The organism is Spirosoma endbachense (genome assembly GCF_010233585.1).
Lineage (GTDB): Bacteria > Bacteroidota > Bacteroidia > Cytophagales > Spirosomataceae > Spirosoma > Spirosoma endbachense.
Genome location: NZ_CP045997.1, coordinates 7,839,011 through 7,942,152, shown reverse-complemented (window position 1 = coordinate 7,942,152; position 103,142 = coordinate 7,839,011). Strand labels below are relative to the sequence as shown.

Sequence of the window (103,142 nt, the reverse complement as noted above, 5' to 3'; positions counted from 1 at the left end):
TTGGTCAAGAAGTTGGAAAAATGTTGTAGGTTTAGCCAAGCAGGGAGCGACAGTCATGGTTTTGTAGTCTAGAGAACCACAAAGGTATGGCTAACTGCTCCTTGCCGTTTTTATAAGAAAGCCCTGCATAGTTCATTTAATACAACTGACTATCTTTTTATTGGACGATTTTAGATTGACCTTTTCTAAGCAGTTCTATACCAGCTCGTCGAATATGCAATAAGGATAATAAAACGCTGGTTATTTCAAGTGATATTCGGCTAATTTTGGTTTTCATCCTAGACTACCTTTTAATAATTTGATATGAAGTTAGACGAGTACATAGATAGCGTAAACAAGCGTTACCAGGCAGGAAATGCTACTGAACATACTTTTAGAGGTGATTTACAACAGCTTATTGAAACCTTAGTAACGAATGTTGAGGCTACGAATGAACCAAAAAGGCAAAAATTTGGTGCGCCTGACTACATCATCACAAAAAATGATATTCCGGTCGGCTACATAGAAGCAAAGGATATTGGCGACAGAGATTTAGAGGGTAACAAAGTAACTGGCAACAAAGAACAATTCGACCGTTACAAAGCTGCGCTCAATAACATAATCTTTACTGATTACCTAAACTTTTACCTGTATCGTGATGGTCAATTTGTAGTTAAAGTCATAATAGCAGATATTACCGGTAGTGGTATAAAAGCCCTGCCAGAAAACTTTGATAAGTTTTCTAACCTGATAAATGACTTCTGTGGATACGTCGGACAGACTATAAAGAGTTCAAAGAAGCTGGCGGAAATGATGGCAGGTAAAGCGAAACTTCTATCAGAGATAATAGAGAACTCAATCACTGGCGATGAAATCAATGAAGCAAATAGTACTTTGCAGCAACAGTTTGAGGGTTTGAAGGATGTATTAATCCACGACATAACTCCCAAAGGTTTTGCTGATGTATATGCTCAAACTATAGCTTACGGAATGCTGGCTGCACGTTTTCATGATGCAACATTACCCACTTTCAGCAGACAGGAAGCAGCCGAACTAATCCCAAAAAGTAATCCATTTTTACGTAAACTGTTTGGCTACATAGCTGGTCCAGAAATTGACGACCGTATAAAATGGATTGTAGATAGTTTGGCTGAAATATTTCTCGCCTGTAATGTCGTTGAAATATTTAAAAACTATGGGAAGTCTACAAAAATGGAAGACCCAATCATCCATTTTTATGAAACATTTCTAAGTGAGTATGACCCTAGTTTACGCAAGGAACGTGGAGTATGGTATACGCCTGCACCTGTGGTGAGCTTTATTGTGAGAGCGGTTGATGATGTTCTCAAGACAGAATTTGGGTTGCCATCTGGACTAGCTGATACAAGTAAAACGACTATAAAAGTTAAAACAGCAGTAAAGGCAACGGGAGATTTACGCTCTAAGCTTAAAGAAGTATATATAGATAGAGAAGTACACAAAGTACAAATTCTTGACCCCGCAACAGGTACAGGCACTTTTCTAGCAGAAGTAGTGAAACATATTTACAAAAAGTACAAAGGGCAAAAAGGTATTTGGAGTAGCTATGTAGAATCCCAATTATTACCTCGCTTAAATGGATTCGAGTTACTAATGGCTAGTTATGCAATGGCACACTTACAACTCGATTTGCTACTTGCTGAAACTGGATATAAACCAATTATATCACAAAGACTTAAAATATATCTTACCAATAGTTTAGAAGAAGATCACCCAGATACAGGAACACTTTTTGCTCATTGGCTTAGTACAGAAGCAAACGAGGCTAACCATATAAAAAGAGATACGCCTGTAATGTGCATCCTTGGCAATCCACCTTACAATGGAGAAAGTAAAAATAAAGGTGAATGGATAATGAAGCTAATGGAAGATTACAAAAAGGAACCAGGTGGAAGAGAGAAGCTAAAAGAACGAAATTCAAAATGGTTGAATGATGATTATGTAAAATTCATACGATATGGGCAGTATTATATTGAAAAAAATGGTAGCGGTGTTTTAGCTTTCATAAATCCACATGGATTTTTAGACAATTCGACTTTCAGAGGAATGCGTTGGAGCCTACTCAAAACGTATGATAAGATATATACTATAGATTTGCATGGAAACAGCAATAAAAAAGAAGTTTCTGAAGATGGGACTTTAGATATGAATCTTTTTAATATTCAGCAAGGAACGTCAATAAATATATTTATAAAAACAGGAAATAAAAAAGACAATGAGCTAGGTAAAGTATTTCATTGCGATTTGTATGGTAAGCGGGATTTCAAATTTGACTTCTTAGATAATAACTCATTAACAACAATCCCTTACAAAGAAATACCCACAAAAGCGCCTATGTACTATATGGTGCAGCGAGATACTGATGTTGAAAAAGAATATGAAAATGGTTTTAAAATCAACAATTTATTCAATTTTAATAAAGCGGGCATTGTAACTGCTAGGGACGAGTTTACTATTCAAATATCCAAAGAGGAAGTTGAAAAAGTAATAAAAAAATTCTTAGAGCTTGATGATGAACAGGCTCGAACCTATTTTAAATTAGGCAAAGATGTCGAGGATTGGAAAGTAAATCTTGCAAGAAAAGACTTGAAGGAGTCAGGGGTCGATTTCAACAATATAGTAAAAATAACTTATCGACCTTTTGAAGATAGATATACCTATTACACAGGGAAATCAAAAGGGTTTCATTGTAGACCTAGAGGAGAAGTAATGAGGCACATGTTTAAAAAGGATAATATTGCATTAATATGCCCTAAACAGTTATCCGATAATGAGAGCCCTGGTGCGTTCATAACAAGAAACATTGCAGGTCATAAAACGTATAGTGCTTATAACATTAATAATATTTTCCCCCTTTATCTATATCCTGAATCAAAAGATGAAATAAATTTCATTAAAGCTTCAAGTAGGATACTAAATTTAAATACTGATATTATTGCCAAGATAGCTAAAGATTTAAATCTATACTTCATAGAAGACGATAACCTAGCCGCTAATCTACCTCAAGGCTATCAAGATATTTTTTATCCTTTGGATATTTTAGATTATATATATGCAATTATGCATAGCTTTACATATACAGGAAAATATAAAGAGTTTTTACAAACGAGCTTTCCTATTATTCCGTATCCAAAAGATAGAAAAACTTTTAAAGATTTAGCTGGATTAGGAAGAACAATCAGACAGTTACACCTGCTTGAAAGTCCATTGGTGGAAGATTTAATTACTGAATATCCTGTTGATGGCAGTAATGTAATTGAAAATATAAAATATGAGGACGGAAACGTGTTTATTAATGAAACTCAATATTTTTCCCATATACCGCAAGTAGCTTGGGATTCTTATATTGGGGGTTATCAACCTGCTCAAAAATGGCTTAAAGATCGGAAAGACAGAAAGTTAGATTTTGATGATATTTTACACTACCAAAAGATCATCGTAGCTCTGACCGAAACAGATAGAATAATGACTGAGATTGATAAAATAGAAATTGAGTGAAGAACGCATTCTGATTATAAAGCGTATGGAGTCATACAGGCGCAGTACTCCATACGCATTTTTGAGGGAGTGCACTCTGAACTGTATCAGGGGAGTTTAGTCGAAGCGATGTAGTTTTATACGTTCGTCAAAGATGATGCTGAACTGGTTAATTAGCTCCTTCTAGTTGTAGGTAGTCTTTTCCACCGGATCTGTAGATTTTGAATCGTTAGGTAGGCCAATTTTTGCAAGCTACTGCTGATCTAAATACTCCTTTTGTTTTGGTCACTTTGCGCAACTGCTGATGATACCCTTCGACAGCATTCGTTATATACATTACCTTGCGAATGAGGGCAGAGTAATCGAAAAAGGGTGAAAGTAAATCTCAGGCCTTTGATGGCCACTTGTTTGAAGGCTTTGAAGTCGAAGTTGTCGGTCATGATTGTGAAATTAAGGATTTTTCATTTGCCTTCTATTCACCCTTAGGCTTGACACAGTTCAGCGAGCAGCCTCTTTTTATTGCCCCGTGCATTAGCTTGTAAAGAAAGCGACTTCCTTCTTTTGAAAGAATACTTGCACGGACGTCGGGTCTTTTTCCAACAAATTAACTTGCTCAAGGACCGCCACAGTTAAGTCATCCAATGAAAGAAATACTCGGTTTTTTAGCTGCTGCTTAATCTGATTCCAAACCAACTCCGTTGGGTTCAACTCCGGGCCACCGTGGCGCGGCTGTAGGCCGGTAAACACTCCAAATGAACACGTCCCGGACGTGCCTTCAGGAACGCTTTAACGGCTTCACTCCGATGAATAGAAGCTCCATCCCATATGATCAGCAAATCACGCTTGCGATAGCGACTGCAAAGCTTACCCAAAAACCATACTATATCCTCTCCCTTGAAGGACTGATCTTGGCCTGCCAAGTAAATACGGCCATTAGGCGCAATGGCTGCAATTAGGCTTAAGTGATCACGACCTGCTTGCTCGAGCAGCACAGGTGTTTGCCCTCGGGGTGCCCAAGTCAGCCCCAGCATGGGCAATAGATAACAAGCTGATTCATCCACATATAAAATGATCCGGCCTTCAGCCCTGGCTTTTTTTGAGTTCAGGTAAGCGTTCGTCTCGCCACTGTTGGACTCGTTGCGGATTCTGTTGCCGAGCTTTAGGCTGGGGCTTCTGACGGGTCCATTCCAGTTTCTTGAGCAAACGCCCAACCTGAGACACATCATAACTAACGCCGAATAGCTTTTTGATGAGCTCATTAACCCGAGGGCGTGTCCAGATATGACCCGGGAACCCATGCTGCTCAGCCCCTTTATTCAACTCCTCGATTAACTGAGTTAACTGCTGATCTGTCAAGCGGCAGGCGGGTCCACTTGGTTTACGCCAAGTTAAAGCGGCTTGGCCCTCTTGTCGATATTTTTTGAGGGTTCGGCTGACCCAGCCCTCCGTCAGTCCTAAAGCCTGAGCAATTTTAGTTTGCTTCCAGCCTTGCTCTTTTAGTTGAGCACATCGCCGACGCAGGAGTTCGTAGTCCGATGGTTTATAATTTGCCATTGGCCAGTAAAGAATGAATCTTTACAAGCCTACTCACTGGTCAATATTAGTGCCTATTATATTCGATTTGGCAAAGAGAGCTATGTTCAGGAAAAGCCAGGAACGTGTCAGAACACTGAACTACTTAACTAAACGGTTTTATTGAACGCTAAAAGGTCAGTTTTCAGCCACATCCCTCCTACTATGCCAGCGTTCAGATAAACGTCCGACTTCAGTTAGGACAAGACACTACTCAAGGGTTATGTTAGTTGCTAAAAGCTGCTATAAGCAAGCTAGTTTTCTGTCGCCAATTGGTATTCAAGGGGAAATATAGACAAGACACCAATTTGCTTAAACTAAACAGACGGGTAATTATGAAAACGAATAAAGCCTACCAGACGGTTAATGCGTGTCTTCATCAATTTGCAAACAACGGGTCAGGATTAGTAAGGACATACTGAATCCGATAAAAAGTAATCCCGACCATCGAATGGAGTTCTCGCCCAATGGCTGCTGCAAGACAATGAACGCTATTCCACCGCAGATCAATACGTTTATCAAATGAATTATCGTAATCGAAAAGTCGCTAACCTCGCTTGATGACTGCACGCCAATGAATACATACATGGTTTCAACGGCTTGCATTATAGCAACTACCAGCCCCCAGGCACCCAGAGTTAGCCCAATATTCATGGTCGGGTTATTGCGAGAAAGCAGTAAGAGTATGCCGATCAGATTATCCAGCAGGCCCGCAGCCAGATACCAGTTTGTATCGTTTATGTGAGCACGGTTGACCTGCCAAAATCGAATCGCTAAAAGACCTCCTATAATCATAATCGAGCTCAAAAAGATTATGATAAGGGATCCATAGCTAGGCTCCGCCCATACTAATACAACGCCAAAAAGAGCCCAGATGCCTGATCGCCAATAAAGTACTGACCAAGAGGTAGATGTTCGAAAAGCATTTTTCATAATTCGGGGAGTTAAAGAGGAACAGAAGCACCTGAAACGCTGGTCACGGCTTCAACGGGAGCGTTCTGAAATCGAGTGATTAGCCGAGAAGCCCGGCTGTAACTAAAATAATTGACTGCCCAATTCAGTACCGTCGACGCTTTGTTGCGAAACCCAACCAATAAAAGCAGGTGTACGCCCATCCAGAGTATCCAAGCCAAAAACCCCTGCGTGTGCCAGAAGGGTAGCTCAACGACGGCCCGATTGCGGCCAATAACAGCCATTACACCTTTATTTACGTAGCGAAATGGTTGAAGCGGTTCTTGCCGATTTATAGAAACTAAATTCTTCGCCAGCCATTGCCCTTGCTGGATGGCTGGGGGAGCCAATCCCGGAAGCCCCTGTGGATAATCCGGAAGCACTTGCAGAGCATTATCGCCAATAGCGAATACGTTCTCATAGCCCTCCACCTGATTAACCGCGTTGACCCTATACCGATTTCCTTTTCCAACGCTGGCGGGCGATAAGCCCGGAATGAGTACGCCTTCCACTCCGGCCGTCCAAAACAGGGTTTTGGCAGCATGCGTGTCTCCATTACTAAGCGTAACAACCCGGCCATCGTAGGATTGAACCATGACTTTTAAATGCACCGTTACGCCCATCCGGTTCAGAAACTGATGGGCCTTTCGGGAAGAGTCTTCTCCCATGCTTTTTAATAAGCGGTTGTTCCCCTCGATTAGGTGAATCTTCATGTGTTTAAGGGGCAGTTCAGGGTAGTCTTTGGCCAGTACAATGTCGCGTAGTTCGGCAATGGCACCGGCCAGTTCAACACCCGTTGGGCCTCCACCGGCAATGATGATGTTCATCTGTTCGAGTTGTTGCTGCTCATTGGTTAGTTCCAGCGCCCGTTCACTATTTTCAAGCAGTCGACTCCGTAAGGACAGGGCGTTTCTCACCGTCTTCATGGGCAGGGCATGGCGGGTCAGCTCGTCACTCCCGTAATAATTGGCTTGTGAGCCGCAGGCCAGCACCAGGTAATCGTAGTGCAGGGTACCAATGGAGGTGTCCAGTTTATGGTGCTGTGGATCGATCTGAAGAACCTCCGCCATTCGAAAATGGAAATGGGGTTGTCTGGTAAAGATTTCCCGAACGGGTTCGGCAATGGCGTCGGGTTCCAGGCCGGCCGTCGCCACCTGATAAAGTAGCGGCAAAAACGTGTGGTAGTTATTCCTGTCGAGCAATACCACCTCAAACGCTTTTCCTTTCAGGGATTTAGCCAGTTGTATACCACCAAACCCACTGCCCACAATGACTACGCGGGGTAAACCAGAATCGGGAATGTTAATCTCCATCAGTAGATTAGTTTATGCGTGAATTAAGTACCTGCCAGCGGCTAGGCCCGATTGTATACCTTAAGTATGGGTTCTCGTAAGGCACGGCCCGCGCCAAAAAGCACAAAGGCAATCGTGTCGGCCAGAGTTTGCGGATCGACCCAGGCCGTAAAGTCGGCATCCGGCATAGCCCGACGGTTTGCAGGGGTATCAATAACACTGGGGGCAATGACGGTAGAGACAATATCGTGCTCTTTACCCGACGCATTGATCAGGTCCGACAAGTCGAACAACAGTGATTTGGCTAACGTATACGCCACTGCTTGCCGACCGAATTGGGCATTTAACGGTTGTCTGGCACCAATGAGTACGAACCGTCCTCCGTTGGATCGGCTACTCATGTAGGTAAAAAGTGGCTGAATGACATGATAAGCCGTTTTGAAATTTACCGTCATCATGCTATCGATTAAGGCCCCATCCGTCTCCGTCAGTGAACCACCTGCATACCCACCCGCTAACAGAACCGCTGCGTCGATAGGACCGTGTTTGTGAATAACCCGTTGGATTAACTTTTGAACCTGGGCTTCATCAGCCAGGTCTGTTTCATAGGTAAACAGCAAGTCTGAAAAGCCATGAATAAGGTTTTGCGGATTGTCGCTATACTGGCGCGTAGCAATAACGAGATGCCCTTCGTTCAGCAGGGCTTGGGTGACCACGTGGCCTAAGCCACCAGAAGTACCAGTTATGAATAGGGTAGCCATAAGTACACAGATGCGTTCGTTGAGGAACTCTTTAGAAATGAAATACCAGCGTCAACCGCTTCCTGATCGGTTTTTGTGCCAGTATTATTTTTTGGCTACGAATTTTGTAAACAGGCCTTTTTAGGGGATTGAGGGCTATTTATACCTGAAGGAAAACGCTATACAGGAGCGCAAAAATCCAAACTAGTTAGACTTTTAATAGACTACTCCATTATTTCTGGGGTTTACTATAGCTCAAACGGAAGACTTAATAAGGGCGGTCAACAATAAGCGTTGCCCCATCAATGCCTTTTTCGATTCGCTTTTCGGTCGATGGCTACCGATCGAATTACAGCCAACTGGAGAACTCCAGTAAATCTGGATTTTTCTACAGTTAGTCTGTAGTTACCTTAAGATGAAGGGTAAATTTTACGCGAAGTCAGGAAGACCGGCAAATTAAATTTACCGTTTATAAACCCGTATTTCCTGCTACAGTGACTGGCCTTTGGGTTGTTTGCTTACAGGAAGCAACTAGCCCGAGATTATGTAGTTACCTTTACTTTCTGCTCTGATACGGGCGCAATTCTTGTCAGGCCACCACCAAGGCAGTTCGAATTCAACTCTTCTCGTATGTTCTCAGGCTATGCAGCAACACCTCACTCCTCCCCTTTCCTCTACCTCAGCCTGTCAAATTCTGATCGTTGAAGATGAATACATCATCGCCAATGATCTGGAGTTGATTCTGCACGTTGCCGGGTATCCTGTTCTGGGGGTAGCCGATTCTGTGGCCGAAGCCCTGACACTCATAGCGCAGCAAAGGCCCGATATGGTTTTGCTCGACATTTATCTGAAAGGGAAAGAAACCGGCATCGACTTGGCCAAACAGCTCGAAGACAAGGGTATTCCGTTTATCTATATCTCGGCTAATGACAACAAAAGTGTCCTGGAACAGGTAAAAGCTACGCAGCCCAGTGGCTACATTGTGAAGCCGTTTCGGGAAAAAGATATATTGACAACGCTGGAAATCAGCCGGTATCGTCACGCCCACAGCGTTGAAATGAGACTACGGGAGGAAAAAGCGTTGCAAATAGGCCTCACCGATGCTTTGTCAGCATCGGAAAGTTGGGAACATAAACTACTGAACGCGGCCAGATTACTGCAGCCTAATGTCCCATTCGACTTTCTGACGATTCAGTATCAGAAGAACGGTGTCAATCAGAGCTATAATTTCTATCAGGTCGGATTTGACGAATATAAAACCCTCACTCTGAACGATTTGCAACCGATGACGGGCTATGCCGCAGACCAACTGCTGGCGATGCAAAGCGGGATGCGCTTTCGGGAACCTGTCCGCTATAACGAAGAAGCCTTCGACGGTTTTTGTCAAGCCCACCGCTATGGGCAGGTGCTCGCCAAATCATTCCGGCTCCAGTCAGGGCTGGTCATGCCGTTGCGGATGAGCGGCAACAACTCGTTTGTAATTCTATTCCTGAGCCGAAAAGCTGATGTATATCGTGCGTCGCACCTGACACTACTGGAACGGTTAGAGCAGCCAATCGTTCTGATGCTGGAGCGTGTGCTGGCTTTTGAGGAGGTGGCCCGGCTTAGCGAACAGCTCCAGCGCGAAAAGAACTATCTTCAGGAGGAAGTTAAAACGTCGGCCAATTTTGAAGAAATCATTGGCCGTAGTCAGTCGTTACTACGGGTTTTTGAGCAGGTCAACCAGGTTGCTTATACCGATACAACAGTGTTGATCCTGGGCGAGAGCGGAACCGGCAAAGAGCTGATTGCCAGAGCTATCCATAACCTGTCGCCCCGAAAGAGCAAGATTCTGGTCAAGATAAACTGTGCCGCACTCCCCGCCACACTCATTGAATCGGAACTGTTTGGCCATGAGAAAGGGGCTTTCACGGGTGCTTTCGAGAAACGAATTGGCAAGTTTGAACTGGCCCAGGAGGGCACCATTTTCCTGGATGAGATTGGGGAGTTGCCCCTGGAGTTACAGGCCAAGCTTTTACGGGTTTTGCAGGAAAAGGAAATAGAACGAATCGGTGGCAAAACGCCAATCAAAACCGATGTGCGGATCATCGCCGCCACAAACCGCAATCTGGAAAAAGAAGTAGCCGAAGGGCGCTTCCGGATGGACCTTTACTTCCGACTCGCCACCTTCCCCATTACCTTACCCGCCTTGCGCGAACGAGCCGGGGATATTCCGTTACTGGCTAACTTCTTCGCCCGAAAATCAGCCCGAAAAATGGGAAAATCCTTTCGGGGGATCAATCCCCAAGTACTCGATGAACTGGTTAACTACCCCTGGCCGGGCAACATTCGGGAACTGGAGAACGTCATGGAGCAGGCCGTAATTCTTAACGATGGGCAGACACCCCTCGAATTGGGTCGGCCTTTGGTAAGTAATCTATTTCTATTCAGTAGACCTACCTTATCCCCGGAGAATGACAGTCGTGATTCCAGTCAATCGACCAATTCCCCGCCAAAAGACCTGAATGACATAAAACAGATTCAGCAGCAAACGGAACGCGACTATATTCTGGCGGTGCTTAAGCGCACCAATGGCCGCATCCGGGGCAGCAATGGGGCGGCTGAACTCCTCAACCTCAAACCAACAACGCTGGAGTACCGGATGGATAAACTGGGCATTCGCAAAACGCTTTCCGTTGATCCTAATCATTCTCAGACTGATCCCGACTGACGGATTCACCGTAAACTCTTATCATTTTTTATGGATTCATTCACCTCGTCCCCAGTAGATCATGCCATTGGCAACATCCACTTTGCTAAGCACGGGTTGAGCGTACTGACTTACCTGAGCGTGAACAATTGGCGCTAAACGGGCCTGTGTTAGCTTTCCGTAAAACCGTTGTCCATTAACGAAAAACGTAGGCGTTGTCATGACGCCAAGCTGCTGTCCTTCGCGTCGGTCGGCGTCAATTCGATGATACAGTTCTTCATCATCCAGATCGTTTAGAAACTGATGGTAGTGCAACCCGAGCGAAATGGCAAGCGTCGAAAGTGATGAGCGATTGATGGTGGGCTGGGTAAACAAGGCCTGATACATGAGCCAGAATTGCCCTTGCCGACGGGCGGCTTCAGCCGCTAAAGCTGCCATTTTCGAGGCTTCGCTTTGGTCGTTGGGGAAATGGCGATAGCTATACCGAACCCGACCATCGAACGCCTTTAATATCGACGCGAGTAAAGGCCGGCTCCGGCGGCACTGGGCACCGGTAAAGTCGCCAAACTCGGTCAGCTCGACCGTAGGTGTCGGCCCTCCCCTGTCAGCAAAGGAATTGGTTGTTATCGAATTCATAAACGGGAGCGAAGAGAAAGGGTGATCAAAAAAGAAGTTTCTGATAAGAAGTTTCATAGAGATTGCGGTTGGGTGAAATCCAGGACGATTCCTGCGTAAAGCATGTCAACTCCTGTGCCACGAAACCGCCATTGATGCTACGTGGCAGAAAATGGCCAACGCAAGGCCCAGCGCGCGATATACCTCATAAAAGCCTGACCTGTAGACGTAAATTAGTTAAGAGAAACTCCAAAAGAATAGACGCTTTTTCCCTACAACTCCATTTTTTTTAGAGTTCGCGACCTTGCGGAAACAGCTAAGCAGGTCTTTTCCGACCTGACTAAAGCCATCCCGATTCGGAGCCATTTTTGTAGAGTGGATAGCAAGCGTTTACAGCCGTCGGCGGTCGTGAGCAACTGCTCACACGCCAAATGCATTGAAGCCAATTGATCATGATAGCGTCAGTAACCTTTTTCCCGTTTAGTCAATCAGTCGTAAGGTCGATTGGCTCAGCACGATCACTCCTGTTTAGTTATGCATCTCCGTTTGTAAGGGCCAATATTTGCCTGTTTTTTGGTTTGCTTTGGGGTTCTCTACCCGCCCACGCACAAAACATAAGCCGGAAGATGGCGAATCAACTGCTGGTTCAGTTAACCCAAAGTAAGGCAGACACAGGCCGAATAAGAATCCTGTTCGAGCTGGGCAAGTATCAGCTTTTTAAACCGGGCAATGTGCCTGCAGATCTGGACAGCAGTCTGTCCTACCTCAACCGGGCCAGGCACCTAAGCGATTCATTGCACCAGTTGACGTGGCAGCATGAAATAGACGCGGTAAGAGTGGCTAATTATCTAGAGGCAGCCAACAGCCAGCAGGCGTATGCGCTGTTTGACCGGTTGATCGCTGACTGCCGACGAACGGGCGACCGGGCATCCGAAGCCAACGCCCGTTTTCGTCTGGGCTACTGTATTTCTTTCACGACGAAGAAGTTTCCCGAGATTTTTGACAATTATAACCGGGCCATTGCCATCTACCGGTCGCTCCATAACCAGAAACAGGAACTGCTGATCCTGCACGAAATCGCGGGTCTCCATACAAATCTGGGACAGTTGGATTTGGCTGAGCGGGAGTTCCAGACGATCCTGAAACGCTACAAAGCTATCGGTTATCCAAGACTTCATTACACCTACAATTGGTTATCGACCATTAACCGCCTAAAAGGTGATTTTAACAAGAGCCTTTTTTACTCGCTGCAATGCATTGATAGCATGAACCGGACGGGCGACACCATATCAGCAGCCAGTTTTTACGGCAATCTAGCCCAAATGTATTTTGAGTTGGGCAGGTATCGGCAGAGCAACGAATGGTACCGGAAAACACTGGCTAAATGGCGGCAGGAAGGGTTACCAAATTATGGGATGTACAATGCGGCCAACATAATTGTCCGGGATTTAATTAAACAGCAGAAGCCAGAGGAAGCGCTCAAACTGATCAACGAACTGGTCACTCAGATTCCAACGATAAATTTCATCCAGAAAGGGTCGGTAGCACAGAGTTTCGCCTACAGCTATGATGCGTTGAAGGATGATAAGTTAGCCGAAAAATACTACCTGGAGGCAATGCGGTGGTACATAGAGGCCAATCATGATTTTGAAATGTCGCGAAAGGCCCAGATGGAAGTTGGCCGGTTTTACCTAGAACGTAACCAGTTTAAAAGAGCCAATTTTTATGTAAGGCCTTTGCTAGTTGATTCGACAAAGAAAAATTCACTTTCCCTGCTCAAGGACATTCACTTTATACTGTTTAAAATCGACTCGGCAACCGGAGATTACAAATCGGCCATTTCTCATTTTCGACAGCATAAATCACTGAATGACTCCATCTTCAACGAAACGAAAAACAATCAATTCAATCAGTTGGAAGTTCAGTATGAGACGCAAAAGAACAAACAGAATATAGTACTCCTGAAGAAACAAAAAATAGTGCAGGATGGGGAGCTAAAGCAGGCCCGAATCGTTCGAAATGGTATTCTGGGCGGGTCAGCTCTCTTGCTTTGCCTACTGGCATTAAGTTATAATCGGTATCGGCTAAAACAACGCAGCAATCAGCTTCTGGAAATTAAACAGCGTGAGATAAATCGAAAAAATCACACATTGGAGACCCTGCTATCCGAACAGCAACAACTACTGACCGAGAAGGAATGGATGCTCAAAGAAATCCATCACCGGGTTAAGAATAATCTACAAATCATTACCAGTCTGCTCCATTCGCAGGGCGTTTTCCTTAAGGACGAAGCCGCACAGTCGGCCATACGGGAAAGTCAGAACCGGGTACATGCCATGGCCCTGATTCACCAGAAGTTGTACCAGTCGGATCGGCTGGCGGCTATTCCGATGGCTGGTTACGTGGCGGAGATCGTCGACTATCTGATAAAGTCCTTCGATCGGGAGGATACCATTCGCAAACGAATCAACGTAATACCCCTCGAACTGGACGTTACGCTGGCGGTCCCTCTTGGCTTAATTTTGAACGAAGCAGTGACCAACTCCCTCAAATACGCCTTTATGGGTGGCAATCGGGGGATCATCTGCGTTGAATTAACGGCGCAAGAAAATCACTACCTGCTGGTAATAAGTGACGATGGAACGGGCCTTCCGGCTGACTTTAACCCGCAGAAAAGCCGAACGCTGGGTATGAGTCTGATGCGTGGGTTAAGTAAGCAGATTGGGGGACGTCTGGAAATCCGTCAGAATGATGGTAAAGGAGTTGAAGTCCGGCTTGTGTTCTCGGAGGAAACCGTTTGTAGAGAGCAGGTAACAGCGCTCTAATCAGTAATTTATATTAATATCATTCTGGCAAATATGATTGACATTGCATAAGGAATACGTAAAAGACTATGCTGCATAGTCATTGATCATGAAGCGAGTCGCTACATACAATTACCGTCAACTATCAATGGGGTCACCTGAGGCTGTCTTGTCTGATGGGACTACGATTTCGCTTCTTTTCAGGCGTCTCCTACGGAACTACGTGTTGGCGGCTGGCCTGCTGTTGGCCAGTCTGTCGAGTCCGGGCCAGAACATTAATCGACAAATGGTGAATCAATACCTGAAGCAGTTGGCGGGTAGCCCAAACGACACCAACCGCATCAACGCCCTGATTGAGTTGGGAAAGTTTCATGTACTCAAGTACGGTGAAGTCAAACCGGATTTAGACAGCGCACAAGGGTTTCTGCATCAGGCAAAGGCATTAAGTACCAGACTCAATTTACCTGCCAAACGTCATGAGGCCGAGACGATGCTGGTGGTTGCCCACATGGAATTAAGGGATACAACGGTGGGCAAACTGCTTTTCAATGAACTTATCAACGACTGTATCCGAACAAATGACAAAAGTGGGCAGGCTGAAGCGCTGACCCGATTTGGTGCCTGTTCCGTATTTATTACCAAGAATTTCCCGGTTGTCGTGGCTTGCTACATGCAGGCGGCTTCTATTTATAGGGAACTAAAGAATTACGAGTCTGAAATTTATATCCTTCGTGAAATTGCCGCGTTTCATACCAATCAGGGAAAGCTGGATTTGGGCAATAATGAGTTTGTCAATGTGTTAAATCGGTACAAAGCTATTGGCTATCCCAAGCTCCATTATACCTACAGCTGGCTATCGTACATCAACCGATTAAAAGGTAATTATGGCAAAGCCCTGGGCTATTCGTTTCAGTGTCTGGAGAGCATGAACCGGACTCGGGACACCTTACTCGCAGCCACGTTTTATGGTGATGTGGCCCAGATCTACTGGGAGTTGGGAAAGCAGGAACAGGCCATTAGCTGGTACAAAAAAGCACTTCAGAAATGGCGGCAGGAAAAACAGGCCGACCTGCCCATGTATAATGTAGCCAGCATCATTGCCCGCGACATGACAGCCCACCATAAAGCGGTGGAAGCCATTAGCCTGCTGAAAAATTTAGTTGGGGAAATACCACCGATCAATAAAGTTCAAAAAGGGTGTATTGCGCAAAGTCTGGCCAACTGTTACCAATCCCTGCATCAGTCTGCACTTGCCGAGCGCTACTATCTGGAAGCCATTGACTGGTACGAAAAATCACATCAAAATACGGAGATGTCGCAAAAAGTTCAGGCAGAAGTCGGCCAGTTTTACCTGGAGCAGCAGGACATTAAAAAGGCGGGGCTCTTCCTGGAAAAAGCGCTGGCTTTTACTCCCCAGAAACACGCCTTGTCGACGGTGAAAGACATCCACTACATGCTCTTTAAAGTCGATTCAGCTCAGGGGAACTATCTGTCCGCCATTCAACATTTTCGACTTCATAAAGCGTTGAATGATTCGCTTTTCAGCGAAACCAAGGCAAAGCAGATTGCTCGGTTGGAAATACAATACGAGACGAAAGAAAATCAACAGAACATTAGCCTGCTCAAGAAACAGAGCCACTTGCAGGCCAGTGAATTAGACCAGGCCCGAACGATCAGAAATACGATCCTCATCTGTTCGATTCTGTTGCTTTGCTTGCTGGGGTTGAGTTATAACCGCTACCGGATCAAGCAGAAGAGCAACCAGCTCCTCGAAACGAAACAACACGAAATTAACCAGAAGAACCAGGCGCTGGAAACGCTCCTCGCCAGTCAGAAACAATTATTAACTGAGAAAGAGTGGATGCTGAAAGAGATTCATCATCGAGTGAAAAATAATCTTCAGATCATCACCAGCCTGCTCCATTCTCAGGGTGTGTATCTGACCGACCAGGCCGCTCAGTCGGCTATCCGGGAAAGCCAGAACCGGGTTCATGCGATGGCGCTGATTCATCAGAAGTTATATCAATCCGATCAGCTCACCGCTATTCCCATGGTAGGTTATGTGACGGAGATTGTCGATTACCTGATTCAATCGTTCGATCGGGAAGGTACCGTTCGTAAGCAGATTTCTCTGACTCCCGTTGATCTGGACGTGACGCTGGCTGTACCCCTCGGGTTAATTATCAACGAGGTGGTGACCAATTCGCTGAAACACGCCTTTCCATTCAATCAGACGGGCGTTATTAGCGTCGCCCTGAGAAAGTTGGATAGTCAAACGTACCAGCTTACAATTAACGATAATGGTATTGGGCTCCCCGCCGATATAAACCCAAACCGCAGCATGACGTTAGGCATGAGTCTCATTCGGGGGTTAAGTAAGCAATTGGGTGGTCGTTTGCAAATCGATCAGCGCGACGGTGTTCAGATAAGCCTGACGTTTACGGAAGAAAAAATAGTTAAAGAAATGGTCGGCAGCGATTAGCCGTTTCCGGGCATAGGTTTCTTTATAATCAATAATTCACCCTCAATCGTAGATTCGTTGATGATAACGAGGAAGCAGCTTCTTATTCTGAGTATCTGGTGCCTGCTTACGCAACCGGCCCAGGCTCAGTTGTCTGCTCCACAACTCGACAGTGTTCGCCATCAGCTAAACCGCAACCGGAGCGACACAACTCAGGTAAAACTGTTATTGGAATTAGGTAAGTACATGCTTGGTCTGCCCTCTCAGACCAAAGCGAATTTGGACAGTACCCTTTTGCTTTTTGAGCAGGCGTTAACCCTCAGCAATCGGCTTGGCGATCAGAAATGGAAAGAGGAAAGTCTATATCAGGTAGGTACCTACTACTTTCGACATAACAAGCTGGCGCAAGGAAGATCCTACTTCACCCAGGTGATCAAGGCCTATCAGCAAGCTGGTAATGTAGGTCAGGAAGGCAAGGCCTGGTTCAGACTGGGTGCTGATTTAGTAAAGATAGAAGAGAATTACACGGAAATTTTAACTGCTTATGCGCATGCACTAGCCCTGACGATTCAGGTCGGCGATCGGCAACAGGAAGTTATCATAAGGTCGGCCATAGGTGAGTTGCATAGTATACAGGGTAAGTTAAAGGAGTCCGAACAAGAGTATATGCGTACCTTGACGATCCAAAAAGCGATCGGCGACAAAAGCATTTACAAAACGTTCTTTGCGCTATCGAATATCGGTTTCTATCGGGGAGATTTAAAATTCGCGCTCTTTTACGCCCTGAAAATGGTCAGGAACTTGGAGGAAAATGGGAATAAGGGTAAGCTCGATGAAGCCTATTTCAGGTTGGGGAATGTTTATTTTGAATTAGGGCAAATTAATAAAAGCATCGACACGTATAAAAAGTCGCTGGCCATCAGCAGGCAAAAAGGCCAGGTGATTGTCGATGCAGGAATGGCTAAAAAGTTAGCTAGAGCTTTGCTCAAACAGGGGAAAGCAAAGGAAGCACTCCAATTTTTGACAGCTATTGACCAAAAAAACCTGCCACTTGTCATTGATGACAAAATGACAATGGCCGAAAGTTTTGGGGAGTGTTATGCCGCCCTCAAGCAATACAAACGGGCAGAAGCCTATTATTTAGAAAGCATTGAGTGGAGCAAAAAAACCGCGTCCTGGGTAGCCCAAGTTGCCAATATGGGCATTGGTCGATTTTATGTGGCAACGAAGCAGTTTACTAAAGCCAGTCCCTTTTTGCAGAAACTGCTGTCGGCCCCACAGGGTCAGGTACCCGCCAATATCCTCATGGAAGTGCATTTAATGACCTTCAAAGTAGATTCAGCGGCCGGTCGTTATGTTTCCGCTATTGCCCAGTACCAGCAGTACAAAGCATTGAATGACTCCATGTTTAACGCTGTTAAAAGCAGGCAGATTAACGAAATGGAGATTCAGTATGAAACCCAAAAAAAAGAACAGCAAATTCAGTTATTGACCGAAAAAGAACAGCGCCAGCAAAGCGAATTGAAGCGGGCACAAACAACCCGTTATGGCTTTATCGCTGGTGCTATTCTTTTAGTGAGTCTGCTCGGCGTTAGCTACAATCGGTTCCGGCTCAAACAACGTAGTAATCAACTCCTTGAGTCTCAAAAGCAGGAAATCAACCTGAAAAACGATTCTCTCCAGGAAGTACTCACCGAAAAGGATCACCTTTTGGCGGAGAAAGAGTGGATGTTAAAAGAGATCCACCACCGGGTTAAGAATAACCTCCAGATCATCAGTAGCTTGCTTCACTCTCAGGGCGTGTATCTGACCGACCATTCGGCCCAGTCGGCCATCCGGGAAAGCCAGAACCGGGTACACGCCATGGCCCTGATTCACCAGAAGTTGTACCAATCCGATCAACTCGCCAACGTTGAACTCTCAGAGTATATTGACGAAATTGTTGACTACCTGATCACAAGCTTTGACCGTCAGGATACTGTCCGAAAGCAGATTGAAGTAGCCCCCATTGGGTTAGACATAACGCTGGCCGTTCCGCTGGGTCTGATTATAAATGAAGCGGTCACCAACTCATTAAAACACGCTTTCCCTTCAGGACAGAACGGATTTATCGCCATTACGTTACTAAAACCTGATAGCAAAACATACAGGCTTACGATCAGGGATAATGGGATTGGCTTACCTGCCGATCTAAACCCGAACCGAAGTCGAACGCTGGGCATGAGCCTGATCCGGGGACTGAGTAAACAATTGAGGGGCACCCTCCAAATCGATCAAAACGACGGTGTTCAGATAAGCTTACTGTTTACAGCGGATAGGATTGACCGGGGACTGATTCATGCTGTATAATGAGTTACCCTGTTTTAACCCCTTTCTGGTAAACGTTAAAAGGGATACTGGCGGGTTTCGTGCGCGACACTGACCCACTGCACGGTAGTCATTTCTTCCAGCATGAAGTCTCCGCCAAAACGCCCCGTACCCGATGACTTTTCGCCACCAAAGGGTGAATGGACTTCGTCATTATCTGACTGGTCGTTGATGTGGATCATACCCGTTTCGACCCGCCGGGCCAGCTTCATACCCCGGTAAATGTCCCGCGTATGTACGGCACCGCTTAGGCCGTATTCTGTGGCATTCGCCAGTACAATGGCTTCTTCATCGGTTTTGAACGGCATGATACTTACCGCTGGGCCAAAGATTTCATCTTTAAAGATGGGCATATCGACCGTTACGTTCGACAGTACCGTAGGTTGTATGACATTGCCTGATGCCTGATTCCCGGTTTCAACGACAGCCCCCATTTTAACCGACTCGTCAATCATTCCCAGAATGCGCTTAACCGCTTTTCTGTCGATTACCGGCCCGATAACCGTTTGTTTGTCGGCCGGATCACCATAAGGTAATGTTCGGGCATGGGCTACAAACTTGTTCTTGAACTCTTCGTAGATCGACTCATGGACCAGAATTCGGTTCGTGGCCATGCACACCTGCCCCTGGTGCAGAAACTTCCCAAATATGGCACCCGCAACAGCCTGTTCAACGTCGGCATCGTTTAGCACAATGAACGCATTGTTACCGCCCAGTTCGAGTGCCGATTTTTTAACCGATTCGCCGGCAATTCGACCAATACCTTTCCCTACCGGCGTTGAGCCGGTAAACGAAACAAATTTAGACACCGGATGACCGGTGAAATAGTCGCCGATTACATTCGATTTCCCCACCACCACGTTGAAGACCCCGGTCGGGAACCCCGCTTCGTCGAACAGTTTGGCGATGATCGTTCCACCCGTCACCAACGACTCCACCGAAGGCTTAACGACCATCGTGTTACCAACCGCCAGCGCGGGTGCAATAGTACGCATGGAGAGGTATAACGGAAAATTCCAGGGGCTAATCAGGCTTACCACACCCCATGGCTTACAGTATACATACGATTCTTTTCCGTCAATGGTCGACGCCATTGTCCGGCCGTGCATCCGGGTGGGAAATGAGGCCGCTTCCACCAGAATGTCATGCGCCTGTTGTACTTCAATGATACCTTTGATATAGGTACTGCCTGCTTCTTTAGTCAGCCAGTCGATGAACTCATCCTGCCGTTCGGAAATGAGCCGGGCGGCATTTAGCAGCAAATCCCGGCGAAACAGGGGGTTACTGGATGCCCAGGCAGCCGACGCGTTTTTGGCTGCCTGAAAAGCGGTATCGACATCACTGATGGCGGCTGATGGCAACGAATGGATAACCTCCTCCGTAAATGGATTGAGGTTATCGATCGTCTCTTCAGCCCGGCCATCTGTCCACTGGCCGTTGATGAATTGTTTGTTTAACGCTGTATAGGACATCATGATTTTACTTGTTAAAGGCCTTTTACGAGTAGTCTGACTACCGAACTCATCGAACTACACCGTTGTACTTTCCAGCCAATTCAGGATATAGTCGGCATCTTCGCGCCAGGTTGGCTGGCCCAACACAAAGTGATTACGCCCCTCAAATTCCTTGTAATCGGTGATGGAGCGACTGTCTTTGTACTTCATATAATTGGTATGATTCAGTGATGCAGGAATAATGTGGTCGGTGCTACCCGAGGTGATCAATAACGGGGGGTGGTATTTGGCGAAATCAATATGAGCCGCTTCTGTCAGGCCATCCCTCGATACTTTCTTCGATTCCGGAACCACAAATCTGTCATAGGCTTCGCGCTGGGCCTCGTAGGGCATCCCGTTGGTAAAGATGTACTGCCAATCCTCGAACGACATCAAATAGCTTTCGTCCGAATCGGTAAACAAGCCCAGCGGGTGCCAGGTCGATTTGTAAAACGATAGCTCAAACGTTAAAAGCCCTTGTGGAGCAACGGGGTGAATGGCTACGCCAGCGGTTCCCAAATCCCGCTGTAGTAATAGCTGAACCATCAGGCCGCCTATCGAGTGACCAATGAGGATGGGCTTTTCGGTATAGCGATTGGCTATTTCGGCGTAATGATCGGTCAGCTGAGCCAGCCGGATGGAGGCAATATCCGGGTCGGGCTGACGGCTTCGGAGCTCGGCTGGCGAAGCATCCTTATAGGGCCAGGGCGGTGCACTGCAGGCATATCCTTTTGCGCAGAAGAACGAGATCCATTCGTCCCAACAGTTGTTGCCGACAAAGGCACCCGTAATAAAGAGAATCGGTCGTTTTTTGCTTGCGTCCATGTTTGTAGAAATGTATTTAGTGAATGATTTAATGATTGGCTAGTCTCTAACGCCATAGCATATACGTAATTCATTGAACTCAATTTTGACACCTAGTTGGCAATGTTCATCAGCACAGTGGTCACCTGATCGGGCATCGAGAGAAACGGACAGTGGCTACTGTTGAGCGTGTATGTTTTTTTGATACCGGCCGCTGCCACCATACGCTTTTGCAGCGGCAAGCCGACGGCATGATCCTGCGCTGTATGCACGTAATACTTATCTACTTTTCCAAAATTGGCAGCGGTCAGCGTAACGGGATTGGTAAAAGGAATAGCCGGTTCGGGCTGGTAATTGCCGACAACCAGTTTTTTCACCGCGTCCGATCCATCCTGAATAAAAATCGGGATTAAGCTTTCCGGCTTGATTCCCAGCGTCAGATTGTCGGCTGACGGAATCAGGGCAGGCCCAAGCAGTGACGTGCTGTCTGTCTGGGCCAACGCCAGCAGCGACTGTCCGCTGGCGGGAAAGAACGCACCAATATAGACCAGTTTATCAATCCGGGTCGGGATCTTCTCGGCCGTTGCGGTCACCACCACCCCGCCCATACTATGGCCCACTAAAATGACGTTCCCCTGTATACCGTTAATGGCGGAGATAACTTTATCCCGATAAACATCCATTGTTAAAGTAGCCGGGGGCGTTTTATCGGCACCATGACCGGGCAGTTCCACCACGACTACCTTCTGGCCTTTTTGTTCCAGTTGGCTCTTAACGTACTGCCAGGCATAGGGAGCCTGCCAGGCACCGTGTACGAGCACAAATGTGTGTGCCGGTGCCGGGTCATCATCATTAGTACAGGCGGTATGCGTAGCCAGCATGGCACAGGTCAGGAGGAGGGAGATAAGTAAGGTTTTCATACATCTTGTGTGTTTTTAAATGTTAAATCTTCTTGCCGCCCCCCACTCATATAAGGGATACGATAGAAATTGTATGACAGGGAGTGTTTTAGCATCGCTACCAACCCGATAGCTAAACTGTGGCCTGGTAGTCCGAAGTATTTTTAGCACAACATCCGCTACCGGCTCCGGCGAGGGGCCGTTCTTTATCGAATTCGAATAGACCGATAAAGCGTTTTCCCGGTCTTTCGTATAGGCGGGAATGGTTGGTTCAGCGTACGAAAACCCCTGTACCAGGTTGGTCTTGAAAAAAGCGGGCTCAACCACTGAGATACGAATATTGAACGGTTTCACCTCGAACCGCAACGACTTAAAAAAACCTTCCAGCGCATGTTTCGAGGCTACGTAAAAGCTTTGAAACGGAATCCCAACCAGTCCGGCCAGGGAGCCAATAGTGATAATCTGGCCACTTTTTTGGTCTCTCATTAACGGCAGGACGGCTTTTGTCATGTTGACCGTTCCCCAAAAGTTAATCTCAAACTGCTGGCGGGCTAATGTCGAGCTGGTTTCTTCGGCACTTCCATTCAGGTCATTTCCTGCGTTATTTATCAACACGTCGATCACCACCGTCCTGACCGATAAGGCAGCTATGCAGTTTTTTATCGACTCTTCGGATGTGATGTCCAGGGGCAACAGCTCAAAGGCAACCTTGTGTTGATGCTGCTCCGGAAAACGACTGGTACCAAACACGGCAAAGCCGTTTTTATGAAGTTTGTTGGCAATACTCAACCCAATACCTGAGGTTGCCCCGGTAATCAATACGGTTCGCATATCCCTAAAGAGTTTACTGTGAATTCGGACTTTTATACGTCGTCTGGCAACAGTTGACGGAGCGACAGTCAATGCACCTCAAACGCCCCCTGCCGCCCACCTACCGAAATAGGGTACGCGCGTGCCCGGTCCAGCAGCATTGGGTCGGCGATGTTGATCCCTTCGGGTACGTTGTTGGGGTTGAAAAACAGTGTTTTATCCTCCGCCACCGTGTTCGCGGCTACTTTAGTTATTGTCACCGTTCCGAGCAGAACACGCTTTCGGCTATCGGGCCAGGCAATGGAAGGGTCTTCGATCTTATCGCCTTTCTGGGCAATCTGGGCATACAGCTTAAACACGACTGGTTTCTTAGCCACCCGCTCCTTAATTTCTTCCTGTAAGTAATTGGGGCCTAAGGTGGCAACCTGCTGAGCCGTCAGGAACTGTTCACCAGCTTCGGGAATAATCTGATAACGAACAAATTGCGATTGGCCCGCCTGGTTCGTGAACTTAAAGGAATTGACCCCAAAATAGGCCAGCGTACCCCAGCTTGGCGTGAATGGCTTTTGCGTTGTCAAAAAAGTTTTCGCGACAGGATGCGTCGCCAGAAACTGGTTCAGTGGGGCCGGATTTCCTTCCCTATTGGCACCAATAGCTTCCAGCATGACTTTAAACTCGTCCGTTGTGGATACCGGGAAGCCGTTGAAACTATGGAAGATAATGTCGGTCGATTGATTCTCCGGCATCTGAAACTTGATCGCCATGCCCCGTGGGTGGGAAGCTCCTACCGTATCGGGGATATCGGGAATTCCCGTGAAGTTAGAGAATCGAACGAGAACCGGTAGTGTACCACTTTTTAAATGGGCTGCTTTTGTCAGCGTACGGGCTTCGAGTGCGGGTGTAAAACTACCTTCCAGAATGAAGCCCTTGGCATGCACGGCCCGCCCGCCATTTTTGCCAAAAGCCGTATGAAACATATCAACGACCTGAATGGGCGTGGCTTTTGTAGTGGATTTGATACCGGCATTTCCGTCCTGAGCATGAGCTGCGGGCAGTATGCTAGATACGAGCACAGTCATCAACAGAGCCCCATTGAACCGGCTGCTTTTAAGGCTATAGCTTGCGCCGGTTGAGTTGTTTGGTGAACACGAAAGAGGTTGCATATAATTGATTAGTTATGGTTCAAGCACCCTTTACCAAACCCTGTGCCGAAGGCCACGAAAAACTAACTTCAACCAATATCTCCCTTTTAAAGATTAATAACGGCCTTTTAAACCGGCAAACGAATGTAATGGCAAAAACAGGTCAGCTTGTTCAATCCAGTATATCTGGAGTAGTCAGACAAATCCGTAATGAAGTACGACGCATCTGGAGGAAGCTTGCAGACAGAAGCTGTTTTACGGAAACAACCCCTGCCGAAGTGCAGAGCCAAAGCATTGAATTTCTCCCCAAAAACACGAACTCAGCTCATTTGATATCGGGAAGTAGCCCAGGCTGAGCAATAGTCTGAGTTTCTGAAGAAAGCCAACGGATGACATAGTGTTTCAAGGGCGTGACTGAAACAGGTTCTGGCATGTGGCTTGTTATACGATGGGTGTCAGACGTTAAAACCAGACGAATATGGCCTATCGGAACAAAGTAATTCGAAATCCCAAAACAGGTCAGGTAATTACGTTTCTGCACACGGCTAAAGACACTGCGGGGCAATTCCTGGGTATGATCGCTACTTTTCAGCCGCAGCGTCAGCCCGAACTACGCTATTCTCTCCCTCACCAAACGCTGGATCTGGATGTATTATCGGGGGAGCTTACCGTTCTGATCAACGGCCAGTACAGGCAGCTGAAAGCGGGAGAGAAACTGTTTATTGAAGCTAATCGGCCACATGCACTGTGGAACCGATCCACTCAACCAACAACCATCAACTGCCGGGTACGCCCTGCCTTAAATACGGAGCACCTGCTGGAAACAATAGCCGCATTAGCAGGTGTCGAAACGATCAGCCGTCAGCCTATTCCCCGAATTCTCCAGACTGCCCTGACAGCGAATTGTTTTTCGAATGTCTTCAGACTAACCCGTTGGCCCTTTGTGTGCCAAAAGTTTATTTTCATACTCCTTTCTCCGGTGGCTTATCTGGCTGGCTTCAAACCTACCTATGAGAAATACATTGATTAGTCGGGCCCATACCTTCTGAATATAGCTGTTATGTTGACCGAAAACAGTTGCAGGCATCTTCCGGAATACTCCGAGCGATGCCTGCAACTGTTTTAAACATATTTAACCACGTAAGATAAATAAACATCATATTGCTACGCAGCCGCGACTCACGTAATTTACTCACGTTAAATTGGCGTCATACGGGTAGTTATACCAATCCGATTCCAGGCGTTTATACTAATGATTGCCATGATGAGTTGCGCCGTTAGTTGTTCACCAAAAAGAGCGATAGCCTGCTGATAGGTGTCGTCAGAAACCCGTTTTTCGCGGATCAGCGTCACTTCTTCGGTTAGCGCCAACAGCGCCCGTTCTTCATCCGAAAAGTAAGGGCTTTCTTCCCAGGCGTCCAGAGCGTAAATGCGCTTTTCTGCTTCGCCATGCGCCCTAGCGTCTTTGGTATGCGATTGAATGCAATATGCGCACCCATTCAGTTGAGATGCCCGAATTTTGAGCAGATCCAGTTGAGATACCGTTGGGCCGGAACCCGCAATGTGCGTATCTATGTCCGAAAGCATTTTATAGAAATCCGGGTCGATGTGGCCAATCTTTAGGCGTTTGTCCATTGTTTTTGCCAGTTAAAAAATTAGTTTCGTTTAAGAATCCGCCATTAATTGGCCTTTCATTAGCGGGTGACATGCCAGTAGTCGTTAGCGGCTGCAATAGTGGCAAACTCAGTTGCCACGGTTTGTCCAATCGCAATGAGCATCATGGCATCGTTGGCATAGACATCCCGCAGTTTTTCCCGAATCTGGGCATCTGGCTGAGTCGCTTTGATAATTAATCGGGCCATTTTGATAGCTAGTTGTCGACCTTCTTCTGGTGTAGCTGTTAAAAGGCTATTCGCAGGAATCAGCGTTATAGTTTCCATATATCTTTTACAGATAGTGATTAAGTTGATTAGTTTCAAAAGCTAAACAACGAGGTAGCGTTAAACTCACTTTGGTAATTTCTCTTGTTCGAAAGAGATGTGCCAAACCCTGTGCCGAAAGTGATGACTGTAAGAGTAACAGTTAAAATGCGTGAGAAAAGACTGTTAAGGCTCTTTTAGAGAAGACTGTTGGTTGCTTTCCTATTTTAGAAACGAGTTAGTGATCCAGTAATTCTGGATATTTAAAACCCATTTGGAGAAAATTCTGGGTACGTTGGAGCAGCGCAGTTAAACGACTCTTCTCCTATAGTTATAGGCTACTATGGGCAGGTTAAAGGGCATTAAGATTAAAATACGTATTCTGCGGGTCATAGTTGGCAGTTATTAAAACCACGGATCTAACTAGACGATTCTCTTCTTTTACTCAAAACCGTCAGGATAAATTGTCCTTATGTGACGCTTGTACAAATCCGTATTAATTTAATAGCGAAGTACATAGCGTCCCTGATTTCTGGTTAATGTCTTTGCGTCAATCGCCAAGTTAATAATTAGCTTTATGATGTAACTAACAGTGGTATATTTGTCTAGTTTTGTTCATTTATTATCGTTCATAAAAAGGGCAATGATCACAATTATTTGAACGTGTCGTTATTAGCTTTCAAAAACGTTCAGTTAAACGTCGGTTTATTTCTAGGACAAGACACGTCTAATCAAGCTTCAGGCAGCAGACTACTCGGGGGCGGTAAGCAAGAGCGCTTTTACGTCTGCCACCTGACCATTCGGAACCGATCCTGCCTGCAGCAGAATCCGGTGATTGCCCATAGGCAGTTTGAGCTTTCCTAACCTTAGCCAGGCCCAGCTCTTCTCGTACACTTCTTTACGTGGAATCCGGTCGGGGCTGGGATTTAGGGGCGGGTCGAAACTGGTTTGTATCGTTTGTTGCAGCGTCTGATTTCCGGCACTAAGGGTCAGTAGCGTGCCAAGAGCAGCATCCCGAGCGGTGTATTGCAGGCTCAACTCATAAACCCCCGGCCGCTCTACTGCCACATCCCACCAAACTGAATCGGCGGGTGACTGCCAGTTAATGAGCCAGTCATTGGCCCAGCCATTGCCCTGTTTATAGCGTACATTACCCGAAAAATGGGATTCCGGCGCCTGTAAAAGCACCCGTCGTGCCGCCACCGGCACCGGCCGGGAAGGGCTTATCGTTTGGGACACGTCCCGGAACCAGCGCTTGTAAGCCGCTTGCAGTGTTTGTACCTGCTGGGGCTGCCCAGGGGCCAGATCCGTCGACTGCGAAGGATCGCCAAGCATATCGTACAAGTGGACCTGCTCCTGTTGTTGTACCAACCGGTACTGAGCCGTGCGAACAGCCCCTGGCTCGGTAGCAAGGCCGCCCGCACTCATCCCGCCAACGTGCGTGAAGAGCATGCGATCGGGCAGCGTATCGGTCTGACCCAGCAACAGGCCCGCCAGGCTGCGGCCATCGATCGGGTTGGCGGCTATAAAGCGCAGCTCACACAAGTCGACCAGCGTCGGCAGTAGATCGATGTGGGCCGTGTTAGGTCGAATCCGGGTTTGGGGACGGATCTTTCCCGGCCACCGCACGAATAGCGGTACGCGTACGCCCCCTTCATCGACCGACCCTTTGATGCCCTTCATGTCGCCATTGAAGCGGTGACCGTTGGGACCATTGTCGGTCGCAAACACAACGATCGTGTTTTGGGCCAAACCCAACCGGTCCAGTCCTGCCAACAGCCGCTCCACGTTATCGTCTACGTTTTCAACCATGCCGTAGATACTGGCTTGCTCATCGTCGAGGCCTTTGGCCTTATACTTATCGAAATACCGGTCAGCCACCTGGTGGGGGCTGTGGGGGGCATTGAAGGGCACATAACAGAAAAAAGGCCGGTCTTTGTGCTTACTGATAAAGTTCAGCGCGGCCTCGGTCAGTACGTCGGTAATAAATCCTTTGGTGGCTACCATACGGTCGTTATGCTGCAAGTCGGTATCGAAGTAATTATTCCAGTGCCCCGCACAAAAGCCCAGAAACTCATCGAATCCCTGAGAGTTGGGATCTTCGGGTGCATGTTCACCATTGTGCCATTTGCCAAAACAGCCGGTGGCATAGCCGTTCTGGCGGAACACCTCACCCAGGGTTAGTTCCGCGCTACGCATGCGTTCCCAGCCCTGGGTGACCGAAACCGTACCCGTGCGGAGGTGGTAGCGGCCCGTGAGCAGGCTGGCGCGGGTGGGGGCACAAAGCGGGCTCACGAAAAAGCGCTCGAACTGGGCTCCGCTGCGGGCTAGCCGGTCGAGGTTGGGCGTTTCCACAAACCGATTGCCATGCAGGCTCAGGTCGCCCCAGCCCTGGTCGTCGGTCAGGATGAACAATACATTGGGTCTGACATCGGCTGCCGGCGAGCTGGTAACCAGCCCGCGGGCGATCCATGCGCTGATGACCAGCGCAGCCATACCTATCCAAAAAGGGTTTTTCATCGCTAAAAAGTAATAGTGGAGCCAAGCCGGTTCACGACGATTCGAAGGCCAGGGTTTGCCCGTTAATAAAAGAGACTAGGCTCTTTCCCTACTGGAAACTGTTCAGTAAAACGTCGGTAATTTTTCGGGCAATACTGTCTAAATGGGTTACTGGCGCATTTGTCCTTAGCCTGTTAACCAGGAACGACGTCGGCTATCTTGTCGTAAAATTCAATGATTGGCTGGGTAACATCAACGAACAAAGTATTTCCCTGGTATTTAATTCTTTTTAGCGCTACACTACCCTCCAATTAACGCCTAAATGCAAGCTAGAGAAACCACTGTTAATGAGGAAGTAAGTAGCCAGTACCGGAATTATGTCCTGGTGATGTTGACCCTGGTTTACGTCTTCAACTTTGTCGACCGGCAACTCCTGGTCATCCTCCAGGAGTCGATAAAGAACGAGTTACATCTATCCGATACCCAGCTTGGCATGCTCTCCGGCTTTACGTTTGCCTTATTTTACGTTACCCTGGGCATTCCCATTGCTCGTTTTGCCGACAAATCAAACCGGCGAAATATTGTGGCCGCTTCCCTGGGCATCTGGAGCTTAATGACCGCCAGTTCGGGTCTGGTGCGAAATTTCGGTCAACTGCTATTGGCCCGTATCGGCGTGGGAATTGGGGAAGCTGGAGGAAGCCCTCCGGCTCATGCCATGCTGTCGGATTACTTCCCGCCTGAAAAACGGGCTACTGCGCTTTCGATCTACTCGACAGGCATTTATTTCGGGATATTGGTGGGCTATTTAATGGGTGGTTATTTGAATCAACATCTTGGCTGGCGAACCGCATTTTTTGTGGTGGGTATACCGGGAGTTATTTTTTCGTTGCTGTTTTATGTATTGGTGAAAGAGCCTCGGCGCGGGGCGACCGATGTGAATACAACATTGGCAATCGAGTCGCCTTCATTGCGAGAGGTGTTAAAGCGATTGTATGCCACCAAATCCTTTGTTTATCTGGCGTTGGCTACCGGGCTACATGTCTTTTGCCTGTATGGAGTGAACAACTGGGCTCCTTCTTTTCTAGCCAGGCTTCATGGAATGAAAAATGCAGAAATAGGTGCTTTACTCGGTCCACTCTTCGGCATTGGCGGAGCAATTGGTTCGTATGCCGGTGGGTTATTAACCGATCATTTCGGAAAAATAGATCAGCGACAGTACTTGAGAATTCCAGCATACGCCATTATCATCTCTATTCCTTGTGCAACAGGTGCCCTTTTTCTACAGAATACGACCTTTGCGTTGGTCTGCCTGGGGTTAACGGCGGCTCTTCAAAGTCTTTATTTAGGTCCGTCGATTGCCGTTTCTCACAGCCTTGTGCCCTCATCGATGCGTTCGCTTACGTCCGCAATCCTATTTTTTGTACTTAATCTGGTTGGGTTGGGCTTTGGGCCCTTAACTGTCGGAATGGTCAGCGATTGGCTCGCTCCGTCTCTGGGTGTTGAGTCGCTTCGATGGGCCATGTCGATTGTAATTATGATCAGTTTTGGATCGACTACGCTTTTTTTGATTGCTGCCAGAAAGCTGACGGCTGATCTACAGTTGAGGAGTTGAACTGTCAAATCAATTTTGGTAAATTATTCCCCTGATTCAAACGCTTTTCGAAATTTCTTTAGTTGATATCTCCACCTGCCATGAACCGTTATCAAATCGCCCTATTAATTCTGATTTCGTGTACCCTTTCCGAAACGAATGCCCAATCAAAAGCAAAAATCCTAACAGAAGCAGCTCCTGAAGCCGCCGGGTTTTCCCCTGCCAGACTAGCCCGATTGGACGCAAACATGCAGGATTGGGTCCAACAGAAATGGGTTAATGGTACTGTGGTCCTGATAGCCCGTCATGGCAAAATTGTTTTTTACAAGGCGCGTGGATACAATGATCCAGATACGAAAGCTCCGCTGGACAAAACCGGCATTTTTCGGGTAGCCTCCCAAACAAAAGCGCTTACGACAGTGGCCGTCATGATGCTGTGGGAAGAAGGGAAATTTTCGCTGGATGATCCAGTTTCCAGATTCATTCCTACTTTTGCCAATCAAAACGTGCTGGCTACCTTCAACCTCAAAGACACCACCTACACCACCGTTCCGGCTAAACGAGCGGTCACCATTCGCGATTTGCTAACCCATACCTCGGGCTTGGGTTACCCAGGAATCGGTACTCCATCCGAAATGGCCATTTATGCGAAAAGCCATATGACAGGAGGGGTTGGCGTCGAGGTCAACGGGCAAACACTCGCCGAGGCCATGACTCGTTTGGGCAGTTTGCCGCTTTTTTTTCAACCCGGACAACAATGGAAGTATGGGTTAAATATGGACGTATTAGGGTATTTAATTGAGAAGTGGTCAGGCTTATCCCTTGAGGATTATTTCCGGAAACGGATATGTGAGCCCCTTGGGATGAAAGACACTTATTTTAACGTGCCACCCGAAAAGGCCCATCGACTGGTCAATTTTTTTCTGGGCGATTCTACCGGGCGAATACAAAAGCAGAACTCGGTTTTTGGTGGCGCACTCAAGATGAATTACCCACTCCAGAAACATGGGTATTTTTCAGGGGGTGGCGGTTTGTCAACTACCCTTTATGATTACGCTATTTTTCTACAGATGTTGTTAAATGGTGGGCAATACAATGGCGTGCGTCTGTTGGCTCGCAACACAGTGCGCCTAATGACGATGAATCAAATTGGCGACCTGAGTCCCAATGTAGGTGATCATGCCGCCGACAATAAATTCGGGTTTGGTTTTTTGGTTATTTCTGAAAATGGAAGCCGGTTTACGCCCAGTCAGGCGGGTACTTATTCCTGGGGTGGGGTGTTTTCCACCTCGTATTGGGTTGATCCTAAAGAGGATATGCTAGTATTGATTTACCGGCAAATGTGGGGGCCATACGTGGCTACTACAGATAAAGTCTTTAAGCCATTGGTCTATCAGGCGATTAACGATTGATAAATAAGTCGATTTGGCAGTCTTCAGATTGACTTGACAATCATTACTATTGATTTATTCTACTGATTTCTCTTTCCCACCCTGATACCGTTCAATTAAACGTCCGAATAATTTATGGACCCCGTTAGCGCTTTTCAACAACTGGTTACATCAATCTACGATTAAAGGTCTACTAAGTTCAGTAGCTTAAATACAAATTGACTAGTTTATTCTCGATCGAAGGTCTGTTCTGTCATTCGCAGGGCATCATCAAGATATTCATCACCCTCGTCCGAACTGTCATCTACAGATGGTTGAGCACCCTCTTCGGGTGGCTCGTTCGAAAAGCTAATGTGGTGATGCGTGCGACCGACTGTCGATATGGAAAAAGATAAGTTCATGGGAAGTCTGCGTTTTGCGTAATAAACAGTTATGAAATAATGTACCTCCATTTGTAGTTAGTCCGTCATGGGACCGACAAGCCTCTAGTTCAAGGAGGGGTACCATTCAAATTGAAAGCAGGAACAATCCCGATAGCAAAAGACGAGTTGGCCCACTCGCTCAAGCATTTCATCCAATTGCTGACGGAGCTTGCTGAGTTCATCAGCACAGTCAAAAAATATCACCTCATTGCTGGTAGGCTCTACCACATGAGCTATATAACACCCAGCTGACGACCGCTGTCGGGTGAGATTGGCATGCAGGCAGATTAAATACTCATAACCTTCTTCTTCCAGGATAAGGAAATATACGTCCTGGTATAGTGTTGGTTGAGACATGACTCCATTTGTTTAGACGTCTTTATTAATTTGATACCAACGTAGCGGCCTTTCTCAAAGCCACAGCCGACCAATAAGTCGAACTTGATTGACGATGTCGAGCATCGTCATGGGTTTGCTAAGAAAAGCATTCGCTCCCGCTCCATAGCATCGATCTCGATCAACCGATGCCGACGACGTTGACAGCACCACAATCGGTAGGGCTCGATGTTGATTAGCCTGTCGAATTTGCTTTATTAGCTCATGGCCTGACAGGATGGGCATATTCAAATCTGTAATCAGAAGCTCGGGCGACCTGTTGCAAGTACCAAGATAGGTCGAAGCTTCTTCACCACTGGCCATATAAAGTACTCTGACAGAGGGAAAGACGGCTTCAAAGGCCTGTTGAAGCAGGTAACGGTCATCTTCATCGTCGTCCACGACCAGGACAGTGGGCGTTGGTTGGTGAGTCATCTTCGAGAGTGCGGAGAGTCATAATGGGAAGCTTACAAACAGTCGCGTGTCCATCCAATACTATAGTTACCTCAAACAGTAAGTGTGATAAAGCTACCGTTTCGGTGTTAGTGTGTTCAGGTGATGACTCCGATCCTTCTGGTTAGCTTATTACTTTTCTTGACTTTTTCAGTACGGTAAATAGTGAATTACTGAAATAGTATGCCAAAAGCTGTGCCAGAATGGTCGGACCAGATGATATGCGCTTTAATCGGCTCTGATGCCACCTAAAGCCAATAAATAAGCCCAACGGGCGGCTAAACGAAATTGGATAACTCCAAAATTTGATAGAAATCTGTGGAGTTCCTACAAAATAGTCACAGCCGATCAATTCGTTTATAATGCCGGCCTAACTGACTTCAGACTCTTTCACCATTTTATCCAGCGAAAAGTTAAGCCTAAATCGAACTCCGTTATTCTGACTAATGTGAAGATCCCCGTCGATCTGATGACTCAGCCCATTAATCAGGCTCATACCCAGGCTCCGACTCTGACCAGGATCGAAGTCAGTGGGTAAGCCAATCCCGTTATCAACCATTAGCAACTGGTAGTGTTGTCCCGCCAGTTTCTTCAGTTCGATGCTAATGAGCCCTGGCCGGTTGTTGGGGAAGGCATACTTCAGGGAGTTGGTCACCACTTCGTTGAGGATTAAGCCAATTGGAACGGCCAGCGTCGCATCCAGCTCCAGGGGGGTGATGTCAATCTGCTTCTGCACCGTGTCCTGGCGGTCAAATGAGTCGATGAGGTAGTCCACAATTTCGGTCACGTAGTCGGCCATGGGAATCACCGAGAGTCGGTCAGACTGATAGAGTTTTTGATGAATCAGGGCCATGGACTGCACGCGGTTCTGGCTTTCGCGGATGGCTGAGAGGGCGGCCCTGTCTTCGAGGAAGATGGCCTGGGAATCGAGCAGGGAGGTGATAATCTGGAGATTATTCTTGACCCGGTGGTGGATCTCTCTGAGCATCCAATCTTTTTCTATCAATAATTCTTCTTTTTGGCTTAGCACTTGTTCCAGAGATTGATTTTTCTGATCAATTACCAGTTGTTTGGCCTCCAGAATTTGCGAGCTGCGTTGTTTTAAACGGTACTGATTAAATCCTAGCCCCAAGAGTAATACTAATAGAATGGCACTGGAAATACTAAAGTTACGAGTAAGTTGTGCCGTTCTTAACTCTGCCTCTTGTATCTTAGTTTGATGCTGAAGTTGAAGTATGTTGTTTTCTTTCTCTTCGGTTCTATACTGTAAATCTAATTCCTTTATTTGTTTGCTGGTAATTTGCCTGGTAAGTGAATCTTTAAAATCTCGATACAATCGATAATGACGAATGGCTGATGAATAGTCAGCCAGTGCAGAATCCAGCTTGAACCAATTTAGTTGATTGGCAGAAAAATAAGAAAGACTGGGTTTTTCAATTACTAAATAATTTGAGTCCAGTAGCAATAGTTGTTGAGCAAGCTTATATTGTTTAGTTACCAAATAAAAAGGAATAATAGCATCATAAATGTATCTCCAACTTATAGAGGATGAGTCTAAGCTTTCGGAAAGTTTTAAGAGTCGTGTACAATGTTGCCTGGCTTGAAGCACCTGATTTGTTTTAGTATACATTTGGAGGTAGCTAACCTCTATGAAGATTTTGCTTGAATTATCGACAGGAAGATTGGATTTTGATATTTTTTTAAGCAGCGTTATTCCTTGCCCATATTGACTTAATTGGTAGTAACTAGCTACTAAATTTAAGGATATTATCAGTTCTGATGATTTATCCTTATGTTTCTGGGCGATAAGAAGTGCTTTGTGAAAATATAATTTTGCCGTTTCAAATTGCCTGAGTGCATCATAAACCAATCCTACCCGATTATAATAGGTGCCTAGCAAACTACTGTCGTTGCATTCTCTGGCTGTTTTCAGGGCCAATAAACCATATTGTATAGCCTGTTGGTAGTGGCCGGTGCGCCCTGAAACGAGCCCAATAAGATCATATACCTGATCCAGACGCTTAAAGCCAATAGACTTGTAGAGCGTTAATGCACTTTTTAAATCCCGTAATGATTCCGTGTAATCATCTCTTATCTGATATAAATCGCCCCGATATCGAAGTGCTCCGGCCAGTTTCTGCTTATCACCAACTTGCTGAAGAAGTGGAATAATTTTTTTATAATGTTCAATTTTCTGGTTAAGATCTTCACCTTCAATCGTATAAGTAAAAGAAAGGGCGACGTAGGCATCTGCCCGGTCATCGGCTGAACCGTATCGGTTGCATAAGTCAACCGCGCGTAGAGCAAATCGACGACTTTGTGGAATGTTACCTTTTTGCCGGTACCCATTAGCTACGGTTATATAGCTTCTTGCCCACCCCCGCGCATATTTCAACGAACGGCTGAGTGCATATGCCTGACGGCTAAATCGTAAAGTGGAGTCCGGCTTGCCGGCATCACTATACTCTAAATCACTATAAAGTCTGCTTATTGATAAGAGGAGTTTAACCCGATTAGTGTCAGCCCGGCTAACCTTTAGCAGCTTTCGTAAGCTATCAATCTTTGGGGAAATTGACTGAGCGTACCCTTGGTAGGCCGATACAATTGTAATGGCCAGAATGAGTATTAGTTTCTTTGATTTCATGTCAATCCCACTTTGAATAATAAGTCAATTTCTGAACCATACCCGCGCGTAAAAGACACGTTCTCCACCCTTAGCAAAAATAGGCCCAAAGTGAGCGAATATCCTATAAATCAATAGGTTTTGTCTACTTCTGCACAGGGCACACTAGTTCCAGGTTGACAAACCGGGTATTTGGGGGATTGCCTGTATAAAGGTCAAAAAGTATATAAAATTAAAAGATGGGGTCGGTCATGTAGATTGATTCTACAGTCGTTGCTCCTCCAGATCCAATTGTTCTTCCCAGTAGCGAATAACCTCTTCATCATAATCCTTCAGGTGACGGAGCTGGGTTAGCTTCTGACGCTGTATCTGAAGTAAGTCCAGCCGTATCCGGTGAACTTCTGCCTTATCATGGACCTGGTTACTGGTATCGGTCTCTCCCGGATGAGTAGCCAGTTTAGTGGTACGCTCTACTTCCTGCTGGAGTTGAGAAACCAGGGCATTGCGTTGGATTTGAAGCGAATAAACATCGCTTAAGCGACCTAAAGCTGCCATGGCGAGATGCCGGTGTACAATAGCCCGTTGTTCGGGTTTGGGCCGCAGATGATCCGGATCTTTAATACCCAGCCAACGAATCACCAAGGGTAGCGTCAACCCCTGGCCCACAAGCGTAACCAGAATAACAATAAACGTTATGATCAACAGTAAATTCCGTTGCGGAAAAGGTTGCCCACTACGGCTAATCACCGGAATCGACAGGGCCGCAGCTAATGAAACGACGCCCCGCATGCCCGCATAACCCAGAACAAAAGGCCCGCGCCAGTATAACCGTTTATCCGCAACGGTGATGAATCGGCTGATGAAGTGCGTGAAGGGAGAAACTAGTAGCGTTACAACCAGCCGAATACCAATCACCACCAGACTAATCAATAGCCCGTAGCGAACGGCCTGGTATAAAGAATACTCATCCAGGGCTTTACTGATGAGGGGCAGTTGCAAACCAATCAGCAGGAAGACCGTCCCGTTTAAAACGAAACCGACTGTATTCCAGGTACTTCTGGCCTGTTGACGGTTGTGGGAAATAAAGACGCGATTGCTTTGATACGAAAGCCATAACGTACCGCTAACGACGGCGATCACCCCTGAGCCGTGAATGACTTCGGCCAGCACATACATCACATAAGGGGTTATCAGCGTCAGAACCGTATGGGTGCCGGGCGTTATCACCTGCCACTTATAGACCATATAAAAGCCCAGGGCTACCAGTAGTCCGGCTCCTATCCCCAATCCGGTAACGAAAAGAAAACTGGCCAGAGCTTCATACCAAATAAAGATACCCGACTGCACCGCGGCCAGCGCAAACTGAAAAACGATTAGACTACTGGCATCATTAATCAGGCTTTCGCCTTCCAGAATGGCGGTCAGCCGACGGGGTAGCGATAGGTTCCGCAGGATAGACGTAGCCGCTACCGCATCGGGTGGCGATACAATACCACCCAGTAAAAAGCCTAACGCGAGCGTGAAACCAGGAATCAGAGCCAGTGATGCATAGGCGACCCCGCTGGCAGTCAGAAAAACCAGACCGATTGCCAGAAAACCAATGATGCGTCGCCATCGCCAGAAATCTTTCCAGGACGTAAACCAGGCAGCTTCACAAAGTAGCGGAGGCAGAAAAATAGTAAAGATGAGCTCAGGATTAACCGTTCCATGAGGCAAACCCGGAATAAAACTAATAACCAGACCACCCAGAACGAGAAGAATTGGATATGCGATCCGAAGCCGTTGACTCAGCGTAATGAGTAAACAGACAACCAGCAGCAATCCAATACAGAGCGATAGCAGATAGAGCATGGGAAAGTAAAGTTACAATGGGTCAACGCCTGAGTTAGACGCAATGAATTCATTAAACCTAATGGATGCCGGAGAGCTGGGTTGTGTTTTTTCGAGTCTATTTCTAGTTGACGTATATCTATATACGTATACAGTAGATGGGTTTATAAGTTGCTATAATCCCGTCTAGAGGCTTAGACTAATTTATCGCCGTTTACCTTATTTCCACCCGGTCAATATCAATCGTCACCAGTATCGGCTCGGGTTTAAAACTACCCTCTTCGTTTCGGGAATAAATACGATGAGTAAACGGTATCTGCAAACCCTGAATCGTCGTAAAGTTTGACATATACCGGACTGCTGATGCACCCGCTAGTATATCAACTTCATAGTCGTGCCGTTTGAGTAGACCAGCCTGATTGAAGTAAAAAATCTGCGTAGCCGTGTGGGTAGCAATGGATGAAGGAAAAGTAACTTGTAACCGACGCCAGATTTCTCCATTCTCCGGCCAAGTTTCCAGTTCGACCAGTTTAAAGCCGGGCAAGGTGAAACTGAACGGCGAGGTCAGATAGGTCCAGATGGCATACCCATTAAAATAAATCAGCTGTAGTTTATTCCAGGGCGTTTCTAAATGGTAACCGGCAAATGATTCACGGGGATGAATCAGTTCGTCCAATACCTGTCCTTCCTGGGTTTCAATCGCCACCCGGTCGGGTTCAAATATGCTTTGCTGATCCGCCGATACAAACTGAAAGTTTCTAAATCGCTGCTGATGAAGTTCAATCTGGCTCGTTACCTCACTTAATACGCCTTCCTGGCCCTTAATGGTCCAGATTACGCCCCCTAGTTTGTAATGTGTCTCCAGAATTTTGACCTGGCTCCACCTTTCTTTACCTCCGTGGGCGGCAATCGCCAACTCAACTAATTCTTTGCCGTCTTTCATGATTTTAGTAGTTTATAGGTTACAATTGCCAAAATGGCTTACGTTGGCAATTGCAACCAAACACCCTCGGCCTATTTTACTAACTTAACTTACTCGTAATGAAGGTCATATAAATGAATTTAACTGAGCGATTCCGCTGCTTCCAGAATAAAATCAGCCACCTGCTGACCATGCGAAGCCAGGGAGGGATGGCCCGCAGCTCTGCGCCCAACGCGTTTTTGTGGTGCAAGGACGGAGCCGGGTATGTAGCCTTTGCGCCCTCAATTGCGATATAAGTGCAAGGCTATCAGTTGGCGATACCGAGCAGGATCGTGGTGAGTTCAGTCGGCATGGACAGAAACGGGCAATGGCTGCTGTTGAGGGAGTAGATGTTTTTGATGCCGGCCGCAGCGACCATCCGTTTTTGCAGATTCAGCCCTATGGCGTGATCCTGCACGGTATGAACGTAGTACTTGGCAACGGAACCGAAGTTGGCAGCCGTCACGATTACCGGACTGGCGAACGGAATGGCCGGCTCGGCCCGATAGTTGTCAGCCACCGATTTTTTAATGGCATCCGATCCGTCCTGGATAAAAATGTTTATCAGGCTTTCGGCCTTAACGCCCAGCAAAAGGTGATCGGCTGATGGAACAAGGCCAGCACCGAGTAACGATGTACTGTCGGTGGACGTTAGGTCCAGCAGCGATTGGCCGGTGGCGGGCAGAAATGCCCCGACATAGACGAGCCGCTCGATCCGGGTCGGAATCTTCTCCGCCGTGGCCGTGATCACCATCCCGCCCATACTGTGGCCCACCAGAATCACGTTGCCGGGCAGGGCCGCAATCGCAGCGACGACCTTGTCCCGATATACGTCAATGGACAGGGTGGCAGGCGGGGTGTTATCCGCTCCGTGGCCCGGCAACTCTACCACAACTACCTTGTTGCCTTTTTGCTCCAACTGCTCCTTAACCGCTTGCCAGACGTAGGGGGCTTGCCAGGCTCCATGAACCAGTACATAGGTTTTGGCGACAGTGGGCGTGGCCGCGTCATTGTCGGAACAGGCCGAGACACTGAGCAGGGCTATCGTTGCGAAAGCCAATGCGAAAAAAATTGGATTTTTCATAATCTACTGATTTAGTTTACAAGGTTGAAATGATTGATCTTCAAGCATACTATTTTATTATCTATCTGACGATCATCGATATACCTCCGTTTACGATCAATTCGGCACGACTACAAACGAGGAATCGTCGGACACGAGAGCCAGGGCAATTTTGGCAATTTCGTCGGGTCGGCCGACCTAACCGAGCGCGCTTTGGGCGATGATTACCTGGTGCATGTTGGTCAGTTGTTGTTATGAAATACCCAGTTCAATCGTAACCTGATACAGAAGCTCCCGGTGCCGACTCGTGATTATCACGGTGGCTCTCTGTGCCACAAATTCCGTGGCCGTATCAGACCAATGTCGCTGGTGTTGCTCGTGATGAGCACGATTTTATACTGAAGACGATTTATACCGTTGTGGGTTGTCGAACTGTTCTGCCCACTTTGCGTTTCGATAGCTACCCGATCCGGGTCAAATACACTTCGTTGATCGGCTGATACGAAAGTAAGGTTCCTGAATTCCTGATGATGAAGTTCGATCCGGCTTGTGACGTCGCTTAATATGTCTTCCTGTCCCTTAATGGCCCAGATTACTCCAGCTAACTTATAATGAGTCGTCAAGGTATAAACCTGATCCCATCGTTGTTGTCCCCCGTGGGCTGCGATACCCATGTCAACTAATTAGTTTCCGTCTTTCATGTGCTATGTGAATTTATGGGTCGGTTGCCACCACGTAGATCAAATTGTTAATGGCAACCGACCCTAACTTTTTGGTAGTTTACTTTTTACAAAGTACTCACATAAGCTAAAGCCGTTTTCTGGATTGATTCGGCGGCTTCCAAAATAAAGTCAGCTACCTGCTGGCCATGCGAAGCTAAAGAAGCATGACTCGAATTGAGCGTAATCGTTTTTTGAGTTTTCATTCGTTCAGCCATAAAGGCCTCCGTTTCAGGGGGTATCATCCGATCTTGTTCCGAAACCTGATACCAGCTTGGCTTAACTTTCCAGGCAGGTATTCCGGATACATCACCAAAACACCTGGCCGCCAGTGGCTTTTGGGATATACCCATAACCAGAGCTTCTTCATCGGGAACGTCCTGGCAAAAATTTTCATGATACTGATCAAAATCGATCCAGAAATAGCTTTGGGCATCAAGTTTGAGCGAAGCTGCGCCCGGAGGGGCTTCTCGTAATGAAAAAATACCACCGGCTGTTTCGCCCTCATCGGGTGCAAAAGCGGCTATGTAAACCAGCCCCACCACGTTGTCTTCGTTGCCCACATTGGTGATCACCATGCCGCCATACGAGTGGCCAACCAGAAGCGTCGGCCCTTCCAGCGAATCGACCAGGTTTTTTGTTCGTTCAATATCCTCGGGTAAGGAAGTGAGTGGATTCTGAACGGCTCGTACCGTATACCCTTTGGCATGCAGTACAGGAATAACGTGTTTCCAATGGGAGCCATCGCCCCACGCGCCATGTACCAAGACAATATTTAGCTCCTTTTTCATATCAAATTTATTGTTAGTCAATTAGTTACCTGGAATTTTTACTATACTGTAACCTGAGTTTTCAGCCATTCGGCCAGTTTATGTCAATACGAAACGGCCTGCTGCTCGTAAAAGGGATAATCCGTATAGCCATGTTCATCCCCACCATAGAAAGACTCCCGGTGGTATTCATTCAGGGGAAACCCATGCCGAAGGCGGTCAGGCAAATCGGGGTTTGAGATAAAGTATCGGCCAAAAGCGACCAGATCGGCATCGCCTTTTTCCAGTATATCTTCGGCACTTTGCCCATCAAAACCACCAGCCGCAATAATAAGCCCGGTAAACACCTTGCGGAGTTGTTCGGCCGCCACTGGTCCCTCTCCTTCTTTATCCAGATAACTGCCCTTGATACGAGGCTCAATCAGGTGCAGATAGGCCAGCCTGAATTCGTTTAGCTGCTGGGTGGCATACGTAAATAAGGCCGTTGGATTACTGTCGGACATGGAGCCGAATGTACCACTGGGACCCAGGCGGACGCCCACCCGGTCGCTCCCCCAGACCGAAACCAGTGCATGCACAATTTCCATTAAAAAGCGGCTGCGATTGGCAAAAGACCCTCCGTATTCATCGGTGCGCTGATTGGCACCATCCTGCAGGAACTGATCGACCAGATAGCCATTGGCCCCATGCAATTCAACTCCATCGAAGCCAGCCTCTTGGGCTAGTACGGCTGCCTTACGAAAATCGTCGACCAAAACACGGACTTCAGCCGTTTCCAGAGCCCGGTTCAGGGTTGCCGGTTCCCAGCCGGTTGGTGTACAGACCAGGTCGTCCGGGTGTTCGACGACCGATGGGCCGACGGGTAAACTGCCACCGGGAATCAGATCCACATGTGACTGGCGTCCGGCATGATATAGTTGCAAAAAGATGATCCCTCCTTTCGCATGAACCGCCTGGGTTATTCGCTTCCAGCCCACTGCCTGCGCGGTGGTATAGATTCCCGGCGCATTGGCATAGCCATTGCCGTTGGGCGATACAATGGTCGCTTCGGCAATCATAAATCCCCCGGCTGTAGTCCGTTGGGCGTAATAGGTCGCCATCAATTCGTTGGGAATATTATCCGTTACCGTACGCATTCGGGTTAAGCCCGGCATAACGACCCGGTGCGCTAGCGAGAACGGTCCGAGATGAATGGGCGCAAAAAGTTTTGATTGATTTTGACGTGGTTGCATGGCCATCTGGTTTGATGTTGTGTATTATAAAAAGTACGTCTCATAGCCTCCGTTCAGCCACCGGGAGGCAATAGCCAGGTAATCCGCCGAATTTTCCTCCCAGATATAATGCTGTCCATGCTCGATAATGGTCAAGTTGTTTTTAGGCAAACGGGCATAAAGGATATGGGCATTGTCGATGGGCGCGACGGGGTCCTGCGTGCCCCAAATGATCTGTATCGGCACCTCAATGCTGTCCAGTTGTTTATCTAACTCAGGCAGATCCGTGGCATACGCTCGCAACAGTTGAAACGCATCCGTTATCCGGTTTTCTCCCGCATAGGAGGCCAGGTAATCCGCCCGAATGTTGGTGGGAAGGGAATAGTTTTTTAGCTCGGATAACGAGGCATTAATCAGATCGGCCACGGCCAATTGCTTATACCCTGACAGATCCGGGGCGTCCAGAAGCTCTTTCAAAAAACCAGCCACCTGCAAGGGATAGACACAGGCCCCTCCGGAAATAATCAGACTGGTTATCTGTTGCGGAAAGTTTGCCGCTACAAATAAGGCAACCGGCGTACCAATATCGGGTCCGATGATATGGGGCAGTCGAAAGGCGAAATGATCAATGAGTTGGCTAACAAAGGCAGCCATCGTTTTCGGGCTGTATAAATCGGCCCGCCCCTCGGACTGGCCAAACCCCGGCAAGTCAATCGCCAGCAGGTTAAATTGCTCGGCTAATGCGTTCCACATGGGAGTGAAGGCAAATAGGCTTTCCGGCAAAGGACTCAGCAGAAGTACGTTTTGCGCATGGCCCGCCTGATGGCTGGCATACCGAATCTGTAAGCCGTCGATTTGATCAACTTGTGTGTTCATGAGATTTAACGAGCTAGTAGCATTTGGTCTCCGGCGTCGTGGGTGGCTCCCGTTCGGTCCGGAATCGATGAAGGAGAGAATACTGGGATAAGCAAGTGCCCACTCGGGAGACGAAGCGGCTAGTAAATCTCCCGAATGGCACTTGATTACGGCCGAGAGCACAATTTAATTAGGCTTGACCGTTCCGGCCGCTTCGGTAATGAAAGCAGCTACTTTTGCCGGTTGTGAAAGCATAGGTACGTGGCTCGACTTGAGGACCAGCGTTTTAGCTTTCATATTTTTAGCAAAGCTCCGCTCCAGATCCGGATTGATCATTTGATCCTCACTGGCGACCAAATACCAGGTGGGTTTCGTTTTCCAGGCTGCTTTCGCTACCTTCTGATTGCCTACATCAATTGCTAACGGTCCCTGGGTAGCCAGAATGACATTACGCTCTGCTGTCGTTAAATCCGGACAAAAGTATTGATGAACCCCTTTGGCTGTCAACGTTACAAAGCCCGCGCCATCGGGTCTACCCTCTCCAGGGCCCGGTGCGGGCGGAAAGGCTTTAGCGGCATCGGTCAGTGACTCGTTATCACCCGGCGCAAAGGCCGCTACGTAGACTAGTCCTAATACTTTGGGATCGTTGCCTGCCTGCGTAATCACGACGCCCCCCCAGGAATGAGCCACCAGCAGAACAGGGCCATCCTGCACGGCAATCACTCGTTTGGTTGCGGCTACATCGTCCTCAAGAGAAGTTAAGGGATTCTGCACAGCCGTTACCTGATACCCTTTGGCCTCCAGCATGGGAATTATTTTAGCCCAGTTTGAGCCGTCGGCCCAGGCGCCATGGACCAGCACGATGTTTTTAACGCCAACAGGCGCCGATTGAGCATACAACTGATTAGAGAAATCGGCTACTAGCCCTGTGATGAACAAAGCGGTTAATAAAATACGCTGACGAGTAAGCATGTCTGAATGAGTTTAAAAATTAGTTGAGATGGACTATCACGTTGGGGTGCACACCCTGCTGAATATCTTTATACGATTTGTGTGCCAAGTCAAAATTGCTGGCTCGCATCCGCCAAAAGCTCCTTTAAAGCAGCCAGAAGCCCTTTACCCATACAAAGGCGTTATGCTTTTCTGGCCCATATCCCCAACTTGTTAGGGATGTGGGCGAATTCCCCAACTTTTTGTAGGGTTTGATGATAAACCTGATACAGTCTATTTTCTCGAACCGATCACAGCCTGAATAGGTACGGTAAAAGAAATAATCGGTAAGATCACTGCATAAAAAAGGCGTGTTGAACAACAGAGAGTCAAATCAGACTCCCTGTTGTTCAACACGCCTGACTCTGACGTAACTAATTACCAGTTTTTACGGGGGCAGGTCGAAAAGCTTTACTAATTGGAACTAGAGCCGTTTTGAGATGGGGACGGAGTAAAACTGAGTGGTTGTATATACTGCATTAACCGAATCGCATCCCAATAAAAAACGCGATACTCAATCACTTTACCATCTCTTAATCGCCATTGATCCACAAACGGCATAATGATAGACTCAGAAACAGTAAGAAGTTTGCCCGTAAGGTTGCCGGTTACAACAACCCCATTATCTGATTCCGACTCTGATAAAAAATACTGAAAAGAAGTCTTTTCAAAACGTTCCCAAAGCTGAAATCGCCGGGCGATCATGGACATAAAGCCATCCCGGCCATGAAATTCTCCGCCATCGGGCAAAGAGCTGGCCATGTAAATGGTAATATGCTCGTCCAATATGGGAAGAACACTGCTCAGATTACTCCGGGAAATATCCTCGTAAATCTTTTCGACAACCTGTTTAGGACTGGCCATTATGAAAAAGAAATGAATGACTATTTATGGGGCTCAATCAACAGATATGCCAGCTTCAATAAAAAAAACGGTCAGCATTCATATGCCATAGGCTCAGCCACTTGGCGGATTTGCTTATTCCTATTTTTAGGTTTTCACTCGTTCTGGCCCCAACCAGGCATTGGGTTTTTGCCAACAAGTTGTGTTTCCCCAACTTATTGGGGATTATCTTCTAAAAAGCTGATCCGTTTTCCAGACTGACCAGGTCAACGTTTCGAAATGCATTGCTTAATTATCTTCATTATAAGATGGGTTTTTATATGATAAATGATAAATTACTGATAATCAGTATCAAATACTCTACTTTAGCTATATAGTTTGAAGTTTTAAAGGAACTGGTACGCCAATGGTCTTTATCTTGCAAGGGTAGAGAATCAACCATGCCGTTATTAATCTCTACTGTCGGTGTTGACTGACAGGCTACGTCTAATAGGATGTATTGAACTCACTGCTCTGGCCTGTACAATAAAAAAGCGTACGTATATGCAACTACCCAGCAACCCGTCATCAAACGCTGCTTATCAACTTTTAATAGTAGAAGATGAGTACGTCATTGCCAATAACCTGAAGTTAATGCTTCAGAAAGCCGGGTACACGATTTTGGGCATTGCCCGGTCTGTCGATGAGGCCACGAAATTGATTAAACAACAAACGCCTGATATGGTGCTGCTGGATATTTACCTCAAGGGGGAGGCTACCGGTATTGACCTGTCCCGGCAGTTGGAAGATACTACTATCCCCTTCATCTTTATTTCGGCCAATGATAATCAACGAGTGCTCGAACAGGTAAAAAACACCGACTCCAGCGGCTATATCGTCAAACCGTTTAGGGAGAGAGATATATTGACAACGCTTGAAATTGCTCGCTATCGACAGGCCCATAGTAAAGAAATGAAACTGCGGGAGGAAAAAGTGCTCCAGGTTGCTTTAACCGATGCGCTGTCCGACAATACGCCCTGGGCAGACCGGTTGTTACGGGTCGCTCAGTTGCTACTGCCCAACATCCCGTTCGAGTATCTGACTTTGGGGTTCGCTCAGGAAAAATTCCGTCTGGCGTTTTGTTTTCACCGGGTCGGGTTTGATGAGTACGAAACGGTATCGCCGGAAAGTTTCTGGAAGATGGCCGGTATTCCTCTGGAGCAGGCCTTAGCCGCGCAGGGAGACGTAGCGAAACAGGGGGCTGGCCGGTATAACCACAACGACTTTGAGAGTTTATGTCGGAAGTATCGACCAATGCAAGCCCTGGCCCACACGTACCGGCTGGAATCTGCACTGGTCTTAGCCTTTACCAGCACACGAATGGGACCAGTCGTACTAAGTTTTTTCAGCCGGCAACCCGACACTTATCTTACCCGCCATCTAAACCTGCTGGAGAGGCTGGAGCAACCCATCGTCCTCACGTTAGACCGCATCTTTGCGTACGAAGAAGTGGCTCGTCTGAGCGAAAAGCTCCAGCAGGAAAACACCTACCTCCAGGAAGAAGTGAAGTCCTCGGCCAATTTTGAAGAAATCCTGGGTACTTCGCAACCCCTGATGCAGGTCTTTAACTTGGTATCGCAGGTGGCCCCTGGCGATACCACGGTTTTACTGATGGGCGAAAGTGGTACGGGTAAAGAGCTGTTTGCCCGGGCTCTTCATAACTTATCGGCGCGCAAGGGAAAGATTATGGTTAAAGTTAACTGCGCAACATTGCCCGCCAACTTAATTGAATCTGAATTATTCGGCCACGAAAAAGGAGCTTTCACAGGAGCGGTTGATCGGCGTATCGGTAAATTCGAAGTAGCGCAGGGAGGGACTATTTTCCTGGATGAAATCGGGGAATTGCCGCTGGACCTGCAGGCGAAACTATTACGGGTTTTGCAGGAAAAGGAAATTGAACGGTTGGGGGGCAAGACCCCCATCAAGACCGATGTCCGGGTGATTGCCGCAACGAACCGGGAATTGGAGAAGGAAGTGGCGGACGGTCGATTCCGGATGGATTTATTCTTTCGCCTGTCGGTGTTTCCCATTTTATTGCCTTCCTTACAGGAGCGACGGGGCGACATTCCGTTGCTGGCGACTCATTTTGCCAAAAAATTTGCCCGACGACTAGGTAAACCCTTTCCTGGCTTCAAAGCCAGTACGGTTGAGGAACTGGTTTCCTATAATTGGCCGGGGAATATCCGGGAACTTGAAAATTTAATGGAGCAGGCCGTTATCCTAAATGACGGAAAAAACCCGGTTGCGTTAGGCCGTTCCTTAGGGACACATTTGTTTGCTGCCAGAGAAACATCCCTATCAGCAGCAACGCAGCTAGACGTTAGCGCTACGCTCAACGTCGACAGGGCGATGGCGAAGGATTTGCCCGGTGTGAAACAACAGCACCAGGAATCGGAGCGCGACTATATTCTGACTATTCTACAAAAAACGAACGGCCGGATTCGGGGAGCCGGTGGAGCGGCTGAATTGCTGAATATAAAACCGTCTACCCTTGAATACCGTATGGAACGACTGGGCATTCGTAAAACCCTCACGATTAAGGAATCAGGTAAGTAAACTGGCCAATAACTCGCCTATTTCCAACCTACTACATCCTTTTATCGGCATCTGCTCCGTCGTCTGCCCGAACCCCATTGTCTACTTCAACAGGAGACATTGGGGCTCAGGTAATAAAACAGCAGGTGTACTGACTTACCAGGGTAGTTCGTCCCCCAGATGAATGAATTTACCCGTTGGGCCATTCGCATCGAGCAGGGCCAGGTCGACACTCGTTTTAGCCCCATCAACAATACTCATTGGGGCGTGTTCATAGCCACCAATTTCGGTTTGCACCCAACCGGGATGGGCGGAATTTACTTTAATACCCGTTCCCTCTAATTCCGCAGCTAAAAAGATGGTAAAGAGATTTAGTGCGGCTTTGGAGGCATCGTAGGACAGTATCCGGTAGGGCGCAATGGGACTATCTTTTTGAGAATGGACGGACAGTGACCCAAGAATGCTGGACAGATTTACAATACGCCCTGATTTACTTTTTTTGATGAGTGGAAGTAATTCTCTGGTCAGGTAAACCACACTAAACAGATTGGTTTCAAAAATATATTGAAACTCTTCTGGCGTTGTTTCCAGTGTTTTGGCTATAAACAGGGATTCTTTGGGGGCAACGCCCGCATTATTAACGAGAATATCCAGCTTGCCAAAATGCTCGTCAATAAACGAGGCAACCGCCCGTCTTTCGTCAGCTTTTGTGACATCGAGTTGGACACCATAGGCATCGATTCCCTGCGCTTTCAATTGGGTCGCCGTTTCTTGGGCAACGGGTAAATGACGGGCAGTGACGATGACGGTAGTACCTAGCTCACCCAGTTGTTTAGCCGTTTCAAGCCCGATTCCACGATTCGCTCCGGTAATGAGCGCCACTTTTTTCGTTGTCATGATTTCTCCTTAGTTAGATGTAGTCGTTTCGTTCGTTCTAAACTTTTCTTTTCGCACACAGTACACTTCTCGGGGGTCGACGTTGAGCACAGGCCGGACCATAGTCACCAATACACTCCCCAAAGTAAGGGGTCAACCATTCCCAAACCGGCTATAGATGATCTGTTAATTATATATCGAACAACATCGCTGTCACATACGCCAGTGTCGTGATAACCATGCCCACAATGAAGGTGTAATAGGCCACGGAGAGGTAGCGAAATTTGCGGCTCAGTAGCTTTCGGGTTCGGAATATCTCCTTAAGTACCTGTTTGAAGTACTCATTTTTGGATTGCATGCGTAGGGTATCTACCTGCTGGCTATAGTCTTCCCAGGTTGTCCGCTCAAAGGCTGGGTCGATGCTATCATAGCTTCCTAAAAATAAGGTTTGCTCCTCCTCCGCTGATGGTTGTCTATTCTGGCGTCGAGTCGGTCGGCTGGCCAGAATGGCAAACGTGATGGTCGCCATACAAACCACGAGCAGGATAATAGTGGGTAGCACCAGTCTCGGGTTATCTTCCAGATGCCGGATAAGCACCGCCAGTACAATTGAGATTAAAATAGAACTGACATTAATGAGCAGGGCCGCTTTGCGATCGGCAACTCCCAGTAAATCGACATAATTGCGGGAAGCCAGTTTAAAAGAATCTTCAATTTCATGATCGGACAGCCGATTTTCCTGAACGGGTTTTTCATTCTGCTTCGCTTTCAGGTTTAATGAACGTAATTTCCGCTCCACGACAAGCCAGTTTTGGGCTCGTTGTTTACTGAACTTTTGTTGAGCATAGCGTGAATAAAATGGATGTTTAGTAAAATCGGCCAGACATTGACTAGTCCATTCGGCCTCGGTTATGACTTGACCCGAGGTCTGTTCCTGTTCGGCTCGTAACAGGTCAATTTGATTTTCATAGTCTTTCCGACCCAGAAACTGCCAGTACCCATCATGAAACGCTTCCTCCAAAGCACTGGTTGGAACATGAACAGTATGTACGCTATTGATACAGTCAATAACACGTTTTGTCTGGTCAGTCGGGAAATCGTATGGCTGTAGGAATGATTCGACAATGGTGTCACTGTCTAGTTGTACCGCCGGGCCCTGATAAACAAAACCAGTGTCGACAAACCAAGCCGATACAAAAAGAACCTTCCTATCCGACGCATTCAGGGCCAAATCCTTCGCCAGGTCCCTACAAGCCTTTACTACTTCTTCAGCTCGTGTATACGTATGAAAGTAAACGTTCGTTGACCGGTGTTCCTGATAGAGCGTCCATGCAAACTGGCGCGCTTTTTTTAGCAGTTTACCCTGTTTTTGGGGTTGTGCTATTCCGATAGGTTGAGCAGCCACAGTAGCAATTTCCATCATTAGCCAGGTTATCGTGTATAAAGACCCTCTTCTTCCAGGTCAATACAAAACGAATCAATTGCCGGACCATTTATTGCCAATGCGCGAAGGTATGCTATAAGCATCTGACTTTCAACAGATTAACTACGAGTCACATTTCAATATGGCTCGTAGAAGCTGTGGAAACCCAACCCTAGAGTAAAGTATATTGTAAAATCCCTAAGTTTTTAGAGTTGGTGCAAGAAGCCATTAGATTATAAATAGCTATTCCACAGTAGCCCTCATTCGTTTTAAACATAATACCAGTCCTCTATCTCACCCCCGAGCACTACTTAACCATTTTAAATGCCCTATAATCGATTTCGTTCAATTAATGGTTTTTTTGATTGAACGATATGAGTCTTATTTGTTTGACAATGAGTTATTTATGTAATTAGTGGATAATGCGAAAATCGTCCACGAAACCCTCGGTTTATTTCTAGGACAAGTCATAGCTTACGGCCTAAGTTTAGGCAAACACATTCGTGGGTATATTTACAATAGTTGCCTGAAAACTTTTTTTTAGGTATTTTAGGGTTTATCCTCGGTTTTAGCAAGTTCAATCTAGCGGCCTGTAGGTGACAGTGCTTGTCAGCATCATATGGACAAAAAATCAGCTTGAAGACCGACGACGTACATTTTATTTATGATTACAGAGTCTTCAAAAACTCATTCAACACATCTACGGTTTTAGCCAGTTTATCATGATGCAGATTGTGGCCTGCTCCATCCATGTGAACCAATTTTCCCCTTTGCATTACGCGGGCCGCTTCCTCGTTTGCTTTGCGCACTTCAGGTGGCGCATCAGCTTTCAAAATAAGGGCAGGTACTTTAATCTTTGCGAGAGCATCCGCGGTATTCATGGTACCTGTCATTGCCTGTGCCTGTTCGGGTGTATATGGACCATGGTACTGCTTTTTTGAAAAGGCCCAATAATAGACATCGACACTATCCCATTTTGGATTTTGGCGATGGCCTCTTGCTACCAGGTCTTCAAACGGGGTATTGTTCTGGGCTACCAACGTATCTGGGCTTTTGAACATGCTTGGTCGTCGGGCCGGTAGTGATGAAGGTTGACCTGACGCTACAGTTGTTGACTGATTATTTAGATTGGTAGCGGTCCCTTGCGGAGCCGGCCCAAATGAACGATTTCCAACAAATGGATCGAGCATAATAATGGCTTTTGCCAAATCAGGATACGCTGCCCCTACACGCATTACAGTAGCTGCCCCCATTGAATGGCCCATAAGAATTGGTTTTTCAAATTTTAGTACCCGTATAAAATCCACTACATCCTTGATCATTGTTTCTCCGTTATCAGAAGGCGTGAACGAATCGGACAAACCATGCCCACGGGTATCAATCATATAAATATCGTAAGCGTCCTGCAGCTTCAATGTCAATGTAGTCCAGCTAAGGCCAATATCGGTATAGCCATGCACCATCACCATTACAGGTTTTCCTGGTGCAGGCTTTGCGTGGTAATAATGAATACGGATACCATTGACATAGGCATACCCATCTAACCAGCTATCCGGAAACTTTACAGACTGGGCGTTGCTTACCAGCGTGGGCAAGAGCATTATGAGGATCAGGAATTGTAAATACTGTTTCGTTTTGCGCATCGCGATTGATTTGTTTACATGTTTCATTTCTAATCGTATCAAAGAACATTGACAATTTTATAAGCTCGGCGAATGAATTTATTTAGCCTCGGTAAGCTCCAGCACAACGCTGGCTCGGTTAGCAGAAACCTGCGGATTGAAGCCAACGGTCATCAGATAATCTCCTGAGTAGGTGGCTGTATTGGCATTGATGAATGAGCGACTGCCCGGATAAATGTTTACCTCCTGAAGTGTATAGCGTTTAGCCGGATTGAGACCACTCAGTCGAATGGGTTCAACCGTACCGCTTTTGTACCGATTTCCCACCAGATAGTTAAACCACATTGCCTTGTCCTGCGCCGGATTGACAAACATCAGCGAGGCTACGTCGCTCGTGTGTGGCGATTGCAGCCGAAACAAGTCGCCCTGCCAGATAACGTCGTGAACGCGTTCGTAGGTTTTTAGGGTTTGCTGGCTAAACTGCAAATCATTCTCGGACAGCTTACTCACTACGATGTCGTAGCCCATTTTGCCCATCATGGCTACATCCGTGCGAAATTTGAGTGGTTGCCTACCCCAATCGGTAATGTGGTTGCAGGTAGCGATTGCGGGATAGAAATAAGAATAATCCCATTGCATGAAAATACGCTCCAGCGGGTCAGTGTTATCGCTGGGCCAGAATTCGGTGAAATACTGCAACCCGCCGTAATCAACCCGGCCACCCCCACCCGAGCAAAGCATCATAGGGATAGTAGGGTATTTGGTGCGAATCCGGGCCAGTACTTTATACAAACCCTGCACATAGTCGACATACAACTGGGACTGGTTGGCGCTAGTGGCAGAGTAGGCGTTATAAATGGCTGCATTACAGTCCCATTTTATGTAAGCCAGCGTAGGGTTCTTGGTAAGCAAATCATTTACGATGCCATACACAAACTCCTGTACTTGTGGGTTGGAAAGGTCGAGCACCTGCTGGTTACGAAAAACCGACTGTTGGCGGTTAGGTGCCTTGATGACCCAGTCCGAGTGTTTTTCGTAGAGTTCACTCTTCGGACTTACCATCTCCGGTTCCAGCCAGACACCAAACCGGACACCCGCTTGCTCGGCTTCTTTTACAAGGTAGCCAAGACCGTGCGGCAGCTTTTTGACGTTCTCCTGCCAGTCGCCCAGCCCGGCGCGGTCGTTGTTGCGAGGGTATTTGTTCGCAAACCAGCCATCATCCAGCAGAAACAGATCAACGCCCAGTTTCTTGGCATCTTTGAACAGCGCTGTTAATACGTCCTCATTGAAATCAAATTGCGTGGCTTCCCAGTTGTTGAGCAGCGTTAATCGCGTACCCTGGCCCTGGGGAATACGGTATTTTCTGGCCCAGTTATGCATATTACGGCTGGCCAGTCCCTTACCTTGACTTGAGTATGTGTACAACAGGGCAGGCGTCACAAACTCACGGCCGGGTGGAAGTAAATAGTCGGATGCATACGGATTTATACCCGCAATGACCCGCAGATGATGCAATGGATCGACCTCGAAGGCCAGCTGAAAGTTACCCGACCAAGCCAGTGTGCCAGCAATCACTTCGCCGGTTTCCTCATTTGCCGGTTTGTTGAGTGAGAGTAGGAAGGAAGGAGGCTGGAATAAATCAGCCCGCGTACCCAGCTTACTATCCAGAATGGTCATACCAGCCGCTAAAGGAGTTTCATCAGGGCGCATTTCCTGGGCCCAGTCGCCGTGGAAGTGAGTCAGATAGTAGTCTTTGGCAGGAATGTAGAGGTTGGCCGACGCGTACTTGTGCAGTCGGACCGCCGTTTTTTCGGAATGGTGAATCAAAGACCATTGCTCAATCACATCTTCATTGATGTAAGCCTTATAGTAAAGCGTCACCTCAAACGGATACTTCGGATCTTTCAGATATACCGTCGTTAGCTGGATGCCACTGCCAGCTGATTTGGTTTCGTGCCGGACGTATTTTAAATCAAGCGATGGGTTGCCATCTGCATGCAAAGCCTGGATGGCTGGCTCCAGCAGGTTACGGCCACCAGCCGGTGTGTAAGCCGACTGGAACATGTAGGAGTATGTCTCCTCATTACGAGGATTTCCACGTATACCGGCGTATTCGGCCTGGTTCTGTAGCCGTTTTCCTAGATAGATGTTCAACAGATTTTGAGCGGTATCCACCCGGAGCACCAGAGCGGTGTGCTGTGTTTCTATGGGAATATTGATATCGGCCAAAGCCGTTGCATGCAGGCCGGGCAATGCCAGGAGCAGAAAGACGAAAAGTAATTTCATGGATTGAGGGGTGATATTGAGTGAGCTAACGTTAGACTGAATAAGCATCCTTCATTTACACAGCAAAGCGTGCTTGTTTAATTCATGATTACTACGAAGTAACAATACTATTTGGCCGCTTTCATCAGCTACATCCGGTGCCCTTATGATCAGGTTAGATTAAACCTTGACGAATTTGCCAAAAATTCAGGGCTTTTTTCGGCCTTTAATTCAAGAATATACAGTCCGTTGCGCGTGATGACTTCCGGCGTTTGACTTAAGCGCATAATCTTCGTTTCGGTGAGATTGTGTACTTTGTCCTAGCAGTGATGAACAGTTATTATTTGAACAATAAAGGGGCGTATTCATTGAGGTATTGCCGCCAGTTAACCCACGTATGTCCTCCTGTGGTTTCTTTATACTGGTACTTGATCTGGTGCTTATCGAGTAAAGCCAGCGTTTTTCTGTTGGACTCCATTACAAAGTCATCCTTACCAATACTTATCCAGAATAGTTTTTTCCCCTTATTAAAGGAAGGGTCGTTCAATACATTGGCGTATTTTGTTTCAGCCTCCTCGGCGGAAGCACCAAAAAAACCAGAACTAAATATGCCAACGTAGGTAAATAATTCCGGATGACTCAGCGTTACATCCAGGGTTTGAAATCCACCCATTGAAAGACCCGCGATGGCTCGGCTTTCGGGCGTAGGCAGGGTTCGGTATATTTTTTCTACCGTAGGCATGATGTCTTTGAGCAGTTCGTTCGCAAACAGATCTCTCGCCCGGTTCATTGGTTGTGCAGTAGGCGTACCCGTCTGGGAAGGCCGTGGCATACTCCCATTGGGCATGACGACAATCATAGGTTTGGCCTTTCCGGCGGCCAGTAAATTATCCAATATAAAACCAGCCCGTCCGACTGTGTTCCACCCTGAATCCTCATCCCCGGCACCGTGCAGCAAATAAAAGACCGGATATTTACCCGTTCCCTTTTCGTAACCCGGCGGGGTGTAGACGTGCATCCGGCGTTGCATACCCAGGGTGGCTGACGGGTACCAGACTTCTCGCACTTCGCCATGGGGTACCGCCCTATTATCCTCAAAAGCCGTTTCCGGACCCGGTAAAGCCATTATGTTTTCTAAACTGCCAGTTCCCTGCTTAATTATCGGATTTTTAGGGTCGATGGTTCGCACGCCATCGAGAGACAAAATGTACGTGTAGTAATCGGGTCTCAAGGGACCGAGTATTATGGACCAGACACCCAAGTCGTTCTTAGCCAACTTAAGCGGTTGGTTACCTACTGGAAAATCACCTCCTACACTTACTTCCTCTGCTTTAGGGGCATAAATCTGTATCATCACCCGCTTATCGGCAAGTACCTTAGGCGATTGTAAGGTATCGTTGGGCATTAGCGTCCGGGCGGGCATCTGAGCCACAGCCCCCATTGAAATCAGTATTGCCCCTGAAAGAAGGAAAGGGCTGATATTCCTTGACGTTTTCATGTAATTCGGAAATTGGTTAGTGAGTTCGGTCAGTTGAATTTGCGCGCCTTTAATTGGAAAAAGCGAACGGCGTTATGGAATACTATAAGGCTGGCACGAAGGAGCGTTTGCACTTTTAACCGCCGAGTAGCCTGGGGAAAACGGCCGCTGAGTTTGCGGACCTCGCCCAGTGACTGGCTGCTTGTCGACGACTACTGCCTATGCGATTTTTTTTAAACTCACTTTTGACTAGTTAATTGGCCCAAACCTGAGGGTGATTACTTCAATCACTTATGAGTCAGATGGACCGCATGTTTATTCGTTGATTCATCGACGCAAGTCGACAAGGCCCGGTAAGAGTGGTAAGCGGCTTTCCAAATGTGGCCTTTTAAGCCCTTTTTTCGTTGGGGATCATTATCAAGTCCTTCTTCATACCATTCGCCATACTGATGATCAATAAGATACGTCTGGCAGTAATTCCATAGTAGCTTGTACTGATTGAAGTATTGCTGGGGGTCGTTGGGGAATTTATCAGCCATGAGCAGAAGCGTGTTTAGCCCTTCGGACTGGGACCACCAGTTTTTGCTTTCCTTAATAATAGTCATGCCCGGTTTATTGGTGAAATAATAACCCTGGTCGTAGAAGCCACCTACGTTTTTATCCCAGCCATTGGCTAACGCATGATCCACCATTCGTTTACCAACTTGTAAGGTTTGTGTGTCGTTTTTCAGGCCCAGTGCCTGAGATGCTTCCAGCATCAGATAAGCCGTTTCAACATCATGGCCGAACGAAACATGGTCCAGGTTTCGATGCTTCAACACAACCGTTTCCGATGAATCCCGGAATGAAACGGGTGTCCAGTCAGGCTGAAAAAACAAGACAAGATTTCCTTTGGGGGTTGTTATGACATCGCGCACCAGCCGCAGCATTTCCTCCAGACGTTCACCCACCAGTTGGTCGGGCCATATGGCGTAGAGTTCGGTCAGGGCTTCCAGCAGGTGAATCGAACTGTTCTGATCTTTGTAACCGGTAGAGGCAGTGGATGGCACGGACGCATCGCGTTGAATGGGCGTACCATCCCGGCGCAGATTTTGGAAATAACCCTTGTGGACCGGATCATGACTATGCTGCTCCAGCCAACCGAACGACTTTTTGGCCAGATTAAGCGCGGCTGTATCGTGCGACATGTGGTAATAAGCGCTCAGTGCATAAAGCGCAAAGGCATTTCCGTAAGCCTCTTTTCCGTCGCTTTTTACGTTACCCTGCCGGTCGACCAGCGTGTAGAAACCACCGTATTGCTTGTCCCACATCACATCGCGCAGGAACAGAAAGCCATGCCGGGCGCTTTCTTTGTAATAGGAAAGGGTCGGGTAACGCTCGGCGGCTTTAGCGGTTGTCCAGGTATGGCGGGCCTGAGTCACAATCATTTTGTCCTGTGGACCTGTCGGTTTAAAATCGTAAGTGAAGGTGCTTAGGAAGCCGCCAAACTCCTTGTCGACAGCCTGGGGATACCATTTGTTGAGCATTTCAGTACGGATTGATTTTTCCATTTCATCAGCAATGCGCTTTCGGTCATCCGTCTTATGCTGGGCTGAAGCCGGAAGTGCTCGATTGAGGATCAGCGCTGATGAAAGACAAACGAGTATGACTAAGCTTTTTGTAAACCGGTTCTTCATGGGCAGAGCAGGTTAATTTAATGATCTTTTTATTGGTCAAGGGCAAGCTCTCGTTCAGAACTGCCGTGAGCACTTACTAGGGAATAGGCACCACAGTCACAGGTAGCAGGCTACCAACAAGTACTAGGGTAGCACAGGGATAAAACTTTAACCATGAAAAGCGTCAACGCTTGAAGAGTGCAACGTGTATGGCAGCTACTTCCTGATAAACCTTGGCATTCATGCCGATGTAATTTTCCATCGAGCGAGGATAGTCCCTGATAAAGGAAAGTTGAGCGATTTGATTTACCAGATTCACTCGTCCTCCAGTAAAGCAATCGAACAAAACCTTCTCTAGAAAGCGGCCAATTGGTGATTGAGCAGGAGCACCAGTAGTATTGATTACTAATAACCGATACTACTGGTTACTCCTTCAAGCTTTTCAGATACGCAATGCTTTTGGGCATTTGTTCGTACTCATGATTGCTCTCATCTTCAATGTAATAATGTTTGACGCCCGCCTTTTTAGCCAGCCGTAAAATTTCAGGAATGTTTATCTGACCTTCACCTAGGGTGACGTCATTTTCGGGGGGGGTGCCACCCGTTAAGTCACCTTTGATGCCTTTTTTTAGATCTTTCAGGTGCATTAGCTTGTAGCGGCTTCCATATTTTTTCAACAAGGCTACCGGGTCAGCTCCCCCATGTTGTGCCCACAAAATATCCATTTCGAACGAGACGTATTCGGGGTTGGTATTCTTGACGATATAATCATACAGTGTGCCATCTTCGTAAGGATGAAATTCGTAACCGTGGTTGTGGTAGCAGAATGTGAGACCATTTTCTTTTAGAACCTTGCCCACCCGGTTGAAATCCTCAACGGCTTTCTTGGTATTATCGAGGTTGAAATGGGCCTTTTGATGAGGAATCCAGGAAACCATCACAAAAGATGCACCCAACGCTTTCGCTTTTTTAACTGTTGCTTCTGGGTCTTTTACAATCTGCTCGTAACCCGAACCAGTAGCCGAAATTGTAATGCCCCGTTCGTCGCACAACTTTTTAAATTCGTCTTCGGTCATCCCTCTGGGTGCTCCGCCTTCCATATCGGTAATGCCCAGTGCTTTGATCGTATCCAGCGTAGCAATCACGCTCTTCGGAAAGCTAGCTCGATAGGTGTACGACTCAACACCAATTGGGAATGTATAAAGTTTGCCTTTCTGGGCAAAGCTGTCGGCTCCACCGAGTACGAATAACACGGCCAAACACACCGGGAAAAGGATTTTTTTCATGGTTACAGGTTTTTCTTTTTTAATTCATTTACAGCAAAATTGGCCGCTCTGGCCGTGAGTGCCATGTAAGTCAGCGATGGGTTTTGCGTGGCCGTCGAGGTCATGCAGGCACCATCGGTTACAAACACATTTTTACAGTGGTGCAGTTGATTCCATTTGTTGAGTAGCGATGTTTTGGGATCTCTTCCCATCCGAACACCGCCCATTTCGTGAATGTCGGAGCCGGGCGCCGAGTGTGAGTCAGCCGCTTTAATGTTTTTAAAACCCGCCAGAGTAAACATCTCAGTGAGTTGCTCCATGTAATCGTTCACCATTTTATCGTCATTCTCGGTCCAGTCGGCCGACGTGACCAGAAGTGGAATTCCATAAGGGTCTTTCTGTAACGTATCAAGACGAACGTGATTCTTTTCAATCGGAACGGTTTCGCCCATCATCCAGGAACTGACATTCCAGGGACCTGGCTGTGGAGTAAGCAGGCTTGCTTTTAAGTCGGCTCCCAGGCCGTCGCGATTCTGAATGCTTCCTCGACCACCCCCGACACCAGCGGCATAGCCCCGTAAAAAGTCGGTCTCCTGCTTATGGAGATTCCGAAATCGAGGCATATACCCATTGCTCGGGTTTTTGCCATCCGTGGTTTTATCCAGAAAGCCTTCAACTTGCGCCGATACGCGTCCCCGGTAATTATGCCAGGCAATGTACTTACCCAGCAAGCCGCTATCGTTACCCAATCCATTCGGAAAACGACTGGAGATCGAGTTTAAGAGAATGAGGTTACTGCTTAGTGCCGAACTATTCACAAAAATGATTTTGGCATAGAACTCCATCATCTGCTTTGTGTGGCCATCCACTACCCGAACGCCCGAAGCCCGACCTGGCCTTTTTTCATCGTAAATAATCGAGTGCACTACCGAATGGGGACGTAATGTCATGTTACCCGTATTCTCCGCCCAGGGGAGTGTCGATGCATTGCTGCTGAAATACCCACCCAACGGGCAGCCACGCACACAGAGCGTTCGGTGCATGCACTGCGCCCGTCCCTGCTGGTAGTGAATCGGTTGTGGCTTGGTCAGGTGAGCGCATCGCCCCTGAACCACATGTCGGTCTTGGTAATTTTTCGCCAATACCTCTTTCAAATGGGTTTCGACACAATTCAATTGAATAGGCGGCAGAAATTCACCATCGGGTAGCTGGGGCAAGCCATCCTTGTTACCGGATATGCCAGCAAATTTCTCCACGTAACTATACCAGGGAGCAATGTCAGTGTACCGAATCGGCCAGTCGACGGCAAAACCATCACGGGCTGGCCCCTCGAAATCGAAGTCACTCCAGCGCTGGGTTTGCCGGGCCCACAGCAACGATTTGCCACCGACGTGATAGCCGCGTGTCCATGTGAACGGCTTTTCTTCTACGTACGGTTGTTCGCCCTCTTTTATGGCCCATTGAAGCGTTTCTTCTCGCATAAAGGAGCGGCTTTTGCCGTATTCGGCCCGAATATCCAGCGGCAACTGCCCTCGGTGCGGAAAGTCCCAAGGGTTCAGGTTAGCGGTGGGGTAGTCCGTCCCATGCTTTACATCGCGACCTCGTTCGAGTACCAGCGTTTTCAGGCCTTTTTGGCAAAGCTCCTTCGCTGCCCATCCTCCACTGATTCCCGACCCGATAACGATGGCATCGAACGTCATTGCCTTTACGGCGTCTATGGTTAAGTTAGCCATTAGTTTTGTAAAAGGGGAAGGCGATTTACCGCCAAGACTGTTCTATCGGTTATTACTCTTTGTTTTTTGGGGCAGTGCTTACGCCGGTATGCAACCGTAATAGTGACCGGGCGCCATAACGTAGTGGTAAAAGTTGGTCATGACATATTCCGACGTTGTATAACCCTGAATCGTAAGGGATTTCATTAAGGCCAGGAATTCTTGCTGATTGGTATCGGTGCTATTGGCCATTCTGGTCAATACCGCTAATCGCTGGGTTGTGCTGGCCTGCTCAAAGGGCTTTACATAGCTTTCGGTACTCATAGTCGATACCGCCTTTAAGCCGTTTATCACTTTCTGCTGGGTGGGTTTTTCGTAACAATCAGCCAGCATTCGCTCAACGAATAAGTGAACACCAAGGTCTTTAGCGCCCGGCGTGGATTCGCCGGGCGAATTGGTTACGGGAATGATGGTATCGACAACTTCTGCCAGCAAGTCCCTTTCAGCAACCGACAGAAAACCGGGTTCAGACACAGCCGATGCTTTGGACCATCTGCTAGCCCAGGAAGGTGTGATGAAGAAGGCTCCTGTAGCCAAGGTTAGGTGTTTGATTACTCCACGTCTTTTCATGATTGTGCTGAAACCTAAACTTGTTTTATAAGACTCCCGAAAAAAATGGCGTATCATCTATAGTGCGACAACACCTGATGCCTTCATTAATTGCTGCTAACTTTATTGACATCAAATAGCCAGGCAGTCAGGGGTTCCAGCCACTTTGTATGGGGCCCTTTATCTCCTTTACTGACACCAAAACCATGTCCTACCTCCGCGTAGATATGCAACTCCGCCGGAACTTTAACCTCTTTGAATTTTAGGTAAAGTTTAGGCATGCCCGTTGAAATGCTTTCCATATCCAGGTAGCCACCAACTATAAACGCCGGTGAAGATGATTTAGAAAGCGTGATATCATTAACCCAGGCGGGATATACTAACACTTGAAAATTTGGCTTGCTGCTATATGTCTCTATACGGTCGGCGGCTTTAACATCGCCACTATCAGCTTGTATATCGGTTAGTGCGGCAACCTGCCCACCGGCCGAAAAGCCCATAATGCCAATCTTTTCCGGATCGATTTTCCATTCTGCGGCCCGGCTTCTCACTAACCTGACGGCTCTCTGCATATCTTTTACGGAATGTCCTTCGATCGTGTACGTTGAATTTTTATCCCGTGCCAGGCGGTATTTCAAAATGAATACCGCTATGCCTTTTTCCGCCAACAGCGGGGCTATATTATACCCCTCATGGTCCATCCAAAGCTCTTTGTGAGCGCCCCCTGGTGCCATAATAATAGCAACACCGGTGGCTTTTCCCGGCTTGGGAATATAAGGCGTAATGGAAGGCTCATGCACGTTCGACACGACTTGCTCTCCACCTCCCGGGTCAATCCGCACGACTTCTTTACCACCGGCCGGATTTGCGCCGGGTGCACCATTGGGCCATAGTTTAATTTCAGGAGGGTGCTGAGCCTTAGCCGCGAAAACGGTTACCAGGCTCACTATCAAAACAAAATTGTATGTATAGCGAATCATTTTTTTGAGGTTGACCATGTAGTTGTGAGCACGTTGAACTTGTGATTGGCTTTATAATCCAGAGTAAGATCGTATTACCGGAAATTATTTCCTGAAGAGTTTATACGCTTTGCTGAGGAACAACGGATACGAATCCTCATGCTTGGGCATATTCAGGTAGTACAGGGCGATTAGATTATTCTCCGGGTCAATAATGTATGCTGTACCATACAATCCACCCCAGGCAAAGGCCGTGTTGGAAACTTCAGGAACCGGTTTTTTATTCTCGTTGTACAATTCAAATCCAAGCCCGAACCGAAAGCCTTTGCCGCCCGCATTGCTCTCAGGCAAGCGATTCACTTTCGTCATGGCGTCAATGGTTTCCCGTTTCAATATCCGGTGTCCGTTAAACTCTCCCCTGTTCAACAGCATCTGGCAAAATTTAGCGTAATCGTCAATCGGACCATTCAGCCCCAGAGCGCCTTCTGCATAAGTTTGCTCCTTGCTCACGGTGCCCTCGCTAAACATGTTGCTTGCCGGTTCCAGTTTTCCATCGACAGCATTGTAGGCTTTAACAAAACGGCTCAAGGCGGCCGGTTCATAATACCAATCCGTATCGTTCATTCCCAGTGGTTCCAGTACGGTTTCTTTTACGTACTGACGCAAAGGCTTACCCGAAATTAGTTCAACCATATACGCCAGCATGTTGGTACTGACATGATAGCTGTATTCACTTCCGGGGTCGAATCCCAGGGGATATTTAGCCAAAGCAATCATGTCATCTTTAAGGTACCTGGCATTGCCTGCCCCACCAGACCGCTGCCCTGGGCCTACTGGTGGGGATGTTCCTGCGGTTGCTGCTGCGTTTCTTTTCTGCATTTCGGATCGACGCATCTTGCCAACCAGTCCGGCATTCAACCCCGACGAATGAGACATCAGGTGTGCAAACGTCATTGGTTTAGCCACGGGACGGGTTTCGTATGTTCCATCATCATGAACAACCGTAATTACTTTGTCTGGAATTTCGGGAAAATAGGTCGAAACGGGATCGTCAATCTTAACCAATCCTTTCTCAACAAGAGTCATAAAAGCGACGGTGGTTATTGCCTTTGTTTGTGAGAATAAAATATAATAGTCATCTGGAGTAGCCGGAACCTTATTCTCCATATCCTTCCAGCCAAATGCTTTTTTATAGACCACATTGCCACCTTTGGCAATAAAGCCGACCACACTGCTTACCTTGTGTTGATTAACTAAAGACTGCAAAAGCGAATCCAGTCCAGCGATTTTTTCGGCACTGGTACCTTCTTTCTTCAGATCAACCTTATACTTGAATTGTTCCGGTACCGCTTTATTTTGTGCCTCACAGGGGGACCTTAAAATTGCCCCAGCTATAAAAAGGATAACAAGAAAATTTCTTTTCATTTTTTTAGTTAGTCTAGAAATAAGTCTTTTTGGAAAACACGATAGGGGGGGTGAACAGTAAAACAACTGTTCATCAGGCAATCAGTGCATTTGTAATACGTTAGGTGTAACCACCGGATTAGGTCAATTGCCTTCACTGAATTGGATGGATCTTATACGCGTGGGTGAGCCACTAAAAATAAAATAGACGTCGTGTAGGCCCGTTCCCCCAGTTGCCGATATGGGGATGGGCATTTTATCCTTGTATTCACCCGAGAAGCTACCCAGCAGTTGTCCACCCACGCCACCTACACGGACGTCTACCGTACCCGATTGAGTCGGTGCTCCAGCTCGGCCGGGACCCCGGATCAGTTCGATTTGGTTGATTCCAGCCAGGTCGATGGCATTAAACCTTAAAAAAGCGCCCGAACTTCTGGTTATAGCCAGGCTGCTGTCGGGGGTAAAAATGATGTCTTTGGCCACGCTGGCATGAGCAACCGGCACCGCTGGGCTTCGTAAGACAACTATAGTTTCACTCGATTGAGCAGCGGCCGTTTTGGTTCCCCGGTCCGTATAAGCCGCCCGAAAAATAAAGCTACCGTCGGTCGTGGCACCGCTAGCTACGTCGGTCTTATAGGTGCCCTGAACGGGCAGCGTTCTGGCAGGTTTGGGAGCCTCTGATAAACTTAGAATATAGGTTGTTATGGACTTGACATCGCTTTCGGCCATGGTCGGGTGGGCGGGCATGGACGCATCACCCCATACGCCTGAACCGCCATTAAGTATTTTCTTCGCTAAAGTAGCACTCGCCGATGGATCGCCTTTGTATTTTAGGGACACATCCCGAAACGAGGGACCCAATACTTTTTCCTTCACCGCATGGCAGGACTTGCAATCACTTTTGTTGATCAGTGAAATAGCCGTAGCGTACTGGGCCGAGGCATCCACCCGCAATTGATTTTGGGCGATTCGGGTTAGATTATACCCTTCGGACAGATAATTGGTACTGACCGAAACCTGAGCGGGCGAAATCCTTTTATTGGCCAGGCTACCGTCTTCCTTATCCCTGACCTGAACGGCATACTCGATTAGTCTCCCTGGAAAAAAGAAGCTCGAATTCCCTTTCGTGATCGCAAACGTTACCACCGGTGGTTCATTACCCGCTTTGATAAGGACCGATTTTGAATTTTTCGCCCCAGTCTTGTCAGTAACTGTTAAGGTTGCTTGGTAGGTGCCAGGAGTGGTTAAGGTGAGGGAAAGATTGGCCTGGTTAGACTGCTTGAAGGCCGTTCCGTTTCGGTTAATCCGCCAGGAGTACTGCAACGAATCCCCTTCATCAAAATCGTGGGTACCCGCCGAAGAAAGCGTAATGGGCAGCGGAGTCGCACCAGCCGTCTTGCTGGCGGAGGCTTCCACCTGGGGCTTTCGGTTGCCACCGTTGTATTCGATACGGATCAGCTCAGCTTCGGGGTTATCTTTAAAATAGCCATTCCCGTATTCGAGTACATATAAATCCCCCTCCGGGCCAAACTTAATATCGATCGGCCCTTTCAGCTTCAACTCTGGCAGGAAACGCTCCATGGATTTGTACTCGCCTTGCTCATCCATTTCGACCACATTTATCCAACCTCTTACCCAATCGGTAATAAACCATTTCCCTTCGTAATAGGGGGGAAATAAGCGGCTGGCCTTCGTGAAATCAGTTTGACGAAAAACGGGTCCGCCAACGGCGCTATTGCCCCCACTTTCCAACAGCGGAAATTCGGAACTGACCGCTTTTGAATACCAGATAAAGGCCGGTCGAGCCGCAGGAAGCTCTTTTTTGCCCGAACTATTGGGGGAATCGTTGACCGGGTGAGCCGCATCAAAAAAATCGCCGGATACTTTCGTGTCAAAATCGTAATGTCGATACGCTTTGTTGTTGGCTACAAAGTAGGGCCACCCATAGTTACCCGGCTCTTTGGCCCGATTGAATTCATCATACGACTGCGGGCCTCGTTTCTCCAAATCATCGCGGGAACCATCCGGCCCTACCTCGCCCCAATACAGCCATCCCGTTTTGGAGTCGATGGTGGGCCGCCAGGGGTTACGGTTTCCCATAGTATAGATCTCGGGTCTGGTCTGGGGCGTTCCAGCGGGGAAAAGATTCCCTGCAGGGATCGAATACGTTCCGTCTGTTTCCGGGTGAATCCGTAGGATTTTTCCGCGCAAATCATTCGTATTAGGCGAGGACTTCTGGGAATCTCGGGCGGACATCCCCGGCCGGATATCCAACGGGCTAAACCCATCAGAAGCCCGGGAGAAGGTATTATCGCCCGTGGTCAGGTACAGGTTTTTAGCCGCATCAAAGACCATACCCCCGCCGACGTGGCAGCATTCTTCCCGTTGAACCGCCACTTCGAGCATCACTTTGCGCGAACTTTCCAGTAACTGCTTTCCCTGCCATTCATAGCGGACCAATACATTTTTGGCTTCCTCGCCAGCCAATGAATAATAGAGGTATATCCAGTGATTTTTTTCATAATCCGGGTCCAGAATCACGCCCTGCATGCCATCTTCGCCTTCCGTCACTTCACCTGCTTTATTGACATACTTGGTACTGACGGCAAAGGTGGCAATCGTTTCAAGCGATGATGTCTTAGGATCAAAAACCTTAATTTTGCCTTTCCTCTCTGCATAGAGGACCCGGCCATCGTGGAGGATCTGAAACTGCATGGGTTCTTCCAGCCGCTGGGCGAGCACGACCTTGGTAAACCGATTGCTTTCCGGTTTTTTGAGCCCTTGAGCAGTTGTGGGCATGACGGCCACGAGGCAACTGAAAAGAATAAAAATAGGGTGAAGGCTTTTCATAACAGGTTCTGGTTTCTCGTGACGATTCGATTAAGGGTTGGTCTGAACGAGTTGAACGTTCCTGACGATCGCTTCTTCCACTATTTCCGGATTATGCGAACAGATGTACAAGCCCACAAAAAGAGGAGCGGTTAAAGTAGGCATCCTGTGCGAACCAACGGCCTGTAAGGTTCCCCCTTTTTTCGCCACCCGCATGGTATACTCATCGCCCTTGCGCTCCACCTGGATTGTCTGAACGCTCTTTTCTGAACTAAAAATTTCGTCTTCCGGATCGCGCATTCCCATGCCTTTCTCAACCCGCCACTGGAGCACGGTCAAGCCATCGCCATGGGCCACCGCACTGATATGAGCGGCATCATCATCTATTGATTCACGAACCATCCAGCCCACTTTTCGATGCGGGTCCGTACCGGCTCCCACAAACTCAAAATCGGCGGTTACTGTAAAATCACCACTTATTTTTTTGAACAGAAACTGAAACTCATCCCGTGCAAACCAGATGTTGTAGCCAGAACCCTTTAGCCTATATTCCTTCGTCACCTCATTATAGGTAGATGAGCCGACCAGTTTAGGTTTGCCAATGTCCAGGCTGTCCTGGAAGGCACCAATTGATTTGACGGCGATGAAGTTGATGGAAAGACAAATTGCTACGGTAAAGAGAAAAACGCTTGCTGTACGCATAGATCAAAAATGTTTAATGAGTAGCCTGACTAGTACAACCTTAATTGGCTTTCACCGGCCGTTGCCGGCCTTTACTGTCAGTAATTGTAGCCTCTACTACGTCCTTATCAATCGTGAGAAACCGGCCGGATTGCGACAGAAAGGACGAACCATAGGTGAATTCCTGCTTCAGCGTATTCCCGTTTTTGTACTGAATTTGGGCACTTATATCCGTAGGGGTTAAGGGAATGTTGTTGACGCTGCGTTTCAACTCAAACGCCTTGACTACGTCCCGATTCTGGCTGGCGATCAGCCGATAGTTGCCCTGGCTGCTTCGTAACTTGACCAGCGCTTTTCCGTTACCGGGAATGTACAGGCCGCTTTGCCGAATTGACTGCGGGTTGAAATTGCCACGCCCATCGCCGAGTAATAGTAACCCGTTGAGCGCATCATACCGACCAATCGAAACGTCGGTGCCATAATCGTTGCCCGTCATGGCGACGTCCAGATGGCCATCGCCGTTGTAATCATCGACCACCATGCCGTTCAGGATGGAAATTTGGGCCTGTTTAGGTAGCGGTATAAGCGTGAATTTTCCATTGCCGTCGTTACGAAGAAAACAGGATTGTAGCATGGTGGCTTTCAGGCGAATGGCGCCTTTGAGTTGTTCGAGAGAAAGTAGCTCGCCCATCGTGGCTCCGGCGAAGGATTTGAAGTTGACATACTTCTTTTTGACGCTGTTCATCTGCTTGATCAAATCCTCCCGGCCGTGCATCGGGAACTCGTTGAGCTTGCCATCCTGATCCGGCAAAAACAGGGACGGAATGGCCGAGTAGTTGCCATTGTTTTCAAAATCTTTGGCCGTTACGTATACTGGATATTGCTCACTCGCCTTAAACAGGGTGTTCAGGCCCGCATTGCCCACAATGTAATCCATTCTGCCCGTATGCCGAAAATCGCCCGCGACAATGCTATTCCACCAGCCCGGTTTATCGCCAACGCCGGTTGTTTCGGTGGTGGAATTGAAGCGACCGTTTGTGTTCTTAAGAAACGTAATGGGCATCCATTCGCCAACCAGAATTAAATCAAGCCAGGTATCATTGTCAAAATCAGTGACTAACGCATCGCACACCAGGCCACTATTGATCAGGGCGGGTGCTACGTCCCTCGTTACGTCGGTGAATTTGGTCTGTCCATGCTGGCTGTCGTTTCGCAGGATAACGCTGGACACGGGTTTGGGATAATTCCAGGGTTCCACCCGCCCCGACACAAACAAATCCAGTTTCCCATCATGGTTATAGTCAATGGCACGAACGCAGAGTTTGCTGGTCAGATTAACCGGTAAAGCATTGGGGGTTTCCGCGAAATTCCCCTTGCCATCATTGATATATAGTTTGTCCTGATAGCCGGGCGTGTTGGGCGCATTTTTATAGCCACCCCGGGCGACGTACAGATCTAATGCCGAATCGCCATTGGCGTCAAAAAGCAGGATGCCTTCGTCTTTGTAATCGCCCGGAACAGACTGTTCCGGCACTACGTTTCGTTGCGTGAATTTCCCGTTTTGTTGCTGCAAAAAAAGCTGCGCCGGATCGTGGGCGTTTCCGCCGATCACCAGATCATCCGTGCCATTGCTGTCCACATCGCCAACCGCCAGACCGGGGCTGTATTCCGATAGTTTATGCGGCAATAATTTCTGAATGTTAAAGTCGATGAAATCAAACTCCTTGTGCCGGTACGTTAAACCAACCTCCTTTGTTACGTCGGTGAACAGGGAATTAGTCGCCAGTTCTGGAGTTGTCCAGACGTAGCTTGCGGACGCATTTTTACTGGACACCGTCAATCGCTGATCGGCTTTGACGTTTCGCAGAACCTGCTTTTTCCCATTTGGCCATTTAATGACGACAGAGTCGAGTTTTACTACGTTACCGAGGCCAAAATGAGCAATCATCTGGTTTGTAGACAGATACCCCCGGTAGGGTGTATGCTCATACACCTGCTGTTTGCCACCTGCATAATGAATGGAAATGACTGTGCCCAACCCATCGACGTTCAGGCTATCGCCCACTACGTTCAGTTGCAGGAAATGCGTATTTTCTTTATCCCGTTCGCGAGTGGTATTCTTATAAATTAGCGCTTCGTCGTTGATGTTGTTGATGACGATATCCAGTGCGCCATCGTTATCCAGATCGGTGTAGACCGCGCCGTTGGAAAACGTTGGCTGAGCAAAGCCCCAGTCCGACGTAACATCCCGAAAAGTCAGCTCACCGGTATTTTGATAGGCGTAATTGTGAATCTTGACGACCGGAATTTGGGCTAAAATCTTGGCCTTCGTGGTCGTTTCGTTAGGCTGATCCCGATAGGCGATGAAATCATGGTCGGTTACGTCTTTCGGGTAGCCGTTGGTGACGATCAAATCCCGAAAACCGTCGTTATTGAAATCAGTCAGTAAGGGCGTCCAGCTCCAGTCGGTTTGGGCAATGCCGCTCATGAAACCGATTTCACTGAAGGCCGGACTACCAATTGAATCTTTCGCCCCAACGCGCGGCCCCTGATTGAGTTGCAGCGTGTTTCGAACGTATTGATACTGATACCCGTGTAGATCGAAGTTGAGATAACTGACGTAATTATTCGCCATCATCATCATTTTCTTCCGGTAATTGTCTTCCGGATTCATGTCCAGTTCGATTAGATCGGCCAATCCGTCGTTGTTGATGTCGCCGATGTCCTGCCCCATCGCGTTGAGCGACGTATGCTTGAAGTACTCGCGGGAGCGGTCGGTAAAACTCCCGTTTCGGTTGTTGATGTAGAGAATATTGCTGGATAGGAAATCATTCGCCACCGAAATATCTTTCCAGCCGTCCTGATTGAGATCGACCACCGTGGCCGTGTGCCCGAAGCCATCCAAGGTCATGCCCGCCCGCTCCGATACGTTACTAAAGTAGGCGTGCTTTACCGCAGTATTCCAGTCGTTACGCAGCAGACGCCCTGTGCTACGTCGGCCGTCAAACCGGATCAATCCAAACTGATTTGGATTCTGTTCTGGCGAGGCCTCATTAACCGTGAGGTACATATCCAGGTCGCCATCGTTGTCGTAATCAAAGAAGTTCGCCATCGTCGATTGCACATTGATATCCAAGCCATATTCCGCAGCCAGTTCCTTGAAAACCGGCACACCGGCATTTGTTACTTTTTGATTGACATACAGCAGATTACGACGCTGAAGCGAGTCTTTGGTAAGCGTATTGCAGACGTAAATATCGGGCCAGCTATCATTGTTAATATCGACAACGGCCACCCCTCTCCCCCATCGGCCTTTGCCATCGACACCCGCTTTTTCGGTAACCTCATCAAATTCAAAAGTCGCGCCCTGCGCCCCTTTGTTTAGGTACAACCGACTCGCCACCCGGTTGCCAACGAAGTAAATATCCGGCCAGCCATCTTGATTAAAATCACCGATTCCCACTCCCCCACCGTTATACATATTGACCATATCCAACGGGTTAATCGAGTCATTTTCAGCGATGAGATTATTAAACTGAATACCCGATTTTGACGATGGAATGGCCTCAAACAACGTATCGTTTTTGCAGGACGTGAGAACCAATACTAAATAAAGAACGTAATGGAATTTCATGATTCTGGAAATTCAACTCCGGATTAAAACGGCTGCGGCCAACCGTAGGGTGTTGAATTAATAGCCTCACTACCCGAAAGTATCTAACTTCCGGGTAGTGGGTTAAATCAAAAGGAAGGAAACGGTGTATCAATACCCTGGATTCTGCACCAGTTTTTCGTTGGTGGCAATCTGTTTTTGCGGGATCGGCATCAAATCTTTTCCCGGAGGCACTGTAATGCCGTACCGTTCTTTCACGTAGTTCAGTTGCTCTCCCGACCGACGTAGTAGAAACCAGAGCGAGAATTCACCCGCCAGTTCATGCCGGTATTCTTCCAGCAGAATTTTCGTTACGTCCGTGCCGGCGGCTGCGCCCAGACCAGCGCGTTTGCGGATCTGCCCATTGATGATCGCTAATGCCCCGGCGGTGTTGCCGCTTTTAAATAGCGCTTCGGCTTTGCTCAGCAGCACTTGCCCGTAGCGCATCAGAATCAGGTTCTGGCCGCTGAAAATGTAAGCCGGATTGCCCGAGTTTCCCGTTGCAGCCGGGTCACGCCAGGTTTTCGCGCCGTAATAGCCCGACCGCAATCCGTCCGATCCTTTCCAGGGTTTTGCGACTGTGCCCAGCGTGTTCAGGCCGGGGTAGTTTTGCTTCACCAGCGGGTAATCACTGATCTTTATCGCCGGGCTGGGGTGCACATCGCCGGGGCCAAGGACGGTTGGTAGTTTGCGGGTGTCACCCGCTTCAAACGAGTCATACAGTTTTTTGTCCGCGAACGAGTACCCGAATTGCGATACCTCTTCTGGCATGCCGAAGGTCGCTAGCCAATGAGAGTCGTTTGTGTGACCCCACGACATATCACTGCCGGCAATGTACTGAATCTCAAAAATGGACTCTTTACCATTCTGATTGTTGAACTCGTGGATGTTGACGAACTTATCTTCCAACTGGTATTTGCCCGTCAGCTGCTCATACGTAGCGGCCGCGTCGGCGTATTTTTTCAGCCACATCTGCGCATCACCCAGGTAAGCCAGGGCGGCTCCTTTCGTAGCCCGACCAATATCGACGGCGGCTAGATTCTGCTGCCAGGGTAATAGCTCAGCGGCTGCTTTCATATCGGCGGCAACGGCCGTAAAGACTTCTTCCTGCGTATTCCGGGGATGGCGGCCGTCATCGGTTACCGTTTGCAATTCCAGCGGAACGCCCCCGAAATTGGACGCCAGGTAATAGTAGAAAGCCCCCCGCAAAAACAACGTCTCACCCGTTAGCCGATTGGCCAGCGTATCCGAAATCACTTTGTTGGTTTTCATGTTGGCGATAATCGGGATGGCCGAGTTCGCGCGCGCAACGCCCTGATACGCTCTCGACCAGAAAATATTTAGCGCGTCAAAACTGGTTGGCACTTCATAGGTTTCAAAGAACGTATCGGCGCCAAAGTTTTTAAAATCCTGCGACAGGAAATTGGCCTGATACCACAACGCTTTCAGTGTAAAGTCGACATCGTGGAACGTATCATAAATACCCGTCACGAGCGCAATGCCGTCGGCCGGTTTTTTGAACAGCGCGTCTTCCGTGATGCCCTGCGTATTTTTCTGTTCCAGAAAGGATTCCTTACAGCTTATCGGTAGCAGCACCACCGCCAGAAAACCGAGCAGACCTATTGTTTTATAGAATTTCATAGTCAGTCAATGTGTTTAGAGAGGAGATTAAAACTGCACGTTCAGGCCCAGCGTGAAAAAACGGGACGTTGGGTAATTGCCCACATCGACGCCTTTGACCGTCGCACTCGTGCTGCCGTTATTCGGATCGCTCACCTGCCCAATTTCAGGATCTAGGCCCGTGTATTTGGTAAACGTAACCAGATTCTGACCGCTTACGTACACCCGGATCCGGCTCAGCGTGAGTTTACGAACTAGTGCTGCAGGCAGGGTATAGCCAATTTGCAGGTTTCGCAACCGCAGGAACGAACCGTCTTCTACGTAGGCATCCGATACGCGTGTGTTACCGCTTTTATCATCCCGAACCGCGCGAGCGTAGGTATTCGATCGGTTGGTTTCCGTCCAGCGATTCAGGTAAAATTCTTCGCTGACGTTCTCTACCCCCACGCCCCCGTTGGTGGCCAAACTTTGCAGATTCCGTTTCGCATAATTCAAAATGTCGTTTCCGACGGACGCGTACCAGAACATCGACACATCGAACTGACCGTATGAACCATCGAAGTTTATACCCCCAAAGAATTTAGGAATCGGGCTGCCAATGATCACGCGGTCATCGTCGGTGATACGGCCATCCCCGTTTGTGTCGACAAATCGCCGATCGCCGGGCGCCGTTGAGGATGCCTGGAAGAACGCACCGGTGCCATATTTAGCGACAGCGGCTGCGTTCAACGCGTTGATATCATCCTGAGACTGGAAAATGCCTGCCGATCTAAATCCGTAAAACGACCCAACCTGACCACCCACCTGCGATTGGCTGAACGTCGTCCAGAGGTTACCGCCGAAGGTCGGAAAGCCCAGATCGGAGAAGTTACCCACCGAAGTGAGTCCGTCGGCAAAGCTTAGAATCTTATTGCTCACCGTCGTTACGTTTGCACTGACACCCCACTTGAACGGGTGACTCGATTCGCGGTATTCCAGCCCCAATTCCAGACCACTGTTGCGAATACTGCCTACGTTTCGGGTGGCCGTACTAAAACCCGTCTGGCTCGGTACGTTCACGTTCAAAAGGAAACCGCTTGATTCGCGGACGTAGTAATCCGCCGTGAAATTGATCCGGCCATTCAGGAACGACGCGTCCAGCCCAATGTCCGACTGGGTTTGATTTTCCCAGGTTAAGCCCGGATTTGGTAACGCGCTCAGCACAAGACCATCGTAATACGTTTTCGTTTGCCCAAATACATACCCCCGGTTGTCGATCCGGCTGCTTCCTGAACTATAGATGCCCTGATACTGGAATAGCCCAATATTCTGATTGCCCGCTTTTCCCCAGCTACCGCGCAACTTCAAATCACTCAAAGCGTTAACCGACGCCAGGAATGGCTCATCTTTCAGGCGCCACGCCACCGACAGGGAGGGGAATACACCGTATTTGTTGCCCGGACCAAAGCGCGACGAGCCATCCCGACGTACCGTACCGGTAAGGATGTAGCGGTCAAGTAACTTGTAGGTCAGACGACCAAACTGGGACGCCAGCGACCAGGTCTGCTGATTGCCATAGGGCGTTACGGTTTGGATGGATCCCACATTGCGCAGTTCATCGCTGATCAGCCCGGAGCCACTGGCCCCAATCTGGCGATATGTATTTTCCTGCGCCGATACCCCGCCCACAAAATCAATCGAATGGATACCAACCGTTTTGTTATAGGCAACGGTATTTTCCCATAACCATTCCGACGTATTGCTGGCATTCTGGGAATAAAAGGCCAGGGGTGGCGTCAACACCCGGTCGTTGGTCGGGGTGAAATAATAACCTGATCCATCGCTGGTGTTCCAGCCAAAGTTTGTTTTCAGGCGCAAACCAGCAATCGGCGTAACTTCCAGGTACGTCGTGGTCAGCAGATTATTGGATGCCTGCTGCCGGTCGGTGGTTTCCAGATCGGCAATGACGTTGGTACTTCCCGAAACCGCCGTGGCCCCTTTGGTATAGTAGCCATAATTTCCGTTAGCATCTTTCACCTGATCCGTCAGCGGGTTACCCGTCAGGGTTGGTACCAGTTTGGTCAGGTTACCAATACCATTTTGGCCCGACCCAAAACCAACGAAACCACCCGTGCGGGTATACTTCATGCTGGTTGACACCTTGAGCCATTTGGCGGGTGTATAATCCAGGTTCAGGCTACCATTGTAACGTTTGAAGTTCGAGAACTTCACCGTGCCTTTCTGATCGAAAAAGCCCAGCGAAAGGGAGGTCTGCACCTTGTCGCTACCCCCGCGAAGGGCCAGATTGTAGTTTTGTCGATAACCCGTTTGGTACACTTCTTTCTGCCAGTCGATATTACGTAGCGTCGATGGATTGCGCCATTCCGGTAGAATCGGATATGTTTCCTTATCGGCGATCTCGGTCGCAAACGAAGCAAACTCCTGCGCATTGAGTACTTTGTATAATTTTGGAATCGCCTGCATCGATCCATAGGCGTCGAACGACACTTGTAAGGCGCCCTGTTTGCCGCGCTTGGTCGTAACGATAACGACCCCATTGGAAGCCCGGTTGCCGTAAATGGCCGTTGCCGATGCATCTTTCAGGATTTCCATCGACGCAATATCATTGGGATTCAACGTATTGATGCCGCCCGAAATAGGATACCCATCCACTACGTAGAGGGGTGAATTGTCGCCAAACGTACCCGTTCCGCGAATCTGAACGGAAACGCCCCCGCCCGGCGAACCATCGTTATTCGTCACCTGAACCCCCGGCGAGCGTCCCTGAAGCGCCTGATCCAACGTAGTAACCGGCACTTTTTCAATCTGAGCCGCACTCACCGAACTGATGGCTCCGGTCACGTCTTTCCGTTGCTGCGTACCATAACCAACCACGACGACTTCGCTCAGGGACTTGGTATCAGGAACCAGATCGACATTAATAACCGACTGCGTACCGACCGCGATTTCCTGGCTGACGTAGCCTACGCTGCTGATTACCAGCGTCGACGCATTGTTCCGGACGGTGATCGTGTACGTACCGTCGGCGTTCGAGACCGTGCCCGTTGTCGTTCCTTTAATGGCAATGTTGGTGCCCGGTACAACACTTGCCCCCTGGCTTTCGGTTATTTTACCGGTAACCTGCCGGTTCTGGGCGACGGCGGTGCAGACGGTTAGTACGACCAGAAATAGTGAATTCAGAGTCAGTTTTTTGTACCGATTGACCCTTTTAGTTAATACAATTTCTTTCATATCTAGATTTACGATTTAATTGGTATGAGGGGAAGAAGTTTTTTAACGGCTTCCAACCATACGTCGGACCGCCTCTAAAGGAGGTTAGAAGCCGTTAGTTGGTAGTTAAGGTTTGATAATTTTTATGGTTGACGTCTCATTCAGTGTATTGACCCGTAGTAAATAGACGCCAGTGCTTTTGCCCAAAGGCAGCACGTGATGCTCGACCTCCGCGGCCTGATCTACCTTTTTTTCCAGTACAGTTGCGCCGTTTATAGTAGTTAGCGTCATCCACACCGCAGCCCCCGCGGCACCCCGAATGGCTACTTCGGCATTGTCACCAGTCACTGGATTTCCCAGTACTGAAACCTGTAAAGAAGTCGTCTTTTCGTCAGCCGCCAGACGTGAGCTACCCAGCGCAGCCGGTTCGGTTCCGAACACCAACTGCCCTTTGTAATAGACCGTTACGTGTTCATTTGACTCGAAAGGAGCCGATGGGTTGTAGGAATAATCGTTCGTTTCGTTGAAACTCGTCCAATCGGATTTTGCCAATCGGTACTGGATATTTCCGGTGCTGCTCCCCGGATACAGCATACCAACGGTTGGCTTTACCTTCAGTTCGAAGTACGTATCAGCTAGTTTACGACCAACATTTCGCACGAATTGCGTACTGATGTTTGAATTACCCAGTTTCGCGTAATCGACCCAAGAGTTCAGGGGTTGCGACCCTTCTGAAGTGAACCAGTAGCGAACCGATACGTCGCCATAGGCAACGGGTACGTTACCTTCATTCGCTACGTACAAATACGTGCTGATAGCATTACCGTTCGTGCTGGTGTTCCTGTTTTGCGTGTACACGTTCAATTTCACCACCGGCGCGACGACGTCTGGCTCAGTCCCCCAAACCAGTTGAGGACCACCACCGGGCGAGGTCCGGTAAAGGGTAATGTGCTGATTCAACGAGTATTGCTGACTAAACTTTTGATACGAATAATCATCTAGTTGGGCCAGACTCATCCAATCGGTATTGGCAAAGCGCGATTGAATTGGACCCGAAGATCCGTTTGCGGGCAGGCTACCGGCCGATGCATCAAAGCTGTATTCCACGTAACCCGTAGCGCCCCCCCGAGGATTCTCCAGGGCTACATACTTCATCTTCGTCTTATTCGTACCCAGCTGCGCATAGTCAACCCACGAGTTGATACCCGCGCAGTTTTCGGCGGTGAACCAGTACCGCACGGTCAATTCGCTGTAGGGGACCGCCGTCGAACCTTCATTGAGTAGGGTCAGGTTTGGGTTAATACTATTCGTTATTACCTGCCCATTATCGCCGTTCCGGTGCATTACTTTCAACGTAACGGGTGGTCGCCAGTTGGGCAGTTCGTCGCGGGTAATGACATCATTGTCGGTATAGACTTTTTGCAGGAAGTCAATTGGCTGCTTTTTGATGAAGTCAGCGCCCGTCCACGCGCAAAACCAGGACCACCACGTAGCAAATCCGCGAACTTTGTCGGGGTTTGGCAGATTACCCGATTCGGTCAGTGCCACCAGTTTTTTGCCGTTGAACTGCGCCTGTGCGTTCGCCCAGTTGCCACTCATATTGGCCGTCGGGTCCGCATAAATATCTTCGCCAACAACGTCTACGTATTGATCGCCGGGGTACCAGTCAGGGTTGATTGTATCCGTAGCCGTGTACACCCAGATCAGGTTATGCAACTGGTGGTAATTGGTCAGTCGGTTGTACATCAGTTGCCAGAGTTCCTTGAACGGCCCCGCCCCTTTGGCACCCCACCAGAACCAGCCGCCGGAGGCTTCGTGCAGCGGACGCCAGAGAACCGGTACGTCGGCCGCCTGAAATTTCTTAAGTTGCAGGGCAATGGCGTCGATGTCGCTGAGCAGTAGTTGATAGCGCGTGCTGTTTTTATCGGCTAAGGCAGCCGCCAGATCGAAGGTGGTGGCACTGGTATAAAACCCACTCCACCAGAGCTTATCGGGTGCCTGATTGATCAGATCAGTAGGTGCATTCCAGTGCCACAGCAGGCTGATAATTCCCCGGCCTTCGCCTTTCTTCGCCCAGTCGATAATGGCTTCGCTGCTACGTACGGGCGTTGTGCCGAACTGCACCCGGCTGGGCGAATAGTCCATCAGGTCGAACGAACCAATAGCTGGTTCTTTTCCCGTTTTTTCCAGGATATATTCGACGTCGTCCTGTTGTCCCGACAGCACTTTACTACCGTATTGATCAACCAGATACGAAAACAATCCTTTCGTTGACAACGTAGCCTGCGCATCGACCAGAATTTTCGGAGGTTTAATCGGCAAGGAAGCCGTTGCTGGCATCAGTTGAATGTAGTCGATGTCGAAGTACCCCCACCCTCGATAAATGGTGATGGTGTTCAGGCCGGCGGTCAATAGAAATTTTCCGACGTTGGATGATCTGTATCCACTCAGCGTTTGGGTTAACGTACCGCTTCCTTTTTCGTCATTTACCTGGAAGTCAACGCCTTTATCACCGTTTGGCGACGCGTACCCGATGGCCAGATCATATAGCCCCGCCGTGGCGTTGACCGTAATACGTACCTGATCCGTCGCATTATCGAAGCCCGTTACGTAGCCCGTTCCCGAAAATCCGGCATTGGCGCTTGCCGCATCCACGCCCGTCAGATCGCCCGCTTCGGCTTCGGCCCGCCCATTGACCAGCGGCACGATGGTGGGCGGTTTGACCGATGCGGGTGTCAGCACGATAAAGTCGATACCGTAATAGCCCCAGTTCTTATTGATCGTAATGGTGTTCTGTCCGTTCAGCAATTGAAACGAACCAATTACAGCGGCCCCAAAGTTGCTGCCGGTTACTTTTAGATCCTGTTCGCTGGTTGCCCCGTTCACCGTCAGCCGGGTCTTTTTATCGCCATAAGGCGAGTAATACCCAATGGTGAGTTGATAACTTCCGGCCGGAGCCGAAAACGTGAAGACCATATTGTCGCCCCCGTTGCTGTCATCATCAAATCCCCAGGCATAGCCCGTACCGGAATAACCGGGCTGATCCTGTACAATCTGTACGCCATTGAGCGCCACACCCTGAGGAGCTTCAGCTTCCAGTTTGATCGGATCAGCGCCAAATACGGAGATACTACTGTTTAGAAAGGCGACCAGAAAAAGAGCAAGTATCGCTATCAGGTTTCGAAGCGTTGACAGAAAATGATTTAGTAGAAGGTTTGGCATACGGTTGAGAGATAAGGGCTATGAAGAGAATAAATAGAATTTTATTCAGCAAAAGTAGGACTAAGCGGACTGGTGATAGAATAAGGAAAACCCTACATTTTTAAAACTTAGGGAAAACCCTAGGTAAGGAAGCAAAACTTAACCTCTTTATTCAAGTATTAAATAGGGAAAACCTTACCATGAAGTGTACGATTAGTATCTTTTTGAACCTATCCTTTGCGCTGTTAGGCAGCTTCCTGGACGTAAGCAATCTTTATGCACAAATGGCTCGTAAACCCGTTGACTCCCAGGCGACCAAGGAAACCCAAGCTCTCTATGCCAATTTGCATCGGCTAGCCAAAAAACATATCTTATTCGGTCATCAGAGTGCCACGGAGTATGGGCATGGTTGGTACGGAGACACCAATCGGTCAGACGTAAAATCGGTGAGTGGTTCCCATCCGGCCGTAATCGGGGTTGATTTCAGTGGACTGTCGGGTCGACCACCGCAGGCGATTGAACAGGCAAAACAATCGCTACGTCGGCAGATTACGGATACCTACAACCGGGGGGGTATCTCGACGGTCGCCTGGCATTTTTCCAATCCGGCTTCGGCCGGAGGGTTTTACTGGAAGGATTCGGTGTCGGTTCCAGCCGTGCCCCTGCTGACTCCAGGAGGTTCCCATCACCAGCAATACAAACAGATTTTACAAACCCTTGGCGATTTTACGAACTCGCTACGCGGAGCCGATGGAATGCCGATTCCTCTGATTTTTCGCCCCTACCACGAACTGGATGGCGGGTGGTTTTGGTGGGGGAAACCGCATTGCACTCCGGATGACATGAAGGCGTTGTGGCGATTTACGGTTTCCTATTTACGCGATAGCCTGCACGTTCACAACATGTTATACGCGTTTTCGCCAGATTGCACCTTCAAAACAGAAGCCGAATACCTGGAGCGGTATCCGGGCAATGAGTGGGTCGATATGGTCGGTATCGATGATTATGCCGACTTCGGTCGGGATGGGCGTTACAACGTAGCAGCCGGCGTAAAAAAACTGAAGATCGTCTCCGATTATGCGCGACGCTGGGGAAAATTAGCGGCCTTTACCGAAACAGGTTTAGAGTCTATTCCCGACACAACCTGGTGGACCACTACGTTACTAAAGTCCCTGAAATCTGAAAAATTAACCTTGTCCTACGTACTGGTCTGGCGGAACGATGCCAAAAGCAAAACTCATTTTTACGCCCCTTTTCCGGGTCAATCCAGCGTACCCGATTTTATGCGCTTCTATCATGACCCGTATACATTGTTTGAAGCTGATTTGCCAAAGATGTATAAGCGAAAATGGCTGGGCTTGTTTTAACCCGTTTTATAGACTCAACTGTGCGGACTAAAGTCCATGATGCCTGTCTGGTCTTCCGTTTTTTGTAATTTCTGCATGGGCAGTGAAATCATAACAGACGTACCTTTTCCGACTTCGCTTTGCCACATGACCTGCCCGCCTAGGTAGGCAATACGGGATTCAATGTTGGCGATGCCATTTCCTTTTGCTTGCAGGTTATCGAAATTTACCCCCTGGCCATCGTCATCTACACTAATCAGGATCGTTTCTTCACTAACCATAAGCTGGATAGTAACCGTCTGAGCCTGTGCGTGTTTCAGCGCGTTATTGAGCAACTCCTGCACGACCCGGTAAATCATGACGGAGGCTTCGTCGCCCAGGGTCGGGATCTCGCCGTAATGGTCTAGAACCAGCTTTGTTTTATTAACCAGATTAAGTTTTTGCACCAGGTCTTCCAGTGCCGGCAAGAGGCCGAAGGTTGACAGCGCATACGGGCGCAGGTCGTTCGAAATCAGGCGGGTTTCGGTGCAGGCTTCATCCAGAAACTGGTTCAGAGGGTCCTTCACGGATACTGGTAATTCATCCTGATGCGCTTCGACAAATAGTTTGATTCGCGACAGTTGAATACCTAAACCATCGTGTAGGTCACGGGCAATCCGACTCCGTTCGCCTTCCTGCCCTTCGATCATGGCACGTAGCGATTTAAGCTCCAATTGTCGGAACTGTTGCTGGGCGATAACCGTTTGCTGGTGATTTATTAGCTTTTGCTGGCGTCGCAGATATACCAAAGCAAACACCCCTAGAATGCTGATTATCAGGCCAACAACCAGTACCGAGTTCAATACGTTCTGATTGCGCCTCTGTTCTTCAACCAGTTGTTTTTCAACGGCCAGCGTCTTGATCTGACTGTCCAATTCCTGCAATCGAATGCTTTTTGTCTGTTCGGACGTGTAAAACTGAACCGCGAAATCGAGCGTTTTTAATGACCAGTCGTATGCCTTTTTATAGTCGCCCATACGCGAGTAGCTATCCGCCGTGTGCCTCGATAATTCCCGCATCATGCCCAGATTGTTTTCAACCTTCGATATGTTGTAGCTTTTCTGGTAGGCTTCAATAGCGGCCAGACTATGTTGTCTAAACTGTTCGACCAGGCCTAGATAAAAGTAATTCAGGGCAATTAACCAGTCCACTTTTAATCGATTGGATATGAGTAGACTTCGGCGGGCAAAATAGTCGGCCGAATCGGGCCGTTTGGCGCGGGAGTATGTATTGGCCAGCAGATTAAGGGCATACGCCTGCGAGAAAGCCTGCTTGTATTGTACGCTAAGCCGCTCGGTTTCGCGCAGGTGAGTCATCAAACTGGGTGGCATAGGTTCTCTATAGTGAGCGATGTTGTCAAACCCCAATCGACATTCAATGACTTTTGGCATGTTGTGGGTTCGCTCGAAATATTGCTGGGCTTTTTTCAGGTACTGTTCGGCATAGTCCTGCATGAAATAATCCTGCGTGTAATAGTCTCCTATCACCAAATACTCATTAAAATACCCCAGTGAATCACCCATCAGACTGTAGTATTTCAAGCTGCTGAAGTAGGAATCCATCGTGTACTTATTGTACCCATACAGCCGATGGTATAGCCTGCCCAGGTAATCATACGACTGTGCCGCCTGACCGTATTGCTTATCTTGAACTAAGAGTTTAATCTGCTTTTTCAAACTATCGATAGACGTCGTGTCCGACTCTGCCTTAACGGATTGAAACCCGCCCGTTAGAACCAGTAAAAAAAAGGCGGTGGTCCACCAGCCAGACCGGGGAGAAAAGAATTTCATGAGCAATAACTATAGGGGCAAAATAGAATTAGTCAATGAATTGCATCTCCATCGCCGTCTTTATGAGTAGAGCTGTATTGGGAACGCCAAACTTCATCAGTAGACTACTACGGTGAAATTCGATCGCCTTGGCGCTCACAAACAACTGAGTGGCCATCTGCTGGGTTGTCAATCCCTGCGCAATGTGGGTCAGCACTTCCGTTTCGCGGGGGCTGAGGTTTGGCTTTACGCCAACACCGACCGTTGGCCGTCTGGACTTGGGGCTGTCGTTCAGCAGAATTTGCGTGATCGACTCGTTAAAATATTGCTTCTCATGGTGAACCGCCTGAATGGCCTGTAGCAACTCCGTCTTCGTTGTATTCTTTAGCAAATAGCCTTTTGCCCCTTTTTTCACGACCCGCTTAATAAGACTGGCATCGTCATGCATGGTAAGTGCCACCACTTTCGTTTCCGGGTATGTACGGGCAATATACTCGCAAAGGCCGAGGCCGTCCTCTATGTGGGGAAACGAAATATCAAGTAACACGACGTCAATCGCCGTCTGGCTCAATCGTTCCATAACTGAGGGAACCGAATAGCAGCGCTCGGTTACCTTAATGTCCAGCGATCCTGAAATAAGCGAATCGATGCCTTCGACAAAGACATTATGGTCATCCGCGATGAGAACTCGTATCATATAAATACTACATTCATAGAGTTGATTAGCGGCCAAAAATGCGGATAAAGGGCATAATGCCACTAGCAATTTAATTCATAACAGATTTGGAGAATAAAACTATAACCATCAAAATTATAACAAATCAGCCATGGAAGTAAACCAAAAAGTACTTATCTCATAAATATTAGGGAAAACCCTAAGGGCATTTGTGAAAGCTCATACATCAAGAATTTAGTCCAATACAGCGCTTTTATTAGTCGACAGCGGGGAACAATAGGTTCTATACCGAGTCTTCTACAGCCTAAATAATTCCATGAAGTTGTTAATCCGTCACTGGGAAGTAAGCCTTTAATTTTCCAAAAAAAAGCACCAAGTTCACCCTTTCTGATCTTGTTCGACATGGGTAAACAGGTAAGTTTCCTTCGGTTTACGTCAAAGTAGAACATAACCAAACCAAGAGAGGGACGGCCGCTGCCGCCGGGCCGTCGCTACGGTAAATTTCCGACAGCCACGGCGGACCGTTTGTGCCAGAAGAGTAAATAGTGTGTCTTGAAAGAAGCAAGATGTGCTGTGATAATCACAGCGTTTACTGGCGGGTGCGTTAGCCATGCCGAACCGGAACGGCGGACCGTAAATCCGTGACTTGCCTTTAAAAGTAGGTGTAGCAAGAATGTAGGGTTTGGAGAGGTAACGAGATACGCTACGTTTACTCTTCTAGCTTGATCAATGCTTGCCCGCTGTGAGGATCAAACGGCACCGAACTGTGCTCGTGAGTAATGAGCCATTGGTCGTTCTGTTTGCTCAAGCAAATCGTTGACCGCCAACGCATATCAATTGCATCGCCATTGGCCAGTGCCCCCTTGACATGATTAAAGGAATACCCAAAGCCAAGCTCGTCGCTGGCCATGACTGAAAGCTTTTCAATGTGGTAGGAAACAGGTCCAGGAAACTGAGCTAGCCAGCTTTCCAGGCGCTCCCGGCAGGCCTGCAGGCCTATTTTTTGTAGCGTATTGATCACATCGAACGAGACAACATCCGCTGAATAGTTGGCCATGGCCCCATCGATATTCTTCTGTTGAACGGCCAGTTCTTGGCCTCGAATGAGTTGTTCAATTTGTTCTTGGTTTGTCATTGACCTAGCATCATGATTACCTGCTAATAACTTGGCCGTGCACTAATAGTTTGCGCTTTCGACGGGTAGTAGCAGCGTAGAATTGGCTAGCGAAAATAAGGGCGGGTTTATCTGATCTCATTCTCTAAAAATTTTCACTCCAAAACCAGATCTATACAGGTTTTACTATCTCACTTTGGAGCTTTTTTTGAGAATATGCAATCCCTAGCTACAGATCGGGAAAACCATAATCTGTCAGATCTGCCCCGATTTTTTATAATTCAACTGAATGCTGCTTCGGAAAGCTATTAGATAAATTCGGAAAGGAAGCAACTGCCTTCGGAAGATCAGCTAAAATTGGGTAGGTATAAGCAATATATTAATTTTCAGAAATGTAAGTATGGTGATTACAATGACTTAACTTGCTGTAACTATTCCATCCTAATTCTTATTGGTAGTCATGCGTTTATCAAGCTTTCGGCAATTATCATACTTTATAGTAAGTCTTGCTTTTGTAAATGGTTCAACACTTGCTAACCATGGGGTATCTAACCTGATTTTCCTCAGGCATCAGCAAAAAGTGAACCTTACGCAAACAATTGATTACACTGATCCAAAGGATAACTATCAACTAGTTTCAGGTTTTGTTGGTCTAAATAAAGAAAATGTAGAACTACGTAATAGAGCTGCTGCACTTGCAGCTGAGAGTGAAGCAGAAGCTAAAGTTATAGGCCTTCCAGATAAGTTTGTAAATGCGTTTTTAAGACGTGCAGAAAGTTCAAGAGCGACAGAACGAAAACTTAATACTTACATTGTGGATGTGCCGATGGACCCAAAAAAATGGACGCACGATGATTTGGTGAAGCTGGCTACTACTCATTCCAGGAGTGTTCAGGCGTTTGATGCCCTAGTTTTTTTGCGTTATGCCGCGAAAGACGTAGATAAGTCCGGCAACTTTTCGGAGAAAGCCTTAACAGCGCAACAGGCACTTGCTCAATTCATGCCTGAAAAATATGATGATATTAAACTAAACTTTGTCGATTTTATTAATGAGATTAATGCCGTTGATAAATTAACAAGGCAACATCCCGTCCGTGTTGCCATGCAGGCTAGACGACCACCTATGTCCATTCCTCCTTCTCCAAGCAAGTTATAAATTAACGCATTGTTAGGTTTATTAGTTAATAAGAACTTCTTCGAAAATTCTTCTTCCAGAGAAGGAAAATTTGCTGTGAAAATCGGGACTTCACCTAACAGTTTGTCCATCTCCTAAAACGCCCATTTTAGGAGCATATTAATGAACGTTCTATCGTCTCAATCGGGAGCGTTTTAGGAGATTATGTAACGTTGAGTGACAGCATTACATGAATAGCTAGCTTCACGGCTCTATCAGGAAAAGAGGTAGGTTTATTGACGACTACACATTTACCCTTTATTCAGATTCTCCCCTGATTGCCTACCCCTGATTCTCAGCAAGCGCTGTCCAGGCGTGGACACTGAGTTGTCCGTTTCTGGACAATGATACTCGTTCTTCACCTTGTTTTAAACCCATAAAGGCATTTTTTACGTTTGGCATCCGATTTGATCTAAGATATTGTATCTAATAAAATAGGATAGCCTTTCTATGAAAAAGACCGTATTGGGCGAGCTCGAAGAGTTAGTGTTGCTAGTGGTGGCCGCCAGTACTGAGGACGTTTATGGAGTGCCCGTCCGGGAAGAACTCCAACGGCAAACCGGCCGCAACTTCACTATCAGTGCGGTGCATACCACCCTCTACCGACTCGAAGAAAAAGGATTTCTACTTTCTTCCGTGGGTGGAGCCACCGCCGAGCGGGGTGGACGAAGCAAACGGCTGTTTGCCCTCACTGCCGAAGGAGGGAGAGTGCTCCGGGAAATCCAGCAGATGCGCACTCGACTTTGGCAGGCTATTCCCGAAAGCAAGTTTCAACTCTTGGGTATTTAATCGTTTCTTCAGCCATGCATGGTCAACAATCATCGCCCTCTCCTAACTCATCGCAACCGCCCCGCTGGGCGGATCGGCTTCTGGAGTGGTTTGTGGCCCCTCACTTAGTAGAGTATGTACAAGGTGATTTGCAGGAAGTGTTTTATAAACGCCTTCAACAGGTGAGCCTAGCCAAGGCTCGACGGGAATATGGCTGGGCCGTTTTGCAATGCCTGACGCCGTTTTTCTATAAATCGATTCCGCCTACAACACCGGGCTGTGCGAACAAATTTAATGACTACCCAACCCCTGCTTTTACAAGTATGCTACGAAACTATCTAAAAATCGCCTTGAGAAACCTGACCCAAAACCGGGTGTACTCCTTCATTAATATTGGCGGGCTGGCTGTTGGTATGGCTATCGCTATGCTGATTGGCCTATGGATATACGATGAGGTTACATACAATACTTACCATAAAAATTACAACAGCATTGGTCAGGTAATGACCAAAGGAAACTTCAACGGAGATGCCTTTGCCACATCAGAAGTGCCACGACCGCTGGAAGCAGAACTGCGTACTAAATATGGCAACGATTTTAAGCGTATCGTCATGGCACGCGGGGATGAGAATCATATTTTATCGGTAGAGGCAAAACATATTTCGCAGGTGGGCCGGTTCATGCAGGAAGGAGCGCCTGAACTATTATCGCTGGAACTGTTGCAGGGTGCTTATAGCGGCTTGAAGGATATGAATTCAATCCTGCTTTCCGCTTCGGCGGCCAAAGCACTGTTTGGCGATGCAGATGCGCTGAATAAAACGCTACGTATTGATAACCGGATGGATGTTAAGGTTACGGGTGTATATGAAGACCTTCCGTATAATACAGAATTCAGTGGCACGCAGTTTATTTCTACTTGGGACCTTATGCTGTCCGATAACAAATGGATGCGGGATGCCGCCAACCAATGGGGTAACAGTTCCTTCCGAATGTATGTGCAATTGCAGCCCAACACGACGATGGAAGCCGTTTCAGCAAAAATTAAAGGTGTTTGGCAGGCACATGTGAGTGAAGAAGATAAGAAATATAACCTACAGGTTTTTCTAAACCCGATGAACCGCTGGCATTTGTATTCAGAATGGAAGGGCGATGTGAATACAGGCGGTCGCATTGATTATGTATGGCTGTTTGGCATTATCGGGGTATTTGTGTTGCTGCTGGCCTGCATCAACTTTATGAATTTAAGCACCGCACGCAGTGAAAAGCGGGCAAAGGAAGTAGGTATTCGCAAAGCAGTTGGTTCACGACGTGGTCAGTTGACAACTCAATTTTTGAGCGAGTCTTTTTTAATAGTCACCATCTCCTTTTTCATCGCCATCCTTCTTTCAGTAATTGCCTTACCGTGGTTTAATGAACTGGCCAACAAGCGTATGACCATCCCCTGGCTAAACGCTTACTTCTGGCTGATCAGCGTGGCCTTCATTGTCGTTACCAGCTTACTATCAGGAAGCTATCCTGCGTTTTATTTATCTTCTTTCAACCCTGTGAAAGTTTTGAAAGGAACATTTTCTGCGGGGCGTTTTTCATCGCTACCACGAAAGGCATTGGTTGTCACACAATTTACGGTATCCATTGCACTCATCATCGGGACCATCATGGTCTATCGGCAGATACAATACGCCAAGGACCGACCTGTCGGCTATAACAGGAATGGCTTGCTGATGATAGAAATGAAATCGACCGATTTAAAAAATAAATTCGGTGTGCTGTACAATGAGCTGAAAAGAGCAGGTATCACTGAACACATGGCTTGTTCCAACAGCCCGCTGACAGGCGTATGGTCAAACAACAGTGGGTTTGAATGGAAAGGCAAAGACCCCAACAAAACCCAGGGATTCGGTACGATATGGGTGACGCACGATTACGGCAAAACGGTAGGCTGGCAGTTTACCACAGGGCGTGACTTTTCAACACAATACGCAACGGATACCGTAAGCTCGCAACGTGGTCTTAACGCGGTTTACAGCATTATAGTGAATGAAGTCGCCGTAAAATACATGGGGTTAAAAAACCCGGTTGGAGAAATTATAAAGTATGACGGTTACCAGTTTCAGATCATTGGCGTAATAAAAAATATGCTGATGGAGTCGCCGTTTGAGCCTGTAAAACAAATGGTGTACATCGCCAATTACGACCAGGCCAATACATGGATGACTGTAAGGGTTAACCCCACCGTAAGCATGAGGGATGCTTTGGCTAAAATGGAAATGATCTTTAAACGCACAGTGCCTTCAGTACCTTTTGACTACAAGTTTGCCGACACTGAATATGGGTTAAAATTCGCGGCAGAAGAACGCATTGGTAAGCTGGCTTCTGTATTTGCAACGCTGGCTATTTTAATATCCTGTCTGGGTTTGTTTGGTCTTGCCTCATTCATGGCCGAAAAGCGCACTAAAGAAATCGGTGTTCGCAAAGTGTTGGGTGCTTCGGTTCTGAATATATGGGGATTACTCTCCAAAGATTTTGTGGCGCTGGTGCTTATCGCTTTTGGCATCGCTACGTTTATCGCCTATTATTTCCTCACTGGCTGGCTTCATAAATATTCGTACCATACCGAAATTTCCTGGTGGATTTTCGTGGTTTCAGGCGTGGGTGCTTTAGCGATAACTTTGTTAACCGTTAGCTATCAGAGTATAAAAACCGCTTTAATCAATCCTGTAAAAAGTTTGCGAAGCGAGTAAGGGTAACTCTCTCCATTTTAAAAGCCCGATGATCTCGATGCTTATTCCTTTCTCGCAAAACGCCCATAGCTGTTGATACATGAACGCACATTCGTCTCATGAGGGAGCGTTATTTGAGAATTTGGGTAGTTTTTCGGAAGAGTACGACACCGGCACGGATGGTGCGCCATTGCGATGCCGTCGAGGGCCCGGATAATTTGTCATTTGAGCAATGAACAAGGATTAAGGATTAAGGGAGCGAAGAAAACTGGGAAAGTAGCCCTTGAATGTCCTGATCAATTAGCTTGATAGCAGCCTGTAACTGGTTGATTAAATCGGTACGCAGTTTCAATTCATCAACTCCATAATACCCTCCGCGACTTAATAGTAACTCGATCTTTTGATCATTTTTTTTCTGGTGAAGGGTCAATCCTTCAATATCGATCCACTGATTTCTAAGAAGGTAGGCGACCGGGTAACGCCCGCTACTACTAAAAACGGGCTGTGAGAGCATATTCCAGACCATGGCCGGATATTGGTCTGAATGTACAGGGGCATACCAAATATCCCGGAGTAGGTTTCGAGGATGCTCAAGCGGAATTCGTCGGCCTGAATGGAGCGATAACAGCCCTAAGATGGAGCTACCTAAACCAGCGGTAATAGCGGTCGCTTTTGAGGCATTCTCTGGCAAGAGGGCCGCTGCAACACCACCAATAGCACCCGTTAAAATGGAGGAAACCGTCAGGTTTCTAATGCGAACTTGTTCAAGTCGGTCCTGATAGACAATGAGTCGGTTGACCCGTAAAGCTTCACAGTCTAATTCAGCCGCTAAGCTGGCTACTTGCGTGCGGAAAAGAGCAACCCGATCCTGAATACGAGCTTTCTGTTCGGCTACTAGAAAGCGTCGGGCCAAGGAAGAATCTTGTCTTAATTTCGCTCTATGGAGTTGGTAACTTTGCAGCAAAGGAAGCAGCCCAGCCGCGTGGGCGACCATCAGATTATAGCGACTATAGCGGGGCAGGAGTTGGGTCAGTAATGAATCCGGCGGAGTTGTCCATTGATAGGAAGTGGTATCGTAGGGGTGATTCGGATAACAGGAAGCCGCATGCGAATCAGGATACTGGCGTCTTGAACAATGGCCAAACAGCAGTAGTAGTCCCAACATACAGCCCATCCTACAAATGGGTTTGAACAAATAGATTGGCATGAACAGCAGGTCTTAAACAAAAGATCGATTGACGGTCCTTAAAGTAATCATCCCAAGGGATTAATCCAATGGCGTTCCAGACCTCCTAGGTAAGAGTCAATGCATGGTAATGACGAGTCGCTTCCCATCGGCAATGACTACGTTGTAGATTGATTCAATTTCGGCTAAGTTAACCCTAACCGTGTCAACCTTGAGCTTACCCTCGGCCGCTAGTTGAAACATGTCGGGTAAAATTTCCCTAAACAGTTTACCCACATCTTGACGCGTCCAACTACCCAATCCGGAGCCCGATAGGTGGAGATTAACACTGCGCAAATTTTCGGCGGATAGCTGTAGTTTATCCCCCGTTACACTACCAATCGAGACAAAACGCACCGGATGGGTAAAGGCTCCCTTGCCTTTCAACGAAGCCAGAAGTAGCTCAGCCGAGTGGCCCCAAAGATAATCGATGATCACATCAACCGGCGACCGACTGTGGAGCGCCCGAATTTGAGCCAGAAAGTCTTCGTCGCTCTGATTCACCGAAATAATCTCGTCGGCTCCTAAAGCCAATACCTCTTGCAAGGAGTTGGGATTGCGGCCCGTGGCAATCACTTTTTTGGCCCCATACTGTTTGGCAATTTGCACGGCTACCCGGCCCGTGAAGCCCGTTGCGCCATTGATCAAAACAACATCGCCGGGTTGAATACCCGCCCGGAAGCGCAGCCCCATAGCGGCCCCAATCACGCCATTGGGTAAGGCCGCTGCTGTTGCGTCATCGACTCCCTCAGGAACAACAACCATGCGGTCTTTCTCCACCACGGCTTGCTGAGCGACCATGCCGCTAACGCCCATCGCATAGACGCGAGTACCATCGGCCAGTAGTCCCACGCCATCGCCACCGATAATCGTTGCTTGGCCGGGGGACTGGGCCTCGGCTGAATAATGATTGCCACTAGCCCGGCCTCGGTCAATATGTTTAATCGCAGCCGCTTTAACGGTCATTAGTACTTCTGCCTCGCTAGTCACAACGGGACTGGGAACCTCCACATACCGCGGCCCTTCCCCTGACGGATACATGATGGCAGCTTTCATATTATTTTTCTGTTTAGTGGTTAAACTACGGCAGTCAAAAAGCCTGTAGTGGCCGATTTGGTGATCGATTTAACGGGTTGTAAGCGGTGATAGGTGGCGTAAGAAATCAATACCAGAATCAAGGCAACCAGGGCAGAAGCTGAGTTTCGGAATGAGTCACCGGAAGCCAGGTGCGCAATGAAGCCAGAAATTACGGTGATCACAAAACCTGCATAGGCCCATTCGTTGATCCTGCCTTTTAGCTTAGGCAACACCAGTACGATTACCCCGATTAATTTAGCCACCGCCAGTTCTACTCGGAAATAATCGGGAAAACCAAAGTGGACACAAAGGCGTTTGGCCTCTTCAGACGTTAGATATGCATAAGCATTGCCCAGCATCCATAGGCTGAACAGGCCCGTTGATAGCCAGTAGAGAATTTTCTGTCGTTTCATGTTACCGTTGGTTTTTGTTTGTTGTGCGACAAAATTAGGTGACCAGCAAGTCCTCAAACGATAACATTTGTTATCAAATGCGAAAGCCCGCGTTTAGGTTTTTGTCCGGGCGATTTTGGCTTTGATTCGGCTTAGGTGAACGCTGCTGACACCTAGGTAGGAAGCAATATAATGTTGAGGAACGCGCTGGACGATGTGAGGATTTTGGGTCAGCAGATGCTCATAGCGTTCCTGGGGGGTATCCCGGATAAATGAAAGAAAATGCTTCATATAGTCCAGGGTGCGCCCAAATAAAGCCTCTAGAATTTGGCTCCTCATCGCCGGTAGCGCACTGACTTCTTCTATAATTTTATCAACACTAGTTTTGTCAATCCACCACAAGGTACAGGGCTCAATCGTCTCAATGGAAAACAAGCTCGGAATACTCTTTCTGAAGCTTTCAATGGACGAGACGGTCCTATTCTCAAAAAAGAACTGGAAGGTGATATCATCCCCCTTGTTATTAAACCAAACACGTAGGCATCCTTTTTCGATTAGATACGCTTTGCGGGAAATATCACCTTCTCGAAGCAGAATGGTCTTGGCCGGTACATGAATGGGTTGGAAGTAGTTGATATACTCATCCCATTTTTGGGGCGAGAGTGGAAATTTTTCTCTGAATTTCTCGAACATAGTGGCTTAGCTAATTTGGCTACTGAGATTGGCTGCGCAAAGTAACCAATCAACGGGTGTGTTTTGCCATCTGTCCACCGCAGTTAGGCTATAAACGGTCGGTAGAGCGCGCCCTGAAGTGGAGAAGTCATACGTAGACCTGAACAAAAATACTAGTACGAAAAACGCCGGATTTATTGATACCCCTCGTCTCAGGTAGGAGCCTTAGTTGAGATGAACTAAGCTCTAGGTTATAAAAAGTAGCCTGCAAAGTTGCTCTATAATTTCCCCTACTGACAAAGTAAAAGAAAGTCCGCTCAATGGCTTTTCGCTTCCAAGTAAGGTAGGCTGATTTACGTATTGAGTTACGGACAAGGGATCAGACCATTCATCCACTTCTTGGCTCACCAATAATCAACCACTCGTCTCTACCGTTCAGCAGCGGACATAACCTGTACGTTTTCGGACAACCAAGCGATGGCAGTTCGCTGTAAAGAACTGATAGTCTGTAACATACACTTATGGCATCCGATTTGTTTAGCAAATGATAAGAAAATAGTATTAACCGAAGGGATCATCCATGAGCAGAACCTATTTGGGTGAATTTGAAGAACTTGTCCTGCTGACCGTTGCTATCCTGAATGGCTCTGCCTACGGACTTAATATCGCCGAAGAGCTAAAGCAACGTACCAACCGCTCCATTAACCTGAGTGGTGTCCATGTGGCTTTATATCGCCTGGAAGAAAAAGGGTTTGTCCAATCTGAACTGGGCGGGGCTACCCCGGCCCGTGGAGGACGTCGAAAGCGACTCTTCTTGATCACCACATACGGTAAACGGACGCTGGATGAGCTGCGACAAGTGCGGAATGACTTGTGGGAGGCTATACCTAACCTATCCTTCTCGTAAATCATGCCACTACCTCAGCCTACACCTTTGCCGCCAACCTGGGCGGATCGATTGCTACGGTTCGTCTGTCCTGCCGACCTACAGGAAGAACTGCTTGGCGATTTACATGAACAGTTTGAGCAACAGGTCGACCAGTTGGGTGAGACGAAGGCCCGACGACTATACGTCTGGGAAGTCATTTGCTTTTGTCGTCCCTACTTGATTCGTCGCCAGTTCAGAACCAGAACGGTGATAGCCCATGCGTATTCATCTCCGGAATGCCGGACCACATCTTTTCTAAGCCCCCTTATGCTACGTAGTAATCTTAAAATCGCTTTCCGCAATTTATGGAAACACAAGATGTTTTCATTCATTAATGTCATGGGTCTCAGCGTGGGTATGACAGCCTGCTTTCTGATTGCCCTTTACGTTCATTTTGAACTAACCTACGACGCCTTTCACCAAAAGGCCGACCGGATTTACCGGCTGGCGACGGACCTCAAAACCGAATCCGAAACCATTCAGTACGACATCAGTTCGTGGGCTTACGCCCCCAACCTAAAACAAGATTTTCCAGAGGTTGAAAACTTCGTACGGATCAGTACAAAGGGGCGAATCGTCAGGAAAGGCGATCTAAAATTTCAGGAAGACAAAACGGTGTTTGCCGATTCCTCGTTCTTCAGCGTTTTCAATTTCAAACTACTCAAAGGGGATTCTAGAACCGCTTTGGCCGAGCCAATGAGTGTGGTGCTACCCCAAAAAACAGTCAGGAAATATTTCGGCGATGCCGATCCGATGGGCCAGACACTGCTGCTGGGTGACGATGGTGTTCCCGCTAAAATCACGGGGATCATGGAGGATATTCCGGAAAACTCCCAGATTAAAGGCGACCTGTTCATTTCGATGATATCCTATACCGACTATTTTAATAAAGGCATTGAAAACGAATGGGGTGATTTTGGGGCGATTTCGTTTCTGCTGCTCAAGCCCGGCGCTAATCCCGATGCGTTGGCCAAAAAATTCCCTCAGTTTCTGGAGAGCCACGCTGGGAAGATGATGCGGGAGTATAAGCTAGGGATTACCCTGGTACTGGAGCCATTACGGGAGGTGTATCTGTATTCCAAGCGCCCGGCTGAGGAGTCAGGAAGTGTAACCAATGTGACCGTCTTCTCGGTGATTGGCCTGTTTATTCTCTTACTTGCCTGCATCAATTTTAGTAACCTGACCACGGCCCGTTCGGCCGACCGGGCGAAGGAAGTGGGTGTTCGCAAAGCCATTGGTGCGGCTAGATGGTTGTTGGCTCGTCAGTTTATTGGCGAATCAGTGCTATTATGTCTGGTCGCGTTCTTAGTTGCCGTCCTTCTTTCGGCTGTGTTGATTCCTGGATTCAATACCCTGGCTGGAAAAACGATTAGTCCAGGCATAGGGAGTAATCTGCCGTTTGTGGGTGGCATGTTCATCGCTGCCTCGGCCATTGGTTGTCTGGCTGGTACGTATCCCGCGCTGGTGCTCTCGTCTTTCGAACCGGTTACCGTATTGAAAGGGCGTTTTATGGCTAATGCAACGGGCATTTTCGTACGAAAAGGCTTGGTGACCCTGCAATTTGCCATTTCGATTACGTTGGTTATTGCTACGATTGTCATCTATTCCCAAGTGGATTTTATGCGTACCCGCGATCTGGGATTTTCTAAAGACCAAATGCTCGTCATCAAGGCGCAGGCGGGTACGAAACGGAATGTTTTTGATGCGGCCATTAGCAGGATGAGCGGGGTCAAATCAACGGCGGCTTCGTCGAGCGTACCGGGCGGATGGAATCCGCAGGCAGCCTCCTCCCTTGAAAATAATTCGGGTGATATGCAGGCGGGTAATCTGGATGTGTATCGGGTGGATTTTGATTTTATTTCGCAATACAATCTCAAAGTGGTGGCAGGCAGGCCGTTTTCCAGAAACTTCCCCGCCGACAGTTCCCAATCCTTGATGATTAACGAAGCCATGGCTAAGGTGTTGGGATACAGCCGTCCCCAGGCCGCCATTGGTAAACGATTCGACCAATGGGGACGGAAGGGGACCATCGTTGGCGTGCTGAAAGATTTTCATTTTAAATCGTTGCAGGAAACGATTAAACCCCTTACGTTTCGGGTTACCGATTGGTGGAATGGGGATTTGCTGTCGGTCAAAATTGACGGTCGACAGGTTCGGCAAACGCTCGAAGCTATCGAAGCCCAGTGGAAACAGCATAATCCGGATCGTCCGTTCGATTACTATTTCATGGACGAATTCTTCGACCGCCAGTACCGAAGCGACGAACGGTTCCAGACCCTTTTCGTAAACTTCGCCCTGCTGGCTATCTTCATCTCCTGTTTAGGTTTACTGGGTCTGGCTTCGTATACGACCGTGCAGCGAACCAAAGAAATCGGGGTGCGAAAGGTGTTGGGTGCCTCAACGGGCAGTATAGTCGGTCTTTTATCCAAAGATTTTCTAAAACTGGTTGTCTTGGCTTTCCTGATAGCATCCCCTCTAGCCTGGTATGGTATGCATCGGTGGCTGGAGAATTTTGCTTACCAGACACCGATTCGTTGGTGGGTGTTTGGCTCAGCGGGCGTCCTATCGGTTACGGTGGCCTTTGTGACCATTAGTTTTCAAAGTATTCGGGCTGCCTTGTTGAACCCCGTAAAAAGTTTACGTAGCGAGTAAATCAACGGAATTAGTATAAAAAGCTCACAAGCATCAACCATGTATCGATGCTTGTGAGCTTTTTGCCTGTATTGGGTCACATTGCCGAATCGTACATAAAACCTCACCGTGTCACTATTTCGCATAGTTAGCCGGACTTATAGGCTATTAGAGCACATTTCAATCAATTGTTCGTTTAAATGAAATGTGCTCTAACGGCCCATAAGTCATTATAAACATCTAAACTGGTGATACGATGAGGTTTTATGTACGAAACGGCAGAGCAACCCTGTATTGTCAAACGCCCGAATTATAGATACTCAAATCGCTCTTCGTCTCAGCAGGGAGGGTTAATCAATAAATTGTTTAACTGCTTGTGGACTGCATCAGCAGTTCGTTGCTTCTATTTCTTGTCCTCCCGATTTTATGGGTATAAAATCTTCATATTTGGTAAAATACTCTAAGCCTAAAACTAATAGCATCGAGCTTATAATATATACCTTCTGCATTATGACTGCTAAACCCAAATAACCTAAACCAAAAAGGAAAAAGAAACAGTAATAAGTCAACAAGCAACTAATACAGCAGACTTTAAGTAAATGAAGTTTTGACTTTAGGATAAATACAGTAATCGTAAACAAACCAATCAATGTTAAAATGATCGATAGTACTCCCAAGTCATGTAAGGGTGTTGCGATTAAGAAAATAAGTATTATGTTGGTAGCACCTATAAATTTTAAACTAGTAGCCCCTGGTCTTGAAGCGATCTTTTTTGACATGTTGATAAAAAAAATTCCATAACCAACCGAGTGAAATACCATTCCAATAAGTGCCCATATCCAGCCAGGGTTTTCTGAACCATTTATCGCTTTTGTTGCAAACAAATTGCTTAGGAAATTTTTCGACCAGTCAAACCCTATAGAATTTTTGTCAAGCACTGAGCCGCCTGGATAGGCCAATGTTGCTTTTACTATTAATAGCCCTGAAGTAACCACACATATCAAAACCGAATACTTTTTAACTATTTCTTTACTTGTTAAACTTTCCATTTGTCGATTAAGTGATGGGGTGTTAGTAGCAAGTTAGTTTGCTATGACCGTTAACTCGCCGATTGAGGCACATTCAATACAAAATACGCAATACGTATTTTGTATTGTTACAAAGGAAGCCTATTTGGCCGTTTCCCAAAACGCCCCATTTCTGAAGCATGTATCTGAAACTTGCTTTGGCACTTCGTACAGGATTCTAGAATATGTTTTGATTTACCTTCATTAGCCCCTAGAGAAGCCTGGAATCCCAAAAATAGTCCTCGGTTCTAACCAGCTGAACATGCTGACTGAAGTCTGGATGTTCGGTATTGATAATGTAATTATACTCGTAGATAATGATCGCGGAAGGAACCTTCAGGATTAGACTTTCCTGGCTGGTGTACCAGTCGGACCCGATTGTTTGTAAGGCAGAATAACCCGCTAAGGTTCGCCAGTTGGCAGGAAGTTCTTTAAGGTGAATCGTTCGCATCAAGTAATCATCATCAGCAATAGAGATGACCATCACCTTATAGGAAGAGGTGGGCTGAATGACGCCCCGGTGAACGACTAGTTCTAGAGAGGATAAGGAACGCGATGCGCCGGTGTAAATAACTTGCTGGCCTTTTGTATTCCACCGATTCGCACTGCCTGATGAACGTAAGCTATGCGCATGAACGTCTTTACTGATTCGAAATACTTCCATCCTTAAACATTGTCTCCGTATTCCATGGCCGTCAACCGATCATCGACAAATCGTAGTCCGGTGACCGTATTTAAATAGGCATTGGGGCTCTTGTTGTCAAAATAAAAGTTGGACCGGTTCAGCCACTGGTCGAATTCTTTCACCGAGCCAAATACAGCAATGCCGTGCTTGATAAGGGCTAACAGGAGTAAAACCTGCTCTTTGACGTTTTCCTTAAAGGTCGTTGGCGGCTTTTTGTATTCGCGGAATGTTTTAACGCTCACATTAAGCCAGTCCGAAATTATGGTATCGTTAAAATCAGTCAACGTCTTAATGGCATTGACATGCTGCCAATTGACCTCTCTGGTGTAGAGAAAGGAAAGGATTTCACTATCATTGATGTGTCCAGGCACATCAATGAGTAGAAGATTTTCGGCTGAGGCAACTCGTTTCATTAGGCGTTTCCTTTCAGTGTTGATACAAATTTAGGCAATTTTGCCTTTACCAAGAGGAACAATTTCACTTCATAAATAATTCAGTGAATTGAAAGGCACATGCTACGAGTTGAGTTAGACAGATAATAAAACTAGCTTCTGCATTAAACCTCATCTGTCTCAATTGGGAGCCTTTAAAGAGAATATAGAACACAAGTAATTGGCCTGAGGGTTTTCGTACTTCAGCTTACAGCCCCTTATACAACAAAAGGCAAGTAATCCTTCAAACAGATCTTTGAAAGATTACTTGCTCTTGATTCGCGTTAAACTCTTCTTTATGATCCTGATCGGCTGAGTAAATTGTAAAAACTTAACTCCGCATTGCCCCCAGCATCGCGAGGCCAGGTAATTTCAAGAATGAAGAATTCTGTTGCGAATTTTCAGGAATGGTCTTTCAATCAATCGATTCAGTAAGAGTGCGCCAAGAAAGCTTGTTATTACACAAACTATGAGCACCCAATTGCTGTCCCAGTTTGTACCTTCTACTAAGTTGTGAGTTATTTTAATGATCCCTTTGTGAGTCAGATAAATGGCAAATGATAAGGTGGCAATGGATGTGGAGATGGTTGACTGCCAGCTATACATAAAACTTGTCGGACTAACAGCTCCAGCAACGACAAACCCATAACCAATGGATAGTAGCGGAAAACCAAAAACGGAAGCGATCAGGGTTTGTTGGTCTTCGCACAGCAAATAAGCAAGGATCAGAAGTAAAATTCCAGCCGCAAGAAGTAAGTTTCCATGCTTAGAGACCCTGTGCCACAGATTAGGACGAAACGTATACACGCCAGCGATAGCCACACCAATTAATAGTCCATCCAATCGATTGTATGTTGGGTAATAGACATATTTATACCAATAGAGCCAACTGTTTTCATGCCCAATATAGGGGGCATACATCACCTTGAAACTATAAAGCCGTGCGCCAAAGCTTAATAAGAACAGAACCAGCAAAAGCCATCCAGCTCTGTTGAACCTGTTTAACGATTGATAGACTACTAAAGTCACCGGTAGAAACAAGTAGAAGTGCTCTTCAACACAAAGCGACCAGGCATGAGAAAATGTCCCATAGTGCTTTAGGTCTAAGTCAAAGTTCTGGGTAAAGCTTAGAAATTTCCAGATGGGTGGCAATGCCTCTTTTTCCCGAAAGAAAGGCACACAAAAATATAGTCCCACGGTGGCTAAATAAGCGGGTATGATCCTGAAGAATCGTTTAAGAAAGAACGCTCTAAATGAGATTTTTCTTCGTTGTTTTATAGCCTCAAAAAGTTGAGAGGCAATGAGAAAACCACTCAATACAAAAAACAGATCGACTCCAGTCCAGCCAAATCGTGCAACCTCTGGTAACCATCCGGGTTGTCCATTGCTAAGAATAAAGTAGTGATACAAAAAGACGAACCCAATCGCAACTGCTCGTAAATGATCAAGTCCGTATAACTTTTTAGTGGTCTTTAATTCGACTATTCTGGTGGACTTATCCCTTTCGGGTAGGTGAGTCATAAAGCTGAGGTACAAATAATATTAGCAAACTGATAGGGTCAACGAGTCGGTTGGTCAACCCAATGCAGATCACTAACTGGCTAAAAACATTCCATTTGCTGTGCACTAAGAGTGGGTATCCACTTTTGCAACAGCCATCTTTTATAGGGTAGCCAAGGTACGAAACTTCAGTTTATATACTGTTTCAGGAAACGCCCTATTTTCGGACAGCCAAATAGCCTTCGTCTCAGGTGGGAGCGATTAAAGAGACGATAGTTTACGTTTCCTCTCAGGCATGTGTTACAGACTCAGATGCTACAAAAAGCGGCAACAGCGCATCAATAGTTGGCTGTCAGCCCATGAGTTGACAAGACAGACAACTCATGGCTTTCATCACCGTACCTCTAACGTCAACGGCTGGTTACGCTGTCAAACAGAAAACATTTGTTATCCTAAATCAATTCTATTAGTTCTTGAAGACTGATTTTGCTGAAAGTAATTTATATAAAACGATTTAGATGATAGACTTATCCAACTTCTCCTCCAACCTACCTCAATGGGTGAAGCGTTTTGCCCAGCTTGGCCTGGCAGCTAAAGGAGTTGTTTACTGCCTGGTTGGTATACTGGCCTTTATGGCTGCTTTCGAAATCGGCGGCAGTTCGGAACGTAATCTAAACAAACAAGGGGTCTTTCGATTTATACTGGCTCAACCATTTGGGCAGATTTTGTTGACACTGGTAGCCATAGGTCTGGTCTGCTACGCCCTATGGCGGCTAACGCAGGCTTTTCTCGATAACGAACACAAAGGGACCGACGCCAAAGGCATCGGTCGTCGGTTAGTGTATGGCTTCAGCGGGTTGGTCTATGGGTTCCTGGCTTATGGTTCTTTCCGGATGGTACTGGGTAGCCAGGGTAATCAGGGCAGGGATAATTCGCGCCAGACCCTGGTTCGGGAAATACTACAAAAACCGTTTGGCCAGTGGCTTGTCGGTTTGATTGGCCTGTGTATTATTGGCATCGGGTTGTACCAGATCTACCGGGCTTTGTCGGGTAAATACCTAAAAAATGTCCAGACCTCTGCCATCAAAACCGAACTGAAGGCGATGATCATCCGGTCTGGGAAAATCGGGTACATCGCTCGGGGAATCGTCTGGGGGCTGATCGGCTACTTATTTATAAAAGCGGCCCTGGAGGCTAATGCCAGCAAAGCCGGAGGCAGTAGCAGTGCTTTTGTCTTTCTAGAGAAAGCCAGTTATGGCTCCTATCTGCTTGGTGCCGTAGCGCTGGGCTTATTTTGCTACGGTATATTCATGTTTGTCCGCGCCCGCTACGAAGTCATCAACACGAGTAGCTAAGTTACCTGGACGAGCAGGGTAACCGGACTGGATCACGCAGATTATAAAAATAAATATGCCGATTTGTCGCATCGTATGCTACGGATAGTAGTCGACAGTTATTAAAACAGGCCCTTCAAATATACGCCCTACTCAAAAAGCAAATACACTAACGTCCTTTCGTCTCACTTGGGAGCATTTTTGTGAAATAATAGAGTTTAAACTAGTCACGTATTAGAAGCTGTTTGAGTTAATGCCAAACTCGTCTTAGAGTTCGCCTGATGTGGGCAATCCAGATGAAAGTTTGGGCTGATAAAATGGTTCGCTCATAATCTTTTGACAAACGTCGGTTGTTGCCCAACCAAGAAATAGTTCGCTCAACAATCCAACGCCAATGGTGAATAATCAGCTTGCTATCAACAGGTTGTTCTTTTATTGGAGTGTGTGGAATGACCACTCGCCTGTCATAAATGGTTTCTAACTGTTCTTTAAAATGACCCCCAAATGTACTGTCGGCATACATCAAAACCAGATCATCCAGCAGCGGGTTGAGATGCTCAGCCTGTTCCCACAACAACACACCTGTTTTGCCATCCCCTACGTTAGCCGGGCGCACGTCGGTCCACAGCAAATGCCCCATCGTATCGACCATCAGAAAGCGTTTACGACCCTTAATGAGCTTGCCACCATCAAAACCGATTTGTTGGGTAGCTGTCGAACTGTTTTTAACACTTTGGGAATCGATGATGGCCACCGTAGGCAAGGGTTTTTTATCGACCTGAAGGCGATCAAGCCTAGTCAACTCGTTGGCTATCAAAAACCAAGTGTCCTCCTTAGCCCACTTTCTAAAGTACCAGTAGACGGTTTGCCAAGGCGGAAACCCTTCGGGCAGATCACGCCAAATGATACCGTTTTTAGTCAGATAAAAAATGGCCTCAACAATGCGTTGCAGCGGCCAAATACTTTTGCGTTTGACGCAAATGAGTTTTTGTATACCTTGCCATTGAGAGGCCGTCAGGTCGGAGGAATAAGGTTGTTGCACACAACTTAACCCCGATTGGCGGCTTTCTCGTTGCCAAACTCGCTAACTCAAACAGCTTCTTAAACCCAAATTAAAATAGTCCCAAGAGTAATTTTATACTTGTAAATCTATCCAAAACAAAGCTAGCTCGTCTAAATTGCAACGCTTACATAGCCATTAAATATAAACCCGTAAGCTACTCATTCAACTTCCTAAAATGAGTTTATACGTTTTATTTCTGGTACTAACGGCTGCCGTTCTACATGCCTCCTGGAACCTGCTTTCCAAAAAAACACAAGGCAAAACGCCCTATATCTGGTTAATGTATATCGCCAGTAATCTAGTGTATTTGCCAGTGCTACTTTTTCAAATTAAGCAGGGTGATATACTCTATTCACAACCCCTTCTATGGTTTTCGTTAAGTAGTGCCGTGCTGCATTTGGGTTACTATATCGTATTACAAAAGGGCTATAGAAGCGCCGATCTTTCCGTTGTTTATCCACTAGCTCGAGGCTCTGGGCCGCTATTTTCTTCGTTATCCGCCATTTTATTTTTACACGAACAGCTAAGACTATCGGCAACCATTGGCTTATTCTTAATTATAGCAGGGGTGTTGCTACTAACAGGACTGAGCTTTAACAAAGTAGACAACCAGAAACTAATGCCTGGCATCACGTACGGTGTACTGACTGGTTTGTTCATCGCTTTGTACTCATTTAATGACGCTATTGCCGTAAAATCCTATGCTGTCTCTCCTTTAGCAATCACGTTGGGTACTAATCTGTTTGGGGCCATTCTGCTTTTTCCGTTCATTGTGTCTAAAACGGATGAATTAAGTATGGAAATAAAACTGCATAAATGGATCATTATCGCCATTGCCATCCTAAGCCCTGCTGCTTACATATTGGTTTTGGAAGCCTTAAAGTATGCCCCATTAACCGTTGTTGCTCCTGCCAGAGAAACAAGTATTCTGTTAGGCGTATTTATGGGGTCAAGGGTCTTTCATGAAGAGGATGGGAGAAGAAGGCTCATTGCCAGCGCGTTGATACTGGGTGGCATCATTGCGCTAAGCCTAAGTTGAAAACTCATGAAGGACCTTGTGCTGTTTCGTACTTCACAGGTAAGAAAGTACGAAGATCGGATTAAACGCCCCTTTAATTTGACAATTTCTCTATTAAGCTTTAGTTCAAGAAGTAAAAGGGCAACAATAACAGATTGGGTAATAGCGGTTGTTCTACTTAAGTACGCCTGGTACTTTGGAGTAGCTCCTGATAATTGGCAGGCTTGTATACAGTAATCCCCTTCACCCGCTCGAAATGCTTTGGATTCAGGGTAAAAACCGGCACGTCAAAGACTAAGGCTGTACCAATCGTATAGGCATCACCAACACCCGTATCAGGCCATCGACGAGCGACATCAAGGGCTTGCTCACTCACCCCATCACTGTTTAAAACGATGTAATTGTCCAACCGCTTTCGATGCCGATCATACTCGGCCCGGCTAATGGGCATGGCAAGGCCCCGTTGGATGAGTAGCCAGTGTTGTAGCTCAATGAAAACAGCCGTGCTAATGGTTTCTTGAAACTGCTCAAGGGCAGTTTGATAGGCTTCCAGGAAGGGTGACTTGGCTAGGAAAACACGACTTAGTAGACCCGTATCACACAATAAGGCAGGCTTTGTAACCGTAATCAAGGAATGGGCGTGGGATCAAGGTGTTTGTGTTTACCCAATTCACCAGCTATGGCTAATCCAGGGTCTTCGGTTGATAGTTGCCCAGATGGAATGATCCCTTCAATGACCTGACCCGATGCGTTTATGAGCTTTACCTTAAGGGGCCTCCTGGCTCTTGATTTCGTGTTTGTCGTTGCCATAGCTTGATCGATGTTTACAAAATTAACAAAAATCGGGGCTAATCCATCTCCATTGTTTGTGCATCAAAACCAGTTGATAAAAGCTGAGCGACATAGACGCTACCTATTATTGAGAGCTATAGCTTACTCTTCAGTAGTAACGGCCAAATCCGTTCATATAAATGCTCCTCCTCGAAACGCACGTCGTCTCAAGTAGGAGCCTTTAATGAGAATAGGGGCTATCCGTCCCAATACAATCGTCCCTTTATATCGCAACAAGAATAATGTTGCCCCATGTTGTCACCTGTTTCTAAAAGTGGCTAGCTTTACCTATACAAGATTAGCCAACAGCTATGGCTCAGTCCCTGAACCTGTAGACCACCTTGAGCAGCTCCCATGAAACGCGAAATTTGCTACCTCAACACCGATCTCAACCTTATTGCTCCCTATGACCTGGCTCCGCTTGCCCAGGCTCTGGTGGCTCATGGAGTACTCTTCTCGCTTTACGTCGGACCGTATCAGAACGGCTTGTGGTCGGCCACGTTCGAAACATCTGGATCCAGCTCAGAGCCAGACCTGACCATCGGTGTGATGCTCATGGCGATTGATGGCTTGGACGAGCCCTCCCGCAAGCTGTGGGCGGCCTGCACCCGTCGCGAATTCGATATCGGCTATGAGTGCGGAGATGAGCCTAGGGTGTTTAGCCAGCATCTTTCGACCACTATACTGGCCAGGATTGCCGGAGTGGGTGCGCGTGTTGTGCTTACGCTCTATGCGGCAAATCCGCATTCGGGAAGTAAACTTGACGAGAAATAAGTCATTTGTTTGGTAATAGACCGACTAAGTTGGGTGTAGAATACGGGAACGACTAGATGATCACAACGCAAAAACGATGCTCTCAAAATACCTTTGGATGACGGGTTCCTTGATTATCGCTGCATTAGGATGTATGCACTTGTATTTGACATTTTTCACAACTGTGTTTTCGTCAAGAAATGAGCCGATGATTCAGCAGATGAAAACCTCTTCCGCTCTATTGAG

Annotated in this window: 77 protein-coding genes and 1 pseudogene (1 of these 78 cut by a window edge); 19 read left to right on the top strand and 59 right to left on the bottom strand. The window is 47.4% G+C overall.

All coding sequences use genetic code 11. The features are described 5' to 3' along the window. Window positions 1-303: 303 nt before the first annotated feature. On the top strand, window positions 304-3,516 hold the full coding sequence (locus GJR95_RS32410; protein WP_162389807.1) for a type ISP restriction/modification enzyme: 3,213 nt from the start codon (window positions 304-306) through the stop codon (window positions 3,514-3,516). Between the two features lie 96 nt (window positions 3,517-3,612). Here GJR95_RS32410 and GJR95_RS42985 read toward each other — a convergent pair. From GJR95_RS42985 to GJR95_RS32390, 6 genes and pseudogenes are all read right to left on the bottom strand, one after another. Then, a pseudogene (locus GJR95_RS42985) lies at window positions 3,613-3,880 on the bottom strand (transposase); the annotation flags it as partial. 319 nt (window positions 3,881-4,199) lie between these two features. Then, window positions 4,200-4,526, bottom strand: a complete 327-nt coding sequence (locus GJR95_RS42365) for a transposase (RefSeq protein WP_232540929.1) — start codon at window positions 4,524-4,526, stop codon at window positions 4,200-4,202. 49 nt (window positions 4,527-4,575) lie between these two features. After that, complete coding sequence (locus GJR95_RS42360; RefSeq protein WP_232540928.1) at window positions 4,576-5,049, bottom strand: winged helix-turn-helix domain-containing protein; 474 nt, start codon at window positions 5,047-5,049, stop codon at window positions 4,576-4,578. Between the two features lie 381 nt (window positions 5,050-5,430). Further along, window positions 5,431-5,862, bottom strand: a complete 432-nt coding sequence (locus GJR95_RS32400; RefSeq protein WP_162389806.1) for a hypothetical protein — start codon at window positions 5,860-5,862, stop codon at window positions 5,431-5,433. Between the two features lie 149 nt (window positions 5,863-6,011). After that, window positions 6,012-7,331, bottom strand: coding sequence for an NAD(P)/FAD-dependent oxidoreductase (locus GJR95_RS32395; RefSeq protein WP_162389805.1), 1,320 nt, complete (start codon window positions 7,329-7,331; stop codon window positions 6,012-6,014). 41 nt (window positions 7,332-7,372) lie between these two features. After that, window positions 7,373-8,071 (bottom strand): SDR family NAD(P)-dependent oxidoreductase, encoded by a 699-nt coding sequence (locus tag GJR95_RS32390; RefSeq protein ID WP_162389804.1) that lies wholly within the window; start codon window positions 8,069-8,071, stop codon window positions 7,373-7,375. 622 nt (window positions 8,072-8,693) lie between these two features. Here GJR95_RS32390 and GJR95_RS32385 point away from each other — a divergent pair. Next, window positions 8,694-10,760 (top strand): sigma 54-interacting transcriptional regulator, encoded by a 2,067-nt coding sequence (locus GJR95_RS32385; protein ID WP_232540927.1) that lies wholly within the window; start codon window positions 8,694-8,696, stop codon window positions 10,758-10,760. Between the two features lie 36 nt (window positions 10,761-10,796). Here GJR95_RS32385 and GJR95_RS32380 read toward each other — a convergent pair whose 3' ends face one another. Continuing rightward, window positions 10,797-11,432 carry a DsbA family protein gene (locus tag GJR95_RS32380; protein ID WP_232540926.1) on the bottom strand — a complete coding sequence of 212 codons (636 nt, stop codon included), beginning with the start codon at window positions 11,430-11,432 and terminating at the stop codon, window positions 10,797-10,799. A gap of 374 nt (window positions 11,433-11,806) precedes the next feature. On the opposite strand from GJR95_RS32380, the gene GJR95_RS32375 reads away from it, so the two are divergent. The 3 genes from GJR95_RS32375 to GJR95_RS32365 all read left to right on the top strand — a co-directional run bounded on the left by GJR95_RS32375 (window position 11,807) and on the right by GJR95_RS32365 (window position 18,968). After that, a complete protein-coding gene (locus GJR95_RS32375; RefSeq protein WP_162389803.1) occupies window positions 11,807-14,179 on the top strand; it encodes a tetratricopeptide repeat-containing sensor histidine kinase in 2,373 nt (790 codons plus the stop codon). Window positions 14,180-14,267: 88 nt separating this feature from the next. Beyond that, on the top strand, window positions 14,268-16,640 hold the full coding sequence (locus tag GJR95_RS32370) for a tetratricopeptide repeat-containing sensor histidine kinase (RefSeq protein WP_162389802.1): 2,373 nt from the start codon (window positions 14,268-14,270) through the stop codon (window positions 16,638-16,640). A gap of 60 nt (window positions 16,641-16,700) precedes the next feature. Then, complete coding sequence (locus GJR95_RS32365; protein ID WP_162389801.1) at window positions 16,701-18,968, top strand: sensor histidine kinase; 2,268 nt, start codon at window positions 16,701-16,703, stop codon at window positions 18,966-18,968. A 35-nt stretch (window positions 18,969-19,003) separates the two neighbouring features. Here GJR95_RS32365 and GJR95_RS32360 read toward each other — a convergent pair whose 3' ends face one another. From GJR95_RS32360 to GJR95_RS32340, 5 genes are all read right to left on the bottom strand, one after another. Beyond that, window positions 19,004-20,461 carry an aldehyde dehydrogenase family protein gene (locus GJR95_RS32360; protein ID WP_162389800.1) on the bottom strand — a complete coding sequence of 486 codons (1,458 nt, stop codon included), beginning with the start codon at window positions 20,459-20,461 and terminating at the stop codon, window positions 19,004-19,006. Window positions 20,462-20,515: 54 nt separating this feature from the next. Further along, on the bottom strand, window positions 20,516-21,304 hold the full coding sequence (locus tag GJR95_RS32355) for an alpha/beta hydrolase (protein WP_162389799.1): 789 nt from the start codon (window positions 21,302-21,304) through the stop codon (window positions 20,516-20,518). Window positions 21,305-21,396: 92 nt separating this feature from the next. Then, a complete protein-coding gene (locus GJR95_RS32350) occupies window positions 21,397-22,203 on the bottom strand; it encodes an alpha/beta fold hydrolase (RefSeq protein WP_162389798.1) in 807 nt (268 codons plus the stop codon). Window positions 22,204-22,218: 15 nt separating this feature from the next. Beyond that, on the bottom strand, window positions 22,219-23,013 hold the full coding sequence (locus GJR95_RS32345) for an SDR family oxidoreductase (protein WP_162389797.1): 795 nt from the start codon (window positions 23,011-23,013) through the stop codon (window positions 22,219-22,221). Window positions 23,014-23,081: 68 nt separating this feature from the next. Then, window positions 23,082-24,155, bottom strand: coding sequence for a catalase family peroxidase (locus GJR95_RS32340; RefSeq protein WP_232540925.1), 1,074 nt, complete (start codon window positions 24,153-24,155; stop codon window positions 23,082-23,084). Between the two features lie 457 nt (window positions 24,156-24,612). On the opposite strand from GJR95_RS32340, the gene GJR95_RS32335 reads away from it, so the two are divergent. Beyond that, window positions 24,613-25,164, top strand: a complete 552-nt coding sequence (locus tag GJR95_RS32335; protein WP_162389796.1) for a cupin domain-containing protein — start codon at window positions 24,613-24,615, stop codon at window positions 25,162-25,164. A 167-nt stretch (window positions 25,165-25,331) separates the two neighbouring features. On the opposite strand, the gene GJR95_RS32330 is transcribed toward GJR95_RS32335, so the two are convergent. The 3 genes from GJR95_RS32330 to GJR95_RS32320 form a co-directional block, all read right to left on the bottom strand. Then, a complete protein-coding gene (locus GJR95_RS32330; protein WP_162389795.1) occupies window positions 25,332-25,769 on the bottom strand; it encodes a carboxymuconolactone decarboxylase family protein in 438 nt (145 codons plus the stop codon). A gap of 59 nt (window positions 25,770-25,828) precedes the next feature. Next, the gene (locus GJR95_RS32325; RefSeq protein ID WP_162389794.1) at window positions 25,829-26,074 is read right to left on the bottom strand and encodes a hexameric tyrosine-coordinated heme protein; all 246 of its coding nucleotides are present in this window, start codon (window positions 26,072-26,074) and stop codon (window positions 25,829-25,831) included. Window positions 26,075-26,803: 729 nt separating this feature from the next. Next, a complete protein-coding gene (locus GJR95_RS32320; protein WP_232540924.1) occupies window positions 26,804-28,573 on the bottom strand; it encodes an arylsulfatase in 1,770 nt (589 codons plus the stop codon). 301 nt (window positions 28,574-28,874) lie between these two features. Between GJR95_RS32320 and GJR95_RS32315 the strand changes: the two genes are divergently transcribed. Together GJR95_RS32315 and GJR95_RS32310 are read left to right on the top strand one after the other, a co-directional pair. Continuing rightward, the gene (locus tag GJR95_RS32315) at window positions 28,875-30,164 is read left to right on the top strand and encodes a spinster family MFS transporter (RefSeq protein WP_162389793.1); all 1,290 of its coding nucleotides are present in this window, start codon (window positions 28,875-28,877) and stop codon (window positions 30,162-30,164) included. Window positions 30,165-30,244: 80 nt separating this feature from the next. Further along, on the top strand, window positions 30,245-31,555 hold the full coding sequence (locus GJR95_RS32310; protein WP_162389792.1) for a serine hydrolase domain-containing protein: 1,311 nt from the start codon (window positions 30,245-30,247) through the stop codon (window positions 31,553-31,555). Window positions 31,556-31,761: 206 nt separating this feature from the next. Here the strand turns inward: GJR95_RS32310 and GJR95_RS32305 are convergent, their stop codons facing one another. The 13 genes from GJR95_RS32305 to GJR95_RS32245 all read right to left on the bottom strand — a co-directional run bounded on the left by GJR95_RS32305 (window position 31,762) and on the right by GJR95_RS32245 (window position 44,670). After that, window positions 31,762-31,935 carry a hypothetical protein gene (locus GJR95_RS32305; protein WP_162389791.1) on the bottom strand — a complete coding sequence of 58 codons (174 nt, stop codon included), beginning with the start codon at window positions 31,933-31,935 and terminating at the stop codon, window positions 31,762-31,764. Window positions 31,936-32,019: 84 nt separating this feature from the next. Next, a complete protein-coding gene (locus GJR95_RS32300; protein ID WP_162389790.1) occupies window positions 32,020-32,313 on the bottom strand; it encodes a hypothetical protein in 294 nt (97 codons plus the stop codon). A 54-nt stretch (window positions 32,314-32,367) separates the two neighbouring features. Further along, entirely contained in the window at window positions 32,368-32,766 is a 399-nt protein-coding gene (locus GJR95_RS32295) for a response regulator (protein WP_162389789.1), read from the bottom strand. Between the two features lie 388 nt (window positions 32,767-33,154). Continuing rightward, entirely contained in the window at window positions 33,155-35,428 is a 2,274-nt protein-coding gene (locus GJR95_RS32290; protein WP_162389788.1) for a tetratricopeptide repeat-containing sensor histidine kinase, read from the bottom strand. Between the two features lie 243 nt (window positions 35,429-35,671). Next, entirely contained in the window at window positions 35,672-37,258 is a 1,587-nt protein-coding gene (locus GJR95_RS32285; RefSeq protein WP_162389787.1) for a Na+/H+ antiporter, read from the bottom strand. Between the two features lie 193 nt (window positions 37,259-37,451). Continuing rightward, window positions 37,452-38,180: a hypothetical protein gene (locus tag GJR95_RS32280; RefSeq protein ID WP_162389786.1), complete on the bottom strand. Its 729-nt coding sequence runs from the start codon at window positions 38,178-38,180 to the stop codon at window positions 37,452-37,454. Between the two features lie 286 nt (window positions 38,181-38,466). Continuing rightward, entirely contained in the window at window positions 38,467-39,282 is an 816-nt protein-coding gene (locus GJR95_RS32275) for an alpha/beta fold hydrolase (RefSeq protein ID WP_162389785.1), read from the bottom strand. Between the two features lie 293 nt (window positions 39,283-39,575). Continuing rightward, a complete protein-coding gene (locus GJR95_RS32270; protein WP_162389784.1) occupies window positions 39,576-39,935 on the bottom strand; it encodes a hypothetical protein in 360 nt (119 codons plus the stop codon). A gap of 113 nt (window positions 39,936-40,048) precedes the next feature. Continuing rightward, entirely contained in the window at window positions 40,049-40,771 is a 723-nt protein-coding gene (locus GJR95_RS32265; protein WP_162389783.1) for an alpha/beta hydrolase, read from the bottom strand. Between the two features lie 83 nt (window positions 40,772-40,854). Beyond that, the gene (locus GJR95_RS32260; protein ID WP_162389782.1) at window positions 40,855-41,982 is read right to left on the bottom strand and encodes an alkene reductase; all 1,128 of its coding nucleotides are present in this window, start codon (window positions 41,980-41,982) and stop codon (window positions 40,855-40,857) included. Between the two features lie 24 nt (window positions 41,983-42,006). Next, the gene (locus GJR95_RS32255) at window positions 42,007-42,837 is read right to left on the bottom strand and encodes an alpha/beta fold hydrolase (RefSeq protein ID WP_162389781.1); all 831 of its coding nucleotides are present in this window, start codon (window positions 42,835-42,837) and stop codon (window positions 42,007-42,009) included. 165 nt (window positions 42,838-43,002) lie between these two features. Continuing rightward, on the bottom strand, window positions 43,003-43,788 hold the full coding sequence (locus tag GJR95_RS32250; protein ID WP_162389780.1) for an alpha/beta fold hydrolase: 786 nt from the start codon (window positions 43,786-43,788) through the stop codon (window positions 43,003-43,005). Between the two features lie 432 nt (window positions 43,789-44,220). Then, window positions 44,221-44,670: a nuclear transport factor 2 family protein gene (locus tag GJR95_RS32245; protein ID WP_162389779.1), complete on the bottom strand. Its 450-nt coding sequence runs from the start codon at window positions 44,668-44,670 to the stop codon at window positions 44,221-44,223. A gap of 522 nt (window positions 44,671-45,192) precedes the next feature. Between GJR95_RS32245 and GJR95_RS32240 the strand changes: the two genes are divergently transcribed. Then, a complete protein-coding gene (locus tag GJR95_RS32240) occupies window positions 45,193-47,244 on the top strand; it encodes a sigma 54-interacting transcriptional regulator (RefSeq protein ID WP_162389778.1) in 2,052 nt (683 codons plus the stop codon). Between the two features lie 135 nt (window positions 47,245-47,379). Here the strand turns inward: GJR95_RS32240 and GJR95_RS32235 are convergent, their stop codons facing one another. From GJR95_RS32235 to GJR95_RS32155, 17 genes are all read right to left on the bottom strand, one after another. Continuing rightward, window positions 47,380-48,120, bottom strand: a complete 741-nt coding sequence (locus GJR95_RS32235; RefSeq protein WP_198424763.1) for an SDR family oxidoreductase — start codon at window positions 48,118-48,120, stop codon at window positions 47,380-47,382. Between the two features lie 169 nt (window positions 48,121-48,289). Next, window positions 48,290-49,522 (bottom strand): Pycsar system effector family protein, encoded by a 1,233-nt coding sequence (locus tag GJR95_RS32230; protein WP_162389777.1) that lies wholly within the window; start codon window positions 49,520-49,522, stop codon window positions 48,290-48,292. 668 nt (window positions 49,523-50,190) lie between these two features. Then, a complete protein-coding gene (locus GJR95_RS32225) occupies window positions 50,191-51,192 on the bottom strand; it encodes an alpha/beta fold hydrolase (protein ID WP_162389776.1) in 1,002 nt (333 codons plus the stop codon). Window positions 51,193-51,243: 51 nt separating this feature from the next. Next, a complete protein-coding gene (locus GJR95_RS32220; RefSeq protein WP_162389775.1) occupies window positions 51,244-53,430 on the bottom strand; it encodes an alpha-galactosidase in 2,187 nt (728 codons plus the stop codon). 319 nt (window positions 53,431-53,749) lie between these two features. Continuing rightward, window positions 53,750-54,907 carry an esterase gene (locus GJR95_RS32215; RefSeq protein ID WP_162389774.1) on the bottom strand — a complete coding sequence of 386 codons (1,158 nt, stop codon included), beginning with the start codon at window positions 54,905-54,907 and terminating at the stop codon, window positions 53,750-53,752. 266 nt (window positions 54,908-55,173) lie between these two features. Then, window positions 55,174-56,562: an AGE family epimerase/isomerase gene (locus tag GJR95_RS32210; protein ID WP_162389773.1), complete on the bottom strand. Its 1,389-nt coding sequence runs from the start codon at window positions 56,560-56,562 to the stop codon at window positions 55,174-55,176. A gap of 404 nt (window positions 56,563-56,966) precedes the next feature. Beyond that, window positions 56,967-57,827 carry a sugar phosphate isomerase/epimerase family protein gene (locus tag GJR95_RS32205; protein ID WP_162389772.1) on the bottom strand — a complete coding sequence of 287 codons (861 nt, stop codon included), beginning with the start codon at window positions 57,825-57,827 and terminating at the stop codon, window positions 56,967-56,969. A gap of 2 nt (window positions 57,828-57,829) precedes the next feature. Continuing rightward, the gene (locus GJR95_RS32200) at window positions 57,830-59,539 is read right to left on the bottom strand and encodes a GMC oxidoreductase (RefSeq protein ID WP_162389771.1); all 1,710 of its coding nucleotides are present in this window, start codon (window positions 59,537-59,539) and stop codon (window positions 57,830-57,832) included. A gap of 78 nt (window positions 59,540-59,617) precedes the next feature. Next, window positions 59,618-60,148: a gluconate 2-dehydrogenase subunit 3 family protein gene (locus tag GJR95_RS32195; RefSeq protein WP_232540923.1), complete on the bottom strand. Its 531-nt coding sequence runs from the start codon at window positions 60,146-60,148 to the stop codon at window positions 59,618-59,620. An 86-nt stretch (window positions 60,149-60,234) separates the two neighbouring features. Next, the gene (locus GJR95_RS32190; RefSeq protein WP_162389769.1) at window positions 60,235-61,125 is read right to left on the bottom strand and encodes an alpha/beta hydrolase; all 891 of its coding nucleotides are present in this window, start codon (window positions 61,123-61,125) and stop codon (window positions 60,235-60,237) included. 66 nt (window positions 61,126-61,191) lie between these two features. Then, window positions 61,192-62,511: a serine hydrolase domain-containing protein gene (locus tag GJR95_RS32185; RefSeq protein ID WP_162389768.1), complete on the bottom strand. Its 1,320-nt coding sequence runs from the start codon at window positions 62,509-62,511 to the stop codon at window positions 61,192-61,194. Window positions 62,512-62,634: 123 nt separating this feature from the next. Further along, window positions 62,635-65,340, bottom strand: coding sequence for a PQQ-dependent sugar dehydrogenase (locus GJR95_RS32180; protein ID WP_162389767.1), 2,706 nt, complete (start codon window positions 65,338-65,340; stop codon window positions 62,635-62,637). A 30-nt stretch (window positions 65,341-65,370) separates the two neighbouring features. Further along, complete coding sequence (locus tag GJR95_RS32175; RefSeq protein ID WP_162389766.1) at window positions 65,371-66,021, bottom strand: hypothetical protein; 651 nt, start codon at window positions 66,019-66,021, stop codon at window positions 65,371-65,373. Between the two features lie 40 nt (window positions 66,022-66,061). After that, window positions 66,062-69,634 (bottom strand): VCBS repeat-containing protein, encoded by a 3,573-nt coding sequence (locus GJR95_RS32170; protein ID WP_162389765.1) that lies wholly within the window; start codon window positions 69,632-69,634, stop codon window positions 66,062-66,064. A 129-nt stretch (window positions 69,635-69,763) separates the two neighbouring features. Continuing rightward, window positions 69,764-71,293 carry a RagB/SusD family nutrient uptake outer membrane protein gene (locus GJR95_RS32165; RefSeq protein WP_162389764.1) on the bottom strand — a complete coding sequence of 510 codons (1,530 nt, stop codon included), beginning with the start codon at window positions 71,291-71,293 and terminating at the stop codon, window positions 69,764-69,766. Window positions 71,294-71,320: 27 nt separating this feature from the next. After that, on the bottom strand, window positions 71,321-74,503 hold the full coding sequence (locus GJR95_RS32160) for a SusC/RagA family TonB-linked outer membrane protein (RefSeq protein WP_162389763.1): 3,183 nt from the start codon (window positions 74,501-74,503) through the stop codon (window positions 71,321-71,323). Between the two features lie 105 nt (window positions 74,504-74,608). After that, window positions 74,609-77,704, bottom strand: a complete 3,096-nt coding sequence (locus GJR95_RS32155; RefSeq protein ID WP_162389762.1) for a glycosyl hydrolase — start codon at window positions 77,702-77,704, stop codon at window positions 74,609-74,611. A 179-nt stretch (window positions 77,705-77,883) separates the two neighbouring features. Between GJR95_RS32155 and GJR95_RS32150 the strand changes: the two genes are divergently transcribed. Further along, entirely contained in the window at window positions 77,884-79,050 is a 1,167-nt protein-coding gene (locus tag GJR95_RS32150; RefSeq protein ID WP_162389761.1) for a glycoside hydrolase family 26 protein, read from the top strand. Window positions 79,051-79,064: 14 nt separating this feature from the next. Here the strand turns inward: GJR95_RS32150 and GJR95_RS32145 are convergent, their stop codons facing one another. The 3 genes from GJR95_RS32145 to GJR95_RS32135 form a co-directional block, all read right to left on the bottom strand. After that, the gene (locus GJR95_RS32145) at window positions 79,065-80,858 is read right to left on the bottom strand and encodes a tetratricopeptide repeat-containing sensor histidine kinase (RefSeq protein WP_162389760.1); all 1,794 of its coding nucleotides are present in this window, start codon (window positions 80,856-80,858) and stop codon (window positions 79,065-79,067) included. 28 nt (window positions 80,859-80,886) lie between these two features. After that, the gene (locus GJR95_RS32140) at window positions 80,887-81,534 is read right to left on the bottom strand and encodes a response regulator transcription factor (protein WP_162389759.1); all 648 of its coding nucleotides are present in this window, start codon (window positions 81,532-81,534) and stop codon (window positions 80,887-80,889) included. Window positions 81,535-82,222: 688 nt separating this feature from the next. Further along, a complete protein-coding gene (locus tag GJR95_RS32135) occupies window positions 82,223-82,648 on the bottom strand; it encodes a YybH family protein (protein WP_162389758.1) in 426 nt (141 codons plus the stop codon). A gap of 439 nt (window positions 82,649-83,087) precedes the next feature. On the opposite strand from GJR95_RS32135, the gene GJR95_RS32130 reads away from it, so the two are divergent. The 3 genes from GJR95_RS32130 (at window position 83,088) to GJR95_RS32120 (ending at window position 87,310) form a co-directional block, all read left to right on the top strand. Beyond that, on the top strand, window positions 83,088-83,783 hold the full coding sequence (locus GJR95_RS32130) for a hypothetical protein (protein WP_162389757.1): 696 nt from the start codon (window positions 83,088-83,090) through the stop codon (window positions 83,781-83,783). Between the two features lie 468 nt (window positions 83,784-84,251). Next, entirely contained in the window at window positions 84,252-84,590 is a 339-nt protein-coding gene (locus GJR95_RS32125) for a PadR family transcriptional regulator (protein WP_162389756.1), read from the top strand. A gap of 14 nt (window positions 84,591-84,604) precedes the next feature. Next, window positions 84,605-87,310, top strand: a complete 2,706-nt coding sequence (locus GJR95_RS32120) for an FtsX-like permease family protein (protein ID WP_162389755.1) — start codon at window positions 84,605-84,607, stop codon at window positions 87,308-87,310. Window positions 87,311-87,539: 229 nt separating this feature from the next. Here the strand turns inward: GJR95_RS32120 and GJR95_RS32115 are convergent, their stop codons facing one another. The 4 genes from GJR95_RS32115 to GJR95_RS32100 all read right to left on the bottom strand — a co-directional run bounded on the left by GJR95_RS32115 (window position 87,540) and on the right by GJR95_RS32100 (window position 90,676). Next, window positions 87,540-88,454 carry a hypothetical protein gene (locus GJR95_RS32115; RefSeq protein ID WP_162389754.1) on the bottom strand — a complete coding sequence of 305 codons (915 nt, stop codon included), beginning with the start codon at window positions 88,452-88,454 and terminating at the stop codon, window positions 87,540-87,542. Window positions 88,455-88,592: 138 nt separating this feature from the next. Next, on the bottom strand, window positions 88,593-89,570 hold the full coding sequence (locus GJR95_RS32110) for a quinone oxidoreductase family protein (RefSeq protein WP_162389753.1): 978 nt from the start codon (window positions 89,568-89,570) through the stop codon (window positions 88,593-88,595). A 20-nt stretch (window positions 89,571-89,590) separates the two neighbouring features. Continuing rightward, window positions 89,591-90,004, bottom strand: coding sequence for a DoxX family protein (locus GJR95_RS32105; protein WP_162389752.1), 414 nt, complete (start codon window positions 90,002-90,004; stop codon window positions 89,591-89,593). A 93-nt stretch (window positions 90,005-90,097) separates the two neighbouring features. After that, window positions 90,098-90,676, bottom strand: coding sequence for a Crp/Fnr family transcriptional regulator (locus tag GJR95_RS32100; protein WP_162389751.1), 579 nt, complete (start codon window positions 90,674-90,676; stop codon window positions 90,098-90,100). 559 nt (window positions 90,677-91,235) lie between these two features. Here GJR95_RS32100 and GJR95_RS32095 point away from each other — a divergent pair. Together GJR95_RS32095 and GJR95_RS32090 are read left to right on the top strand one after the other, a co-directional pair. Next, a complete protein-coding gene (locus GJR95_RS32095; protein ID WP_162389750.1) occupies window positions 91,236-91,562 on the top strand; it encodes a PadR family transcriptional regulator in 327 nt (108 codons plus the stop codon). A gap of 3 nt (window positions 91,563-91,565) precedes the next feature. Next, the gene (locus GJR95_RS32090; RefSeq protein WP_232540922.1) at window positions 91,566-94,235 is read left to right on the top strand and encodes an ABC transporter permease; all 2,670 of its coding nucleotides are present in this window, start codon (window positions 91,566-91,568) and stop codon (window positions 94,233-94,235) included. 365 nt (window positions 94,236-94,600) lie between these two features. Here GJR95_RS32090 and GJR95_RS32085 read toward each other — a convergent pair whose 3' ends face one another. The 4 genes from GJR95_RS32085 to GJR95_RS32070 all read right to left on the bottom strand — a co-directional run bounded on the left by GJR95_RS32085 (window position 94,601) and on the right by GJR95_RS32070 (window position 97,918). Further along, window positions 94,601-95,263 carry a hypothetical protein gene (locus GJR95_RS32085; protein WP_162389749.1) on the bottom strand — a complete coding sequence of 221 codons (663 nt, stop codon included), beginning with the start codon at window positions 95,261-95,263 and terminating at the stop codon, window positions 94,601-94,603. A gap of 229 nt (window positions 95,264-95,492) precedes the next feature. Beyond that, window positions 95,493-95,945, bottom strand: a complete 453-nt coding sequence (locus tag GJR95_RS32080) for an RES family NAD+ phosphorylase (protein WP_162389748.1) — start codon at window positions 95,943-95,945, stop codon at window positions 95,493-95,495. A gap of 2 nt (window positions 95,946-95,947) precedes the next feature. Then, window positions 95,948-96,379 carry an antitoxin Xre/MbcA/ParS toxin-binding domain-containing protein gene (locus tag GJR95_RS32075; RefSeq protein WP_162389747.1) on the bottom strand — a complete coding sequence of 144 codons (432 nt, stop codon included), beginning with the start codon at window positions 96,377-96,379 and terminating at the stop codon, window positions 95,948-95,950. Between the two features lie 390 nt (window positions 96,380-96,769). Then, on the bottom strand, window positions 96,770-97,918 hold the full coding sequence (locus tag GJR95_RS32070; RefSeq protein ID WP_162389746.1) for an acyltransferase family protein: 1,149 nt from the start codon (window positions 97,916-97,918) through the stop codon (window positions 96,770-96,772). Between the two features lie 497 nt (window positions 97,919-98,415). Here GJR95_RS32070 and GJR95_RS32065 point away from each other — a divergent pair, with 497 nt between their 5' ends. Beyond that, window positions 98,416-99,252 (top strand): DUF1206 domain-containing protein, encoded by an 837-nt coding sequence (locus GJR95_RS32065; protein ID WP_232540921.1) that lies wholly within the window; start codon window positions 98,416-98,418, stop codon window positions 99,250-99,252. Window positions 99,253-99,481: 229 nt separating this feature from the next. On the opposite strand, the gene GJR95_RS32060 is transcribed toward GJR95_RS32065, so the two are convergent. After that, window positions 99,482-100,273: an IS5 family transposase gene (locus tag GJR95_RS32060; protein ID WP_162389745.1), complete on the bottom strand. Its 792-nt coding sequence runs from the start codon at window positions 100,271-100,273 to the stop codon at window positions 99,482-99,484. 196 nt (window positions 100,274-100,469) lie between these two features. On the opposite strand from GJR95_RS32060, the gene GJR95_RS32055 reads away from it, so the two are divergent. Continuing rightward, the gene (locus tag GJR95_RS32055; RefSeq protein ID WP_162389744.1) at window positions 100,470-101,333 is read left to right on the top strand and encodes a DMT family transporter; all 864 of its coding nucleotides are present in this window, start codon (window positions 100,470-100,472) and stop codon (window positions 101,331-101,333) included. A gap of 157 nt (window positions 101,334-101,490) precedes the next feature. Here GJR95_RS32055 and GJR95_RS32050 read toward each other — a convergent pair whose 3' ends face one another. Further along, on the bottom strand, window positions 101,491-101,943 hold the full coding sequence (locus GJR95_RS32050) for a type II toxin-antitoxin system VapC family toxin (protein WP_162389743.1): 453 nt from the start codon (window positions 101,941-101,943) through the stop codon (window positions 101,491-101,493). Further along, window positions 101,940-102,122, bottom strand: a complete 183-nt coding sequence (locus GJR95_RS32045; protein WP_162389742.1) for a hypothetical protein — start codon at window positions 102,120-102,122, stop codon at window positions 101,940-101,942. The genes GJR95_RS32050 and GJR95_RS32045 overlap by 4 nt, the downstream gene beginning before the upstream one ends. Before the next feature lie 375 nt (window positions 102,123-102,497). On the opposite strand from GJR95_RS32045, the gene GJR95_RS32040 reads away from it, so the two are divergent. Beyond that, complete coding sequence (locus tag GJR95_RS32040; protein ID WP_162389741.1) at window positions 102,498-102,917, top strand: hypothetical protein; 420 nt, start codon at window positions 102,498-102,500, stop codon at window positions 102,915-102,917. A 76-nt stretch (window positions 102,918-102,993) separates the two neighbouring features. Beyond that, window positions 102,994-103,142 carry the 5' portion of an LIC_13387 family protein gene (locus GJR95_RS32035; protein WP_449618977.1) on the top strand. The gene runs 271 nt beyond the window's last position, so 149 of the gene's 420 nt are visible here — the first part of the coding sequence; its start codon is at window positions 102,994-102,996; its stop codon lies off the right edge, out of view.

Excerpts from the sequence above, each read along its gene's own strand:
- GJR95_RS32410 (WP_162389807.1), top strand. The coding sequence starts at position 304 with ATGAAGTTAGACGAGTACATAGATAGCGTAAACAAGCGTTACCAGGCA.
- GJR95_RS42365 (WP_232540929.1), bottom strand. The coding sequence starts at position 4,526 with ATGCTGGGGCTGACTTGGGCACCCCGAGGGCAAACACCTGTGCTGCTC.
- GJR95_RS42360 (WP_232540928.1), bottom strand. The coding sequence starts at position 5,049 with ATGGCAAATTATAAACCATCGGACTACGAACTCCTGCGTCGGCGATGT.
- GJR95_RS32400 (WP_162389806.1), bottom strand. The coding sequence starts at position 5,862 with ATGATTATAGGAGGTCTTTTAGCGATTCGATTTTGGCAGGTCAACCGT.
- GJR95_RS32395 (WP_162389805.1), bottom strand. The coding sequence starts at position 7,331 with ATGGAGATTAACATTCCCGATTCTGGTTTACCCCGCGTAGTCATTGTG.
- GJR95_RS32390 (WP_162389804.1), bottom strand. The coding sequence starts at position 8,071 with ATGGCTACCCTATTCATAACTGGTACTTCTGGTGGCTTAGGCCACGTG.
- GJR95_RS32385 (WP_232540927.1), top strand. The coding sequence starts at position 8,694 with ATGCAGCAACACCTCACTCCTCCCCTTTCCTCTACCTCAGCCTGTCAA.
- GJR95_RS32380 (WP_232540926.1), bottom strand. The coding sequence starts at position 11,432 with ATGAAACTTCTTATCAGAAACTTCTTTTTTGATCACCCTTTCTCTTCG.
- GJR95_RS32375 (WP_162389803.1), top strand. The coding sequence starts at position 11,807 with ATGATAGCGTCAGTAACCTTTTTCCCGTTTAGTCAATCAGTCGTAAGG.
- GJR95_RS32370 (WP_162389802.1), top strand. The coding sequence starts at position 14,268 with ATGAAGCGAGTCGCTACATACAATTACCGTCAACTATCAATGGGGTCA.
- GJR95_RS32365 (WP_162389801.1), top strand. The coding sequence starts at position 16,701 with ATGATAACGAGGAAGCAGCTTCTTATTCTGAGTATCTGGTGCCTGCTT.
- GJR95_RS32360 (WP_162389800.1), bottom strand. The coding sequence starts at position 20,461 with ATGATGTCCTATACAGCGTTAAACAAACAATTCATCAACGGCCAGTGG.
- GJR95_RS32355 (WP_162389799.1), bottom strand. The coding sequence starts at position 21,304 with ATGGACGCAAGCAAAAAACGACCGATTCTCTTTATTACGGGTGCCTTT.
- GJR95_RS32350 (WP_162389798.1), bottom strand. The coding sequence starts at position 22,203 with ATGAAAACCTTACTTATCTCCCTCCTCCTGACCTGTGCCATGCTGGCT.
- GJR95_RS32345 (WP_162389797.1), bottom strand. The coding sequence starts at position 23,013 with ATGCGAACCGTATTGATTACCGGGGCAACCTCAGGTATTGGGTTGAGT.
- GJR95_RS32340 (WP_232540925.1), bottom strand. The coding sequence starts at position 24,155 with ATGCAACCTCTTTCGTGTTCACCAAACAACTCAACCGGCGCAAGCTAT.
- GJR95_RS32335 (WP_162389796.1), top strand. The coding sequence starts at position 24,613 with ATGGCCTATCGGAACAAAGTAATTCGAAATCCCAAAACAGGTCAGGTA.
- GJR95_RS32330 (WP_162389795.1), bottom strand. The coding sequence starts at position 25,769 with ATGGACAAACGCCTAAAGATTGGCCACATCGACCCGGATTTCTATAAA.
- GJR95_RS32325 (WP_162389794.1), bottom strand. The coding sequence starts at position 26,074 with ATGGAAACTATAACGCTGATTCCTGCGAATAGCCTTTTAACAGCTACA.
- GJR95_RS32320 (WP_232540924.1), bottom strand. The coding sequence starts at position 28,573 with ATGAAAAACCCTTTTTGGATAGGTATGGCTGCGCTGGTCATCAGCGCA.
- GJR95_RS32315 (WP_162389793.1), top strand. The coding sequence starts at position 28,875 with ATGCAAGCTAGAGAAACCACTGTTAATGAGGAAGTAAGTAGCCAGTAC.
- GJR95_RS32310 (WP_162389792.1), top strand. The coding sequence starts at position 30,245 with ATGAACCGTTATCAAATCGCCCTATTAATTCTGATTTCGTGTACCCTT.
- GJR95_RS32305 (WP_162389791.1), bottom strand. The coding sequence starts at position 31,935 with ATGAACTTATCTTTTTCCATATCGACAGTCGGTCGCACGCATCACCAC.
- GJR95_RS32300 (WP_162389790.1), bottom strand. The coding sequence starts at position 32,313 with ATGTCTCAACCAACACTATACCAGGACGTATATTTCCTTATCCTGGAA.
- GJR95_RS32295 (WP_162389789.1), bottom strand. The coding sequence starts at position 32,766 with ATGACTCACCAACCAACGCCCACTGTCCTGGTCGTGGACGACGATGAA.
- GJR95_RS32290 (WP_162389788.1), bottom strand. The coding sequence starts at position 35,428 with ATGAAATCAAAGAAACTAATACTCATTCTGGCCATTACAATTGTATCG.
- GJR95_RS32285 (WP_162389787.1), bottom strand. The coding sequence starts at position 37,258 with ATGCTCTATCTGCTATCGCTCTGTATTGGATTGCTGCTGGTTGTCTGT.
- GJR95_RS32280 (WP_162389786.1), bottom strand. The coding sequence starts at position 38,180 with ATGAAAGACGGCAAAGAATTAGTTGAGTTGGCGATTGCCGCCCACGGA.
- GJR95_RS32275 (WP_162389785.1), bottom strand. The coding sequence starts at position 39,282 with ATGAAAAATCCAATTTTTTTCGCATTGGCTTTCGCAACGATAGCCCTG.
- GJR95_RS32270 (WP_162389784.1), bottom strand. The coding sequence starts at position 39,935 with ATGGGTATCGCAGCCCACGGGGGACAACAACGATGGGATCAGGTTTAT.
- GJR95_RS32265 (WP_162389783.1), bottom strand. The coding sequence starts at position 40,771 with ATGAAAAAGGAGCTAAATATTGTCTTGGTACATGGCGCGTGGGGCGAT.
- GJR95_RS32260 (WP_162389782.1), bottom strand. The coding sequence starts at position 41,982 with ATGCAACCACGTCAAAATCAATCAAAACTTTTTGCGCCCATTCATCTC.
- GJR95_RS32255 (WP_162389781.1), bottom strand. The coding sequence starts at position 42,837 with ATGAACACACAAGTTGATCAAATCGACGGCTTACAGATTCGGTATGCC.
- GJR95_RS32250 (WP_162389780.1), bottom strand. The coding sequence starts at position 43,788 with ATGCTTACTCGTCAGCGTATTTTATTAACCGCTTTGTTCATCACAGGG.
- GJR95_RS32245 (WP_162389779.1), bottom strand. The coding sequence starts at position 44,670 with ATGGCCAGTCCTAAACAGGTTGTCGAAAAGATTTACGAGGATATTTCC.
- GJR95_RS32240 (WP_162389778.1), top strand. The coding sequence starts at position 45,193 with ATGCAACTACCCAGCAACCCGTCATCAAACGCTGCTTATCAACTTTTA.
- GJR95_RS32235 (WP_198424763.1), bottom strand. The coding sequence starts at position 48,120 with ATGACAACGAAAAAAGTGGCGCTCATTACCGGAGCGAATCGTGGAATC.
- GJR95_RS32230 (WP_162389777.1), bottom strand. The coding sequence starts at position 49,522 with ATGATGGAAATTGCTACTGTGGCTGCTCAACCTATCGGAATAGCACAA.
- GJR95_RS32225 (WP_162389776.1), bottom strand. The coding sequence starts at position 51,192 with ATGAAACATGTAAACAAATCAATCGCGATGCGCAAAACGAAACAGTAT.
- GJR95_RS32220 (WP_162389775.1), bottom strand. The coding sequence starts at position 53,430 with ATGAAATTACTTTTCGTCTTTCTGCTCCTGGCATTGCCCGGCCTGCAT.
- GJR95_RS32215 (WP_162389774.1), bottom strand. The coding sequence starts at position 54,907 with ATGAAAACGTCAAGGAATATCAGCCCTTTCCTTCTTTCAGGGGCAATA.
- GJR95_RS32210 (WP_162389773.1), bottom strand. The coding sequence starts at position 56,562 with ATGAAGAACCGGTTTACAAAAAGCTTAGTCATACTCGTTTGTCTTTCA.
- GJR95_RS32205 (WP_162389772.1), bottom strand. The coding sequence starts at position 57,827 with ATGAAAAAAATCCTTTTCCCGGTGTGTTTGGCCGTGTTATTCGTACTC.
- GJR95_RS32200 (WP_162389771.1), bottom strand. The coding sequence starts at position 59,539 with ATGGCTAACTTAACCATAGACGCCGTAAAGGCAATGACGTTCGATGCC.
- GJR95_RS32195 (WP_232540923.1), bottom strand. The coding sequence starts at position 60,148 with ATGAAAAGACGTGGAGTAATCAAACACCTAACCTTGGCTACAGGAGCC.
- GJR95_RS32190 (WP_162389769.1), bottom strand. The coding sequence starts at position 61,125 with ATGGTCAACCTCAAAAAAATGATTCGCTATACATACAATTTTGTTTTG.
- GJR95_RS32185 (WP_162389768.1), bottom strand. The coding sequence starts at position 62,511 with ATGAAAAGAAATTTTCTTGTTATCCTTTTTATAGCTGGGGCAATTTTA.
- GJR95_RS32180 (WP_162389767.1), bottom strand. The coding sequence starts at position 65,340 with ATGAAAAGCCTTCACCCTATTTTTATTCTTTTCAGTTGCCTCGTGGCC.
- GJR95_RS32175 (WP_162389766.1), bottom strand. The coding sequence starts at position 66,021 with ATGCGTACAGCAAGCGTTTTTCTCTTTACCGTAGCAATTTGTCTTTCC.
- GJR95_RS32170 (WP_162389765.1), bottom strand. The coding sequence starts at position 69,634 with ATGAAATTCCATTACGTTCTTTATTTAGTATTGGTTCTCACGTCCTGC.
- GJR95_RS32165 (WP_162389764.1), bottom strand. The coding sequence starts at position 71,293 with ATGAAATTCTATAAAACAATAGGTCTGCTCGGTTTTCTGGCGGTGGTG.
- GJR95_RS32160 (WP_162389763.1), bottom strand. The coding sequence starts at position 74,503 with ATGAAAGAAATTGTATTAACTAAAAGGGTCAATCGGTACAAAAAACTG.
- GJR95_RS32155 (WP_162389762.1), bottom strand. The coding sequence starts at position 77,704 with ATGCCAAACCTTCTACTAAATCATTTTCTGTCAACGCTTCGAAACCTG.
- GJR95_RS32150 (WP_162389761.1), top strand. The coding sequence starts at position 77,884 with ATGAAGTGTACGATTAGTATCTTTTTGAACCTATCCTTTGCGCTGTTA.
- GJR95_RS32145 (WP_162389760.1), bottom strand. The coding sequence starts at position 80,858 with ATGAAATTCTTTTCTCCCCGGTCTGGCTGGTGGACCACCGCCTTTTTT.
- GJR95_RS32140 (WP_162389759.1), bottom strand. The coding sequence starts at position 81,534 with ATGATACGAGTTCTCATCGCGGATGACCATAATGTCTTTGTCGAAGGC.
- GJR95_RS32135 (WP_162389758.1), bottom strand. The coding sequence starts at position 82,648 with ATGACAAACCAAGAACAAATTGAACAACTCATTCGAGGCCAAGAACTG.
- GJR95_RS32130 (WP_162389757.1), top strand. The coding sequence starts at position 83,088 with ATGCGTTTATCAAGCTTTCGGCAATTATCATACTTTATAGTAAGTCTT.
- GJR95_RS32125 (WP_162389756.1), top strand. The coding sequence starts at position 84,252 with ATGAAAAAGACCGTATTGGGCGAGCTCGAAGAGTTAGTGTTGCTAGTG.
- GJR95_RS32120 (WP_162389755.1), top strand. The coding sequence starts at position 84,605 with ATGCATGGTCAACAATCATCGCCCTCTCCTAACTCATCGCAACCGCCC.
- GJR95_RS32115 (WP_162389754.1), bottom strand. The coding sequence starts at position 88,454 with ATGTTGGGACTACTACTGCTGTTTGGCCATTGTTCAAGACGCCAGTAT.
- GJR95_RS32110 (WP_162389753.1), bottom strand. The coding sequence starts at position 89,570 with ATGAAAGCTGCCATCATGTATCCGTCAGGGGAAGGGCCGCGGTATGTG.
- GJR95_RS32105 (WP_162389752.1), bottom strand. The coding sequence starts at position 90,004 with ATGAAACGACAGAAAATTCTCTACTGGCTATCAACGGGCCTGTTCAGC.
- GJR95_RS32100 (WP_162389751.1), bottom strand. The coding sequence starts at position 90,676 with ATGTTCGAGAAATTCAGAGAAAAATTTCCACTCTCGCCCCAAAAATGG.
- GJR95_RS32095 (WP_162389750.1), top strand. The coding sequence starts at position 91,236 with ATGAGCAGAACCTATTTGGGTGAATTTGAAGAACTTGTCCTGCTGACC.
- GJR95_RS32090 (WP_232540922.1), top strand. The coding sequence starts at position 91,566 with ATGCCACTACCTCAGCCTACACCTTTGCCGCCAACCTGGGCGGATCGA.
- GJR95_RS32085 (WP_162389749.1), bottom strand. The coding sequence starts at position 95,263 with ATGGAAAGTTTAACAAGTAAAGAAATAGTTAAAAAGTATTCGGTTTTG.
- GJR95_RS32080 (WP_162389748.1), bottom strand. The coding sequence starts at position 95,945 with ATGGAAGTATTTCGAATCAGTAAAGACGTTCATGCGCATAGCTTACGT.
- GJR95_RS32075 (WP_162389747.1), bottom strand. The coding sequence starts at position 96,379 with ATGAAACGAGTTGCCTCAGCCGAAAATCTTCTACTCATTGATGTGCCT.
- GJR95_RS32070 (WP_162389746.1), bottom strand. The coding sequence starts at position 97,918 with ATGACTCACCTACCCGAAAGGGATAAGTCCACCAGAATAGTCGAATTA.
- GJR95_RS32065 (WP_232540921.1), top strand. The coding sequence starts at position 98,416 with ATGATAGACTTATCCAACTTCTCCTCCAACCTACCTCAATGGGTGAAG.
- GJR95_RS32055 (WP_162389744.1), top strand. The coding sequence starts at position 100,470 with ATGAGTTTATACGTTTTATTTCTGGTACTAACGGCTGCCGTTCTACAT.
- GJR95_RS32045 (WP_162389742.1), bottom strand. The coding sequence starts at position 102,122 with ATGGCAACGACAAACACGAAATCAAGAGCCAGGAGGCCCCTTAAGGTA.
- GJR95_RS32040 (WP_162389741.1), top strand. The coding sequence starts at position 102,498 with ATGAAACGCGAAATTTGCTACCTCAACACCGATCTCAACCTTATTGCT.